At 66.4% G+C, this 109306-nt stretch carries 115 protein-coding genes and 1 tRNA gene (1 of these 116 cut by a window edge); 59 read left to right on the forward strand and 57 right to left on the reverse strand.

Features of this window, described 5'->3' with window-relative positions:
• Positions 1 to 271: 271 nt before the first annotated feature.
• The 6 genes from AC07Q9_RS07285 to AC07Q9_RS07310 all read right to left on the reverse strand — a co-directional run bounded on the left by AC07Q9_RS07285 (position 272) and on the right by AC07Q9_RS07310 (position 5703).
• Positions 272 to 347: transfer RNA gene (locus AC07Q9_RS07285), tRNA-Asn, on the reverse strand.
• A 104-nt stretch (positions 348 to 451) separates the two neighbouring features.
• Positions 452 to 2599 carry a TonB-dependent siderophore receptor gene (locus AC07Q9_RS07290; RefSeq protein ID WP_495308405.1) on the reverse strand — a complete coding sequence of 716 codons (2148 nt, stop codon included), beginning with the start codon at positions 2597 to 2599 and terminating at the stop codon, positions 452 to 454.
• Complete coding sequence (gene thiE / locus AC07Q9_RS07295) at positions 2596 to 3552, reverse strand: thiamine phosphate synthase (protein WP_495308407.1); 957 nt, start codon at positions 3550 to 3552, stop codon at positions 2596 to 2598. The genes AC07Q9_RS07290 and thiE overlap by 4 nt, the downstream gene beginning before the upstream one ends.
• Positions 3549 to 4358, reverse strand: a complete 810-nt coding sequence (locus tag AC07Q9_RS07300; RefSeq protein WP_489061550.1) for a thiazole synthase — start codon at positions 4356 to 4358, stop codon at positions 3549 to 3551. The genes thiE and AC07Q9_RS07300 overlap by 4 nt, the downstream gene beginning before the upstream one ends.
• 38 nt (positions 4359 to 4396) lie before the next feature.
• Positions 4397 to 4594: a sulfur carrier protein ThiS gene (thiS, locus tag AC07Q9_RS07305; RefSeq protein WP_495309938.1), complete on the reverse strand. Its 198-nt coding sequence runs from the start codon at positions 4592 to 4594 to the stop codon at positions 4397 to 4399.
• Positions 4595 to 4608: 14 nt separating this feature from the next.
• The gene (locus AC07Q9_RS07310) at positions 4609 to 5703 is read right to left on the reverse strand and encodes an FAD-dependent oxidoreductase (protein ID WP_495308410.1); all 1095 of its coding nucleotides are present in this window, start codon (positions 5701 to 5703) and stop codon (positions 4609 to 4611) included.
• A 143-nt stretch (positions 5704 to 5846) separates the two neighbouring features.
• On the opposite strand from AC07Q9_RS07310, the gene thiD reads away from it, so the two are divergent.
• Complete coding sequence (thiD, locus tag AC07Q9_RS07315) at positions 5847 to 6695, forward strand: bifunctional hydroxymethylpyrimidine kinase/phosphomethylpyrimidine kinase (RefSeq protein WP_495308412.1); 849 nt, start codon at positions 5847 to 5849, stop codon at positions 6693 to 6695.
• Here thiD and AC07Q9_RS07320 read toward each other — a convergent pair.
• The gene (locus AC07Q9_RS07320) at positions 6640 to 7980 is read right to left on the reverse strand and encodes a purine-cytosine permease family protein (protein ID WP_495308415.1); all 1341 of its coding nucleotides are present in this window, start codon (positions 7978 to 7980) and stop codon (positions 6640 to 6642) included. The two genes, thiD and AC07Q9_RS07320, sit on opposite strands and share 56 nt — an antisense overlap.
• 311 nt (positions 7981 to 8291) lie before the next feature.
• Between AC07Q9_RS07320 and AC07Q9_RS07325 the strand changes: the two genes are divergently transcribed.
• From AC07Q9_RS07325 to AC07Q9_RS07335, 3 genes are all read left to right on the forward strand, one after another.
• Complete coding sequence (locus tag AC07Q9_RS07325) at positions 8292 to 8738, forward strand: hypothetical protein (protein ID WP_495308417.1); 447 nt, start codon at positions 8292 to 8294, stop codon at positions 8736 to 8738.
• A gap of 72 nt (positions 8739 to 8810) precedes the next feature.
• Positions 8811 to 9818, forward strand: coding sequence for a DUF3800 domain-containing protein (locus AC07Q9_RS07330; RefSeq protein ID WP_495308419.1), 1008 nt, complete (start codon positions 8811 to 8813; stop codon positions 9816 to 9818).
• Positions 9819 to 10185: 367 nt separating this feature from the next.
• The gene (locus tag AC07Q9_RS07335; RefSeq protein WP_495308421.1) at positions 10186 to 11187 is read left to right on the forward strand and encodes a hypothetical protein; all 1002 of its coding nucleotides are present in this window, start codon (positions 10186 to 10188) and stop codon (positions 11185 to 11187) included.
• A gap of 44 nt (positions 11188 to 11231) precedes the next feature.
• On the opposite strand, the gene AC07Q9_RS07340 is transcribed toward AC07Q9_RS07335, so the two are convergent.
• From AC07Q9_RS07340 to AC07Q9_RS07375, 8 genes are read right to left on the reverse strand one after another with little or no spacing between them, the layout of a single operon-like run.
• Entirely contained in the window at positions 11232 to 11492 is a 261-nt protein-coding gene (locus AC07Q9_RS07340; protein WP_495308423.1) for a hypothetical protein, read from the reverse strand.
• Positions 11489 to 11719 carry a hypothetical protein gene (locus AC07Q9_RS07345; protein ID WP_495308426.1) on the reverse strand — a complete coding sequence of 77 codons (231 nt, stop codon included), beginning with the start codon at positions 11717 to 11719 and terminating at the stop codon, positions 11489 to 11491. The genes AC07Q9_RS07340 and AC07Q9_RS07345 overlap by 4 nt, the downstream gene beginning before the upstream one ends.
• Entirely contained in the window at positions 11716 to 12102 is a 387-nt protein-coding gene (locus tag AC07Q9_RS07350) for an ASCH domain-containing protein (protein ID WP_495308428.1), read from the reverse strand. The genes AC07Q9_RS07345 and AC07Q9_RS07350 overlap by 4 nt, the downstream gene beginning before the upstream one ends.
• Positions 12099 to 12578, reverse strand: a complete 480-nt coding sequence (locus AC07Q9_RS07355) for a hypothetical protein (protein WP_495308430.1) — start codon at positions 12576 to 12578, stop codon at positions 12099 to 12101. Before AC07Q9_RS07355 ends, AC07Q9_RS07350 begins: the two co-directional genes overlap by 4 nt.
• Complete coding sequence (locus AC07Q9_RS07360; protein ID WP_495308432.1) at positions 12575 to 14917, reverse strand: ParB/RepB/Spo0J family partition protein; 2343 nt, start codon at positions 14915 to 14917, stop codon at positions 12575 to 12577. The genes AC07Q9_RS07355 and AC07Q9_RS07360 overlap by 4 nt, the downstream gene beginning before the upstream one ends.
• A 3-nt stretch (positions 14918 to 14920) precedes the next feature.
• Complete coding sequence (locus AC07Q9_RS07365; protein ID WP_495308436.1) at positions 14921 to 15658, reverse strand: deoxynucleotide monophosphate kinase family protein; 738 nt, start codon at positions 15656 to 15658, stop codon at positions 14921 to 14923.
• Complete coding sequence (locus tag AC07Q9_RS07370) at positions 15655 to 16044, reverse strand: hypothetical protein (RefSeq protein WP_495308437.1); 390 nt, start codon at positions 16042 to 16044, stop codon at positions 15655 to 15657. Before AC07Q9_RS07370 ends, AC07Q9_RS07365 begins: the two co-directional genes overlap by 4 nt.
• Positions 16041 to 16205: a hypothetical protein gene (locus tag AC07Q9_RS07375; RefSeq protein ID WP_495308440.1), complete on the reverse strand. Its 165-nt coding sequence runs from the start codon at positions 16203 to 16205 to the stop codon at positions 16041 to 16043. The genes AC07Q9_RS07370 and AC07Q9_RS07375 overlap by 4 nt, the downstream gene beginning before the upstream one ends.
• A gap of 161 nt (positions 16206 to 16366) precedes the next feature.
• Between AC07Q9_RS07375 and AC07Q9_RS07380 the strand changes: the two genes are divergently transcribed.
• Entirely contained in the window at positions 16367 to 16816 is a 450-nt protein-coding gene (locus AC07Q9_RS07380) for a hypothetical protein (protein ID WP_495308442.1), read from the forward strand.
• A 62-nt stretch (positions 16817 to 16878) separates the two neighbouring features.
• Here AC07Q9_RS07380 and AC07Q9_RS07385 read toward each other — a convergent pair whose 3' ends face one another.
• The 3 genes from AC07Q9_RS07385 to AC07Q9_RS07395 form a co-directional block, all read right to left on the reverse strand.
• The gene (locus AC07Q9_RS07385) at positions 16879 to 17145 is read right to left on the reverse strand and encodes a hypothetical protein (RefSeq protein WP_495308444.1); all 267 of its coding nucleotides are present in this window, start codon (positions 17143 to 17145) and stop codon (positions 16879 to 16881) included.
• Positions 17146 to 17272: 127 nt separating this feature from the next.
• A complete protein-coding gene (locus tag AC07Q9_RS07390) occupies positions 17273 to 17668 on the reverse strand; it encodes a hypothetical protein (protein WP_495308446.1) in 396 nt (131 codons plus the stop codon).
• A gap of 139 nt (positions 17669 to 17807) precedes the next feature.
• Positions 17808 to 18251 carry a helix-turn-helix domain-containing protein gene (locus AC07Q9_RS07395; protein ID WP_495308448.1) on the reverse strand — a complete coding sequence of 148 codons (444 nt, stop codon included), beginning with the start codon at positions 18249 to 18251 and terminating at the stop codon, positions 17808 to 17810.
• 86 nt (positions 18252 to 18337) lie between these two features.
• Between AC07Q9_RS07395 and AC07Q9_RS07400 the strand changes: the two genes are divergently transcribed.
• Complete coding sequence (locus AC07Q9_RS07400; protein ID WP_495308450.1) at positions 18338 to 18610, forward strand: transcriptional regulator; 273 nt, start codon at positions 18338 to 18340, stop codon at positions 18608 to 18610.
• A 14-nt stretch (positions 18611 to 18624) separates the two neighbouring features.
• Here the strand turns inward: AC07Q9_RS07400 and AC07Q9_RS07405 are convergent, their stop codons facing one another.
• Positions 18625 to 18948 carry a hypothetical protein gene (locus tag AC07Q9_RS07405; protein WP_495308452.1) on the reverse strand — a complete coding sequence of 108 codons (324 nt, stop codon included), beginning with the start codon at positions 18946 to 18948 and terminating at the stop codon, positions 18625 to 18627.
• Between AC07Q9_RS07405 and AC07Q9_RS07410 the strand changes: the two genes are divergently transcribed.
• Positions 18947 to 19198, forward strand: a complete 252-nt coding sequence (locus AC07Q9_RS07410) for a hypothetical protein (protein ID WP_495308453.1) — start codon at positions 18947 to 18949, stop codon at positions 19196 to 19198. The two genes, AC07Q9_RS07405 and AC07Q9_RS07410, sit on opposite strands and share 2 nt — an antisense overlap.
• 211 nt (positions 19199 to 19409) lie before the next feature.
• Here AC07Q9_RS07410 and AC07Q9_RS07415 read toward each other — a convergent pair whose 3' ends face one another.
• Both AC07Q9_RS07415 and AC07Q9_RS07420 read right to left on the reverse strand, forming a co-directional pair.
• Positions 19410 to 19922 (reverse strand): hypothetical protein, encoded by a 513-nt coding sequence (locus AC07Q9_RS07415; RefSeq protein WP_495308455.1) that lies wholly within the window; start codon positions 19920 to 19922, stop codon positions 19410 to 19412.
• A 355-nt stretch (positions 19923 to 20277) separates the two neighbouring features.
• Entirely contained in the window at positions 20278 to 20526 is a 249-nt protein-coding gene (locus AC07Q9_RS07420; RefSeq protein WP_495308457.1) for a hypothetical protein, read from the reverse strand.
• A gap of 255 nt (positions 20527 to 20781) precedes the next feature.
• On the opposite strand from AC07Q9_RS07420, the gene AC07Q9_RS07425 reads away from it, so the two are divergent.
• The 28 genes from AC07Q9_RS07425 (at position 20782) to AC07Q9_RS07560 (ending at position 48547) form a co-directional block, all read left to right on the forward strand.
• Positions 20782 to 21246 carry a phage regulatory CII family protein gene (locus tag AC07Q9_RS07425; RefSeq protein ID WP_495308459.1) on the forward strand — a complete coding sequence of 155 codons (465 nt, stop codon included), beginning with the start codon at positions 20782 to 20784 and terminating at the stop codon, positions 21244 to 21246.
• A gap of 3 nt (positions 21247 to 21249) precedes the next feature.
• Positions 21250 to 23664 carry a virulence-associated E family protein gene (locus AC07Q9_RS07430; protein WP_495308461.1) on the forward strand — a complete coding sequence of 805 codons (2415 nt, stop codon included), beginning with the start codon at positions 21250 to 21252 and terminating at the stop codon, positions 23662 to 23664.
• Positions 23665 to 24045: 381 nt separating this feature from the next.
• Positions 24046 to 24351 (forward strand): hypothetical protein, encoded by a 306-nt coding sequence (locus AC07Q9_RS07435; protein WP_495308463.1) that lies wholly within the window; start codon positions 24046 to 24048, stop codon positions 24349 to 24351.
• Entirely contained in the window at positions 24348 to 25142 is a 795-nt protein-coding gene (locus AC07Q9_RS07440) for a hypothetical protein (RefSeq protein WP_495308465.1), read from the forward strand. The genes AC07Q9_RS07435 and AC07Q9_RS07440 overlap by 4 nt, the downstream gene beginning before the upstream one ends.
• Before the next feature lie 131 nt (positions 25143 to 25273).
• A complete protein-coding gene (locus AC07Q9_RS07445) occupies positions 25274 to 25771 on the forward strand; it encodes a terminase small subunit (RefSeq protein WP_495308467.1) in 498 nt (165 codons plus the stop codon).
• A complete protein-coding gene (locus AC07Q9_RS07450; protein ID WP_495308468.1) occupies positions 25768 to 27885 on the forward strand; it encodes a phage terminase large subunit family protein in 2118 nt (705 codons plus the stop codon). The genes AC07Q9_RS07445 and AC07Q9_RS07450 overlap by 4 nt, the downstream gene beginning before the upstream one ends.
• On the forward strand, positions 27882 to 28259 hold the full coding sequence (locus AC07Q9_RS07455) for a Mor transcription activator family protein (RefSeq protein ID WP_495308469.1): 378 nt from the start codon (positions 27882 to 27884) through the stop codon (positions 28257 to 28259). Before AC07Q9_RS07450 ends, AC07Q9_RS07455 begins: the two co-directional genes overlap by 4 nt.
• Positions 28260 to 28290: 31 nt before the next feature.
• Positions 28291 to 28515 (forward strand): DUF6148 family protein, encoded by a 225-nt coding sequence (locus AC07Q9_RS07460; protein ID WP_495308471.1) that lies wholly within the window; start codon positions 28291 to 28293, stop codon positions 28513 to 28515.
• Between the two features lie 8 nt (positions 28516 to 28523).
• The gene (locus tag AC07Q9_RS07465) at positions 28524 to 30077 is read left to right on the forward strand and encodes a phage portal protein (RefSeq protein ID WP_495308473.1); all 1554 of its coding nucleotides are present in this window, start codon (positions 28524 to 28526) and stop codon (positions 30075 to 30077) included.
• Positions 30078 to 30155: 78 nt separating this feature from the next.
• Positions 30156 to 32252 carry a ClpP-like prohead protease/major capsid protein fusion protein gene (locus AC07Q9_RS07470; RefSeq protein WP_495308475.1) on the forward strand — a complete coding sequence of 699 codons (2097 nt, stop codon included), beginning with the start codon at positions 30156 to 30158 and terminating at the stop codon, positions 32250 to 32252.
• Positions 32253 to 32286: 34 nt separating this feature from the next.
• Positions 32287 to 32658 carry a capsid cement protein gene (locus AC07Q9_RS07475; RefSeq protein WP_495308477.1) on the forward strand — a complete coding sequence of 124 codons (372 nt, stop codon included), beginning with the start codon at positions 32287 to 32289 and terminating at the stop codon, positions 32656 to 32658.
• Positions 32659 to 32677: 19 nt separating this feature from the next.
• The gene (locus tag AC07Q9_RS07480) at positions 32678 to 33001 is read left to right on the forward strand and encodes a hypothetical protein (protein WP_495308479.1); all 324 of its coding nucleotides are present in this window, start codon (positions 32678 to 32680) and stop codon (positions 32999 to 33001) included.
• A 3-nt stretch (positions 33002 to 33004) separates the two neighbouring features.
• Complete coding sequence (locus AC07Q9_RS07485) at positions 33005 to 33451, forward strand: hypothetical protein (protein WP_495308481.1); 447 nt, start codon at positions 33005 to 33007, stop codon at positions 33449 to 33451.
• Between the two features lie 13 nt (positions 33452 to 33464).
• Positions 33465 to 34118 carry a phage tail tube protein gene (locus AC07Q9_RS07490; protein WP_495308483.1) on the forward strand — a complete coding sequence of 218 codons (654 nt, stop codon included), beginning with the start codon at positions 33465 to 33467 and terminating at the stop codon, positions 34116 to 34118.
• Positions 34118 to 34486, forward strand: a complete 369-nt coding sequence (locus tag AC07Q9_RS07495) for a hypothetical protein (RefSeq protein ID WP_495308486.1) — start codon at positions 34118 to 34120, stop codon at positions 34484 to 34486. The genes AC07Q9_RS07490 and AC07Q9_RS07495 overlap by 1 nt, the downstream gene beginning before the upstream one ends.
• Before the next feature lie 77 nt (positions 34487 to 34563).
• Positions 34564 to 34836, forward strand: coding sequence for a hypothetical protein (locus tag AC07Q9_RS07500; protein WP_495308488.1), 273 nt, complete (start codon positions 34564 to 34566; stop codon positions 34834 to 34836).
• Between the two features lies 1 nt (position 34837).
• Positions 34838 to 37045 carry a hypothetical protein gene (locus tag AC07Q9_RS07505; protein ID WP_495308490.1) on the forward strand — a complete coding sequence of 736 codons (2208 nt, stop codon included), beginning with the start codon at positions 34838 to 34840 and terminating at the stop codon, positions 37043 to 37045.
• Positions 37045 to 37536: a hypothetical protein gene (locus tag AC07Q9_RS07510; protein ID WP_495308491.1), complete on the forward strand. Its 492-nt coding sequence runs from the start codon at positions 37045 to 37047 to the stop codon at positions 37534 to 37536. Before AC07Q9_RS07505 ends, AC07Q9_RS07510 begins: the two co-directional genes overlap by 1 nt.
• The gene (locus AC07Q9_RS07515; RefSeq protein ID WP_495308493.1) at positions 37536 to 38039 is read left to right on the forward strand and encodes a hypothetical protein; all 504 of its coding nucleotides are present in this window, start codon (positions 37536 to 37538) and stop codon (positions 38037 to 38039) included. Before AC07Q9_RS07510 ends, AC07Q9_RS07515 begins: the two co-directional genes overlap by 1 nt.
• Entirely contained in the window at positions 38036 to 38404 is a 369-nt protein-coding gene (locus AC07Q9_RS07520) for a hypothetical protein (protein ID WP_495308495.1), read from the forward strand. The genes AC07Q9_RS07515 and AC07Q9_RS07520 overlap by 4 nt, the downstream gene beginning before the upstream one ends.
• The gene (locus tag AC07Q9_RS07525; RefSeq protein WP_495308498.1) at positions 38401 to 41241 is read left to right on the forward strand and encodes a host specificity factor TipJ family phage tail protein; all 2841 of its coding nucleotides are present in this window, start codon (positions 38401 to 38403) and stop codon (positions 41239 to 41241) included. Before AC07Q9_RS07520 ends, AC07Q9_RS07525 begins: the two co-directional genes overlap by 4 nt.
• 14 nt (positions 41242 to 41255) lie before the next feature.
• Positions 41256 to 43658, forward strand: a complete 2403-nt coding sequence (locus AC07Q9_RS07530) for a hypothetical protein (RefSeq protein ID WP_495308500.1) — start codon at positions 41256 to 41258, stop codon at positions 43656 to 43658.
• Positions 43659 to 43708: 50 nt separating this feature from the next.
• Positions 43709 to 44269: a hypothetical protein gene (locus tag AC07Q9_RS07535; protein WP_495308502.1), complete on the forward strand. Its 561-nt coding sequence runs from the start codon at positions 43709 to 43711 to the stop codon at positions 44267 to 44269.
• On the forward strand, positions 44253 to 44750 hold the full coding sequence (locus AC07Q9_RS07540; protein WP_495308504.1) for a hypothetical protein: 498 nt from the start codon (positions 44253 to 44255) through the stop codon (positions 44748 to 44750). The genes AC07Q9_RS07535 and AC07Q9_RS07540 overlap by 17 nt, the downstream gene beginning before the upstream one ends.
• Positions 44747 to 45352 (forward strand): lysozyme, encoded by a 606-nt coding sequence (locus AC07Q9_RS07545; RefSeq protein WP_495308506.1) that lies wholly within the window; start codon positions 44747 to 44749, stop codon positions 45350 to 45352. The genes AC07Q9_RS07540 and AC07Q9_RS07545 overlap by 4 nt, the downstream gene beginning before the upstream one ends.
• Positions 45349 to 45897, forward strand: coding sequence for a hypothetical protein (locus AC07Q9_RS07550; RefSeq protein WP_495308508.1), 549 nt, complete (start codon positions 45349 to 45351; stop codon positions 45895 to 45897). The genes AC07Q9_RS07545 and AC07Q9_RS07550 overlap by 4 nt, the downstream gene beginning before the upstream one ends.
• Positions 45898 to 46085: 188 nt before the next feature.
• Positions 46086 to 47837, forward strand: a complete 1752-nt coding sequence (locus AC07Q9_RS07555; protein ID WP_495308510.1) for an AAA family ATPase — start codon at positions 46086 to 46088, stop codon at positions 47835 to 47837.
• Positions 47838 to 48367: 530 nt separating this feature from the next.
• Positions 48368 to 48547, forward strand: coding sequence for a hypothetical protein (locus AC07Q9_RS07560; protein WP_495308512.1), 180 nt, complete (start codon positions 48368 to 48370; stop codon positions 48545 to 48547).
• A 19-nt stretch (positions 48548 to 48566) separates the two neighbouring features.
• Here the strand turns inward: AC07Q9_RS07560 and AC07Q9_RS07565 are convergent, their stop codons facing one another.
• Positions 48567 to 50180, reverse strand: coding sequence for a recombinase family protein (locus AC07Q9_RS07565; RefSeq protein WP_495308514.1), 1614 nt, complete (start codon positions 50178 to 50180; stop codon positions 48567 to 48569).
• 1595 nt (positions 50181 to 51775) lie between these two features.
• Here AC07Q9_RS07565 and AC07Q9_RS07570 point away from each other — a divergent pair.
• Complete coding sequence (locus AC07Q9_RS07570; protein ID WP_495309939.1) at positions 51776 to 52336, forward strand: adenylate/guanylate cyclase domain-containing protein; 561 nt, start codon at positions 51776 to 51778, stop codon at positions 52334 to 52336.
• Here the strand turns inward: AC07Q9_RS07570 and AC07Q9_RS07575 are convergent.
• From AC07Q9_RS07575 to AC07Q9_RS07585, 3 genes are read right to left on the reverse strand one after another with little or no spacing between them, the layout of a single operon-like run.
• On the reverse strand, positions 52310 to 53284 hold the full coding sequence (locus tag AC07Q9_RS07575) for a PDR/VanB family oxidoreductase (RefSeq protein ID WP_495308517.1): 975 nt from the start codon (positions 53282 to 53284) through the stop codon (positions 52310 to 52312). The two genes, AC07Q9_RS07570 and AC07Q9_RS07575, sit on opposite strands and share 27 nt — an antisense overlap.
• A 5-nt stretch (positions 53285 to 53289) precedes the next feature.
• A complete protein-coding gene (locus AC07Q9_RS07580; protein ID WP_495308518.1) occupies positions 53290 to 54516 on the reverse strand; it encodes a Rieske 2Fe-2S domain-containing protein in 1227 nt (408 codons plus the stop codon).
• Positions 54513 to 55535 (reverse strand): Bug family tripartite tricarboxylate transporter substrate binding protein, encoded by a 1023-nt coding sequence (locus tag AC07Q9_RS07585; protein ID WP_495308521.1) that lies wholly within the window; start codon positions 55533 to 55535, stop codon positions 54513 to 54515. Before AC07Q9_RS07585 ends, AC07Q9_RS07580 begins: the two co-directional genes overlap by 4 nt.
• A gap of 84 nt (positions 55536 to 55619) precedes the next feature.
• Between AC07Q9_RS07585 and AC07Q9_RS07590 the strand changes: the two genes are divergently transcribed.
• Positions 55620 to 56537: a LysR family transcriptional regulator gene (locus AC07Q9_RS07590; RefSeq protein ID WP_495308524.1), complete on the forward strand. Its 918-nt coding sequence runs from the start codon at positions 55620 to 55622 to the stop codon at positions 56535 to 56537.
• On the opposite strand, the gene AC07Q9_RS07595 is transcribed toward AC07Q9_RS07590, so the two are convergent.
• Positions 56521 to 57261, reverse strand: coding sequence for a TetR/AcrR family transcriptional regulator (locus AC07Q9_RS07595; protein WP_495308526.1), 741 nt, complete (start codon positions 57259 to 57261; stop codon positions 56521 to 56523). The genes AC07Q9_RS07590 and AC07Q9_RS07595 overlap by 17 nt on opposite strands.
• 115 nt (positions 57262 to 57376) lie before the next feature.
• Between AC07Q9_RS07595 and AC07Q9_RS07600 the strand changes: the two genes are divergently transcribed.
• A complete protein-coding gene (locus AC07Q9_RS07600; RefSeq protein ID WP_495308529.1) occupies positions 57377 to 58678 on the forward strand; it encodes an aspartate aminotransferase family protein in 1302 nt (433 codons plus the stop codon).
• On the opposite strand, the gene AC07Q9_RS07605 is transcribed toward AC07Q9_RS07600, so the two are convergent.
• From AC07Q9_RS07605 to AC07Q9_RS07645, 9 genes are all read right to left on the reverse strand, one after another.
• A complete protein-coding gene (locus AC07Q9_RS07605; RefSeq protein WP_495308532.1) occupies positions 58665 to 59741 on the reverse strand; it encodes an NAD(P)/FAD-dependent oxidoreductase in 1077 nt (358 codons plus the stop codon). The genes AC07Q9_RS07600 and AC07Q9_RS07605 overlap by 14 nt on opposite strands.
• Entirely contained in the window at positions 59699 to 60028 is a 330-nt protein-coding gene (fdxA, locus tag AC07Q9_RS07610; RefSeq protein ID WP_062472491.1) for a ferredoxin FdxA, read from the reverse strand. The genes AC07Q9_RS07605 and fdxA overlap by 43 nt, the downstream gene beginning before the upstream one ends.
• Before the next feature lie 43 nt (positions 60029 to 60071).
• Complete coding sequence (locus AC07Q9_RS07615; RefSeq protein WP_492676869.1) at positions 60072 to 61409, reverse strand: sulfate adenylyltransferase subunit 1; 1338 nt, start codon at positions 61407 to 61409, stop codon at positions 60072 to 60074.
• Positions 61409 to 62362: a sulfate adenylyltransferase subunit CysD gene (cysD, locus tag AC07Q9_RS07620; protein ID WP_307588654.1), complete on the reverse strand. Its 954-nt coding sequence runs from the start codon at positions 62360 to 62362 to the stop codon at positions 61409 to 61411. The genes AC07Q9_RS07615 and cysD overlap by 1 nt, the downstream gene beginning before the upstream one ends.
• Positions 62363 to 62393: 31 nt before the next feature.
• Positions 62394 to 63026 carry a phosphoadenosine phosphosulfate reductase domain-containing protein gene (locus AC07Q9_RS07625; protein WP_139706772.1) on the reverse strand — a complete coding sequence of 211 codons (633 nt, stop codon included), beginning with the start codon at positions 63024 to 63026 and terminating at the stop codon, positions 62394 to 62396.
• Positions 63027 to 63043: 17 nt separating this feature from the next.
• A complete protein-coding gene (locus AC07Q9_RS07630; protein WP_495308535.1) occupies positions 63044 to 63439 on the reverse strand; it encodes a DUF934 domain-containing protein in 396 nt (131 codons plus the stop codon).
• Entirely contained in the window at positions 63436 to 65214 is a 1779-nt protein-coding gene (locus AC07Q9_RS07635) for a nitrite/sulfite reductase (RefSeq protein WP_495308537.1), read from the reverse strand. Before AC07Q9_RS07635 ends, AC07Q9_RS07630 begins: the two co-directional genes overlap by 4 nt.
• Before the next feature lie 255 nt (positions 65215 to 65469).
• Positions 65470 to 65790 carry a hypothetical protein gene (locus AC07Q9_RS07640; protein ID WP_369629027.1) on the reverse strand — a complete coding sequence of 107 codons (321 nt, stop codon included), beginning with the start codon at positions 65788 to 65790 and terminating at the stop codon, positions 65470 to 65472.
• 107 nt (positions 65791 to 65897) lie between these two features.
• The gene (locus AC07Q9_RS07645) at positions 65898 to 66590 is read right to left on the reverse strand and encodes a response regulator transcription factor (protein ID WP_489061395.1); all 693 of its coding nucleotides are present in this window, start codon (positions 66588 to 66590) and stop codon (positions 65898 to 65900) included.
• Positions 66591 to 66688: 98 nt separating this feature from the next.
• On the opposite strand from AC07Q9_RS07645, the gene AC07Q9_RS07650 reads away from it, so the two are divergent.
• Entirely contained in the window at positions 66689 to 68710 is a 2022-nt protein-coding gene (locus AC07Q9_RS07650) for a sensor histidine kinase (protein WP_495308540.1), read from the forward strand.
• A gap of 22 nt (positions 68711 to 68732) precedes the next feature.
• Here the strand turns inward: AC07Q9_RS07650 and AC07Q9_RS07655 are convergent, their stop codons facing one another.
• The 8 genes from AC07Q9_RS07655 to AC07Q9_RS07690 all read right to left on the reverse strand — a co-directional run bounded on the left by AC07Q9_RS07655 (position 68733) and on the right by AC07Q9_RS07690 (position 78049).
• Entirely contained in the window at positions 68733 to 69551 is an 819-nt protein-coding gene (locus AC07Q9_RS07655) for a M55 family metallopeptidase (protein ID WP_495308542.1), read from the reverse strand.
• 11 nt (positions 69552 to 69562) lie between these two features.
• Positions 69563 to 70624 carry a DmpA family aminopeptidase gene (locus tag AC07Q9_RS07660; RefSeq protein ID WP_495308544.1) on the reverse strand — a complete coding sequence of 354 codons (1062 nt, stop codon included), beginning with the start codon at positions 70622 to 70624 and terminating at the stop codon, positions 69563 to 69565.
• A 24-nt stretch (positions 70625 to 70648) separates the two neighbouring features.
• Positions 70649 to 71572: a glutathione ABC transporter permease GsiD gene (gene gsiD / locus AC07Q9_RS07665; RefSeq protein WP_495308546.1), complete on the reverse strand. Its 924-nt coding sequence runs from the start codon at positions 71570 to 71572 to the stop codon at positions 70649 to 70651.
• Positions 71573 to 71579: 7 nt separating this feature from the next.
• Positions 71580 to 72500: a glutathione ABC transporter permease GsiC gene (gsiC, locus tag AC07Q9_RS07670; RefSeq protein WP_369646882.1), complete on the reverse strand. Its 921-nt coding sequence runs from the start codon at positions 72498 to 72500 to the stop codon at positions 71580 to 71582.
• Between the two features lie 80 nt (positions 72501 to 72580).
• Entirely contained in the window at positions 72581 to 74134 is a 1554-nt protein-coding gene (gene gsiB / locus AC07Q9_RS07675; protein ID WP_095950157.1) for a glutathione ABC transporter substrate-binding protein GsiB, read from the reverse strand.
• A gap of 66 nt (positions 74135 to 74200) precedes the next feature.
• Positions 74201 to 76090 carry a dipeptide ABC transporter ATP-binding protein gene (locus AC07Q9_RS07680; protein ID WP_495308549.1) on the reverse strand — a complete coding sequence of 630 codons (1890 nt, stop codon included), beginning with the start codon at positions 76088 to 76090 and terminating at the stop codon, positions 74201 to 74203.
• A 31-nt stretch (positions 76091 to 76121) separates the two neighbouring features.
• The gene (locus tag AC07Q9_RS07685; protein WP_495308551.1) at positions 76122 to 77081 is read right to left on the reverse strand and encodes an isoaspartyl peptidase/L-asparaginase family protein; all 960 of its coding nucleotides are present in this window, start codon (positions 77079 to 77081) and stop codon (positions 76122 to 76124) included.
• A complete protein-coding gene (locus tag AC07Q9_RS07690) occupies positions 77078 to 78049 on the reverse strand; it encodes a MurR/RpiR family transcriptional regulator (RefSeq protein WP_062472523.1) in 972 nt (323 codons plus the stop codon). Before AC07Q9_RS07690 ends, AC07Q9_RS07685 begins: the two co-directional genes overlap by 4 nt.
• 365 nt (positions 78050 to 78414) lie before the next feature.
• Between AC07Q9_RS07690 and AC07Q9_RS07695 the strand changes: the two genes are divergently transcribed.
• Complete coding sequence (locus AC07Q9_RS07695) at positions 78415 to 79287, forward strand: alpha/beta hydrolase (RefSeq protein ID WP_495308553.1); 873 nt, start codon at positions 78415 to 78417, stop codon at positions 79285 to 79287.
• Positions 79288 to 79328: 41 nt separating this feature from the next.
• Here the strand turns inward: AC07Q9_RS07695 and AC07Q9_RS07700 are convergent, their stop codons facing one another.
• A complete protein-coding gene (locus AC07Q9_RS07700) occupies positions 79329 to 79532 on the reverse strand; it encodes a heavy-metal-associated domain-containing protein (RefSeq protein WP_062472532.1) in 204 nt (67 codons plus the stop codon).
• 170 nt (positions 79533 to 79702) lie between these two features.
• Here AC07Q9_RS07700 and AC07Q9_RS07705 point away from each other — a divergent pair, with 170 nt between their 5' ends.
• Both AC07Q9_RS07705 and AC07Q9_RS07710 read left to right on the forward strand, forming a co-directional pair.
• Entirely contained in the window at positions 79703 to 80155 is a 453-nt protein-coding gene (locus tag AC07Q9_RS07705) for a MerR family DNA-binding protein (protein WP_495308555.1), read from the forward strand.
• A 146-nt stretch (positions 80156 to 80301) separates the two neighbouring features.
• Positions 80302 to 80499 carry a hypothetical protein gene (locus tag AC07Q9_RS07710; RefSeq protein ID WP_495308557.1) on the forward strand — a complete coding sequence of 66 codons (198 nt, stop codon included), beginning with the start codon at positions 80302 to 80304 and terminating at the stop codon, positions 80497 to 80499.
• Between the two features lie 24 nt (positions 80500 to 80523).
• Here AC07Q9_RS07710 and AC07Q9_RS07715 read toward each other — a convergent pair whose 3' ends face one another.
• The 3 genes from AC07Q9_RS07715 to AC07Q9_RS07725 all read right to left on the reverse strand — a co-directional run bounded on the left by AC07Q9_RS07715 (position 80524) and on the right by AC07Q9_RS07725 (position 82490).
• Positions 80524 to 80970, reverse strand: a complete 447-nt coding sequence (locus AC07Q9_RS07715) for an SRPBCC family protein (protein WP_495308559.1) — start codon at positions 80968 to 80970, stop codon at positions 80524 to 80526.
• Positions 80971 to 81086: 116 nt separating this feature from the next.
• A complete protein-coding gene (locus AC07Q9_RS07720; protein WP_495308561.1) occupies positions 81087 to 81968 on the reverse strand; it encodes an alpha/beta hydrolase in 882 nt (293 codons plus the stop codon).
• A 48-nt stretch (positions 81969 to 82016) separates the two neighbouring features.
• A complete protein-coding gene (locus tag AC07Q9_RS07725; protein ID WP_495308563.1) occupies positions 82017 to 82490 on the reverse strand; it encodes a GNAT family N-acetyltransferase in 474 nt (157 codons plus the stop codon).
• Positions 82491 to 82612: 122 nt separating this feature from the next.
• Between AC07Q9_RS07725 and AC07Q9_RS07730 the strand changes: the two genes are divergently transcribed.
• Complete coding sequence (locus AC07Q9_RS07730) at positions 82613 to 83641, forward strand: aldo/keto reductase (RefSeq protein ID WP_495308566.1); 1029 nt, start codon at positions 82613 to 82615, stop codon at positions 83639 to 83641.
• Between the two features lie 6 nt (positions 83642 to 83647).
• Here AC07Q9_RS07730 and AC07Q9_RS07735 read toward each other — a convergent pair whose 3' ends face one another.
• Positions 83648 to 84541 (reverse strand): LysR substrate-binding domain-containing protein, encoded by an 894-nt coding sequence (locus AC07Q9_RS07735; RefSeq protein WP_070060857.1) that lies wholly within the window; start codon positions 84539 to 84541, stop codon positions 83648 to 83650.
• Positions 84542 to 84618: 77 nt separating this feature from the next.
• Between AC07Q9_RS07735 and AC07Q9_RS07740 the strand changes: the two genes are divergently transcribed.
• Positions 84619 to 85791 carry an NAD(P)/FAD-dependent oxidoreductase gene (locus tag AC07Q9_RS07740; RefSeq protein ID WP_495308568.1) on the forward strand — a complete coding sequence of 391 codons (1173 nt, stop codon included), beginning with the start codon at positions 84619 to 84621 and terminating at the stop codon, positions 85789 to 85791.
• On the opposite strand, the gene AC07Q9_RS07745 is transcribed toward AC07Q9_RS07740, so the two are convergent.
• Entirely contained in the window at positions 85788 to 86882 is a 1095-nt protein-coding gene (locus AC07Q9_RS07745; RefSeq protein WP_495308570.1) for an oxidoreductase, read from the reverse strand. The two genes, AC07Q9_RS07740 and AC07Q9_RS07745, sit on opposite strands and share 4 nt — an antisense overlap.
• The gene (locus AC07Q9_RS07750) at positions 86879 to 87283 is read right to left on the reverse strand and encodes a RidA family protein (protein ID WP_495308571.1); all 405 of its coding nucleotides are present in this window, start codon (positions 87281 to 87283) and stop codon (positions 86879 to 86881) included. The genes AC07Q9_RS07745 and AC07Q9_RS07750 overlap by 4 nt, the downstream gene beginning before the upstream one ends.
• A 139-nt stretch (positions 87284 to 87422) precedes the next feature.
• Here AC07Q9_RS07750 and AC07Q9_RS07755 point away from each other — a divergent pair, with 139 nt between their 5' ends.
• Together AC07Q9_RS07755 and AC07Q9_RS07760 are read left to right on the forward strand one after the other, a co-directional pair.
• Positions 87423 to 88325: a LysR substrate-binding domain-containing protein gene (locus AC07Q9_RS07755; protein WP_495308573.1), complete on the forward strand. Its 903-nt coding sequence runs from the start codon at positions 87423 to 87425 to the stop codon at positions 88323 to 88325.
• A gap of 8 nt (positions 88326 to 88333) precedes the next feature.
• The gene (locus tag AC07Q9_RS07760) at positions 88334 to 89629 is read left to right on the forward strand and encodes an acetyl-CoA hydrolase/transferase family protein (protein ID WP_495308574.1); all 1296 of its coding nucleotides are present in this window, start codon (positions 88334 to 88336) and stop codon (positions 89627 to 89629) included.
• A 19-nt stretch (positions 89630 to 89648) separates the two neighbouring features.
• On the opposite strand, the gene msrA is transcribed toward AC07Q9_RS07760, so the two are convergent.
• From msrA to AC07Q9_RS07780, 4 genes are all read right to left on the reverse strand, one after another.
• Entirely contained in the window at positions 89649 to 90350 is a 702-nt protein-coding gene (gene msrA / locus AC07Q9_RS07765; protein WP_495308575.1) for a peptide-methionine (S)-S-oxide reductase MsrA, read from the reverse strand.
• 87 nt (positions 90351 to 90437) lie between these two features.
• On the reverse strand, positions 90438 to 90689 hold the full coding sequence (locus AC07Q9_RS07770; protein ID WP_159271664.1) for a pentapeptide MXKDX repeat protein: 252 nt from the start codon (positions 90687 to 90689) through the stop codon (positions 90438 to 90440).
• A gap of 108 nt (positions 90690 to 90797) precedes the next feature.
• Positions 90798 to 91592, reverse strand: a complete 795-nt coding sequence (locus tag AC07Q9_RS07775; protein WP_495308578.1) for a molybdopterin-dependent oxidoreductase — start codon at positions 91590 to 91592, stop codon at positions 90798 to 90800.
• Positions 91589 to 92212, reverse strand: a complete 624-nt coding sequence (locus AC07Q9_RS07780; protein ID WP_495308580.1) for a cytochrome b/b6 domain-containing protein — start codon at positions 92210 to 92212, stop codon at positions 91589 to 91591. Before AC07Q9_RS07780 ends, AC07Q9_RS07775 begins: the two co-directional genes overlap by 4 nt.
• 97 nt (positions 92213 to 92309) lie before the next feature.
• Between AC07Q9_RS07780 and AC07Q9_RS07785 the strand changes: the two genes are divergently transcribed.
• The 4 genes from AC07Q9_RS07785 to AC07Q9_RS07800 all read left to right on the forward strand — a co-directional run bounded on the left by AC07Q9_RS07785 (position 92310) and on the right by AC07Q9_RS07800 (position 96979).
• Entirely contained in the window at positions 92310 to 93038 is a 729-nt protein-coding gene (locus AC07Q9_RS07785; RefSeq protein WP_495308582.1) for a response regulator transcription factor, read from the forward strand.
• 79 nt (positions 93039 to 93117) lie between these two features.
• Complete coding sequence (locus AC07Q9_RS07790; protein WP_495309940.1) at positions 93118 to 94593, forward strand: sensor histidine kinase; 1476 nt, start codon at positions 93118 to 93120, stop codon at positions 94591 to 94593.
• 91 nt (positions 94594 to 94684) lie between these two features.
• Entirely contained in the window at positions 94685 to 95608 is a 924-nt protein-coding gene (locus AC07Q9_RS07795) for a crotonase/enoyl-CoA hydratase family protein (RefSeq protein WP_495308584.1), read from the forward strand.
• Between the two features lie 156 nt (positions 95609 to 95764).
• Positions 95765 to 96979: a glycerophosphodiester phosphodiesterase gene (locus tag AC07Q9_RS07800; protein ID WP_495308585.1), complete on the forward strand. Its 1215-nt coding sequence runs from the start codon at positions 95765 to 95767 to the stop codon at positions 96977 to 96979.
• Between the two features lie 24 nt (positions 96980 to 97003).
• Here AC07Q9_RS07800 and AC07Q9_RS07805 read toward each other — a convergent pair whose 3' ends face one another.
• From AC07Q9_RS07805 to AC07Q9_RS07815, 3 genes are read right to left on the reverse strand one after another with little or no spacing between them, the layout of a single operon-like run.
• Positions 97004 to 97915, reverse strand: a complete 912-nt coding sequence (locus tag AC07Q9_RS07805; protein WP_492676895.1) for a transglutaminase family protein — start codon at positions 97913 to 97915, stop codon at positions 97004 to 97006.
• Positions 97916 to 97975: 60 nt separating this feature from the next.
• The gene (mnmC1, locus tag AC07Q9_RS07810) at positions 97976 to 99784 is read right to left on the reverse strand and encodes an FAD-dependent 5-carboxymethylaminomethyl-2-thiouridine(34) oxidoreductase MnmC1 (RefSeq protein ID WP_495308587.1); all 1809 of its coding nucleotides are present in this window, start codon (positions 99782 to 99784) and stop codon (positions 97976 to 97978) included.
• A gap of 7 nt (positions 99785 to 99791) precedes the next feature.
• A complete protein-coding gene (locus AC07Q9_RS07815; protein ID WP_013541095.1) occupies positions 99792 to 100067 on the reverse strand; it encodes an oxidative damage protection protein in 276 nt (91 codons plus the stop codon).
• Positions 100068 to 100205: 138 nt separating this feature from the next.
• On the opposite strand from AC07Q9_RS07815, the gene AC07Q9_RS07820 reads away from it, so the two are divergent.
• The 9 genes from AC07Q9_RS07820 to AC07Q9_RS07860 all read left to right on the forward strand — a co-directional run.
• Positions 100206 to 101255 carry a sulfate ABC transporter substrate-binding protein gene (locus AC07Q9_RS07820; protein WP_495308588.1) on the forward strand — a complete coding sequence of 350 codons (1050 nt, stop codon included), beginning with the start codon at positions 100206 to 100208 and terminating at the stop codon, positions 101253 to 101255.
• 99 nt (positions 101256 to 101354) lie between these two features.
• Positions 101355 to 101939: an NADPH-dependent FMN reductase gene (ssuE, locus tag AC07Q9_RS07825; RefSeq protein ID WP_070060842.1), complete on the forward strand. Its 585-nt coding sequence runs from the start codon at positions 101355 to 101357 to the stop codon at positions 101937 to 101939.
• A gap of 122 nt (positions 101940 to 102061) precedes the next feature.
• The gene (locus AC07Q9_RS07830; protein WP_495308590.1) at positions 102062 to 103093 is read left to right on the forward strand and encodes a sulfonate ABC transporter substrate-binding protein; all 1032 of its coding nucleotides are present in this window, start codon (positions 102062 to 102064) and stop codon (positions 103091 to 103093) included.
• A 23-nt stretch (positions 103094 to 103116) separates the two neighbouring features.
• A complete protein-coding gene (locus tag AC07Q9_RS07835; protein WP_495308591.1) occupies positions 103117 to 104076 on the forward strand; it encodes a sulfonate ABC transporter substrate-binding protein in 960 nt (319 codons plus the stop codon).
• Between the two features lie 149 nt (positions 104077 to 104225).
• A complete protein-coding gene (ssuD, locus tag AC07Q9_RS07840) occupies positions 104226 to 105395 on the forward strand; it encodes an FMNH2-dependent alkanesulfonate monooxygenase (RefSeq protein WP_070060840.1) in 1170 nt (389 codons plus the stop codon).
• Between the two features lie 8 nt (positions 105396 to 105403).
• A complete protein-coding gene (ssuC, locus tag AC07Q9_RS07845) occupies positions 105404 to 106264 on the forward strand; it encodes an aliphatic sulfonate ABC transporter permease SsuC (RefSeq protein WP_495308592.1) in 861 nt (286 codons plus the stop codon).
• Between the two features lie 11 nt (positions 106265 to 106275).
• The gene (locus tag AC07Q9_RS07850) at positions 106276 to 107235 is read left to right on the forward strand and encodes an aliphatic sulfonate ABC transporter substrate-binding protein (protein ID WP_495308593.1); all 960 of its coding nucleotides are present in this window, start codon (positions 106276 to 106278) and stop codon (positions 107233 to 107235) included.
• Between the two features lie 4 nt (positions 107236 to 107239).
• The gene (locus tag AC07Q9_RS07855) at positions 107240 to 108070 is read left to right on the forward strand and encodes an ATP-binding cassette domain-containing protein (protein WP_495308595.1); all 831 of its coding nucleotides are present in this window, start codon (positions 107240 to 107242) and stop codon (positions 108068 to 108070) included.
• Between the two features lie 36 nt (positions 108071 to 108106).
• Positions 108107 to 109306: the 5' portion of an O-acetylhomoserine aminocarboxypropyltransferase/cysteine synthase family protein gene (locus AC07Q9_RS07860; RefSeq protein WP_495308596.1), read on the forward strand. It continues 90 nt past the right edge of the window; the window shows 1200 of its 1290 coding nt (coding positions 1-1200); it begins with the start codon at positions 108107 to 108109; its stop codon lies beyond the right edge, outside the window.

Raw genomic sequence — 109306 nt, forward strand, 5'->3', positions numbered from 1 at the left:
CGACCTGGGCTCGAACCAGGGACCTACGGATTAACAGTCCGGCGCTCTACCAACTGAGCTATCGAGGAACAAGCCTTCAATTATATTCAATGAATTCGCCGTTCTGAGACGACGGCGATCATTTTTGATGGGTGAAGCGCGCAGGGCGATTGATTTTTTCGCACCTTCCACGTCTTCGCCCCCGCGCGCTTCACTTGCACGGGGCTCCACAAATGAAAAGGCCCGCTACCTTGTGAGTAGCGGGCCTTCCAGAGGCCTTGCGGCTTTGTTGTGGCTCCTCGACCTGGGCTCGAACCAGGGACCTACGGATTAACAGTCCGGCGCTCTACCAACTGAGCTATCGAGGAACAAGCCTTAGATTATAGCGTGGTTTTTTGGGCTTCCAAAACACCGAGGCGCCGGCGCAACGAAATCGTGGCGACGGGGCCGCGGTGACCACGAAGCATCACGCTCACATCGCGATGCTCACGCCCAGCCGCAGCGTGCGCGGCGCACCCGGGAACAGGTAGACGTGGCTGAACTGGTAGGGCGATTCCTTCCAGTAGCGGCGGTCGAACAGGTTGTCGACGGCCAGCGTCCAGCTGGTGGCCATGCCGGCCAACCTGGTGTCGTAGCGCAGCACCGCATCCAGGCGCGTCCACGACGGCAGACGGACCGAGCCGTCGGGCAGCACGTTGCGGCGGCCTTCGTACGACAGCTGTCCCGCGAGTTCGAGGCCCGGCACCGACGCGAAGCGGTACGCAGCCTGCGCGCGCAGCACTTCCTTGGGCACGTTGGTGGGCGCCTGTCCGTTGAGCTCGGGCGCGGCCGTGCTGCCGCGCCGCTTGGCGTCGATCAGCGCGAGGCTGCCGCCCAGGCGCCACGGGCCGCCGGTCCATTGCGCGCCGGCCTCGAGGCCGCGATGCACTGCGCGGCCGTCGTTGCGCACCGTGCAGGACGCGCCGCACAGGTCGAGGTTGGTCATCGGGCGCGAGATGTCGAACCACGCGACCTGCCAGTTGAATGCAGCGTCGCCGCCCTTCAGGCCCAGTTCCCACTGGCGCGACTGCAGCGCGGGCAGCGCCTCGCCTGCGTTCGCGTACTGCGAGCTCTTATTGGGCACGACCTGCGATTCGACGCCCTTGCCCCAGCTCGCATAGGCGAGCAGTCCGGGCTGGATCGTGTAGCTGGCCGCGATCCACGGCGTGGTGATGCTGTCGCTGTAGCCGGTGGGGCGCGAGCCGTCGGTGCGGATGCTGTCGCGCGACAGCCGCGTGTGCCGTGCGCCGATCCAGGTCGTGAAGCGGTCGTTCCAGCGGATCGCGTCCTGCACCGACAGCTCGGTCGAGCGTTCGTTGCGGTTGGTGTTGGCGTCGGTCAGCCGCGGGTCGGCCGGCGTCATCGCGGTCGCCCAGATGTTGCCGGTGCCGACGTAGTTGTAGGCCTGGTCCTGGAAGCGGTTGCGCACGCGGCTTTGCAGCAGGCCGAAGCCCAGCTCGTGCCGCACGCTGCCTGTCATCACGTTGCCCTTGAGGTTCAGGCTGCCCGCGGTCTGCGTGCGGCGCTCGTTCTCGCTGCGGAAGTCGTACACGTCGAAGGTGCCGTCGGAGCAGTAGCGGTCGTAGTTGCCTTCGGCGCCGCAACCGAAGGCGTAGGCCAGCCGGTCGTCGGTCTTCAGGCGCTGCTGGCCGATCTGCGCGCTCCAGCGCCAGTCGGCATTCAGCGCCTGGCTGAAGCGCACCGTGCCGGTCAGCGCCTTGAACACCGAGGGCTGCGACCACGGCTGGTTGTTGAGGTTGATGCGTGGATCGACCGGCGCGGGCAGCACGCTGCCCAGCAGGCTGTAGCCGTTCTGGCTCGGCTGTGTCTTGCGGCTTTGCTCGATCTCGAATTCGAGCACCGAGTCGCGCGTGATGCGCCAGTCGGCCGCGAGCGAGAACAGGTTGCGGTTGCCGTCGAGGTTGTGGGTCAGCGGCTTGAGGTTTTCGCTGGCCACGTTGAGCCGATAGCCGAACTGGCGGTTCTCGCCGAAGCGGCCGCCGAGGTCGATCGCGCCGAGCACGCTGCCGCGGCTCGTGGTTTCGAAGCGGATGGTGCGCAGCTCCTGCTCGGTCGGGCGCTTGACCACGTAGTTGACGAGCCCGCCCGGCGCGCTGGTGCCGGCCTGGATGCCGCTGGTGCCGCGCAGGATCTCGATGCGCTCCTTGTTGTCCAGCGGGATCGCCGTCTCGGCGCTGATCGGCAGGCCTTCGCGCCGGTAGTTGAAGCGGTTGTCGAGCACGAAGCCGCGCACCGTGAGGTAGTCCCAGTAGCCGGCGGAGTTGTAGGCGTCGGTGACCGAGGCGTCGAACTGCGTCAGGTCGGCGAGGCGGCGTGCGCCGCTGCTGCGCAACTGCTGGCTGTCGATCACCGTGGCCGACAGCGGCAGCTCGCGCAGCGGCACGTCGCCGAAGCCGCTGATGTCGGCCTGCGGCGCGGCGGCGCCGTCGTTGACGGTGACCTCGGGCAGCGCCTGCGACGGCGATGAAGACTGCGCATGCGCGCCGCAGGCACCGAAAGTGAGGAGGGCGGCGGCGAGCGCGCGCGAAAGCGGGGAGTGCGAGAAAAGTCGAGCGTTCATTCTTTGCGTTCAGGGGAACCGGGGGCGGCGTGCATCGCCGTCATCCATTGCGCGGCCGTGGCCTCGGGGTCGTCGGCGGCCACCAGCGCGCGCACCACGGCGACCGAGCCGACGCCGGTGGCGAGCACCTCGGGCAGCCGCACGGCATCGACGCCGCCGATGCCCACCTGCGGGTAACCGCGCAGCAGGCGCGCGTAGGCCGCGAGCCGTGCCACACCCTGCGGCGCGGTCGCCATCCGCTTGAGCGTGGTCGGATAGATGGCGCCCATAGCGATGTAACTCGGGCTCACCGCGTCGGCGCGCACCATCTCGGCGTAGCCATGGGTGCTCACGCCCAGCCGCAGGCCGGAGGCGCGCAGTTGCTGCAGTTCATCGGGCGACAGCGCGTCGAGGTCTTCCTGTCCGAGGTGGATGCCGTAGGCGCCGGCCGCGATGGCGACCTGCCAGTGGTCGTTGATGAACAGCAGCGCACCCGTGCCGCGCACGGCCTCGACGGCGGCCTGCACTTCCCGCGCGACGGCGGCGGCGTCGTCCGACTTGAAGCGCAGCTGCACCGTCGGCACACCGGCGCGCGCCATGCGGCCGACCCATGCCGCGTCGGGCAGCACGGCGTAGAGGCCGAGCCGTTCGGGGCAGGGCGGGAAGGTGTCGGCGCGCGAGGTCGGCGGAAACGGGCCCATGCCGAAATCGGTCGGCGCATCGGGCCATGCCGACGCGTCGAACTGGCCGAGCCGTTCGGTCTGCGCGCGCCATGCATGGGCGAGGCATTCGGCATCGATCTCGATGAAGCCGAGCGCGGTGCAGGCCTGCTTCGCGCCGCGGTAGACGGCGTCGTCCGACGTAAAGCGCGGCGCGCTCACGGCCGTGGCCGTGGCGGCGCCGAAGCGCAGGCCGTGGGCCGCAACGATGGCTTGTGCCACGGCGCGGGCGTTGGATGTGTCGATGGCGTTCATGGTGTGTGGTGCCAGAAGGGCGTGCCGAGCACGGGCGTGCTGGGTTGCGCGGCGTCCTGCGCGGCCATCGCGCCGGCCCGGTAGGCGGCGCGGCCGGCCTGCACCGCGTCGGCAAAGGCACCGGCCATCGCGACCGGTTCCTGCGCGAGTGCGACCGCGGTGTTGAGCAGCACGCCGTCGTAGCCCCACTCCATCACCTGGCACGCATGCGAGGGCAGGCCGAGGCCCGCGTCGACCAGCATCGGCACCTGCAGCCGCTCGCGCAGCAGGCGCAGCGCATACGGGTTGACCGGTCCGCGCCCGGTGCCGATGGGCGCGGCCCAGGGCATCACGGCCTGGCAGCCGACATCGACGAGGCGCTGGCACAGCACGAGGTCTTCGGTGCAGTACGGCAGCACGTGGAAGCCGTCGCGGATCAGCTGCGACGCCGCATCGACGAGGTTCAGCGTGTCGGGCTGCAGCGTGTAGTCGTCGCCGATGAGTTCGAGCTTGATCCACGGCGTGTCGAACAGCTCGCGCGCCATCTGCGCGGTGGCGATCACTTCCTGCACGCTGTGGCAGCCGGCGGTGTTGGGCAGCACCGGCACGGCCAGCTTGCGCAGCAGCTCCCAGAAGCCGTTGCCGAGGTCGCTGTTGCCGGAGCCCTGGCTGGCGGTCTGGCGGCGCAGCGAGGCGGTCAGCATCGCGGGCTTGGCGCGCTGTACGGCGGCTTCGAGCACGTCGGGCGAGGGGTAGCGCGCCGTGCCCAGCAGCAGGCGGCTGTGGAAGGTCTGGCCGTAGAGGACCAGGGGATCGGGATTGGTCATGGTTGTCGTCTCCATCGTCTTGTCTCTGGTGCGTTCGTTCAGCCGCCGGTCACCGGGCGGATCACCTCGACGCGGTCGTCGGCGTGCAGCGGGTGCGTGGCATAGGCCGAACGCGGCACGAACTCGCGGTTCACCGCCACCGCGAAAGGCGGCACGGCCTGCAGCATGGCCAGCGCGTCGGCGAGCAGCGCGCCCTCGGGCAGCGTGCAGGGCTTGTCGTTGATCAGGATGTTCATCGTCGATGTTGTGGTCATGCGTCGGGCACGTCCATGCCGAAGCTGTGTGCGAGCGTGGAGCGGCCGTGCGCCAGCAGTTCCATCGCCGCGTCGAGCAGGGCGGGCGCGATCATGAAACCGTGGCGGTACAGGCCGTTGATCTGCAGCACGCGCGGCTGCGGCTGGCGAATGGCGGGAAGGTTGTCGGGCAGCGTGGGCCGGCATTGCGTCGCGATCTCGACGATGCGCGCCTCGGCAAAACCGCTGTGCACCGCATAGGCCGCGCTCAGCAGCTCGAGCGTGGAGCGCACGCTGGCGGGCGACATGTCGTCCGACTCGATCTCGGTCGCGCCGATCACGAACAGGTGATCGGGCTTGGGCGCGATGTACAGCGGGTAGCGCGGATGCACCAGGCGCGTGGGCCGCTGCAGCGTGACCTCGGGCGCATGCACGCGGATCACCTCGCCGCGCACGCCGCGCAGCGCATTCCATTGCGGCTTGGCGCCGAGGCCGCGGCAGTCGATCACCCAGTCGGGCTGGCCCGCCGTGCCGGGCGAAAAATCGGAGGGCGCACGCGGCGATTGCCAGTGCAGCGTCACGCGCGCATCGGCTTCGAGCGTGGCGCGCAGCGACGCCAGCAGCGCGCGGTTGTCGAGCTGGCCTTCGCCCGGCAGGTACAGGCCGCGCGCGAAGCGCGTGCCCAGCGAGGGCTCGAGCGCGGCGATGGCGGCGGGCGTGTCGAGCGCCTGCATCGGCGCCAGCTCGGGCACCTGCGCGCCGGTGCGCGCCAGCACGCCCGCGAGCCGTGCGGCCTCGGCGGCGTCCTGGCGGTGCCACAGCACCAGCGTGCCTTCGCGCTGGAAGAACACCGGCTGCGCCAGTGGCGCCAGCAATTCGGGCCAGCGCGACAGCGCGTGCTGGCCCATGCGCACGACCGACACCGGCGCCACGGCCGATTCGGCCAGCGGTGCGAGCATGGCTGCAGCCACGCGGGCCGCTGCGCCTTCGGCATCGGGGCTGCCGGCTTCGTACAGGTCGACCTTGCAGCCGGCCTGCGCGAGCGTGACCGCCATCAGGCGACCCATGAGGCCTGCACCCAGGACGGCCGCCGATTGAAATGGCACGTTCATGGTCTTGCTCCTTCCCCCGCTGGGGGAAGGCTGGGATGGGGGCGGGCAGAGCGCTCGATGGACACGCCGCGTGCCCCCACCCCGACCCTCCCCCGGAAGGGGAGGGAGAAAGAGGCGCGGCGCACTCGCCGATAATTTTCAACATGACCCCCGCACCCACCCAACGCTACGCACGCGTGCTCTCCATCGCCGGTTCCGACAGCGGCGGCGGCGCCGGCATCCAGGCCGACCTCAAGACCTTCGCGGCCCTCGGCTGCTACGGCATGACGGCCATCACCGCGCTCACCGCGCAGAACACGGTGGGCGTCTCGGGCATCCACGGCGTGCCGCCCGACTTCCTGAAGGCGCAGATCCAGGCCGTGGTGGAAGACATCGGCGTCGACGCCGTCAAGCTCGGCATGCTGCACGCGCCCGAGGTGGTCGAGGTGGTGGCCTGGGCCATCGACCGCTACCAGCTGAAGAACGTGGTGCTCGACCCCGTGATGATCGCCACCAGCGGCGACCGCCTGATAGCCGCCGAGACCGTGCAGGTGCTGGTGCGCGAGCTGTTCCCGCGCGCCGTGGTGGTCACGCCCAATCTCGACGAAGCCGCCTTGCTGGTCGGCCATGCCATCGGCGGCATCGACGCGCTCGACGGCGCGGCCGACGAACTGCTCGCGCTCGGCGCGAAGGCCGTGCTGCTCAAGGGCGGCCACCTGCCGGGTGACGAGGTGGTCGACGTGCTGCTGGAGCGCAGCGGCGCGCGCAAGCGGCTCGCGTCGCAGCGCATCGCCAGCCGCAACCTGCACGGCACCGGCTGCACGCTCTCGTCGGCCATCGCCGCGCACCTGGCATTGGGCCTGGCGCTGCCCGAGGCGGTCGAGCGCGCACGCGCGTACATCCTCGGCGCGATGCGCGCCGGCGCGGATGTGCTGGTCGGCGCGGGCCACGGTCCGCTCAACCACGGCTTTGCGCCAGTGCCGACCCACCGCGTGCCGCTGTCGGCCGGCTGAGCCAGGCCAGCACGAAGGTCGCCGCCAGCGTCGGCAACGCCGAGCCGAACTGCGGCGCCCACTTGGCGAGCGCGTGGTAGGCCGCGATGCCCGCGAGCCAGATCAGTGCCGCGCCCCAGTCGATGGTGCGTGTGCCGCTTGTCGACACGGCGTTCCCGCTGCCCAGCCGTCCCAGGATCACGCCGTACAGCGGCACGAACACCGAGCTCAGCAGCAGCAGGAAGGGTTCGAGCGTGTGCATCGGCAGCACCAGCGCCAGGCCGATGCACAGCACCGCCAGCAGCAGGCCCCAGCGCTTCACGCTCCAGCGCGGCAGCAGGCTGTGCGTGGACACCGAGCCCGAGTACACGTCGCCATAGGCGTTGTCGAGTTCGTCGATGAGGATCAGGCCCAGCGCCACCAGACCGCCCTGCGCCAGCAGCAGCGCCATGACCAGGCTGGTGCCCGGCTCGGCCACGCTCACCACCATCACGCCCAGCGCATAGCACCAGATGTTGGCGAGCGCGTAGCCGATCCAGGTGCCGCTGAACGCGCTGCCCAGGCCGCCCCCGGCGCTGCGCTTGCCGTGGCGCGCGTAGTCGGCCACCAGCGGCAGCCACGACACCGGCATCGCAATCACCAGGTCGAGCGCGCTGAACATGCCCATGCTGCCGTCGCCCGGCCGGGCCCAGAAGGCGTCCAGGCCCTTGGCGTGCAGCCGCGTCGCGAACTGCCAGCTGAGCCACAGCAGCGACAGCACCACCAGCGGCAGGCCGAAGCGGCTCACGAAGCGGCGCACCAGCTTCACCATCGAACCGGCCAGCAGCGCCAGCAGCACCGCGCCCCACAGCAGCGTGGTCAGCACGCCGCCCCAGGCCGTGCCCAGCGCAGGGCCGAAGGCCTGCTGCCCGATGGCCTGCGTGCCCTCGCGCATGATCACGAGCTCGAAGGTGGTCCAGCCCACCAGCTGCACGATGTTGAGCAGCACCGGCAGCCGAGCGAAGGCGCTGCCGTAGGTGGCGTGCATCAGTCCGGCGCTGGCCAGCCCGGTTTCGCAGCCCAGCCGCGCGGTCCAGGCCAGCAGCCCGGCGCCGAGCAGCGAGCCCAGCACGATCGCCAGCGCCGCGTCGCGCGTGCCCACGGCCGGCACCAGGTAGGCGCCGATCTGCATCACCAGCAGCCCGACGCCGAGGCTGAACCACAGCGAGGCGTGGTCGTGCCAGCCGAAGACGCGCCGGGAGGCGGGCAGGGGCGTGAGCGCTTCGTTGCCGGAAGCGGAACTGTCGTTGTCGTGGTCGTGTGCCATCCGTTTTGCTCCAGTGCAAAAGGTTTGGCAGGTGGGCGAGGCTCCAGTGGCGCGGCCGTCGCGCGAGACAACGCGACAGGCCACCGGACCAGCTTCCCTGCGCGAGGATTACCTCGGGCCTCCTAAGTAAATAACAAAGAAGGCGCAATCAGGTTCAAAGGGACTTTCTCAGCAGGGACGGCAAGCCGCCCCAGCACCCCTAGCGAAATGTCATTTTAGGCGCCCGTGCTGCGAACGCATCGAAAAGTTCCTGCGTACTGCAAAATTCGGCCCCGGGGGGCGGACGTCGCCGTATCCATAGAAAAGGCCCGATGAGCTTCACTTTTGATTACACAAGCGTTGAGCCTGTATCCCAGCAGGTCGCGGCGCAGGTCGCTATCGAAGCCGACAAACTTCGGAGGTCGTACGACTGGTGGGCCGAGCCTCTATCCATCGAATTGGATGAGGATTCCAAGCATTTGAGCGGCGGTACGCGAGTTTCGCTAGGAAGCTATGGGCCCGTGAAGGTGTCCGAGCCTGAAGACACATTGATGATGTGCCGAGACATGCGGGAAATAGTGAAAGTGCTTGTGCGCTGGTCCCAGCGCTACAGCATTACTTGGAATCTCAACGTGGCCGGACAGGATATCGGGCTCATCGCTCGGGGTGCAAACAACGATGTGTCTGCCCAATTCTTGGGTCCTTGTGATCAACCTGGGTGGCCAGAGAGCAAGATTCCCGAGATTCTGAAAGAGCATCAGGCGCGAAAGAAGCGTTAGAGCAAACGTCCCCCTGCTCCTTGGGCATCGGATGTCCGGAGAGGATCCCAACAGAGTCCGAGCGCTAGCAACATGAACATCTTTGTCGACGAGTCGGGCACTTTTCGGACGGCGCCCGTGGCAGACGCTTGGTGCGTCGTCGTCGCCTATGTCTCGCCGGAGATTGATCGCGCTCCGTTGGCGCGACTGATCAGCGATCTGCGTGTTGAGACCTCTGGTGGGGGGGAGGCCAAGCTTCGAGATCTAACAGAAGCTCGCTATGCACGCTTCCTCACCGACCTCACACGGCTGCGGGGCATCGCCTTCGGGGTCGCAATGGATGCGTACCAACATAGCGACGCGCAACTGATTCACCATCGCGACATGCAGGCTCAGAAGGTTCTGACGCACATCGACAAGATGCACCATGCTGAAGCCCGCAGGGGGCTAGAGGATCTTGCTACAGCGATTCGACTTCTTCCTGTTCAGTTGTACGCCCAACTTTGCGCTCAGGTCGAGCTTTGCCACGCTGTGCTCCGCACTGGGATCACATACTTCGCCCAGCGTCATCCACCGACTTTGGCGCACCTACGCTGGCGAGTCGATCGGAAGGACACGATTCCGACGGCATACGAAAACGCCTTCAGGATCATTCTTCCCGCACTGCTGCAGACAAAGTCGCTTCGAGATCCCATCTTGCAGTTGACCGGTGCCGATTACTCGTTCTTTCAGCGGTTTGAGTTCCCGAGGGGCGCGGCGCCGACCTTCCTGCGGGATGACTACGGCATCGACATGGATACTGATCCACTCGACGTAGGGAAAATGGTCCGCGAGGACTTTCGCTTGGTGGACTCAGCGGCAGTTCCCGGTGTGCAAGTCGCTGACCTATTGGCGTCGGGTCTGCGCCGCACGATGCGCGGCTATTTCGATGATCCGGAAAAGATCGCAAGACTTCTCGGCGCGAACATGCTTCAAAGAGAAAAGGGGGAGCCCCCGCTGAAATTAATCTCCCTGGGTGGTGTCCCAGACATCCCGGTTACGGGCCGGTCCGCCGTGCTCTTGGCTGCAATGGGGCGGTCCGCAAAGTCTCTCTTGGCTTAGGGCTTTGGTCGCTGGTCAGCGGCAGGCTTGTGACGCGTAGGAGCCCCTGCCAAGTAGCACGTTGCGATAGCAATTGATGGTCACCGCCTCGGCTTCCCGCGCAACGTCTTACCTCGGGCCCATCAAATAAACAACGGGCGCAATCAGGTTCAAAGGGACTTTCTCAGCCGAACCGACAAATCGGTCAGCACCCCTAGCGAGTGCGCATTGTAGTTCGTGGCCTTGGGCCCTGGGGGCGATGTAGCCGATCCGGATCAGCGACCGCCGCTTTGACCGCGGGTTATCTCGACGTAGACATGCTTGGAAGCATGTGTAACTATCCACTTACGTCGCACTGCGACTGTCTTTCCCCAGAACTTGGAGTTTTATGAGCGGAATTATTGAGCACGAGGGTAATGGTGGAGTTAGCCGGGCAGTAAGAGCCGGAAATTCCAACGGAATGGTATCGCTCAAAACATACCAAGATGTTTATCACCAAATTACTGGCAAGACAGAGCAGATTCAGAAGCGCTATTCCGATAATCTGCTGGTGGACTTTTCGGAGATTGAACAGTTAAATTATAAAATCTTGCAGCTATGTGATGTGCATGACATCGTTGCAAACAATGAGACGGTAAGTGTTTTTCACGCGAAAGATCGAAAAGAGGTTTTCACATCTTTTGAAAGATTTAAAGCGTACAACGCTAATTCTGCGAGTCCAACAGTCAGTGTGGTTCTAAAGTATAATTTTTCTTTAATTCCTGCGGGCCTTGATCGCCCTCAGGAATATGTCGTCAATGTTCGCTTAACTTCGAGAGTGGCAGTAATCAAGCAATTGGAGGAAGAAGGCCCGTCCTTCTTGAGAGGGAGGTTGATGGGGTTTGCTGGGGAAAATACCGCAGAGATTACCATTGACTATGCAGATTATGTAATTGCACGTGGGTACGTTGAGGCATTTGATGAGTGGATTCAGGGATGCAAGAAGAGCCCAAAAAACACAGTTAAACGCGTTCTCAGCAGATGGTCTCACCACGTGCCTCCTGCGTTCAAAATTGCTGGCGCTTTGCTGATTACTGCATTTGCATGGAAGGCAGTGCCCAACTCTCTAGGAGTCGAGTCTTTCGATCCTATCTCGTTAGCGCGCCTTTTCATTGTTTTTGGCGGCTGCGGTTATGTTTTGGTCAATTTAATGGAAGTCGCAGGGAATGCGGTTGAAGAGGCCATTGATTGCTATCCCACGCTGTCGTATCTGAAATTAAATAAAGGGGATGGCAATTTAATTGGTGAATTCGAAGGGCAAAAGCGAGGCGTCATAATAAAATTCATTTTGGCTGCTTCTGCGAATGTTGTGCTGGGTATCCTCGCGTCCAAGCTTGAGAAATTTATTTAGTATTGCTCAAAAATACGGAGAAGAACCGAGCTGAGTTTTGAACTTCAATTTTCCCTTGCAGTGGTCGACAGCGGCAGGCTGAGCACGCGCAGGAAGCCCTTACCCTGCAGCTGATTGCGGTAGCAGTTCACCGCGACGGCCTCGGCCTCGCGCGCCACGTCCTCGCCGGCGCTGACCACCGTACCGTCATCGAGCACGATCGCCAGCCGCGCTGGCTTCCCGTCGACGCTGACTCGCAAGCCCTCATGTGAAACCGCGGTGATGACCACGCCTTGAATGGCGCCGGTGTGCTGGTGGCCGATCATAAAAGTGATCCCTGTTGGCCCTCGGCCCGGGCGACCAGGTCGATGGCGATCTTCATGACACGCAGGTATTCGGTCGACGGCCGCTTGTCGACCTCCTGGCCAGGGCGGTAGTGCCGCCAGATCTCGTTCTTCTGCGATTGCGGCACCACGGCCCAGTGGCGGCCACACATCAGATGCTTCGGTGGGCATGCCTTGCTGCAGCCCTCGGCATGGCAGGTGTGCCTCATGGGGCCAGCTCCACATCGAAGAAGCCGAGCGCGCCCTTGAGCGGCGCAAAGGGTAGAGGCTTCGCATCGCGCAGCACGAACCCGATGGCGCCCATGTACCAGGGCGACCGCAGATACACATCGGTCTCGACCAGGTGCGCCGATCCGACGATGCCGCCGCGCTCGAGTTCGCCCGCCGGCGGCAGGATCTCGACCAGGTGCTTCAGACGAGAGTCGGTCGCGAGGAAGCGGCGCGCCTCCTGGTACTCGCGCGCCGTCATGCCTTTGCTGGCGTGCACGAGGAACTCGCCGCGGTGGGTCGTCGACCACGTGCGGTTTTCGACGTCCTTGTGGCCGGTCACGATGAGCCACGCCCACGGCTGGCGGATGGCGAGCGCCTTCATGACCGTGCCTCGATTACGCGGCCGCCGGCGGCACGCACGCGGCCCTTGGCCAGGTCGATCGCCTTCACGGCCTCTGCGGAGCTGAGCTGCTCGAGCTGGAAGCGATGCAGCTCGACCGCGGCCTTCACGTCATCTAGCTCCTGGTAGTACAGCGCCGTGGGGAACCACTCGCCCGTGACCATGGCGCGCAGCTTGATGCCCTGCAGCGCGCTCTCGGCGGCCTCGAGGTGGCCGCGCATGCCGCGCACGACGCCCTTGTCTTCGATGGCGATCGCGATCTCGACGGAGCTGGCCAGGATCATCCATTGCAACTCGGAGGCCACGCCCTCGCGCAGTGCCGTCAGGCTGGATTCGATGGGGCTCAGCACTTGACCGAGTTCATGGGCAGTCAGCCTGGTGACCTTGCGCACGACCAGGCTCATGGTGTGGGCCGTGGGTGCGAAGCGCACGCGGCGTGGAGGGCGACCGTGGCTCATGACAGAACTTCCAGCATATCGGCGTCGAGCTCGACCAACTTCGGCGCCTTCTTCGGCCTGGCTAGGTTGACGACCCATTTCGTCGTGCCGTCGACGGCCTGCTTGAGCGTGCCCTCCTTGCCGTCGTGCTCGGCAGCGTAGCCACCGAGCGCGCCGCGCACCTTCACGCGATTGCCGGCCTTGAGTACAGGCGTCTGCGGCTCGCTGCGTTGATCGGCTGTGCGAGGAAACGGCCAGAGGCTGGCGGCGATCACCTTGAGCCAGCCGATGGGAAGAAGTGCCTCGCCGGCATCACCGTCGAATTGCACGCGTGCCTTACCGCTGGTCCGGATCTGGAGCACGACACCCTCTCGCTGGTGATCGTGGTGGCCTTCATGGTCGACGCCAACGCGATCGCCGATTTGAGGCAGGGCGGCCGCACTACCCGGCGCGGCGAGTGCCGCGCCTTCGTCAAGCCCTGCGCCGTCAGGCGCCGGAATATTCGCCTTCTCGCTCGCCTCGAGTTCTTGCAGCGCCTCGGCGATCTGCGCGGCAGCGTCCTCTTTCGAGGTCTTGCCCTTCTTTGCCGCCGCCGCAGGCTTCGTCTTCGATTTTTCTCCCTTCGCACTTCCCTCCGGCTGCGCAGCCAGGTCCTCGCCGGCTGGAGCTTGCGGAGCGCGTTCAACGCGGATCTGCTCCTGCACCTCGGCCTTGATCGCGTCGATGCTGATGCCCAGGACGGCCGCCAGGTCCTCGATGACGGCGGCGAAGCCATCAATCGTCCGAACGCCGTCGTTGAAGGAGCTGCGAGCGATCCGATCGCTGAACAGCATGGCTAGGATCACCTTGTAGCCGACCTCGGTGTCATCGGTCGAGCGAACCGTCGACATGAAGAGATCTTCATCCGGATAGTCGTCGAGGCCCAGCGCTTCAGCACAGTCGTCTTCGCCGCAACGCTGGTCGGCGCCAGACAATTCGAGCAAGAGCCGACGCATCATGTTCGCGGTCAACGCGCGAACCTCGCCCGCTTCGACGCGCGGCTGAATCTTGGCGATCGCCGCAGCACGCCAACGCTTCTGATAGTCGAGCTCGAGTGTGCGGCGCTCCTGCTCGGCCTCGTAGTCCGCTTCGGCCATCTTCTCCTTCGGAGAAGCCGTGGTCTGTCGGGCGCGTGCCTTCGCGTTGCCGGCGAACTCCTCAGGGATCACTTCGATCAGATCGCCTGACTCGGGGGCCACCAGTAACGCGACCTTCTTCATCTCCTTGGGAGAGAGCAATTCGCGCAGTGGAACGCCATTCGGCGTGGCCGTGTTGTCCAGCGACGTGTAGCCCTGCAGGTAGGTTGACGTGTTGTAGGGCATCACCTCCTTTGCTTCGCGGCCTTCGATGATCTCCATGCCCTTGGCGCGCGCGATCGCCACTAGCGTCTCCCTGTGCGCGTCTTCCTTTCCATGGAAGCAGGTCGGGTCCGTGCAAACGTCTGGACTGTCGACGTCGGCGAAAAGATCGGGATTCGCGCCTGTGCGCTTGGGGCAACCCGGGCATGCGCCAGCGCCCGGCACCAGGTTCGCGTCCGCGATTGGGAAGACCGCGGCGGACAGCTTGAGCATGACGTTCTGCTGGACCCATGTCTGCAGGGCGCGGTAGCTGAGCCGCGGTGTGCCCTGATGATCCTTCTCAGTCGCGGCTTCCAGGGCCTTGAGCTGCTGCTTCTCGTCGGGAATGCGCGCGATGAGCAAGGCCTTGCTGCCGTCGATCTCGCCGTTGCGTAGCGCTTCGCGTGGCGCCGTCGTGAGGTCGAGCAGCTTCATGCGCCCGTACACGTAGCTGCGGCTCTTGCCGATGCGATCGCCGATCTGTTCCTTCGTCACACTGGTCTGGTCGCAGAGGCGCTGGTAGCCCTCAGCCTCCTCGAGCTCGGTGAGGTCGGCACGCTGCAGGTTCTCGACGATCTGGATCTCGAGCACCTGTTCGTCGGTCAGGTGGCGGATCATCGCGGGGATCGTGGTCTTGCCGGCGAGCTTGCTGGCGCGGTACCGACGTTCGCCCGCGACGATCTCATGCGTCGGCACCACGTAGCTTTGCCCCTTCTGGCCGCGGTGGTTCGCCTTGGACGTCTCTTCCACCCGGCTGCCTGGCAACGGACGGACCAGGATGGGCTGATGCACTTCGCTGGCCTTGATGCTCTCGGCCAGGTCGTTGAGCTTGACGGGGTCGAACGTCGTTCGCGGATTTGTCAGGCTCGGCACGATGGAAGAGAGCGAGAGCATTGCGAACGACTCGGGTGCGTCCTTCAGGATGGGCACGGCGAGGTCGGGTTGTGCGTGGCCATCGGCCGCGTCGAATTCTTTGAGGGACATGGTTCAGCCTTGAATCGTGTGGGGGGTGAAGGCGTTGCCGGCGCTGCGGGTGGGCACCGTGACGGAAGCGCCGGCAATGCCGGTCTCGGTCGACAGGAACTCGCTGAGCACCAGCTGCTGCAGGTGGCGCACGTCGTGACTGTTCGCCAGGACTACGTCGGGCACGAACTCGCTGCCGTCGGTCGCACTCACGTGCGAGCCTTCGGAGGTCGTGGTGCTGTTGATGCCTGGACGCGTCACCTTCCAGATCTGCCCTGCGAGCATGCGGACGGTGTCTGCTTCGTTCTGGAAGCGGCAGTCGGTGATGACGAAGCGGGTTTCGCCGTCGCGCATGTAGTCGACCAGGCGCTTCAGCAGCAGTCGAGACCAGTAGTGCGAATGCGTGGCTCGCCGGTACTCGGTGCCCCACCACTGCAGGATCTGGCGAGGTGCGCGCGGCTGGTCGAGCCATTCGTCCGTGGGCTGGCCGGAGCCATTGCGCGGGATGTCGAGTCCACTGAGCGCGATGGCGGCGAGCAGCTCGCGCGGGGCGCGGCGCAGCGAGAGCGCGCTCATCGGATGGTTCTTCGTGCTCGGGTGCGCGAGGTGCAGGATCTCGACGCCGAAGCCGTCGGCTACCTCGGCGCGCAGCGCATCCGCGAAGGCGACCTTGCGAAAGCCGAGGTGTGCGACCAGCAGGTCGGCGATGGTGTCCTTGCCGACGCCGGCATAGCCGGTCAGCGCGATGATGTGCTTCTTCATGGGTGGGCCTTGGGGGAGGGGAGAAGGGCCACCGAGCGCACGTCGGGCAGGCAGTCCCGGCGGATGTCCTTCAGCGGCGTGGTGATGGCGACGCAGGCGCCCTTGGGCAGGGTCCCCGCTTTCGTCTCGGCTTTGCCGAACTCAGGCTTCGAGAAGACGAGTTCGGCGTGCACCGTCAGGTCGGCGCCCGACCGGGGGCGCAGATTCATGCAGATGACCGGCACGTCGACGCCGTCGGGCCGGTGGCGGGTGACGACCTCGGCGGCCTCCACGAGCACGCCTTTGACCTGCAGGTGGAAGGCGTCGAAATCTGCGGCCGCGGGCGGCAGCGTGTCGGCGAACAGGTCGGGTTCGCATGCGTGTGCAGACGTCTGCACGGCGCTCATGGCCGCACTCCCGGAACCTCGGACAAGGTGACCGCGAGAGCGACCAGGCCGAGCACTGCAACGAACGACACCACCAGTAACGCGCGCGCGAAGTCGACGATGTGATCGAGTGGAGCGCGCAGCGGCTCGTAGTCAACGCGGGCCAGCTTGTCGAGCTGCACCGGGTCGAGTCGGCGCCTCAAGGTTGACCCCCCGCGGTCGCCACGTTCGGGGTTTCGTGGGGGCCATCCAGGTGGCAGCTGGCGCCGATTGCGAAGGCGACAACGGCACCTATGAGCCAGCGCGCCCCTGTGCGGCCACAATCTGCCGACAGGAGGGGATCATGGAGTTCAATTTGAAGGAAGCGGTGACGCTTGCGATCGCGCTGCTGGGTGCCGTTCTTGGCATGCTCAATGCATGGCGCAACTGGAATATGGACAGGGTGCGTGTCCGGTTGAAGATCACCTGGGCGAGTACCACCATGGGGAATAGCTTGTGCTTCGACGTGGTCAACCTGAGCAACTTCCCGATCAGCGTCACCCACTTCGGGTTTGACAGGAACGATGGGAAGCATATGCAGTTCCTGCCCATCTTCACCAACGGGGAGCGACTTCCGGTGCGCCTGGAATCGCGGACACGTTGCACAGGCTTGACTGCTGCGGGCGCACACCAAGGCGTTGAGTTCGCGACCGTCACGTCGGCATACATCCAGACGGCGTGCGGACTCAAAATCAAGGGCAACGGTGCTGCTTTGCGCCAGGTCGTCCAATCGGCCTTGGCAGCGCATCAGTAGCCAGCGAAGGCGCGTGGCTGCCACCCACTGCCTGGCGGTGGTGGCGATCCCCCGTAGCGTGCTCATGCCGCACTCCCCGCGGCCGATTGAGGCACCAACTGCAGCTCACCCGACGTACAGCGAGGCACGGGAACGGCGAATCCCCACTCGGCCAGCTTCATCTCGGCGAGGTGACCCTTGTAGGGCGTGGCGCAGATCTGGTGATCGCCGAACGCTGGCATGTCGCCGGCGGCGTTGAACAGGAAGTGCGGCTGATCAAACGCGACGGGGGCGACCTTCTGGTTGCGGATCACCTTGTCGATGTGCCTGAGGACGCGCCGGCTGCTCATGGCGTGCCTCCTGCGGCACCTCTATGCGCGGGTGCGCGCCACTCGCTCTCGTTGGCCTCGTCAAGGGCCCTGGCAACGGCGTACAGCAGCACCAGTGCGACGATGACGGCGGCAATGGCGAGGGCCTTCACGCGGGCACCTCGACCAGGTTGCCGAAGTCGTCCATGACCCCGAACCCGGATGTGCGCCACAAGCGGCCGGTGTCGTCGTAGCGATTCGCGCTCCAGCGGTAGCGGCCCTGTTCATCCTCTCCGTGCTGCCGATCAGTAAGGAACGCGAACGCGTCGCTGCGGCCGTGATACGTGAATATGAACTCACTGCGGGGGTTGGCAACGACCCGGCCGACGTCCGGCACCAGCAAGACCTGCAGGCCGTCGACGTTCGCGTGGCGCAGCTGGGCAAGCAGCGGCGCCACGCGCTGATCGGGGTCGTCCTCGAAGCCCTCGAGGAAGCCGATGCACCTGTCGAGCAGGACGCCGATCGGCTGGGGGGCCGCGTGCGCGGCGGGGAAGGGAATGACCATTTCGGCCTCCGTCGTTAATGACGGGGCCGACAATACCTGTAGGTAAATTACCTGTCAATACCCGTGGGTAAACTTCAGTCGGTGCGCAAGCGCTGCCGCATGAGACCTGGGAAGGGAATGATCTGAGCGCTTTTTTTGATTATCGGTTGGCCCTCTTCGGTCTAGCCGACTCCGAATCAGGAGGGATGAGTAGGAGAATTGTTCGCTCGATGTGGTCGCGTTGGTCTGCGCTCAGTTGGTTGTATTGGTGGGGGGTTACGCGAACGAAGGGCCATGCCATGCCACGTGAGATCGGCGAGGGGGGAGCCACCTTGCGGGCGTGACCGTCTGCCTCTCCCTGGGCGCTAGGCATCGCAGCGCCCAGCGGGAGATCGAACCAATCGGGCTGCAGCCCGTAAGCCTTGGTGGCGTTGCGCAGCGTTTGCAAGCCGAGATTTTTTCGCCCCTTCTTGCCGGGCGCGTACAGAAGCCTCGAGACGTAGTCGGGCGACAGCTCCAACTTCGCACCGAGGGCTGCTTGGGTGAGGCCGAGATCGACTTTCAATTCGAGAAGTCGTTGGCGCCAGTGCTCAGTCAAATCCATGCCCGAATTCTTGAGTCTGTTTACCATAAGGTAAATGACCTGAGGGTATTGACTGAATGTATACCTATGGGTAAAGTAGCGACTCTATGGACACTTTGCGCGCCTACCTGAGCAGCCTTTCGACCGCCGAACAAGCGGCTTACGCGAAGCGCTGTGGAACCTCGATCGGCTACCTCCGCAAGGCCATATCGAAGGGGCAGCGCTTGGGCGCGACGCTTTGCATCAGCTTGGACCGCGAGAGCGGACGTGCCGTGCGCTTCGAAGACTTGCGGCCGGATTCCGATTGGAGCTATGTGCGCAGCACGGCCGACGGTGCAGACGCCTGCACAGCGGGTGCCGCGGTCGCGGAGGGCGCCTGAAGTGGTGCCTCGCCTTACCGCCCTGGAATCGCTAACCAAGCCTCGTCGGGTGCGTCGCCGAGGGGACGCTGGATCCAGAGGAGTTCCATCCGGCGCTGAACTTCTTCCGTCGCCCAGTCGGGCAGCGGTCGCCACGTCGGCGCGCCGTCCGCGTGCAGCTTGGCGTCGAACGGAACCACTCTGCTCGCGTGGGCCAGCGCATAGGTCACCAGCTTCGTCGAGGCAAGCGGCACCACCAGCCGATGGTTGTTCGTGTATGCCGCTGCGCGCCCGGTCTCTCTGTCCAGCAAGAGCGAGTAGGGCAACTTCGATTTTTCCAGATAGGAGAGTTCTTCCATGACTAGGTTCTTTCACGTAGTAGGTGAGCAGGGCAGCGGCAAATCGTGGCTCATTGTCGCGATGGCCCGCCAGTTCGAAGCGAGGGGCTTTCAATGCGTCGGCCAGGACCCCAATGTCTGTACCACGCGAGCTGAGGCCCTGGCCGTCCGGCCAGACGCTGACGTGTATTTCATCGAGCACCAGGACGACTCGACCCTCGACGCGCTGCCGGGCGAGCAAGTCATCCGCATTTCGGCCCAGGGCGGCTGAGATGCCATCGGCTCGGATCCTCAAAGCACGCATCGCCAAGCGCCGAGCGCAGGCGATGTTCCCGCTCTTCATTTCGACATCACCAGACGGGCAGCTCGAGATCAGCCTGCCCGGGCGCAAGCCACTTCGCGTGCGCCCGACCGAGGTGCCGCTTATCCGCGCAGCGCTAAGCAGGCCTTGGCTGAGTAATGCAAGCGCATCCTTGGCCGCTCTACCAGTCTCGGCGGCCGAAATCGGGGCCCGCGACGCGGCGCGGATTGGGCGGACTGGGAGGGCTGGGGTCGATGCGGGAGTTGCGCTTACAGACCGGGCACATGGCGACGCCATGAGCGACGTGCAGCACGCTCTTCTTACCCGCGTCGAAGCACGGCTGGCACAGGAAGTGTGGAGGCTCGTCGGTGCGCTCAGCCAATTCGGCAACCGGGCGCAACTCATAGGCAAAGAAGCTCCCGATCGAGCCCAGTTTTGCCAGGCGATAGCGGGCTTTCTCGGTTTGAGCAGCCTCCAGTTCGCGTACGCGCTCTCCAAGAGCATGGAGCGCGGCATCCTTGTCGATGGTGGCCGCCAATACCTGGCTGAGCTGCATCTGGGTGTCGAGGATCTGTTTCGTGAGATCAGCCTGGAGGGCCGCCGCTTTCTGGCGGTCGCGCTCGTCGATGAGCGCTCGGCCCATGCTCCCGACCAGCCCAAGGGAGGAAATGAGCTGTGAAATCTCGACAGACATGGCTCGACGCTCCGGATGATGTGACGGGCGGGCATCGTACCTCGCGTGCGAGATCGCCCGTCCCGGTGGGGTCCTGACATGAAGCCTGTTAAGCCCTTGGCCTGGCGGCGTCGCGCCGCCGCTCGAAACGACCCGGGACCAGATTCGGGTCGCCCGGCCAAGCGGCGCATGAGATGGGACGAAATTGAGAAGAGCCTCGAGGCGGAGCTTGCTGAGTCCAGACGTCGGTACATCGTCGGCGGGCAGCAGCCGGAACTCTTCGTTCCACGCTGCGTGCAAACCCAATGGAGAACGAGTCGGGAGGCGCCAGATGCGTAAGGTTGTGCTGACGCTGCACAACTACACAGCACAGCGCTTATGTGTCCTGCGCGATGTCCCCCACGCGGGGGGGCGGCTGATCCAGCTCGGAGTTGAAGTCGGTGTATGTGATCGAGACGTTGCCTCGGCCTTGCGTCACCGCGAAGTACTGCCGCGGCCCGGCGAGAAATTCGACCACCAGACCATCCTCTTCTTTGATCGTGACCCTGACGGGGACGGAGAAGGGGTTGTGCGTGAATAGCTTTTCCCCGGATTCCAGTTTGTGCTGGAAAGTTTCGCCTGTCATTTCGCTCGCTCCTTTGGTTGGCAACGGTGGTGTGGAAATCCCATTGTCCGGCCGAAGAGAGCGAGCACCCTTTTTCCCCCGCCGCCGACCACTTCGGCGCGCCTGCTTGCCATTTCCCTTCTCCTCCGTCGCCGCGCGCGGGCAGGTGCGCGGTGTTGGGCATGCCGAGGCGGCGGGGTCTTTTTGTTTTCGTCATGCTGGCAGTTTGTCGCGCTGCAGCATGACTGTCAGTAACGATGAAAGAGAGCCGTCGTAATGGCCATGGACGTGAAAACCGCTGCCTTCAATGTGGCGCACGATTTCGAGGGCGGCGTCGTTCAACTGGCGCCGCAGATCGGCAGGAATCCCAACACCCTCAACGCCGAAGTCGCGGGCATTGGCAGTGCCAAGCTCGGGCTGCTCGATGCCGTCAAGATGAGCGTGCGGGCCAGGGACTTTCGAATCCTCGATGCGTTCGCGACTGTCTGCGGCCGCATGTGCGTGCCGCTGCCTGAGATGCTCGACGTCGAGGGCGACGACTGTATGCGGGCGCTCGCCGACTCGTCGCGGGAGTACAGCGAGCTCGTCGCGACCACTTGCGCTTCGCTGGCGGATGACGGGCGGGTGTCGGCCAATGAGCTGCTCAAGCTACAGACCGAAGCAGGCCATGCGATCGCCGCGATCAACGCGTTGCTCGCAGCTGCCACGCGACGCCACCAGTTGGGCAAGCCGGCGGCGTAAGGGATGCCTGACGAGATTCAGTTTCCACCGACAGACCCACCGGTGTGGGATGGCATACCCGACTCTCTCGCGACCCGGCAGCAATGGGTGCTGTGGAAGTTTGAGTGGAAGGACAAGGACAAGCCAGGTGAGGGCAAGCCCAACAAGGTGCCTTACTACGTCCAGGGCGGCCGTAGGGCTGGTGGGCAAGGTTCAGACCGCGACCGCATGCGTCTGGCGACGCTACAGGTCGTGCGCCGTGCCTTTGAGCGTGGCGGGTATCACGGTGTCGGCTTCGGATTCCTGCCAGGTGATGGCTTGATTGGCGTCGACCTGGATGGACAGCTCGAGGAATCAGGCGAGTGGTCCGACCGCTGCCGCAACATCGTCGCGGCATGCGACAGCTTCACCGAGATCTCGGTGAGCGGCAAGGGTGTGCACGCCATCGTCGAGGGCCACACCGAGACCAACAAGAGCAACGACATCGGTGTCGAGGTTTTCTGCGAGAGCCAGTTCTTCATCTGCACCGGCAATCGCTTTCCCAACACGCCAGACGAGATCCGGCCCATTAGCGAAATAGCGTTGCGACGTCTGCACAAGACGATCAACGACGCGAAGGAGGCCGCGCAAGCGGCGAAACGTCCAGCGCCTTCGCCGGCGCGAGCACCGGCCGCCGCGTCACCAATCGGGCAAGCCGGCGACGACTTCCAGCGTGTGAAGGAAGCAGCCATGCAGAACTTCGCTGCGTGGGTGCCGAAGTTGTTCGGTGGGCGTGAGCAGCCGCACAATTTCCCGAGCGGCCCCGGCTTCCGTGTCACATCAAAAGCGCTCAGCCGCGACCTGCAAGAGGACCTCTCGATCTCGCCCGATGGCATCGTCGACTTCGGCGTGGCCGACATGGGCGATGCAAAGCAGGGCGCTCGCACGCCGATCGACCTGGTCATGGAGTGGCTGCCGGCGGCGAAGCCGGCGGATGCGCTGAAATGGCTCGCTCCGCATGTCGGCATCGAACTCACCAAGCCAGCGCGGAGCACCAAAACTCGCGATGCGCCGGCTCCCGCTGGGGAAGCGGGGGGCGGTGGGGGTGGCGACATGCCGCCGCCACGCGATGCCGACGACCAGGACGACGAGTACAGCCACGACAACGTGCTGAGCATGCTCGTGAAGGGGAAGGGCGGTCGACCGGAAGATTGCCGCGAGAACGTCCTGTATTGCGTGCTCAACGATCCGGCCCTCAAGGGCCTCATCAAGAAAAACGACTTCAGCCAGCTGCTCGAGCGCACCAAGGATGCCCCGTGGGGCCGCCCCGCTGGTGAGTGGGACGAGGAAGACGACCTCATGCTGGGGGAGTACCTCCTGCGCACGTATCGCCTCGGCATCAAAGGCAAGGGCACATTGCGCGACGGCGTGCTGATGGCAGCTCGCCTGAGCAAGTACAACCCGATCCACGATTGGATCAAGGCAGAGACGTGGGACGGACAGGATCGCATCGACCACTGGCTGGTCGACGTATTCGGCGTCGATGATCGGCCGTACACGCGGCTCATTGGCCGCTGCTTCATGATGGGCCTCGTCAAACGGGCCATGCAGCCTGGCTGCAAGTTCGACTACATGCTTATCCTCAAGGGAGAGCAGGGCCTGGCGAAGTCGGGCGCCTTCCGCGCGCTGTCGTTCCCGTATTTCACCGACAACGCGATCAGGGTGGGCGACAAGGACAGCCTGATGGCGATGCAGCTCGCCTGGATCGTCGAGTCGGCCGAGCTGGAGTCGCTCAACAAGTCCGAGACCACGCTGATCAAGCAGTTCTTGTCGGCACAAGAGGACTGGTACCGGCCGCCCTACGGTGGCCAGATGCGCAAGCAGCCGCGGCACAGTGTGAACGTCGGCACGACGAATGCGGACACCTTCCTGAAGGACGCCACCGGCGACCGGCGCTTCTGGCCGCTGGAGGTGCATGTCGTCAACCTCGATGTGCTCACCAACATGCGGTCGCAGCTGCTGGCCGAGGCCCTGCACCGCGTCAACGCGGGCGAGCAGTACTGGCCCACCAGGCAGGAGGAGCGCGAGCTCGTGTTCCCCGAGCAGGAGCCCTTCAAGCGCTCCGATCCGTGGGAGGACAACCTCGACGAGTACGTCAACGACACCAACCGGCCGAACATCAGCGAGCTGCCCAGGTGTGACCGCGACTTCTTCTCGAGCACCGAGCTCTACGACAAGGCGCTCGGCATCAAGTCCGATCGCATCGACGGCAACGGGCAGATGGACACCCGCATCGTCAACTGCATGAAGGCGCTTGGCTTCAAGCGCCACAGGGAGACCACTGGCAAGCGCAGGCGCGGCTATCTGCGCTTGGCGCCCGTGGTCCCGCAATCCTTGCCAGCGGCAGCCGGTGATCCGCCTGCCTTTGACGACGAGGAGGGCCATGACCTCCCGTTCTGACATCAACACTGCGCGCCTGGCTGGATGCCATGCGGATCGGTCTCGCCCCGGCGAGGTAGGCGTCTATGCGTCTGCCCCTTCGGTCCTGACGCCACCGCCGTCCAGCCCGTCCACCCTACGCCCACCCGGGGGTGGACGGCGCAAGTTGTTGATTCTGTTGGGGAAACACCCCATCCGTCCACCCGTCCACCCCCTTCGGGGTTTCACGCTCACACACAGGCGCAGGCGCGCAGACAGGCGAGCGCGTGTCTGCGCGCGTACGCGGGCGCAGCTCACCCACACACCTTGGTCGGGTTGGACGGATGGACGGAATGAGCAGCCATGCGGGTTTGCGCCGTCCACCTCACGTCCAGCACCGACCGTCATCGAGAGGAAAGCACCATGAACCAGCCAGCACCGAAGGTCGACATGCGCAGCACGATGCCGGACACGGCCGATTGGATCGGCCAGAAGCGACTCGAGTGGGGCAGGGCGCACGTCGACGACTGCCTGCGCCGCGCAACGATCGACAAGCAGCCCGGCTTCTTCTACGCGATGGAGCGGGGGCACGTCGTCGGCACGCCGTTCCCGGCCGATCACCCGGCTGCCCAGGCACAGCAGTACGCGTTGCTGAACGGCTGCACGTTCGCCGTGTTCATGTTGCAGCCCGCTGCTGTGCAGACGCCTGTATCAGGAGGTCCGGCATGAAGATCGACGTTCGCGACAACTTCCCCGAGGTCAAACGCGCGCTGGCCGAGCAGCAGGCGCAGATGCCATTTGCCTTGGCCCTCGCACTGACACGCACCGGCCAGGATGTGCGTGTGGCGGAGAAGGCCGAGATCACCTCGGTGTTCGACCGGCCCACGCGATACACGCTCAACTCGCTTTTCCTTCAGCCTGCGACCAAGCAGAAGCTCGAGGCACGTGTATGGGTCAAGGACACCGAGCGCCCGGATCACTACCTGCTGCCGCAGATCAACGGCGGTAACCGACCGCTCAAGCGCTTCGAGCAGCTGCTCGTGCAGCGTGGGCTGATGCGCAGCAGCGAGCGTGCAGTGCCAGGGGCAGCCGCCAAGCTGGACGGGTACGGCAACATGGGCCGCGGCCAGATCGTCAAGATCCTGAGCCAGCTGCAGGCCTTCAACCTGGCGGGCTCCACAGCCAATGCGAGCAGCAGCAAGCGGAGCAAGGCCAAGAGAGCAGGCGCGATCTACTTCGTGAGCACTGGGCCCGGCACGCATCCCTACGGCCGGCACTCGTGGAGCAAGGGACGCATGGCGCAGACGCTGCCCCGCGGTGTGTGGGTGCGCAAGCCCGACGCCGTGATGGGCTCGAAGGTATCGCCTGTCCTGCTCTTCGTCTCTCGCGCCACCTACCGCCCTCGCTGGCGGTTCACCGAGGTGGCAGAGGCAACGGTGCAGCGTGCCTTCCCGGGCCATATCAGCGCAGCCCTGGCCCAGGCCCTGCGCACGGCACGGCCTGCAGGAGGTGCGCGATGACCCTGGGCCTGACGCACCAAGGTGGGGCGGCCCACCCCCCCGGCAACGGGTCCTCCCGGAAAAGCCGTAGTACGGGTAATTCGAGGCCCGTCTTTTCGCTAGTTCTGGCTGTTTCTACGAGGTAAGTAAGGATGATCATCAAAGGCCAGGAGCAGATCGCCGCCATGTTTGGCGTGGCTCCGAAGACCATCACCGAGTGGCAGGTGGTCGGATTCCCGGTGGCGGTACAGGGCGGCCCTGGCGTGGCCAGTGAATACGACGCGACCGCCTGCATCACCTGGCTCGTGGAGCGCGAAGTGCGCAAGGTGCGGGCCGAGTCGCCGAAGGATCGGCTCGCGCGGCTGCAGGGTGACAAGCTCGAACAAGACATGCTGCGCGAGAGCCGCGCACTTATCCCCGCGGGAGAGGTCGAGCCGCTGTGGGCCAGTGCCGTGCTGAGCGCGCGCGAGTTCCTGGTGGGCGAGCCAATGCGAATCTCGTCGCTGATGATCGGCCTGTCGAAGCCGGACGTCGAGGCGCTGCTCGTCGCCACCTTCGATGAGTTTCTACTGCGGCTTTCGAACTGGCGGGCGCAGGAGGTCGACGACGAGATCGAGGATCCCGAAGCCGACGAAGGCGAGGTCGATTGAGCTTCGAGCCTGTACTCAGCCTGTCGCACGCGGAGCGCGCGCGAAGGGCGCTGCGCGTGACGCACGCGAAGGTGTGGCGTCGCCTGAAAAGGCCGCCGGATATTTCACCCGCGCAATGGAGCGTGCGCTATCGGATCCTTAGCAATGAAGAATCCGCCATCAAGGGCCGATTCTCGTGGGGCATCTCGCCGGCGCTGCGCGAGATCGCGGAGATCGCCAATGACCCGGCGACACGCAAGATCGTCGTGCAGAAGTCCGCCCAGGTCGGCTACACCGCTGGCATCGTCTGCAACGTCATCGGCTACCACATCCACTACCGGCCCAGCGTGATCGTCGCCGCGTTCCCCAGAACGCAGGCAGCCAAGGATTTTGCGACGGAGAAGCTGGATCCGATGATCAGCAGCACGCCAGTCCTGGCCAAGCGCATCACGCTCAAGAGCCGGGCCCAGGGCAACAGCACGCTGCGCAAGCGCTTCGAGGGCGGACTGATAAAGCTGGTGGGCACGAACAGCCCGAGCGACGTGAAGTCCACGAGCGCCCGAGTTGTCATCGTCGAGGAACCTGACGATGCAGCCAGCGACGTGCGGGGGCAGGGCAACTCGATAAAGCTGCTCGAGGAGCGCGTCAAGACCGATCCTCGGCATCTGATCCTGATCGGCGGCACGCCGACGGCAAAGAATGCCAGCGCGGTGGAAGACGAAATGCGCAAGTCCGACAAGCGCTACTTCCACGTCCCGTGTCACGACTGCGGCGAAACGCACGTTCCCGACTGGGAGCACGTGACCATCCCGGAAGATCTCGAAGCCGCGCCCCACGAGGTCTACGGGCACCATCAGCCAGACCTCGCGTTCTACGCCTGTCCGCACTGCGGCGCGATGTGGACCGACGATCAGCGCATCGCCAATCTGAGGCGCGCGGAGCGAGACGGCGGCGGCTGGGTGGCCACGGCCGTCAGCGCCGTCCGCGGCTACTACCTCAATGAACTGCTGAGTACCTTCGATGGTTCCCGCGTTCCCGTGCTCGCCCGCAAGTATCTCGAAGCCAAGTGCAACCTGGACAAGGGCGATCCGCTCGACATGATCGCGTTCTGGAACAGCACGCGCGGCCTGCCGTGGGAGTACCGCGGCGAGCTGCCCGAGGAAGACACGCTGCGCGAGCGCGCGGAGAAGTATCTGGAGTGGACGTGTCCGGCCGGCGGCCTGGTGCCGCTGATGACTGTCGACGTGCAGCACGACCGCTTGGCTGTCACAGTTTGGGTCGTCGGCCGCGGCGAGGAAATGTGGCTGGCATTCTGGGGCGAGTTCCATGGGCAGACCGTCGTGAGCCACGCTGGCGCGTGGCTCGAGCTCGAAGCTGCCATGTCCCTCCGCGTTCGGCATGCATCCGGAGCTGGCCTGGCGATCGCCGCCGTAGCGGTGGACTCGTCGGACGGGCAGACCAGCGAAGCCGTTTATGCCTTCGTGCGCAAACACAATCGTCCGGAGCGGCCCGTCTATGCCGTCAAAGGTGCTGCGGACAACGTCGGCAAGGTCGAGATCTGGACGCCACCAAAGGCGGTCGATCCGAACGCGAGGTCGACGAAGGCCTCTCGTGCCGGCGTCAAGTCCCATCAGGTAGGCACGGCAAAGGCCAAGGACCTGATCCTCGGCTGGTCTGAGCAGGCCGGCCGAGTCCGTCTTGAAGGCGACGGGCCCGCCCGCATGCACTGGTACGAAGGTGTCCGCGATGACTTCTATGAGCAGCTGCTCAGCGAAATCAAGATTCCGGGCCGACGGAACAAGGCGCGTCGCGAGTGGAAGGCTCGCACCGATCGCCGCAACGAAGTGCTCGACTGCACCGTGTACGCCCTGTGGCTCTCGCGTGCGCTGCGTCTCCACCTGCGCAAGGCGCAGCAATGGGACTACGCCGAGCTCAAAGTGCGCCAGGCGCCGCTGATCGATGACGAAGAAGAGCCCAGCCAGGTCGTGCATACGTCTGCACGGCCTGCACCGCCCGTGCCCGAGGCAGTTGCAGTCCCTGCACTGGTCGCACCCGCACCGCCTCCGGCGCGCCCTCGTCCGCCACCCCCACCCCCTAGTTCCTTTGCCTCCGACGAATGGAGTAGCCGTCTATGACACACGCCAACACACCTCAGTTCGATCTGACCCCCGCCCAGGCCGACGATGCTGCCGTCCAGCTCGAGCACGACTTCATCGCGATCGTGCGCGAAGAGATCGGCATGCACGAGAGTCTCGCGACGATCGTCGCGCAGGCGCTTGTGCGTGGCCTTCGCCGTCGAAATGGCGGACAGAGCCTGTGGATTCCCGCGCCGGACAAGTCGCAGCGGAACGCGGCGATCCGACGTGAATTCATCGGATCCAACATCGACGAAATCATGGCCAAGTACGGACTCAGCCGGCCGCGCATCTATCAGATCGTCGGGAAGCAACAGCACGCGCAACCGCAGATCGGCGTGTCGTCCGCGAAAAGTCCAATTTCCTCTCTTTAAATTAGACAACCAACCGAATAGGGTCAGGCACATGACTACTGCAACCGACATGTTGGCCAAGTACGTGGCCGCTGAAGCCGCCGTGCTGGGGGGGAAGTCCGTCTCCTTCGGCGGGCGGACCCTATCCATGGAAAACCTCGCGGAGATCCGCAAAGGGCGTCACGAATGGGAGGCTCGCGTCGCTGGCGAGACAGCGCCGGCCGCTCCCACGATTGGCGGATTGCGCTACAGCGTCGCCCGTTTCGACTGCGAGTGAGGCAACCAATGCGCGATACCTCCATGAGCGTGTTCGATTTCTGGGTCTATCTCACGGACCCAGCCGAGCGTCTTCGTCGGGCGCAGGCCAAGACGGTGCTGGCGCACTACGAGGCAGCGAAGCCCAGCACCGGCCGTCGCAGGCGCGGCGACAACAAGGCGCCGAATGCGCTGGTCCAGCAGGGGGCGGTGGCTTTGCGTGCGCAGGCTCGATTCCTCGAACGCAATCACGATCTGTTCCGCGGCGCATTGCGTGTGCTGGTCAACAGCACCATCGGTGCGACGGGCATTGGCGTGGAGCCACAGCCCCGCCGGCTGGATGGAACCATTCACACGGCCTACGCGGAAGAACTGAGTGCCGCGCACAAGAAACACTGCCGGCGCCCAGAGGTGACACGGCGCTACACGGAGTCGCTCTCGCAGCGCCTCATGGCCTACACCTGGTTCCGCGACGGCGAAGGGTTCGCTCAGCAGGTCTATGGTGATGTGCCGTACCTGAAGCACGGAAGCGCCGTGCCGTTCTCGCTCGAGCTCTTCGAGCCCGACTTCGTGCCCATGGACTACAACGATCCGGGCAAGCGCATCACGCAGGGCATCCAGACCAATGCGTGGGGCCAGCCGGTGGCGTTCAATGTATTTCGCAATGACCCTCGGGAGGGCGGCAGCTGGCTTTCGCAAGCCGACCTGAAGTCCGTTCCCGCCGAGCGCATGCTCCAGGTCGCCACCTGGGATCGCTTGCATCAGCTGCGCGGCGTGTCGGAGTTCGCCAGCGTTCTCACGCGCATCGAAGACCTGAAGGACTACGAGGAGTCTGAGCGCATTGCGGCCAAGGTTGCGGCTTCGATGACGGCCTACGTCAAGCGCACGAGCCCTGAGGGCTATGAGGGCGCGACCAACCTGGACGCCAATGGCAACGCGATCCCGCGCGATCTGCGCATGCAACCGGGCATGGTGATCGACAGCCTGCTGGTGGGCGAGGAAATCGGGTTGATCGATGGCAGTCGCCCGAACCCCAATCTCGTCGGATGGCGCGCGGGCCAGCTCAAGGCATTTGCCGCCGGCATCGGCGCCAGCTATTCCAGCGTCAGCCGAAACTACGATGGCACGTACAGTGCCCAGCGGCAGGAGCTGGTCGAGCAGTGGGTGCACTACGCGGTGCTGGCCGACGAGTTCGTGGGTATGTACGTGCAGCCCAACTGGGAGCGCTTTGTGGAGGTCGCTCATATGAGCGGTGTCGTGCGTACGCCGACGGACGTGAAGCCAGGCACCGCAGCCGATGCTCTCTATCTCGGCCAGTCGATGCCATGGATCGACCCACTTAAGGAAGCCCTGGCCTGGGAGAAGCGCACGCAAGCCGGTTTCGCAAGCGAGGCTCAAGCGATTCGCGCCGGCGGCAACAACCCGCGCGATCTTCTCGAGCAAGTCACCGAGTTTCGGAACGAGACTGCGAAGCGCGGGCTCATCTTTACGAGCAATGCGGCAAACATCGGCGGTGGGGCACCCGGCATGCAGGAGCCGCAGAACAACCAGGACGATCTGCCGCGCCCCGCAGCAGGCGGCTGAAGAAAGTCTACTTTTACCCCTTAAAAGTAGACAAGCTTCTTTCGACACTGAGGGCTCTCTAACGAGGGCCCTCAGTCCATGAGCAACAAACAATCTCCCGCTTGGTATGCAGTCCGCCGCCGCACAGCAGTCGCCGCCGCTGCCATGGGCGCTGCATCTTCGGCCGAGATCCTGATCTACGGCGACATCGGCGAAAGCTGGTGGGAGGAGACGGTGAGCGCCGCCTCGTTCGTGCGCGAGCTCGACGAACTGGACGTTGAACAGATCACGGTACGCATTGCCAGCCTCGGCGGCAGCGTGCCGGACGGCTTGGCCATCTTCAATGCGATGCGCCGCCACAAGGCTCACATCACCACCGAGGTGGACAGCATGGCCCTCTCGATCGCGAGCTTGATCGCGATGGGCGGTGACACGGTGCACATGGCGGAGAACGCCGTGCTTATGCTCCATGCGCCTTGGTCGTATGTGGCCGGGAACAGCGTGGAACTCCGCGAGATGGCCGACCAGCTCGACACCTGGGCCGCGGCCATGTCCACCAGCTACGCACTTCGCACAGGCGACCAGCCCGCAATGCTCGCGCTGCTGCTGGACGGCAAGGACCACTTCTACACGGCCGCCGAAGCGCTCGAAGCCAAGCTCATCGACGGCATCACCGACGCCATCCCAGTCTCCGCTTCGGCGAGAGACCTTCCTGTCAACCGTTATCGCTCGCTGCCCGCGTCTCTCTCGCGCGTGGCGGGCATTCCCGCGGCAGCCGCCGCAGTTCCTACGGAGCCTTCTATGCCCGCAATCACCACCCCGGCGGCCACCCCGAACCCCGCCACTCCCGCTGCCGCCGCGGCGCTCACCCCGGCAGTCGCGCCGTCGGCTGCCGCGATCCTTGCCGCCGACAAGGCGCGCCGGGAAAGCATCCGCGCCATGTTTGCCAACCACGCGACCGTGGCCGGTGTGCCCGCGCTGCAAACCGCGTGCGAGGACGATCACAGCGTCACGCCCGAAGCCGCTGGCACGCAGCTGCTCGCCCACATCGGCCGCACGATGTCGCCCGTCGCAGGCGGCCACGTCGTCACGGTGGAAGACGAACGCGACAAGTTCCGCGCAGCCGCAACCCAAGCCATCCTCGCACGCGGCGCCATCGCGATCGACAAGAACGGCCCGGTGCGCGCCGATTCCTCCAACCCGATGCGCGGTCGGAAGCTGCTCGCGATCGCCGAGGCCTGCCTGATCCAGGCCGGCCAGCGCGTCGACGGCATGGATCAGCGTGCGCTCGTCGCCGCGGCCTTCACGCAGTCGACCAGCGACTTCCCCGTGCTGCTGGAGAACGTGCTCCACAAGACGCTGCTGGGCGCGTATGCGATCCAGGCCGATACCTGGTCGCTCTTCTGCCACCGTGGCTCGGTCAGCGACTTCCGGCCGCACAAGCGCTATCGCGTGGGCAGCCTGAGCAACCTCGAGCTCAAGAACGAGCTCGGCGAGTACAAGAACAAGACCATCCCCGATGGCGAGCGCGGAACCATTTCCGCCATCACCAAGGGCAACATCATCAACATCAGTCGCGAGACCATCATCGATGATGACCTCGGCGCCTTCACCGGCCTGGCACTCAGCCTGGGCCGCGCGGCCAAGCGCACCATCGAAGCCGACGTCTACGCTGCCTTGGCACTGAACGCAGGCCTGGGCCCGTTGCTCGACGATGGCAAGACTCTGTTCCACGCCGACCACGGCAACATCGCCACGACCGTCGGTGCGCCGACCGTCGTCAACTTCGAAGCGGCTCGCGTGCAGCTGGGCGCACAGAAAGACGTGTCCGGCAACGAGTTCCTCGATCTGCAGCCCGATGTCTGGCTTGGCCCGAACAGCCTTGTCGGCCAAGCCAAGGTGGTCAACAACAGCACCTACGACCCGGACGCGGCGAACAAGCTGCAGCGCGACAACATCGCCCGCGGCTTGGTGCGCACCATCGTCGGCACCCCGCGCCTGACCGGGACGCCCTGGTACTTCTTCGCCGACCCGAACGTGGCGCCGGTGCTCGAAGTTGCCTTCCTCGACGGCAACGACGTGCCCTACCTGGAGTTGCAGAACGCCTTCGATACCGATGGCGCCCGCTGGAAGGTCCGGCTCGACTACGGCGTGGCCGGGATCGACTTCCGCGGCGCACTGCGCAACGCCGGCTGATCGCCGCTGAGAACTTCCACACAAGGACATCACCATGACCACCACGTACGTCCAACCGGGCCACGTCATCGACTACACCAACGCCACCGGTGCAGCCATCGCCAGCGGCGCCGTGGTGCGCATCGGGCAACTGCTCGGTGTCGCACTCGTGAACATCGCCATCGGTGCCACTGGCTCCGTCAGCATCGACGGCGTGCACCGGCTGCCCAAGGTTGCCGGCGCCGTCATTGCGCAGGGCGAGTCTCTGACCTGGGATGCGTCGGCTGGGGCCTTTGACGACAACCTGGCTGTCCCTGCCGCGGGCGATGTGACCGGTGCTGCATCGGTCGCTTTTGCGGCGGCCGGCAACGGTGCCACCACAGCCCTGGTCCGCCTGACCGGCGTGCCGGGCACGCTGGCAGCCTGATCGCCGCGCAGACGCTGCCATGGCCGCTGCCTTCGCCGCCCTCGAAGCCCGCGTGAACGCGGCTGTCGTCACGTATCTGTCGAATCGGATCGTGACGGTGGCCCCGTCTGCCATTCCTTCGTTCGAAGGGATGTTCGAGGATGTCGGCGCGGCCGAGCTCGACGGGTTCGTGCAGGCCACGCAGCCGCGCTTGACCGCATCCCTTGCGGACTGGCCTGAGCTGCCACGCGGCACGCGCGTCTCACTGCTGAATCCGGCCACCCTCGCGGTCGAGGAATTCGAGGTAGCAGGGTCCGACAAGGATGGAGCCGGCTTCATCGTCTACGCGTTGCGCACGCCCTGAGCCATGGCCCACGTACAGCAACAGATCATCGACGGCATCGAGGCGGCACTCAAGGCCGCCGCCACAGCGGCCGGCACCAACGTGTTCTCGGACCGCGTCGACCCGCTCGAGCCGACCGAGATTCCGGCGCTGCTGATCGAAGAAGCACCAGCCGGCGAGCAGGTCGATGTGCTGACGATCGGCGGTGGCGAGTTGCGCACTTATTCCGTCCTGGTGACGTCCGTGGTTTCCCATGCCAGCGAGTACGGCCGCCGCGCTCGTGCGCTCGGCCTCGAGGTCGAGAAAGTACTCGGCGTGCCGACCTTCGCAATTCCCAAGCCTGGCCGTGCTCGCATCGTTGCGTCGCGAATGGTGCTGAGCGGCGAGGGCGATCGCGCGCTGGCTGCCCGTGAGCAGACCTGGCAGCTCACCTACACAACCCGGCGCGGCGCGCCGGACACCGCCCTTTAACTGGAGCACACCCATGTCCGACTATCAAATCTGGTCCGAAGTGCAGGTCGACGTGCAGTCGGCACTGGCCACGCCGATCGCCATCACCGCCATTTCGAAAGCCAATCCCGCCATCGCGCTCGCGGCCAACCATGACCTGGAGCCGGACGACGTCGTGCTTCTGCGCGTGAAGGGGTTCAATGACTTGGACTACGCGGTGGTGCGCGTCGGCGCGGTGGTGGCAGACGTCTCGTTTGTGCTCGACGGCATCGACACCCTGGATTTCAACGGCGCGTTCATCTCGGGCACGGCCAGCAAGATCACCTTCGGCGTCAGCGCCGCCACCTTCACCGATGTCACGCCGAGCGGCGGCGAAGCGGCCAAGGTGGCGATCCAGACCATCCACATGAAGCGCGGCTTCAATCGTGCGGGCGCCGAGTCGCCGCTTGTGTACGGCTTCGGTTCTCTCTGGGACGTCGCCGATCCTGCGCTCCTCGCCCTCCAGGCTGCCTCGCGCAAGGGCCGTGTCCTTGCGACGCGCTTCGTCTTCCTCGACGGCACGACAGTGCTTTTCGCCGGGCAGCCGAGCGTGAACCTGGCGCCTGCCGGCGCGGCCGGCGCCGCAGTGACCACGCCCGTCAGCATCGACGTGCGAGGGTGGCTGCAGGCCTACGCCGGGGGCGCGTGATGGTTCTGAACCGCAGCCAGGTTCCCGAGCAGAAGCTGCCGCAGCAGGTCGAGCCAGTGCCGGAGCTGGGCGGCGACGTCATCGTCCGCGGCCTGCTGCTGTCGAAGTGCATGGAGCTGGACGAGATCAACGACAAGGCCAAAGTGCCACAGGAGGGCGAGACCGATGAAGAAGCCCGCACTCGTGCCGGAAAGCTGGTCGTACCTCGCACGCTCCACGCTTGCGTGGTCGACGACGAGGGCGAACCGATCTTGTCGCTCGAGCAGTGGGACGTGTTCGGCGGTGCGTACCGCGCCACGACCTTTCGCCTGTTCGAGATCGCACTGCGGGTGTGCGGCCGCATCACCGAGGACGTCCGAAAAAACTAGCGGCCCAGCCTGCGCTGCGTTTCGCCTTTGTGCTGGCGCGGGATCTGGGGTGCACGGTCGAAGAGTTGGGGCGGCGCATGAGCGCGCTGGAGTTTGCGCAATGGCAGTCGATGTACGAGAACGAAGGCTTGAATCCGGAGTCGCGCCGCATGCAGCATGCAGCGCTGCTGGCGGCCGTCCTGCAGGGCGCCAGCACCCGCAGAGATGGAAAGCCTTGGTCTGCGGCGCATTTCCTCGGCGCGGATCCATGGCAGCCACCACCAGTGCCAGCCGTCGCGGCCGCGGCACGACGCGTCAACGTGGTGCAGCAGGTCAGGGCGATGAACGCCCGTCGTCGCGGGGGCGCGTGACATGGTGACCAGAGCAGAAGTCATCCTCGCCGGCACCGATGCCACGAAGGCGATGTTCGCGAGCGCGAGTCGCAGCTTCGATGGCCTCAAGAATCAGATCGGCACGGTCAAGACTAGCGTCGCGAGTTTGGGCGGTGCGATCACTGGCGCCCTCGCGCTGGTGGGCGGCAAGGGCCTGATCGACACCCTTGATCGTCTCGACGACCTGCAGGAGAAGACCGGCATCAGCGTCGAGAAGCTCAGCGAACTGCGTTACGTGGGTGAGGCTGTCGGAACGCCGTTCGAGGCCCTTGCGGGCGGTGTGGGCCGGCTCAGCAAGCTCATGGTCGAAGCCGCCGGCGGAAACAAGGAGGCGATCGCCACGTTCAAGGCGTTGAACGTCGAAATCCGGAACAGCGACGGCACGATGCGCTCCAGCGAGGCGGTGCTCGGTGATTTGGCCGATCGCTTCTCTGGCTATGAAGATGGCGTGGAGAAGTCGGCACTCGCCCAGCGGGTGTTTGGCAAGAGCGGCGCGGAGATGATTCCGTTCCTGAACCAGGGCCGCGAGGGCATCGAGAAGCTGCGCATAGAGGCGGAGCAGCTGGGGGCCATCTACGGTGGCGCCCTCGCCAAGGATGCCGCGGACTTCAACGACAACCTAACCAAGCTGCGCCTGTCTTCCGAGGCGGCTGCGATCTCGGTGGGAGGTCCGCTTCTGAAATCCTTGGTGAGCCTCACCAGCCAGATCCTCGAGGCGAAGAAAGAAGCCGGGTTGCTCAACGCGGTGTTGATCGCCATCGGCGGCGGTTTCGCGAGGACGCTGGGAACCGATGAAATCGGGAAAGCGCAAGCCCGTGCACGTGATGCCACGGGCGAGATGGCCCGACTGCAGGGTGTCATGAACGGTGTCGAGCTCCAACTCCAACGAGACCCGACGAACGAGATGGCGCAGCGGCGCCAGGCCACCGTCCGCTCGAAGATCGAAGAGCAGCAGCGGATCGCCGCCGCATCAAGCGCCGAACTCAAGCGCCTGGCGAATCTCGCCGACCCAATGGGGGACCCTCAAAAGCGCAAGGAAGACCGTGGCTTCACGCCGACTGCGCCCGGCAAGCCACCCGCTCCTGTTGCCACTGGTGGCGGCGGCGCCAGCAGCAAGGAGAAGGACCAGGAGGCCGCGGCCAAGCGCTACATCGACAGCCTCACCAAGCAGACGGAGAAAGTCAAGGAGCTGAGCCAGGTCGAGACCGCGCTGGCCGAGATCCAGCGGATCCGCGCCTCCGGCGGCGAAGTGACAGAGGCGCAGAAACAGACGATTCTGCGAACTGCCGCCGAGATCGACATTGTCAAGGAGCGTGAAGAGCTCGAGAAGACCGCGACGAAAGACCGCGAGAAGGATCAGCAACGCCTGTTCGCGCTGCAGGACCAGGCAAAGCAGGTCTACGAGGCGTCCCTCACGCCGCTCCAGGCTTACAACGCGGCCGTCGCACACCTCAACGACCTGCGCACGCAGGGCTTGATCAGTTCGGAAACCTACGCACGCAGCATCAGCAAGGAAGGGCAAGAGTTCACTGATGCCGAGAAGAAGCTGCGCGATCTCGCGAATCAATCGGATGAATTCTCGAAGCAGGCCGCGCAGAACATCCAAGATTCGATCGGGCAGGGCCTGGTGGACATCCTCGACGGAAACTTCGATGAGGTCGGCACGAAATTTCTGAAGATGCTTCGGAACATGGCCGTCCAGGCCGCGGCTGCGAACCTCTCGCGTGCCATGTTCGGCGACCTGATCGACGGCGGAAAAGGCGATGGCCTCTTCGGGCAACTCCTCAAGAGCTTCGGCACGTTCCTCAATCCCAAGTCCGGCGGTGCCGGTGCCACATCCGGCGGCGTTGATGTCCTTGGGACCTTCATCACTGGTCTTGCCGGTGCTCGCGCCGACGGTGGCCCCGTCGCCGCCGGCCGTGCCTACCTGGTGGGCGAGCGCGGTCAGGAGGTGTTCGTGCCCAAGAGCGACGGCACCATCATCCCGAACCACGAGCTGGGCGGTAAGGGACTCACGGTCAACAACTTGACCTCTGGCCGCGTCGACTTCGCGAGCGTCGACAAGACGCCCTCTGGCGATGTGCTGACTCTGCGGCAGATGGACCAGATCGCTGCGCAGTTCAACAACCCGAACAGCCGGGTGAGCAAGAGCATGTCGCGCAACCTTGCCGTGCAACGGAGGCGCTGATGCCGCGTCCCGTCATGCCGGACGGCTTCGCGCCGCAGATCCAGGGTTACAGCATCGGTGCGCCAATGGGCGCGCGTGCGACTGCTGTGGCAGGCGGCTCTCCGCGCGCGGCCCTCGAGTACGCACGCGGGCCGCAGCCGTTTCAGGTGACGATGATCATGGGCCCTGACGAGTTCAGCGTCTGGACGGCGTGGTTCTTCCACATCGTCAAGCTGGGCACCATCCCCTTCGACATGGCGCTCAACAGCGGCTTCGGCCCGCAGGCACACGTCTGCACTGTCGTGCCCGACACCTATGCAGCGGTGCCGGTGAGCGGCCCTCTCATGTCCGTGTCGTTCGTTGTCTCGGCTGTAAGCCGCGTGCACGACATGACGGCCGCCGACGCACAAAACATGGTCGACCTGTGGAACAACGTCGGCGACAACTTGAGCGATCTGCTTGATCGCCTGGCGCAGTTCGCGCTCGTCGATACCGATGCACTGGACTTTTGATGGACGACCTCGAAGCCCGCCTGCGTGTCTTCTTGGCCTCCGCTCCTGCGGACAAGCACGCCATTGCCACCGTCGAATTGAGCCACAGCGCCATGTCGAAGGTGTGGCGCCTCTGGCGTGAGCCCTACTTAGGCGTCATCACCACGGAAGACGGCGTGGTCGAGGTGCTGCCGGTGAACCTTGAGATTCGCCTGGCGGGCAGCGAGGCCAACCTCGACCAGAAGTTCGACATCTTGATCGACACCGTCGACATCGAGGATGAATTCCGCGAGGAGATGGACCGTATTCCCATCGATACCACGGAGAAGGTCCACGCGGTCTACCGCGAGTACCTGAGCGACGACCTCACCGAGGTGCAGACGACTGCAGTCCTGCAGGTCGAGACGGCCACTTACACCGCGGGGATGGCGACGTTGTCCGCCGTGTCGCCGCGGCTCAACGTCACGCGCACCGGAGAGATCTACGCGCCCAAGGACGTTCCCATGCTGAGGGCCTTTGTATGAACGTCAACTATTACCTGGAAAAGCAATACCCGAACCCGCCGTGCTGGGCACTGGTAGCCGATGTCTACGCCGGCGAGCTCGGCCAGAACGTCACCGAGTACCGGACCATCAACAACACGCTGCGCGCGATCGCCAGCGCCTTCCGCATCGCTATGTACAAAGGCCAGCACGGCCTCGAGCAGTTCGATGCGCCGGCGGACTTCGCCATCGTGTTGCTCGGGCGCTCGCGCTCGCTGGGTATGCACCATTGCGGAATCTTCTATGAGGGCAAGGTTCTCCATGCGCTTTCGGATGGGAACCTCTATCAGGACATGGCCAGCCTTGGTGACACCTACCCGGTTATGCAGTTCTGGGGGCGTCCATGAGGGTCCGCGTCTACGAGCATCCGCTGGCTCCGTGCCGGCCGCTCGTGTTTGAGGTCGAGAGCCTGGCGCAGTGGCTCCTGGATCACTACGGCCCTGCGCCAGCGCTCGTGCCTCAGATCTTTGAAGGGGAGCCCAGCGCGGAGTCGGAGATCACCGGAGATCTGGACGCACTGTTGAATGCGTCCGCCCCAGAGTACGTGGTGCTCGAGAGCCCCGGCGACGCGGCAACGCTCACAAGCCTGGCGATCAGCGCACTGCTCACGGTCGCCCAGGCAATCCTGACGCCGTCGCCGAACATGCCGGCGAACGTTAACCGCACCCAGCAGAGCCCGAACAATGCCCTCGGAGCGCGCGAGAACCAGGTGCGGATGCTGCAACGTGTCGAGGACATCTACGGCACTCAGAAGAGCATACCGTCGACGCTGATGCCGGCCTATGTGAAGTATCAGTCCAACGTGCGGGTCGAGTACGGCTATTACTGCATCGGTCGAGGCTACTACGACGTTTCGGATCTCCGCGATGGTGAGACCGACATCGGCACGATCACTGGCGCGAGCGCCGCGGTGTACCCGCCGTTTCACAGTCCCAACGACGGCAGCGCGCCCCAGCTGCAGGTCGGGCCACCCATCATCGATGACATCGTCTCCGTGCGGCGTTCGGTGGAGACCGATGGGATCACGCTGAAGGCGATGAACCAGCTGCAGCTGCCGGCGCAGGACTACTACATGTTCGCGAAGGCGGGGCCAACGCGCACGATCTCGACCGAGATGGGCCCTATTGAAGTCCCGGGCAATTCAAACGACCAGGTTTTGCAGTACGTCGGTAAGCCGAACTTCAACGCGATCGCGGAGGTGGGGCAGACGATCTCGATCTCTGGGCTCGACGAGTACTTTTCGCTCAACGGGATTGTCGAGGTGGTGGCAGGAGAGCACCGCTACATCGACAACACTGCGGGTGGGCCTATCCTGTTCCTGCGCTTGAGGGTGGGCGATCAGGTGACGTTTTCGGGCTTCCCGGACGCCGGGAACAACGGTACTTTCACTGTCGCTACAAAGCCGTCTGATGCGGAAATAACGGTGACGAGCGGCTCGCAAGTGGATTGGAATGGCTTTCCCTTTCCGCCGACGATCCATGTGGATGGGGTGGTGCTTCACCCTGGCTATGCGGGGACGCGAACGATCACTGGCGTGCTCAATGGTGGCGTGGTCCTTTCGGGTGCCACGTTCCCGGAGGACTACGGTTTCGAGCCCAGGATCCAGACCACGGTGGTCGTCAACAACGGCCTCACCGACTGGACCGACTGGGTGACATTGCCGGCAACGGACCGCACGCAGGTTTGGATCAACGTTGTGGCCCCGCAAGGCATGTACGTCGACAACGGTGGTCGGTCTCCAACATCGGTCATCTACAACCTGGAGATCGAGCAGCTCGACGGAAGCCTGAACCCGACGGGCGTTGTCGAGTCGGCATCAGGCGACCTCTCGGGCGCCATCACCGATGAGATAGGAGAGACGCTCGAAAGGGTCACTGCTTGGGTGGGACCGGCCAGAGTTCGGGTGCGTCGCTTCACGCCCTACAACTGGCATTTCAACGGCACCGTGGTCGATGAGATCAAGTGGGCGGACCTCTACAGCGTCTCGCCTGTGTCCAAGGTCCATTTCGGCAACAAGACCACCATCCACACGGTGACGCGCGCGACACCCCGGGCGACCGCAGTGCGAAACCGGCAGTTGAACTGCATTGCTACGCGGCTGATCCCTCGGTGGACTGGCAGTGGCTTCTCGGGGGAGTTCGACGCAGAGGGTCGGCATGTTTCCGGCACGTTGATGCCGACGGCTTTCATCCACGACGTCATCGCGGCCGTGGCGCTCGATCCCAAGATTGGCAACCGCGCGCTCGCCGAGCTGGACATGGTGCAGATGTCTGCACAGGTCGATCTGGCCTATGCGATGCACCCCGAGGCGCCCACGTTCAACTACACCTTCGATTCGGACAACACGAGCCTCGAAGAGACGATCCAGATGATCGCCAATGCGGGCTTCTGTATTGCCTACCGGCAGAGCGGGAAGATTCGTTTGTCGTTCGACCGGGCCCAGTCGTCACCTACAGCCATCTTCACGCATCGCAACAAGAAGCCGGACGCAGAGACCATCACGCGTACCTTCGCGAACGATGCCGACTACGACGGCGTGGAGTTCATCTACCAGGACCCCGAGACGCGCCAGCCTGAGACGATCACGCTGCCTCTCGACGGCAACTACACGAAGCTTAAGAAGTTCGAGATCCCCGGAATTCGCTCCTACCCGCAGGCCTGGCTGCGCGCTTGCCGCGAGTACCGCAAGCTGCTGGGGCAGCGCATCACCATCGAAACGGCGACTACCACCGATGCGCGTGCGTTGCTGCCCAACGCGCGCATCGGCATCGTAGACAACACGAGATTCAAGAGCTTCGACGGCGAAGTGATCGGCCAGGCGGGACTCGAGCTGGAGTTGAGCTGTGACGTGCAGTTCACGCCTTCGTTGAATCACAGCATCGTGCTCATGCGCCGGGATGGCAGCGTCGAGAGCATCAACGTGACCGAGATTCCTGGCCATCCCAATCGCTTGCTCCTGCAAAGCGTGCCGAGCGAGGCGCTGGTCACCGAGATATCCGGCGCAGGCATTCGGACCATCTTCTCCTTTGCGAACGACGACACGCGCTCCGCTCAGGCGTTCCTGGTACAGGAGATCGATGTGTCCGAACCCGAGTACATCCGCCTCACAGCTGTGAACTACAGCGACGACTACTTCGCAATGGACGACGAGTCGATCCCTCCCAAAGAGTCCGTCATCAACTGACCGAAAGAACAGACATGTCCGATCCAATTTCCATCCCAGACCTCGACAACGGCAAGATTGACGTCAAGCACATTGAGGCGGTGGCGACCTCCAACGCGCCCACGGCCACCGACAGGTTTGGCAATGTCAAGCGTACGCTCAAAGGCGCGATCGACTTCATTGTTGGCCTCGGTGAGGCTGCGGTGGCGCCAGTGATGGCGGCGTCAACGGCAGCGATCAGTAGCATTCAATCGACCTTCAACAGTACGACTGCGGCCGCGCAAGCAGCGGGTGCTGCGGCGATCGCTGCAGCACAGGCCTCCACCGACACGGCGATCGCAGAGATGGAGGCTCTTGCGGCAAGTCAGGGGTACCTGGTGCCGGTGGCCTATGCCGCAGGGCTGGCCATGACCTTGCCCAATCAAACGGTCGCCTACAACGGGCAGACCTACGCGCCGAAGGCGACTGATCTGCCGTTCACTACCAGTGGCACTTTTGAGGCGGCGAAATTCCGTCTCGTCGCCGGCATCGTGGGCGTAGACCTTTCGGGAACTGCCGGCGCGTCGATGGTGGGCGGTGTCGATGGCCGCACGGTGCAACAGCGCCTCGACGTGCTTCCGCTGTACCTGAAGGATCGCGGGCTCAGCCACCTAAATTCGGCGACCGTAAACACTTCGATCGCGAACGCCGCCATTACCGAAGCTGGTGCTGCGGGGCGGCCGGTCGTTTTCCCCATGGACGTGCCAGACGGGTCGTGGATCGACTTCAATGGCATCCTGGGTGTCCCCTTCAAGGGCATGCAATTTTTGGGAAGCAAGGACCGCTCGCGGCTGCGCCAGACGGTCTTTCCTTTGCCGCTGTTTGACGTCTCTGCTACGGACGTAATGATCGATGGCCTGTATGTCGGAGGCGTCGCATTCTCTGGTGCTGGCACCGGGGATTCACATGCCCTGTACTGCGGTGTCCACCTTAAGCCCACAGCCCATCGTGCACAGGTTCGCAACGTTTTTGGCGATCGGGTGTCCACGGTCGTCAACATTATTCCGCGGCTCGAAGAGCTTCCATCGGACCCGGTTGAAGACGTTGTGGTTGAGAACATCGGAAGCCACGAAGTCGTCTTCGCGCTCCTGTTTGGGCACTGCAAAAACCCATTGATCCGCAACGTGCGGGGGAGCTATCTGCTACTCAACAGCGTGCCCACGCCGCCTCACCTTGTTTACTCCTCAGGCGATCGAGGTATCAGCACTGGCGTCAAGGTGCTCGACTGTCACGCACAGGATGGTCAGTTCAGCTATGCGTACCAACTCAAAGGGATTGAGGGTGGGGAGTTTTCCAACCTGACGGCAGACAACTCTGCCGGGCTGTTGCATGTAATGGATAGCAAGGATCTGACGTTCAAGGGCGTGCAGTCCACGGCAGATGTGCATGCCGATCTACTTGCAGGATCCATCGAGTTGGAGTCCGCCAACAACAACATCCAGATCAATAACGCGGTGGTCCGGATGGCAGGCAACGGGAAGCCTGTGCGTTTTGGCATTGACACCCAAAACTCTGTGCTGCGTGTTTCGATGATCGAGGCGAACCACAGCATCGCCAACACTAACGATGACGCGCACGATGTCGAAATTCGCGGGACTAGCAACCGGGTCGAGCGGGTCAAATCCACCAACATCGGCGCCCAACGATGGATCTCGTCGATCGGCATCTGGCACGGGACGGGGCACCAGATCATCGACCCAGTGACCTCCGGAAATCTGGATGGCGTTTTTGTTCGCTCTGGCGACGGGCACGTCGTGGAGTCCCTCGCTTCGAACCTGACCAACTGGACGCGACGCGCCATCACCTCATCGCGTCCCTCGAAGCTCATTAGTACCGACTCCGCCTCGAACAGCAGACTCGTCGCTTACGACCGGGCGAACATTCAGTCGGGCAGTGGCAGCGCGACTGCTCCGACGTTCACGTCGTCGGGCCACCCGTGGATCACGTCGTTCGGCACATGGCTGGTGGAAAACCAGCGGATCCGGTCGGCGACCGGGTCGTTCGCGCTGCTCCACATTGCCACGGCGAGTGCAAACGTTCACCTGAAGGCAGGCATCAAGCTGGCGGCAGCCGAGGGGCTGGCCTTCCGCGCGACCAACAAGGACAACATGTTGTGGCTTCGTTTGTCCACTGCCACCAACACGCTCGCGCTCTACCAGATCATCGGCGCCGCCCAGACGATCGTGACCTCGGCGGCGTTCACTCCGACGAATGGACGCCGGTACTTGGTCGAAGGCTATCTCTACGGGCTGAACTTCGACGCTTACGTCGACGGCCAGAAGCTCTTTAGCACCACGCTTTCGTCCTCGGCCCTGGATGCCGTCACGAATCACGGGCTGGTGGGGCAGGCGAATGCGAACGGGCTGTTCGACAACGTCGAATGGCGCAGCCTGGATTGATTTCAACGCAACCCGCTTCGGCGGGCTTCTTTTTGCCTAAAGGGTGACCGATGCAGAACATCTTCAAGAGATTGGGGGCAGGCGTCGCGCAGAGCTTCCTCGGCGCGGCCATGCTCGTGCATGTCGAGGATCTTCGGCGCTACATAGCGGCCGCGCCGAGCTGGCCCCTCGATCAGGACCGTGCCGAGGTGCGGCTGCAGGCAGCGTTCATCACGACCGTCTTCCTATTGCTGCTCGCCGAGCCAATCTTCTACGTCTTCTCGGTGCCCGAGTCGTTCATTAGCCGCGTGAGTTCGATGACGTACTCGCGATGGTGCGTGGTCGGCGCCTTTGCGATCGCGTTCGCCTCGGCGCTGCCGCATCTCTACACACTGATCTTCAGGCCTGACCTTTTGGCCCACAAGGTCTACAGGCGCGCTGCGGCGTTCGCCGCGGTCGTGGCCGGCGCGACGTGGATCGTGCTTGCTAACAGGGCGGTGCGACTGGACGTCGGGGGTCTCGAGTGGGCCTACGCAATCCGGGCTGTCGCTGCCTTTTTCATCGCCGGGATCTTCGGCGTATCCGTCAACGCTCAACAGATGAGGGAGCACTTCAATGCAGCGCCGCGTTAACCAGGCCTTCTTTCTTTGGCTGGCGTGTTACAGCGCGCTCTGCTATGCGAACACCACGCTCATGCAAGACGTGCTCACCTACGACTGGATGTCGCTGCTGTTTGCTGCGGCGGCCGGCCTGCTTGGCGGCGCAGCGCGAACGATCTTCACGCTGGTGTCGGAGCGTGCCCTCGTTGGCAACGTCAAGACGCTGTTGCTGAAGGATCTGATCGTCGCCATTTTTGGTGGGGCCGTCGCCTACATCGCGATCCAGGGCTACAACTCCGGTGCCAGTGCGATCACCGTCCTGAAGCTGCCGATCGTCGTGCAGGACCTGCGGATCTTGCTGATCCTGTGGGCAGGTTTCTCGCGCGGCCGATGGTTCGGCGTACTGGATCGCTTCGCTGCCGACGCTATCGCCAATGCGAGTAACCGCCTGCGAGGCGGCGCTGGGCCAGACGCGCCGCCCTCGGTCGCCGCCCCGTTGGGAGACAAGCAATGAACGAACACCTCGCGACTGGGGACGACGGGCACGAGCTGAACCACCACTACGAGGCCTGCAAGCTGCGTGCGTACCCGGACCCGGCCTCGGCCTTGTTCAGGGCCCTGCAGGGCGCCCGCATCGATCCCTACAACCTCACCATGGTGCCGATGCAGTTCGCGCACCTGAGTGGCAAGCCCTGGACGATTGGCTGGGGCGACACCGAGGGCGTGAGCGTTGGCCAGGTCATCAGCCAGGCTGAGGCCGATGCGCGCTACGCCAAGCGCCTGGTGCGCGACTTCGAGCCGCCCACACGGCGGGCCATCCTGGTGCCGCTGACACAGCGGCAGTGGGACGCCATCGTCTCGACGGTCTACAACACCGGTCCGGGCGGAAGCGGCCGCGACGGGATCCTGTACCTGGCTGACGGCCGCCCGTCGACGTTCCTGCGCAAGCTGAACCTGGGCGACTACGGCGGCGCGGCGGCCGAGCTGCTGAAGTGGGTGCGCGCCGGCGGGCAGGTGCTCAAGGGCCTGCAGCGCCGGCGTGAGGCGACTCGCCTGGTGTTCCTTGGCATGGACGCTCGCTCGGCCATCGTGTCGGGTGAGGCGAAATTCCCATGAGTGCGATCACCGGACTCTTGGGCATGCTGCCTGGTTGGCTCTGGGCCGGCCTGATGGCCTCATGTGTGCTGCATGGGTGCTGGGTTGGCCACCAGCGCGACAGCGCCGTCAACGGGCTCCACGACCTGCAGGCGCGGATCGCGAAGCAGGATGCCGCTCGAGCGCAGGTTGCGCTGACGGCAGATGCGAATTTTCGCAAGTTCGAACATCAACAAGCGGCTGCGGCTGCGGACCTTGAAAATGCAAACCAAACGCTCAAGCTGGCTGCGGGCATTGTCGATCGCAGCAATCGCAATGTTGTTGACGGGTTGCGCCGGGATGTCGCCCGGCTCGACACCGCCGCCCGTGCTAGTGGGTTGTCCAGCGCCGCCGCCAACGCCGGTGAGCTTGCGGCAAGCCGGCGAGCGGCTGCAGATGCAAGAGGACTATTCCTTGCGTGCGCAGCGGAATATGAGGCAATGGCGGGAGAAGCTCAACGCGACGCCATCGACCTCGGCACCGGAGTAGGATTTGCAGAGCTGGTGCAGACGTCTGCATCGCCATGATCAAGGCCCCCAGTGCTACGGCGCTGGGGGCCTTTTGTCGTTTTAGTCTCAACACGACGTCGAGCTCTGATGCGGAAGGGGGCAAAACCCTAGTGCGAGGTTGGGGAGGACCTACGGTTCTAAAGAGCAAAGATCAATGGCTGCTGTCCCCATACACTCCGCGAGGTGAACTAACAAGGAGCGGAGAGATGCCACGTGCAGAATTTCAAATTGAAGCAGGCAGTCTTGCAGGCTTTTCCCCCCAAAGAATAACCTTCGATGGTTTGACGGTAATCACAGGGGTTAATGGAGTAGGAAAAACCCGACTTCTCGAAGCCGCCGGGGCGAAAGCAATTCGGGTTGGTGCGGGGACGGGAATTGCACCTCGAGGAAGAACTCGTCTGATGGCGCAAGGTTTCCTCACCCAAATTAGCACTGATGGGCTTGTGGCCCAAGAAATGGAGAATCGATGGAGATTCGAACAGCAGCGATTGAAAATTCTCAAGAGCGGCGTGGTTGATCGTATCGAACAACCTGTATTTGAAAGTCTCGCTAGAGACCTGGGAAAGGAAACTCAGGATCTTACAATTATCGACCTCTTTTTAGGACACCGATCTGGGCTAGAGGAGGGCAGATATCAAATGTCTGCACACTTTGTTGCTTATCAATATAAGGTGTGGAGAAATGTATGGCAACGCATGGTTGACGGATTCAGGGGTACCAATTACGCGTTGTCAGATGAGGATTTCGTGCGTCGAGTCGGTGAGCCGCCTTGGATTAAAATTAATAGCGCGTTGGCGCAAGCTGGATTCGGGTATCAGGTAGTTGTAGAAAATCCTCCTCCCGACGCGGAGGATGGACGGGAGTTTAAAAATTACCTCCTGAGCGACAAAGGGAGGGCCATAAAGTACGAGGAGCTCTCACAAGGGGAGAAGGTAATATTCTCTTTGATCATTCAAAACGAGTTGAGCGATGTCCCGACGGATTTGCTGCTCCTAGATGAAGTCGACTCCGTGCTGCACCCCAAAGCTATCGAGCAGTTTTTGGGAAACCTCACAAGAATATTTGTACAGAATTTAGAAACCCCCGTGGTGCTTGTTACCCACGCACCCACCACGGTGGCGCTTGCACCAGAGGATTCTCTCTACTCGTTGATAAAGCGGGATGAAGTGTCTGTCCTGATAAAGGCCTCGCGGCAAGAGGCCTTGGACGAACTTGGTGCCGGCTTGCCGCTCCTGAGCGTAGCTGTCGTAGATAGGCGCATAGTTTTCACCGAAAGCGAGTACGACGCGGAGTTTTATCAAAGAATCTACGAGCCAATCAAAGAGCAGCTCGGCGGTTCGCATTCCTTGGTTTTTGTTCCAAGTGGATATAACGGGCGGGCGGCGAGTTCGGCGAATGTCGTTAATCTTTTGAATGCATTGAAAGAAAATCCAGCTCGGAATATCTTTGGAATCGTTGACTATGATTTGACGAATAAGCCAAATGACATGCTTCGTGTGCTCGCCTTTGAGAAGGCGTATACACTCGAAAACGTTCTGTTGGATCCGCTGCTCATGGCGATATATCTGCGAAGCAAGAAAGTGAGGAGCGCGGACATTGGGTTGAAGATTGACGTTCCGGTTGCGAAATTTGAATCATTGGGGCAGGAGGAGTTGCAAGGTATTGCCAATGCTATTTTTTCCCTTTATGGGGAAAAAGAATTTCCCATCGATGGAAAGATGGTCAGATGGGAGTACAGAAACGGGCGTCACGTTGACGTGCCACATGATTTGGCATTTTCTTCTGGGCATAAAATTGTTGACAGATTGGTGCAAAAATCTGGCATCTTGCAATCAATGTTCAGCGGAGCGAAAGATGTGTCGCTGCAAAAGAACATGCCAGAAATAATTTTTGAGCATGAGGGGTGGACGCCGAAAGTATTGATTGATTTGCTGGAATCCTTGCTTGTTAAAGCTTAGTTCTAGTGGCGGCAAATAAAACAGTCAGGGACGTGGGCGCTTGAGGGGCGCGCAAAATCTCAGGTTGCACTGCGTTCGTCATAGTTCGGCGCGTCGGCCGGCGGATCAGGGCCGCGCTGATGTCATCGGCGTGTCGACGCGCCTCGAGGCGCACACCCGCCGCATCGGCGGCCGCCGGTCGCGGCACAGGCCGGCAAAACCATCGTTGGGGGTAGTCGTCTGACTTGATGTTCTTGCTGCCTCGGCCTCGAGGAATGACCTCAATACCTTCAACGCATATGCCGCCGCGCACTTGGTAGAGATGTGCTCGATCGAGCGCTGGGATTAGGTAGGTCTCGCGATCATCCGAGAGCAGCATGGCGAGCATCAGGCTCCGGCCTGGCCGACAGTCGTGAACGCGCTCCATGTAGACGAACTCGCCGACCCGGCGTGTGAGCCGCACCGCCTCCTTGGTGGGCAATTCCGCGCCCTCGAAGTGGTATCTGAAGACTTCGCAATACACTGTTTAAATATACAGTGGTATTTCGGTCATGGAAAACGTTCCAGAAGAACTGTGGGTCGCTGCCTGCGCCCACCGGCTGCAGCGGCAGTGGCATACGGTCGACCCTGAGCAGCTCGAGGAGGTCGCCCGCGACTTGGCGCGTGATCCGCGCCTGCGAGCGATGGACCCGGGCTCGGCCGCGCTCGACTGGCTTCGGCCGCTTCACTAAGCCGAGTAGGCGGCCTGCGTCAGAGCTTGGCTGTAGAAGAGACTTCATCCCACGCTGCGAGCGTGTTGTCAGCGGTGATTCGCAGCTGTCGGGCAGTGCCGCCTTTTGCCTGCAGGATGATGTCGATGGAGCTCTTGCCGGCGGCCGGCCGCATTCCGCTGTGGTACACGACTATTCGTTCGAAGGTGTCGGCTACGAGTTGACGCGCTCGCATGCGCGCCCCGTAGTCCAAGGTTTCAACGCCTTTGATGAGCGCCCTCCAGCGCTCGTCCGCCCCGGTCAAATCTGATCGCGCGGCCTCGGCCAGGGCGCGCTCGGCCAGTCGTACCTGGTCACGTGCTAGATCGCGGTCGGCCTCGAGTTCACGCGCTCGGCGAATGAACGTCGCCGGAGCGCCCTCGGTGCTCTCGAGCAGTGCGTCGGTGATGCGCTCAAGCTTCGTTTCTATCTCCTGCAGGCGTACTGATGCCGCCGTTAGTTCGCTGCGAGGGAGCACGCCCCGATCGCCGTCATATAGCGACTGGAGATTGACCATGTCCGAGCAGTAGCGCATCAGTGCACGCTCGATAGGGGCCGAGGAGCACGATCCCTTCACCGCGCAGCTCTCACCGCTGTTGACGCGAACGCACTGCAGCCGTCGGTGGCCGTCGGCCAAAGTGCCATCGTTGCGACGCTTGTTCGCCATCGTCTGGCTCTTCATCGGCGAGCCGCAGTAGCCACACACGCTCACGCCAAATCCAGTAAGCAGCGACGGGATCTGGCCTCGAACATGCTGCCTGCTTCGCAGGCCGACGAGTTGCTGCAGCTCAGTCCAAACGTCTGCATCGATGACTGCAGGGTAGTAGCCCTCGAGCACATGCGTATCAGGTTCCAGCACTAGGTGCTTCTCGCCCTTGAGTGCGGGATTGGCAAGAAGCCGCACCAGGTGGCCGGAGGTGGGCATGCCGGTGCTGGTCGACAGGCCCGCCTCGTGAAGTACCTTGGCGATGTGGCCAGTGCCCAGTCCGCGGCGGAACATGTCGACGGCGGTGCGGATCGCCCCAGCACGCTCGGGGATCACTTCCCAGCGGCCGTCGACCACGCGCAGCCAACCCGGGGCCTTGCCATAGCGGATGAGGCCGCGATAAGTGCCAGCGATCCATCCCTCGCACTGCCGGCGGATCGCATCGCGTACTCGCTTGCTCTTCGTATCGGATTCTTCGTGAGCCCGGATCATCACCAGGAGGCTGTAGACCAGGTCCATCGGATTGGCTTTGAGCCGATCAAGGCTGTAGACCTTGCCGTCACTGGCCGTGACAACCGAGATGCCGGCCGAGATGATGGCGGTCAGCTGTGCTTGCGCCTGGATGGGTTCCGCGCGCGAGAGGCGGTCGAGGCCTTCGACTACAAGGAACGAGCCTGCGGGCACTTGGCCATCCTCGACGGCCTTCAGGAACACGCCGAGCGCGCCTTTCTTGACGTGCCGTTGATGAAAGGCCGATAGGCCCTCGTCACGCATGGAGAGCGTCTCGTCGAGGAGGAGGGCGTGCTCGCGAGCCCAGGCTGCAGCGTAGGCGCCTTGACGCTCGGAGCTGGCACCGCTTGCTTGGCGGGCGTCGCTGAACCGCATGTAGCTGTAAACCTTGGCCGTCATGCGGCGCAGTTTACTTTGCGTGCGTGAGGTTTACCTCAGTCAGGTTCAAAGGGACTCTCTCAGTCAGCCCCGGAACAATCCGGCTCGACACCCCTAGCGATGCGCCTCAGCGAACTGCGGCGCGGGGCGGATTTTATCCCCGCGCGGCAGAACGTCGCAGACGCACGAAAATCCGCGTCGCGAGGGCGGTTTCACATGCCCCGGGGGAACCACGACACATGGCAGACGATTTCAAGTACCCGGGACCGGCACCGGCGTCACCCGCGAACGCGCCGCGCACCCGGCTGAGGCGCTTCCGCGTCGACGTCGGCACCATCATCTGCGCGGTCGCGCTGCTGCAGTCGCTGCTGCTGGTGGCCTTCGGCTACTGGGGGGCGGAGAAGCTGGTGTCGAAGGTGGGCGAGTCGGCGCACAAGGTCAACCACGACCGGGTCGAAGACAACATCCTTGCCTTCCTGGCCAAGACCGAGGGCCTGGTGCGCGCCATTGCCCACACCCCCGACCTGCACCCCGCGGGCCACGACGGCGAGCAGACCGCCGAGCTGCTCTGGGCCGCGCTGGAGCAGACGCCCGAACTCGACAGCATCGGCGTGGGCAGCGACGACGGCCACTTCCTGATGGCCATGCGCCACCCCGTGCCGGTGGTGCGCCAGGTGCTGCGCGACGGCAGCGGCAGCACCGAGACCTGGGAGTACAAGTCGCCACCCGACAGCGACGCCGACGAAGACCCGCGGCGGCGCTACGAGACGACGCGCATCGAAGCCTTCCGCAGCGAGGACGACCCGGTGCACCAGGCCTGGTTCACGCAGGCCGAGAAGGCGCAGCGCCCCGTGTGGACCGCGCCCTTCGTGCTGCCCTCGATGAAGGAGCTGGGCGTGAGCCATGCGCGGCCGAGCCGGCGGCGGGACGAGGAGGGCGCCACGCAGACGCTGGTGGCGGTCGCCAGCGTGTCGCTCGGGCACCTCTCCAACCTCGTGCGCCTGTTCGGCGGCACGGGCCACGGCCACAGCGCGCTGTTGAGTGCCGACCACCACGTGATCGCGCGCAGCGACCACCCGCATTCCGTGCGCGTGCTCGAAGACCCGGACGAGGGCGTGCTCGGTGCGCTGCACACCCACATGCTGGCCAACGGCAGCCGCGGCTGGACCGAGGACATGGCTTTTGCGCTCGTGCACGAGGGCATGCACTACCAGGTGCAGACCTCGCGCATTCCGGCCACCGACTGGCATCTTGTGAGTTGGGAGCCCGAAGAGGCGCTGCTGGGTGCGCTGCATCGCAACGTGCTGTGGTCGCTGCTGCTGGTGTTGGCGTTCCTGGCGATCGCGCTCTTCATTTCGCTGCGCCTGTCGAAGCTGGTGACCGCGCCCATCGAGAACCTCTCGCGCACGGCGCGGCGCATCGGGCGGCTCGAGCTGGACGACCTGCCGCGCGAGTCGAGCCGCGTGCTCGAGATCCAGCACCTGAACCAGGCGCTGGACGAATCCGCGCGCAGCCTGCAGGCCTTTCGCAAGTTCGTGCCGGTGGACGTGATCCGCCAGCTCATCGCCGAGGGGCATGCACTCGAACCCAACGGGTCGCCGCGCCGCGTCACCGCGATGTTCACCGACGTGGAAGGATTCACGGCCATCGCGGAATCGATGCCGGCCGACGTGCTGATGCGGCAGCTGACCGACTACTTCAACCTCGCCACCCGCGTGTTCGCGCGCCACGGCGGCGTGATCGACAAGTTCATGGGCGACGGCATCATGGTGCTGTGGGGCGCGCCCACCGACCTGCCCGACGCAGAGTACCGCGCCTGCGCGGCCTCGCTCGAACTGCACGCCGAGATGACCGAGCTCAACCGCCGCTGGCAGGCCGAAGGCCTGCAGCCGTTCCGCACGCGCATCGGCATGCACACCGGCGTCGTGATCGCCGGGGTGCTCGGCTCGAGCGACCGGCTGTCGTACACGGCGCTGGGCGACGTGATCAATGCGGCCAGCCGCATCGAGGGCACCAACAAGCAACTGGGCACGCGCACGCTGATGTCCGAGACGACCTTCGAAGGCCTGGGCGGGCGCCTGGCCACGCGGCGCATCGAGGAGCAGATCGAGCTGCGCGGGCGGCAGACGCGGATGGTGCTCTACGAGCTGCTAGAGGTCGAGCACCAGCCTCGGTGAGCGGGCCCGCGAGCAGCAGGGCAGGAAGCAGTCGTTGGCCGCCTGCTCGGCCGGCGTCAGGTAGAGGTCGTGGTGCGCGACCTCGCCCGCGAGCACGCGCGTGAGACAGGTGCCGCAGACGCCCTGCGCGCACGAGACCGCGATCTCGATGCCCTCGGCGGCGAGCGCGTCCAGCACGGTCATCGTCGCGGGGATGTGGACGACGCGGCGGGAGCGGTGCAGTTCGACCTCGAAGCTGCCTTGTCCATCGGCCGGCGGTGCGGCGCCCGAGAACGACTCGAAGTGCACCTGCGCGTCCGTCCAATGCAGGGCGCGTGCGGTCGTGCGCACGGCCTCGAGGAAGCCTGCGGGGCCACAGACATAGGCGTGCCGGCCCGGCGCCGGATGGCCGAGGGTGGCGGCGAGGTCGATGTGCTGCGCGGGCGGGCCGTCGTCGTGGTGAAAGAACACCTTGTCTGCGAACGTGCTGTCTTCGAGCCGACGCCGGTAGGGCGCGCGCGCCGCCGAGCGGCTGCAGCAGTGCAACGCGAAGTCGGCCCCCAGCGTGGCCAACCGCTGCGCCATCGACAGCAGCGGCGTCACGCCGATGCCGCCGGCCAGCAGCAGGCTGTGCGTTGCGCTTTCGTCGAGCGCAAAGAGGTTGCGTGGCGGGCCGATCTGCAACACCGAGCCTTCATGGACGGCGTCGTGCATCGCCCGCGAGCCGCCGCGCGAGGCGGCGTCGCGCAGTACGCCAATTTCGTAGTGCCCCTCGCCGTCAGGGGCCGATGCGTTGCACAGCGAATACTGGCGCACCAGCCCGCCTGGCAATGAGACGTCGATGTGCGCGCCCGGCGTGAAGGCCGGCAAGCGCTCGCCATCGACGGGTACCAGCCTGAAGCCGGCCACGCCTTCGGCCTCGACCGTCTTGCGCGCCACTCGCACCGCGATGCCTGCGCCGCCCGACACGCCATTCATTCCTTGGGCACGAGGAAGTTGCCGGCCTCGAACTGCACGGGCGGGGCCGCGGGGTCGAAGCTCACGCCGGCCGGGTCGCGGCCTTCGCGCAGCGCGTCGAGCTGGCGTTGCAGCAGCCGGCGCAGCATCACGATGCCGCGGTCGGACGAGGCCAGGTGCTCTTCCGAATGCGCCGTGATGGCGCCCTGGCTCACCTGCGCCTCGTAGTCGCCGGGGAAGGCGCGGTGCTCGGCCTCGCTCAGCTCCTCCCACAGCTTGCCGTTCAGGCGCGAGCGCACGCGGGCAAGGTCGCCGGGGTTTTTCACGCGGCCCACGGTGTAGATGCGAAAGCTGTGGTCGTCGATCGGCAGCACCCAGCCGATCGACTCGACGCGCCCGTAGGCGGCCACGCGCGGGTTGGGCACCACACGCAGCGTCGGCAGCACGGGGCCGGCCACGCGGCGGAAGGTGCTGCCGTCTTCGAGCGTGCGGATCGAGGTGATCGTCACGCCGGTCTCGGTGCTCTCGAAGCTCACGTCGGGCATCTGACCCATGAGTGCCACGAACTGCGTGCCGCTGAAGCTGCCGTGCAGCACGGGCACGTGGAAGGGGTCGGCCACGTTCTCGTAGTGCTGCAGCCAGTTGCACGGAATGACCTGCGGCCCGCCGCCGCCGATGCTGTTGCCGTCGGCTTCCAGGGTCTCGCCGTCGTCCATGGTTTCGAGGCAGTCGTAGCGTGGCAGCACGGGCTTCTTCTCGGCCGGGCCAAGGTACGCCCAGACCAGGCCGTACTGCTCCTGCACCGGGTACCAGGGCTGGCGCACGCGGCCGCGGCTGCGCGCGCCGCCATCGGGTTCGCAGGGCTGGTCGACGCAGTGGCCCTGCACGTCGAACATCCAGCCGTGGTAGCAGCAGCGGATGCCTTCTTCTTCCACGCGCCCGTAGTAGAGCGACGCTCCGCGGTGCGCGCAGCGCCAGTGCACGAGGCCCGCGCGGCCGCGCTTGTCGCGGAACAGGATCAGGTCTTCGCCCAGCACGCGCACCTGGCGCGGCGTGTCGGTGGCGTCGGCGGCCAGGCCGATGGGGTGCCAGTAGCGGCGCAGCAGCTCGCCCATGGGCGTGCCCGCGCCGACCTCGGTCAGCTCGGGTTTGTGGCTCGGCGCCTTGCGGCCGTAGGCGGTACCGGTGTCGAAAGCGATGGGTTGCCACTCGGAGGTGGCGGAGGGCGGGACAACGGCGCTCATTCGGGGGTGACTCCTGCGGCCTTGATCAGGTCCGCCACGCGGGGAAAGTCGGCCTTGTAGCCGGCACGGAATTCGGCGGGCGTGCTGCCCAGCGGCTCGAAGCCGTAGCCCGCCAGGCGCTCCTGAATGTCGGGCAGCTTCGTGATCTCGCGCAGCGCGAGCGACCATTCGTCGAGCACGGGCTGCGGCGTGCGGGCGGGCGCATACACGCCGATCCAGCTGTCGAGGTCGAAGCCTGCGAAGCCCTGTTCGGTGAAGGTCGGCACGTTGGGCATCGAGCGCACGCGCTGGCGGCCCGTGATGCCCAGCACCTTGATGCGCCCGGCCTGTGCGAGGCCGCGTGCTGTCGCGGGGTTGGCCCAGGCCACGCCCAGCGCTTCGCCGAACATGTCGTTGTGCGCGGCGGCCTCGGCCTTGTAGGGCACGTGCACCAGGTCGATGTGGTTCTGGCGCGCCAGCAGTTCGCCGAACAGGTGCGCGTTGGAGCCGTTGCCCCAGGTGCCGTACGAAACGCCGGGGTGCGCCTTGGCGTAGGCCACGAACTCGCGCACGGTGGAGAAGGGCGCCGAGGCGCGGGCGATGAGCATCGGGCCGCCCGTGGCCAGCTGCGACAGCGGCTCGAAGTCTTTCACCGGGTCATAAGGCAGCTTGGGCTGCAGCACCACGTTGTTGATGTGCGTGAGCGGCAGCGTGAGCAGCACCGTGTAGCCGTCGGGCGCCGCCTTGGCGACGGCGTCGGCGGCGATGGTGCCACTGGCGCCAGGCCGGGCCTCGACGATCACCGACTGGTTCCAGCGCGCCTTGAGCTTCTCGGCGTAGACGCGGGCGATGGCGTCCATCGGCCCGCCGGGCGAGCCGAAGGGCACGATGCGCACCACGCGGTTGGGAAAGGGCGCGGGCTGCGCGAAGGCGGGGCCGGCGGCGAGGGCCGCAAGGCCGGCACCGAGAACACCGAGTGCGTGGCGGCGCGTAGTGCACGTCTTGTCCGCCTCGGGCGGCGAGGGTCTGAACCGATTCATCGTGTCTCCAGTCGTGTTGTACTTGTGCGCTGGACGATACGGACAGCCTGCCCCGCGGGCAATTCGAAGCTTTGAATATGAGATATGGCCCAACGTGATATCCGCAGCCTGGACGTCGGCATGCTGCGGACCTTCGATGCCCTGATGCGCGAGCGCAGCGTGTCGCGCGCGGCGACCCGGCTCTTCCTGAGCCAGCCTGCGGTGAGCGCTTCGCTCAACCGGCTGCGCGACACCTTCGACGATCCGCTGTTCACGCGCACGGCGCATGGCGTGGAGCCCACGGCGCGCGCCCATGCGCTGGCCGGCCAGGTCGAGCGCGTGCTGGCCGATCTGTCGGCGATGCTGGAGCCCGGCGAGGGCTTCGAGCCGGCGGCGTCGCAGCGCATCTTTCGCATCTCGGGCAGTGACTACGCGAGCCACCTGCTGCTGCCGACACTCGCCAACGAACTCGTGGCCTGCGGCTCGCGCATCCGCCTGCACTGGGAGACCAGCTCTTTCCTCACGCTCACCGAGCGCCTGCGCAAGGGCGACTTCGACGTGGCCGTGCTGCCGCGCCTGCAGCCGCCGAGCGATTGCGAATCGGCGCTGCTGTACGAAGACCGCTACGTGGTCGCGGTACGGCGCGGCCATCCGACGCTGGGCGAGGCGGCCACGCTCGATGCGTTCTGCGAAGCGCCGCATGTGTTCCTCGGCTACGGCAGCTCGGCGCTCGACGACCTCATCGACCAGGTGCTGGCGCGGCAAGGGCGCACGCGCAGCATGCGCGTGGCGATGACCAGCTTCGGCCAGATCGTCGACCTGCTGGCGCAGACCGACCATGTGGCCGTGCTGCCGCTGCGCGTGGCCGAGCGCTTTCGCGATCGGCTCGCGGTGCACCCGCTGCCCTTCGAGCTGCCAGGCTACCGCTCGGTCGTCTGCTGGAACCGCCGCTCGAATTCCGACGCGGGCGTGCTGTGGCTGAAAGACGCGCTGCTGCGCATCGCGCTCACTGCGCCGGCTTGAGCCTGCGCGCGAAAGCCTCCAACCCGTCGATCGTGATCTGGATGTGCCGCTCGAAACTGCTGTCGAGCGGCACGGTGGTGCCGTTGTCCCAGCGCAGGATGAAGGCCTTGTTGGCCAGTTGCGGCAGGTGGCGCGCGAGCACCGGGTGGTCGAGCGGGCGGATCGTGTGGACGCGCTCGCGCAGCTCTTCGGCCCAGGCCTGCGTGTTGTCGGCGGGCAGGGGCGAGAACTCCATCGTCAAAAAGCCCAGCATCGCGGCGATCACGCAGTTGTAGGCCTCGCGCAGCGGCTCGCCGTCGAAGCCGGCCTCGGTCAGTGCCGACAGCACGCCTTCGACCAGTTCGGTCGGCAGGCTGCCGTTCGACACCAGCTGCGCTCCGAGCAGCTGCGCCACGTTCGGGTGCTGCCGCACCGCGGCGCGGCAGCGGTGGAACAACTCGGCGATCCAGTCCTGCCAGGCGAGCGTGCCCTTGGGCGGCGTGACCTGCGCCATGACCGTGGCGGCGACCTCGGCCAGCAGCGCCTCGCGCGTGCTGACATGCCAATGCACCGTGGCCGGGTACACGCCGAGCTGCGCCGCGATCTCGCGCATGCTGAAGGCGCCGAGGCCGAAGGCGTCGATGTGCGCCAGCGCGGCTTCGGCGATGCGCTGCTTCGACAGCGCCGCACCGCCGGCAGGGCGGCCGGCCGTCCGGGGGCGAGGCTCGGGGACTTTTTTCTTCATGGATGCAGCCATTGTGCAGCGGGTGAATTGATTGTATAAATATTATTAATTGAGCATTGATCAATTAAACGGGCCGGGCGCTCCCGGCACGTTCCACTCCCAAAGGATGTCTCCCATGACGACCGCCATCGACCAGGCCCTGGCCCAGGCCCATCAACGCTTCACCGACGGCAACCCCGAAAGCCTGCGCCGTTTCGAGGCGCAGACGCGCTACATGCCCGGCGCCAACAGCCGCTCGGTGCTGTTCTATGCGCCGTTCCCACTCACTATCGCCAAGGGCGAAGGCGCGACGCTCTGGGACGCGGACGGCCACCGCTACACCGACTTCATCGCCGAGTACACGGCCGGCGTCTACGGCCACTCGGCGCCCGAGATCCGCGAGGCGGTCATCGAAGCGATGCAGGGCGGCATCAACCTCACGGGCCACAACCTGCTCGAAGGCCGGCTCGCGCAGACGATCTGCGAGCGCTTTCCGCAGGTCGAGCAGTTGCGCTTCACCAACTCGGGCACCGAGGCGAACCTGATGGCGCTCACGGCCGTGCTGCGCTTCACGGGGCGGCGCAAGGTCGTCGTGTTCTCGGGCGGTTATCACGGCGGCGTGCTCGGCTTCGGCGACCAGCCGTCGCCGACGACCGTGCCCTTCGACTTCCTCGTGCTGCCGTACAACGACGCGGACACTGCGCGTGCGCAGATCGATGCGCACGGTGCGGACATCGCCGCCATCCTGGTCGAGCCGATGCAGGGCGCGAGCGGCTGCATTCCGGGGCGGCGCGACTTCCTGCAGGCGCTGCGCGACGGGGCCACGCGGGTCGGCGCGCTGCTGGTCTTCGACGAGGTGATGACTTCGCGGCTGGGGCCGCACGGGCTGGCGAACGGGCTGGGCATTCGCTCCGACCTCACGACGCTGGGCAAGTACATCGGCGGCGGCATGTCGTTTGGCGCCTTCGGTGGGCGCTCTGACGTGATGGCGCAGTTCGACCCGCGCACCGGCGCACTCGCGCATTCAGGCACCTTCAACAACAACGTGATGACGATGGCGGCCGGCTATGCGGGCCTCACGCAGCTGTTCACGCCCGAGGCGGCCGCAGCATTGGCAGAGCGTGGTGAGGCGATGCGGTCACGGCTCAACGCGCTGTGCGAACGCGAAGGCGTCGCGATGCAGTTCACCGGCGTGGGCTCGCTCATGAATGCGCATTTCCTGCGGGGCGAGGTGCGGCGCGTGGCCGACCTGGCGGCGGTGGACGGGCGCTTGCGGCAGCTGCTGTTCTTCCACCTGCTGAGTGAGGGGATCTACACCTCGCCGCGTGGATTCGTCGTGCTCTCGCTGCCGTTGTCGGCGCAGGACATCGATCGCTACGTCGCCGCCGTGGGCAGCTTCATCGAGGCCTACCGGCCGCTGCTGCTCAGCGCGGGGTAGCGCCCGCCACGCCCAGCAGCTCGTGCAGGCGCGTGCTGGTGGTCGTGTACTGCAGCGGGATTGCCTTGCCGGGGAACACCCGCGCCGCAGCGCCCCAGGCCGCCAGCGTGGCCTCGTGGAAGCCGCAGACGATGAGCTTCTTCTTGCCCGGGTAGGTGTTGATGTCGCCCACCGCGAACACGCCGGGTTCGCGGGTTTCGTACTTCTCGGTGTCGACCGGCACCTGCTTGCGTTCCAGCTCGAGGCCCCAGTCGGCGATGGGGCCCAGGCGCGGCGAAATGCCCAGGCAGGCGACCAGCGCGTCGAGCGGAAGCTCGACCGTGGTGTTGTCTGGTGTGGTGATCTGTAGTTGCTTGCCGTCGAAGGCGCTCGGCTGGCCGACCCGGAAGGCCAGCTTGCCGTCGGCCACGAGGGCGCGCATCGCGGCCACGTTCGCCTCGTCGGCCTGGAAGCCGTCGCGGCGGTGGACCAGCGTCACCTGCTTGGCGGTGGCTGTGAGGGCGATGGCGGTTTCGAGTGCGATGTCGTCGCCGCCATTGACCACGACCGTCTGGCCGGCGAAGCGGTCGAGCGAATCGGGGTGATAGAACAGCGTCGAGCCTTCGAACTGCGCGATGCCGTCGACCGTGATGCGCTTGGGCACGAAGGCGCCCACGCCGCCCGCGATGAACACGGTCTTCGCAAGGAAGGCGGTGCCGGCCGAGGTGGTCAGCAAGAGCCGGTCGTCGGTCTGGCGGGCCAGCGTAGAAACCTGCTCGCCGAAGTGGAATTGCGGCTTGAACGGCGCCACCTGCTGCAGCAGCGACTGCGCCAGATCGCGCCCGCTGGTGACCGGGGTGCCGGGAATGTCGTAGATCGGCTTGTGGCCGTACAGCGCCACGCACTGGCCGCCCGCGGCGGGCAGCGCATCGACGATGTGGCAGGAAATCTCGAGCAGGCCCAACTGGAAGGCCTGGAACAGGCCGACCGGACCGGCGCCGATGATCAGCGCGTCGGTCTCGATCGGTGCGGGCGCCTGGCTCAGCGCACGAGCTCCGAGATCTTGCCCGTTTTGTCCTTCCACTCCTCGGCTTCAGGCAGGGCGGGCTTGCGCTTGGTGATGCTCTTCCAGCCGTCGGCCAGGGCCAGCTCGGCGTTCAGCTTGATGAAGGCGATCTGGTCGGCCGGCAGGTCTTCCTCGGCGTAGATCGCATTGACCGGGCATTCGGGGATGCAGACGGCGCAGTCGATGCATTCATCCGGGTCGATCACCAGCATGTTGGGACCTTCGCGGAAACAGTCGACGGGGCAAACGTCCACGCAGTCGGTGTATTTGCAACGGATGCAGGCTTCGGAGACGACGTGGGTCATTTGTCTTTTAGCGTCAGGAGAAGGGGCTGGAAAACCCTAGATTTTAGGCCTTTGCGGCGGGCGGCTGCACGAGCACGGCTGCGGAGGTGCGATGAGAGGCCGTATCGACCAGCACCAGCGACCCCAGCGCACGCGATTGGGCGAAGGGCAGCACGGCCAGCGGCTGCTGCAGCGCGAGCACCACATCGCCGATGGAATTGGCCTCCAGCTGGGTCGCCGGCTCGGATTCGAGGGTCGTGATGTTCACGCGATCGACGATGCGAGCCACCTTGGCCTTGACCCAGCGGTGGCCCTGCAGCGCCCAGTACACGCGGCCCGCGACCAGCGGCTCGTCGTCGAGCCAGGCCACGGTGGCGGTGATCTCGCGCACGGGCTCGAAGGCCTCGGGCGCCAGCAGCCAGTCGCCGCGCGACACGTCGAGTTCGCGGTCGAGCACGATGCCGGCGCTGTGGCCCGCATGCACGGTCTTGGGCTGGCGCGTGTGGCTCAGCACCTGCGCCACGGTGGCGGTCTGGTTGCTGGGCAGCACGGTCACGCGCTGGCCGGGCTCCACATGGCCCGAGGCGACGCGGCCCCAGAACACGCGGCGGCCTTGCGAGGTGTCGGCCGAGGCCGAGAACTTCTCGACCCACTGCACCGGGAAGGCGAAGGGCACGGCTTCGTCCTGTGCGGTCACGGGCAGGTCTTCGAGCAGCTCGAGCAGGCTCGGGCCTTCGTAGCCGACCCAGTCGGCATGGCGCGTGGCCACGTTCCAGCCCTTGAGGGCCGAGATCGGCACGATGGCCGCCACCTTCACGCCGGCCGCTTCGGCGAAGGCGTTCAGCGCGGTCGAGATGCGCTCGAAGGCGAGGGCGGCGTCGTCGATGGCGTCGAGCTTGTTGACCGCGAACACGATCGACTGCACGCGCAGCAGGTGGGCGAGCAGCGTGTGGCGGCGCGTCTGCGGCAGCAGCTCGCGCTTGACCACGGTGCCGTCTTCGACCTCGGCGGCCCAGGCCAGCTTGGTGGCATCGACCAGCACCACGGCCGCGTCGGCGGCCGAGACGGCCGTGACCATGTTGCGCGTGTACTGCTCGTGGCCCGGCGCGTCGCCGATGATGAACTTGCGCTTGGCGGTCGAGAAGTAGCGGTAGGCCACGTCGATCGTGATGCCTTGCTCGCGCTCGGCCGAGAGGCCGTCGGTCAGCAGGGCCAGGTCGGTTTCGCCGCCGCGCTGCACGCCGGCGAGCTGGTCCTGCAGCACGGTCTTGCTGTCGACCAGCAGGCGGCCGATGAGCGTGCTCTTGCCGTCATCGACCGAGCCGCAGGTGATGAAGCGCAGGGCGGTGCCGGTGTCGCCGTGAAGGGCGGTGGTGTCGAGGGTTGCCGTCGTCGTGCTCATCAGAAATACCCGTCTTTCTTGCGCTTCTCCATCGAAGCTTCCGAAGTCATGTCGTCCATGCGCGTGGCGCCGCGCTCGCTGACGTCGACCGACAGCGTCTCCAGCACCACGTCGCCCGCGCCTGCGGCGAGGCTCTCGACCGGGCAGGTGGTCGTGATGTCGCCCACGGTGCGAAAGCGCACGTCGCGCACCTGCACGGTCTCGCCGTCGCGCGGCGGCGTGAGTTCGGTCACCGGCACCAGCAGGCCGCGGCGTTCGACCACTTCGCGCTTGTGCGTGTAGTAGATCGACGGCAGGCCGACGTTCTCGCGCTCGATGTATTGCCACACGTCGAGCTCGGTCCAGTTCGAGATCGGGAACACGCGGAAGTGCTCGCCGGGAGCCAGGCGCGTGTTGAACAGCGTCCACAGTTCGGGGCGCTGGTCCTTGGGCTGCCACTGGCCGAAGCTGTCGCGGTGCGAAAAGATGCGCTCCTTGGCGCGGGCCTTTTCTTCGTCGCGGCGGGCGCCGCCGATCAGCGCGTCGAAGCGGAATTCTTCGATCGCCTCGAGCAGCGTCACCGACTGGTGCGCGTTGCGCGATTCGCCCGGATGGGCCAGGCGCACGGTGCCGCGCTTCATCGAGTCTTCGACGCTGCGCACGATGAGTTCGGCGCCCAGTTCTTGCGCGCGCTGGTCGCGGTAGGCCGTCACTTCGGGGAAGTTGTGGCCGGTGTCGATCATCAGCAGCGGGTAGGGAATGCGGCCGACGCCGAAGGCTTTTTCAGCGCACTTGAGCAGCACCAGCGAGTCCTTGCCGCCCGAGAACAGCAGGGTGGGGCGCTCGAAGGCGGCAGCCACTTCGCGGAGGATGAAAATGGTTTCTTCTTCCAGCGCGTCGAGGTGCGTGTTGGACAGGTTCGCGGGTGAATGCATGGGCGGCTGCAGCAGGTCGGCTTCGGTACGGGCGTTCATCGGATGGGTCCTGGAGGCGGAGAGCGATCGTTCAGTGCGACAGGTGCAAGCCGCATTCGCGGTTGTCCTCGCCCTTGGTCGGGTCCACGTAGTCGAAGTTGTTGGGCAGGCCGTTGGCTTCGCAGTATTCGTACAGGTCCTTGGACGACCAGTGCAGCAGCGGCGCGACCTTGATCAGGCCGTCCGGGTTCACGCTGACCGGGTCCATCTGCGCGCGCACGGCCGTGTCGGTGGCCCGCAGCGCGGTGAACCAGACCTTGGGCGCGGTCTCGCGCAGCGCGCGAGCAAAGGGTTCCAGCTTCACTTCTTCGGTGAAGGCAGCGTGGCGCGGATCGTCCAGCGCCGGCGTGGCGCCCTCGACCGCTTCGCGGTGCGCGCGCGAGCGGCGCGGCAGGTAGATGTGCAGGTCCAGGCCCAAGAGCTTCGTCACCTCGTCGGCAAAACGGTAGGTGGCCTCGGTGTTGTAGCCGTTGTCCATCCAGACCACCGGCACGTCCCGCTTGGCGCGCGTGACCATGTGCAGGATCACGGCCTCGAACGGGCGGAAGTTGGTGGTGATGATCGCGGGCTGGCCCAGGCCGACGGCCCAGTCCACCAGGCCCTCGGCGTTGCGGCCGAGTTCGGTGTTGATGCGTGCGAAGTCGATGTCGGTGGCGATGCTCATGGGACTCTCTTGTCTGCTCAGGCGCCGGCGACGAAGTGCGGCGCGGTCTTCACCGCATCGCCCTGGTAGAACGTGGCGAAGCGGTCGAACTGGCGCTGTGCGTCGGAGGCGTCCACGCCTTCCTTGAGCACGGCGCTGGAGAAACCGGTGCGTTCCATCTGCACCAGCTGGTCGATCAGCACGTCGCCGGTGGCGCGGATGTCGCCCGTGAAGCCGAGGCGGCGGCGCAGCAGGAAGGCCTGGCTGTAGGCGCGGCCATCGGTGAACTTCGGAAAGTTCAGGTCGATGCGTTCGATGTCCGCCAGGCACACCTCGATGGCGAGCGGGTCGGCGTCGTTGGCCAGTTGCAGGACCTTCGGGTCGCCGTCGTCGATGTGTTCTTCGGTCGAAAGAATGTTGAGCGTCTTTTTCATGCTGCTTCCTCCACCTTGAATCGCGCACCGTTGGCCGCGGCCTTGAACGGGTCGTGGCCCACGCGGCGCAGGGTGTCGATGAAGGTCTCGCCGTTGGCGCGGGTGTCGCGGTACGTGGTGAGCACGGCCTCGATCACGCCCGGCACTTCGGCCGCCGAGAACGAGGGGCCGACCACCTTGCCGGCTTGCGGCGCGCCGCTGAGCGCGGAGCCGTCGGAGCCGCCGAGGGTGACCTGGTACCACTCCTTGCCGTCCTTGTCGACGCCCAGGATGCCGATGTGACCGCTGTGGTGGTGGCCGCACGAGTTGATGCAGCCGCTGATGTGCAGGTCGATCTCGCCCAGGTCGTCGAGCTCGTCGAGGTCCTGGTAGCGCTCGGTGATGGCTTCGGCGATGGGAATGGAGCGGGCGTTGGCCAGCGCGCAGAAATCGCCGCCGGGGCAGGCGATCATGTCGGTCAGCAGCTGCACGTTGGCGCTGGCGAAACCGGCGGCGCGGGCGGCGAGCCACAGCGCGTGCAGGTCTTCGGCGTGCACCCAGGGCAGCACCACGTTCTGGTCGTGCGTCACGCGGGCTTCACCGGCCGAGAAGCGGTCGGCCAGCTCGGCGATGGTGTCGAGCTGGTCGCCCGAGGCGTCGCCGGGCGCCTGCTTCAGGCGCTTGAACGACAGCGTGACGGCGCGCAGCGCGGGGTTCTTGTGGGCGTCGACGTTGCGGGCGAGCCAGCGCGCGAACATCACGTCGTCGGCGGCGTGGGCGCGCAGCTCGGCGTCGGTCTTCTCGGCGCTTTGCAGCACGCGGGTGGCCAGCGTCGGCGGCACGAAGGAGGCGGCCACGCGGTCGTACTCTTCCTGCGTGATGGTGTGCGGTGCGCCGTCGTGCTCGAGGATCTGCTTGTACTCGGCCTCGACGTCGTCGATGTAGCGCTGGCCCTCGGCCTTCACCAGGATCTTGATGCGCGCCTTGTAGATGTTGTCGCGGCGGCCGTAGCGGTTGTAGACACGAATCACCGCTTCGAGGTAATTCATGATCTGCTGCCAGGGCAGGAACTCGCGCAGCACGGTGCCGATGATGGGGGTGCGGCCCATGCCGCCACCCACCTGCACGCGGAAACCGATGTCTCCCGCTTCGTTCTTCACCACGTGCAGGCCGACGTCGTGCCAGCCGGTGGCGGCGCGGTCTTCGGTGGCGCCGGTGATGGCGATCTTGAACTTGCGCGGCAGGAAGGCGAACTCGGGGTGCAGCGTGCTCCACTGGCGCATGATTTCCGCGAAGGGGCGCGGGTCGGCGATCTCGTCGACGGCAACGCCGGCGCGCTCGTCGCTCGTGATGTTGCGGATGCAGTTGCCGCTGGTCTGGATGCCGTGCATGTCGACCGAAGCCAGCAGGTCCATCACGTCGGCCGACTTGGCCAGCGGAATCCAGTTGTACTGGACGTTCTGGCGCGTCGTGAAGTGGGCGTAGTGGGTGGGCAGCTTGTGGCTGCCGAGCAGGCCCTGGGTCTCGATGGCCTTGCGGTAGACCTCGGCTTCGGGCTCGTCGTACTCGCGGGCGATGCGGGCCAGCACGCGCAGCTGCTTGCTCGACAGCTCGCCGTACGGCACGGCCACGCGCAGCATCGGCGCGTAGCGCTGCACGTACCAGCCGTTTTGCAGGCGCAGGGGGCGGAACTCGTCCTCGTGCAGGCGGCCCTTTTGCCAGCGCTCGAGCTGGTCTCGGAACTGGGCAGCGCGTTGGTGAACGAACTGGCGATCGAATTCTGTGTATTGGTACATCGTGCGTGTGTGTCTTGAAGTGCGGTGCGTCCAGCGCCCCAGCAAGAAGCCGCGATTCTGAAAGCCCGCCTTATGGAAACAAACTATTTTTTGGTTCGCGCCTTATGCGGATAAGCTAATTCACCAGCATCCATGCGGGTTGCGAGACGGTTGGTTGCTTATTCTGGATAAGGCGCGAAGGCCGGCGCGGGGTCGCCGGACGCTGAATTCTAGGAACCTGGGGGCGCCCGCGCAGCGCGGCGCGGGCGATCCTGGCTATCGCAGCTTGAAGTCGAAGCCCAGGGTCTGCGGCGAGCTCAGCAGCTGCCGCGCGGCCTTGTCGGCCTGATGCTGCGCATTGAGCCATTCCCGGGCCAGCCGGGCTTCGGTCCGGTTCAGGTTCTCGATGCCGTGGTGGCGCTCCTTCGACCAGGCCTGGAAGCACTTCACCACCCGCAGCGGATCGCCGATCTGCTCCTCGATCCGCAGCCGGTAGATGTCGGCGGCCACCATGACATCCTTCAAAGTGAAGTTCTGGCCTTTGACGTGGACCACGTAGGGGACCACATAAGAAGTTGTCCTGGCGAGATCGCTCATGCCTTCATCCGTGCCTCAAGTCGCTGCCTGTGCCGCAGATTAGCGGCGGGTATCGAAATGAAACTGAGCGTTTCTGAGCGCCGAAGCGGCGCCCGGACAGCGCCGGGCTAGCGCCGGATGAGCGTCTTGGCGTGGAAGCGGTAGCCGGCGTTGCGCGCCGTATTGATCGGAAGCACCAGCCCCGTGGCCTCGCTGACCTTGCGCCGCAGGCGGCGAATCTGCGTGTCGAGACGGCGCTGGTCGTAGCTCAGGTAGTGCTCGCCCAGCGCCTGCACGATCTGCTGGCGGCTGGCGATCTCGCCGCCGCTGCGCATCAGCTCGTGCAACACCGTGAGGTCTTGTTCCGACAGCGCAATGGGCGCAAAGCCCGGCGGCGACAGCCGGCGCGGGCCCAGCTCCAGCACCCAGGCGTCGGCCGGCACCGCGGCGGGCGAATCGCCCAGACGCCGCGACAAGGCCGCCAGCGTGGCCGCCAGTTCATCGAGGTCGGTGGTCTTCGACAGGTAGTAGTCGGCGCCGATGTCCAGCCCCGTCACGCGGTCGCGGGCGCCGCCGCGCGCCGTCAGCACGACGATGCCCAGGCGCTCGCCGCGTTCGCGCAGCTCGCGGATCAGCGACAGGCCGTCGCCGTCGGGCAGCCCGAGGTCGACCAGCGCGATGCCGTGGCGGGCCGGGTCGTAGGTGCGGTGGAAGCCTTCGAGCGACGCCTCGGCATCGACCCGGTAGCCGCTGCCGGTCAGGAACTCGCTCAACTCTTCGCGCAGCACGGCTTCATCTTCCAGCAGGATCACATCACGCATGGGAACAGGGTACGGGCTGGCGACCAAGGGAATCTGAGCGTTTCTAAGCACGATGAAAGGCGCGCGGATTGTAGGGGCGCCATCGATAATCCGCGCCCATGAAACGCCTCGCTCGGTGCCTGTGGTTGTGCGGTTGCCTCGCCGTGTGGGGCCTTCTCTTTTCGACCGCGGCAGGGGCCGGGGTGCTGCAGCTGAATCCGCTGGCGAGCGTCGACAGCCACGGTCAGTTGTCGATGCTGCGCGACCCCGAAGGCCAATTGAGCGCCGACGAGGCCGCCGCCGCCCCGGGCTGGAAGGCCTTGCCCGGCGCCGTGAACGCGGGTTTCACGCGCGATGCGGTGTGGATCAGGCTCGAGGTGCAGCGTCTGGCCGACGTGCCGCAGCAGCGGTGGCTGGCGCAGTTCAAGAACGCGCTGCTCGACGACGTGCGGCTGTACCGCCAGGACGACGCGGGCCGCTGGCAGTTGGCCGTGCATTCCGGCGAAGACATCGGCCGCGAAAACTGGCCCATCGACGCGCGCAACGCGCAGCTGCCGCTGACCCTGGAGAGCGCCGCGCCCACGCCGCTGCTGCTGCGCCTGCAGTCGCGCAACGCCATGTCGACCACCATCGGCTTCGCTGCGCCCGAGGTCTACGCGGGCACCGCGCGGCGCGAGTACCTCTTCTACGGCCTGGGCTTCGGTTTCGGCCTGATGCTGATCGCCTTCCACGCCCTGTTCTGGCAGATGACACGCGAGCGCGTGAGCGCCTGGTACCTGGTCTATGTGGCGAACGCGCTGCTGGTCGAGTTCCTGACGGCGGGGCTGCCGCAGCAGTTGCTGGCCATTCCCGCGCGGCTGTCCGACATGCTGTTGAGCCTGTCGATCTGCGCCGGCGTGGCCATCGGCATCCGGTTCGCCGGCATGCAGCTGGGCACCGATGTGCGGTGGCCGCGCTTCACCCGCGTGGTGGTGCGCGCGGTGGGCCTTGTGAGTGCCATCGCGGTGGCGCTGGTGCTGGCCGGCGCCAACGGCCTGGCCATGCAGGCGGTGCAGGGGACGGCGATGCTGTGCATCGTCTACCTGATCGGCGCCGCGCTGTGGCTGCTGCCGCGCGACCAGGGGCAGGCGCGGGCTTTTCTCATCATCTTCGGCATCTACTACGCGGGCGTGATGGTGAGCTTCCTGCGCAACCAGGGCTGGCTGCCGGCCGGTGCCTGGACCGACAACGCGACGGCCATCGGCACGCTGCTGCACCTGCTGCTGATGAGCATGCGGCTGAACCGCCGCTACGACCAGTTGCGCCGCGAGAAGGAAGCCGCGCAGGCGCGCCTGGTGCACGTGGTCGGTCGCCAGAACGACCGGCTGGAGGCGGAAGTGCGCCGGCGCACGGCCGATCTGCGCGGCGAGATCGAGCAGCGCCAGCGCCTCGAGGTCGACCTGCGCGCGGCGCTGGAGACCGAGCGCCGCGCCAAGCAGTCGCAGGTGGATTTCGTCGCGATGGTGTCGCACGAGTTCCGCACGCCGCTGGCGATCATCCACACCACCGCGCAGCAGATCGCCAAGAACCTCGACGCCGCGCGCGAGAAGACCCTGGCGCGCTGCCTGAACCTGCGCGCCGCCGCGCAGCGCATGACCGCGCTGGTCGACGAATACCTCACCTCCGACCGCATGGAAGCCGGCCAGACGCCGTTCCAGCCACGCCCTTGCGAGCGCGACGAGTTGATGGAGCTGTTCGAGGACCTCGTGGCCGACTGGCCGGACGGCCGCGTCGTGTGGCATGACGGGCAGTTGCCGCCGCAGCTGGTGTGCGACCCCGGCCTGCTGCGCGTGGCGCTGCGCAACCTGTTAGCCAACGCCGACCGCCACACGCCGGCCGGCCGGGCGATCGTGCTGGACGTGGTGCCGGCGGAAGCGGGCGGGCTGGACATCCGTGTGAGCAACCCCGGTGATGCGATTCCGCACGACGAGGTGCCGCGGCTGTTCGAGAAGTACTTCCGCGGCCGGCAGGCGGCGCGCTCACCGGGCGCCGGGCTGGGCCTGTACCTCGTGCACCAGATCGCCGAGCTGCACCGGGGCCAGGCCCGGCTCGACAGCGCCGGGCAGGACGGTCACGTGCGCTTCAGCCTCGCGCTGCCTTGAAGTGCCTTGAAGGCGCGCAGCTTCAGCGCAGCATCGCCGACATCGCCGAACAGCAGTTCAGCATGCGCACCGCCGACTCCACTGTTTCAGCGGTGAAGCGCAGCGTCACGCCGTCGACGCGCTCGAAGCTCGGCCACTGGCAGAACAGGTCGGCCATCATCGGCGACTGGGTGCGCAGCGTGACCACCTGCGGGCCCTGGAAGACCAGCGGACGTGCATGGGTACGCGCAGCCAGTCCTTCGATCACGCCGGCGCGGATCGCCTGGCGCGACTGCGCCGGCGACAGCGACACGCCGCTGTTGAAGCCAGTCGCCTTCTTGGTCTGCACGAAGCTCGCATGCGGAAAGAGCGCCTGGTTCTCGGAGATGAACACGTCGTCGCCGCTGGCCATCACCACGGGCACGCCGTATTCGCCGGCCAGCGCGCCGTAGATTCCGGCTTCGCCCAGTTCCTGGTCGCCCAGCCGGATGCCCGCGAAGGCAAAGCCGTTGATCGTGTGCGCCAGGATGCCGCGGCCCTGCGCGCGCGAGTGGTAGCCCACCATGCACAGCGCGTCCACGCCTTCTTCGACGCCGGCCACCATGCTCAGGTAGCGCGGCTTGCCCTGCACGACGCGGGCGCGTGCATCGAGTACGTCGGGCGGCATGTTGCGAAAGCCGCCGTGCGAGTCGTTCACCAGCACCTCGGTGGCGCCGGCGTCGAAGGCGCCGGCAATCGCGGCGTTGGCCTCCTGCGCCATCAGCACGCGGGCGCGTTCGTACTCGGGGTTGCCCTGGCGCGCCTGCTCGTGGTGGTAGACGCCCGCAACGCCTTCGATGTCGGTGGAGATCAGGACTTTCATGGACGGGTGTTTCAGGCGAGAGGTGAAAGGGAAGACGCCGGCAGCAATTCGCCGAGCGCCGCGCGGTGATTGCCGTCGCGGCCCGTGACCGGCGTGGCGCGCCACAGCGCATGAAGTATGGCCTGCTCGGTGCTGTCGGCCGCGGCCTGGAACAGCCCGTCGAGCCGCGTGTCGTGCAGCATCGCCACGGCCGGCATGGGCCGGTCCGCGCGATCGGGGATCGTGTAGGCGGTCGAGAAGGCCAGCACGAGATCGCCGCTGCCGTGGCCGTAGACCGAGCCGGTGCGGGCCAGCCCCGCGCCCGCGCGCAGCGCCAGGCGGCGCAGCTGGCGCGCATCGAGCGGTGCGTCGGTGGCGACGACGATGATGATCGAGCCCTTCTCGGGCTCCGACGCTTCCTTCGCTGCCTGAAGCGCCGCGAGCCGTGCGCCCACCGCGTGCCCGGCCAGCACCAGCTGCGGCTGGCGCCCGTAGTTCGCCAGCACCAGCGTGCCCGCCGTGTGGGTCGTGCCGTCGGCCATCGCCACGCGGCGCGACGCGCTGCCGATGCCGCCCTTGAGCTGGAAGCTCGACATGCCGCGTCCCGCGCCGACCGAGCCCTGTTCGAAATCGGTCCCGGCAGCGTCGAGCGCCTGCAGGTAATCGGCCTCGGTCACGGCCAGCCGCTGGATGTCGTTGAGAAAACCGTCGTTGCACTCGAAGACCAGCGGGTTCACCGTGGGCAGCGCGCGGCCGGTCTCGGGGTTGGCCGCCGCGCAGTGGCGGATCTGCGCCGTGGCCACGGTGCCGACCGAGAAGGTGTTGGTCAGCGCGATCGGCGTTTCCAGCACGCCGAGCTCGGCCAGCTGCACCAGCCCCACGCTCTTGCCGAAGCCGTTGAGCACCACGGCCGCGGCCGGCACCTTGTCGCGGAACGGGTCGCCCGCGTGCGGGCGGATCACGGTCACGCCGGTCTGCACCGGGCCGTCGGCCAGCGTGCGGTGGCCGACCGTGACGCCCGCGACGTCGGTGATGGCGTCGCGCGGGCCCGCAGGCAGGGTGCCGATGAAGGGCAGGGAGGTCGTCGAGGCCATGAAGAGAGAAAAAGAAGAACGGGCTTACTGGCGGTCGATCTTCGGATCGAGCGCGTCGCGCAGCGCATCGCCCAGCAGGTTAAAGGCCAGCACGGTGAAGAAGATGGCCAGGCTGGGGAACAGCGCCACGTGCGGCGAGGTCACCATGTCGGCGCGGGCCTCGTTGAGCATCGCGCCCCACTCGGGCGTCGGCGGCTGCGCGCCCATGCCCAGGAACGAGAGGCTGGCCGCCGTGATGATCGAGGTGCCCACGCGCATCGAGAAGTACACGACGATCGACGAGATCGTGCCCGGCAGGATGTGGCGCACGATGATGGTCCAGTCGGACGCGCCGATGCTGCGCTCGGCCTCGATGTAGGTCTGCTGCTTGAGCACCAGCGTGTTGCCGCGCACCAGGCGCGCAAAGGCCGGGACGCTGAACACCGACACCGCCACCACCACGTTGGTCATGCTGCTGCCCAGGATGGCCACCACGCCCAGCGCCAGCAGGATGCCGGGGAAGGCGAACAGCACGTCCGAGATGCGCATCACGATGCGGTCCCACCAGCCTTCGTAGTAGCCGGCCAGCAGGCCGAAGGCCGTGCCGATGATGCCGCCCACCAGCACCGACAAAAAGCCGGCCGCCAGCGAGATGCGCGTGCCCGCCAGGATGCGGCTGAAGATGTCGCGGCCCAGCGGATCGACGCCGAACCAGTGCGTGGCCGAGGGCCCGCTGTTCAGCATGTCGTAGTCGAAGAAGTTCTCGGGATCGAAGGGCACGATCCACGGTGCGAACACCGCGATCACCACCAGCAGCAGCACGAAGACGGCCGCCACGATGCCCACGGGCTGCTTCTTGAAACGGCGCCAGCATTCGCCCCAGGGCGTGCGGACCTTGCCGGCGGTGAGCGCGACGGTCGGGACCTTGAGAGCCGGAGGCAGGTCGAACGGCGGAGTATTGGGATTCATGCCGTGCTTACTTGTAGCGAATGGTGGGGTTGATGAAGCCGTACAGCACATCGACCACGAGGTTGATCAAAATGAATTCGAGCGAGAACAGCAGCACCAGCGTCTGGATCACGGGGTAGTCGCGCATCTGCACGGCATCGACCAGCAGGCGGCCCAGGCCGGGCCAGTTGAACACCGCCTCCACAAGAATGGATCCGCCCAGCAGGAAGCCGAACTGCAGGCCCATCATCGTGACCACCGGAATCAGCGCGTTGCGCAGCGTGTGCTTGAACACCACGCTGGTTTCGTGCACGCCCTTGGCACGCGCGGTGCGCACGAAGTCTTCCTGGATCACTTCGACGAACGACGCGCGCGTGAAGCGGGCCATCACGGCGGCCACCGCCGCGCCCAGCGTGATCGAGGGCAGGATGTAGTGCTGCCAGGTCGCGGCGCCCACCGTGGGCAGCCAGCCCAGCTGCACCGAGAAGATTTGCATCAGCAGCATGCCCAATGCAAATGCGGGGAATGAGATGCCCGACACCGCCAGCGTCATGCCGATGCGGTCGGGCCATTTGTTGCGGTACACCGCCGACACGATGCCGATCCCCATGCCGAAGATCACCGCCCACACCATGCTGGTGATGGTCAGCATCACCGTCGGGAAGAAGCGCTCGGCAATCTCCGTCGACACCGGCCGCCGCGTGCGAATCGAGGTGCCGAAGTCGCCTTGCACCATGTGGGTGAAGAAGCTCACGAACTGCTGCGGCAGCGGCTTGTCCAGCCCGAGCTCCGCGCGCACCATGGCCACGGTCTGCTCGTCGGCGTCCTGGCCGGCGGCGAGGCGCGCCGGGTCGCCGGGGAGCATGTGGACGAACAGGAACACCAGCACTGCCACGATGAGCAGGGTGGGGATCAGGCCCAACAGTCGTTTGAGGAAGTAATTCAGCATGGGATACGGTTGTCGCGAACGGGCGATGGCACGGTGCCACCGCCCGCCGGACAGTCAGTCAAGAAACGAAGGAGCTGCGATCAGTTCGACACCGACATCGCGTCGATGTTGATGTTGGCGTCGGGCATCACGAACACACCCGACAGGCGCTTGGCGTGCGCCGACAGGTTCTGCTCGGTGACCAGCGGCACGCGCGGCAGGTCCTTGCGGATCTCTTCCTGCGCGGTCTTGTACAGCGCAGCCTTTTCCTTGTCGTCCACCGTCACGAGCGCCTTGGCGATCGCGGCGTCGACCACGTCGCTCTTGTAGAACGACATGTTGTTGAGCTTGGGCGCCCACGACTCGGAAGCGAACAGCGGACGCAGGCCCCAGTCGGCTTCACCGGTCGACGACGACCAGCCCGTGTAGTACATGCGGACCTTGGCCGTCTTCGGATCGGGCCAGGCATCGACCTGCTCGGTGCGCTGGCCCACTTCGAGCGCCTGCACCTGCAGCTTGATGCCCACCTGTGCGAGCTGCTGCTGCACGAACTGGATCGTCTTCTGGCTGGTCGTGTTGTTGTAGGCGCTCCACAGCACCGACTCGAAGCCGTTGGGGTAGCCGGCTTCGGTCAGCAGTTGCTTGGCCTTCTTCACGTCGTAGGGAATGGGCGCCATCTTCTCGGCGAACTTCACGCCCTGGGGCATCACGCCCTGTGCGGGGAAGGCATAGCCGCCGAAGGCCACCTTCGACAGCGCTTCCTTGTTGATGGCGTAGCCGATGGCTTCGCGCACCTTCGGGTTGTCATACGGCTTTTGCAGCATGTTGAAGGCCAGGAAGCGCGTGATGATCGAGGGCGAGGCCACCACTTCGAGCTTGTCGCTCTTCTTCAGCAGCTCGGCCTGCTCGTAGGGAATGGGGAAGGCAAAGTCGGCTTCGCCGGTCTGCAGCATCGCGGCGCGCGTGTTGTTCTCGAGCACCGGCTTCCATTGCAGGTTGTCGACCTTCGGGAAGCCCTTCTTCCAGTAGCCGTCGAACTTCTTGGCCTTGACGGCGTCGGTCTGCTTCCATTCCACGAACTCGAAGGGGCCGGTGCCCACGGGGTGGAAGGCGATGTCCTTGTTGCCCCACTTCTTCAGCGCGGTGGGCGAGATCATGGCGGCCGAGGCGTGGGCCAGCGAGTTGATGAAGGGGCCGAAGGGCTCCTTCAGCGTGATGCGCACGGTGGTCGGGTTCACGGCCTCGACCTTGCCCACGCGGTTGAACTGGTTGTAGCGCAGCAGCTTGTTGTCCTGGTTCAGCACGCGGTCGAGCGTGACCTTCACGGCTTCGGCGTTGAAGTCGGTGCCGTCGTGGAACTTGACGCCGCTGCGCAGCTTGATGGTGTAGACCAGGCCGTCCTTGGACACGTCGTAGCTCTCGGCGAGCACGTTCTGCACCTTCAGGTCCTTGTCGAACTGGAACAGGCCTTCATAGAAGGTCTTGGTCACGGCCGTGGTGATGGTCGTGTTGGTGTTGTACGGGTCCAGCGTTTCCGGCTGGTAGCCGATGGCCAGCACCACGTCTTTGGCAGCCAGTGCCGAGCCCGAGGCGGCGAGCGCGGCCAGGCCCAGCAATGCGGATGCCCAGCGCAGGGAGGAAGAAGATTGCTTCATGGAAGAACTCCAGTCGGTTCGTGGAAAAAATGCAGGGGGCCTGCGGGTGAAAAAAAAGGTTCGGACTCAGAAGGCGCCGCCGATGGCATGCCGTGCGACGAAGTGGCCCGGCGCGACCTGCACCAGCGGCGGCACGTCGGGCTCGTCGCCCACGGCGCGGATCGGGCTGGGAATCTCGCCTTCGAGCAGCGCGCGCGGCTTGTGGCGGCGCGACGGGTCGGCCACCGGCACGGCCGCCATCAGCTTGCGCGTGTAGGGGTGCTGCGGCGCCTCGAACACCGCGCGGCGCGGGCCGATCTCGACGATCTGGCCCAGGTACATCACGGCCACGCGGTGGCTGATGCGCTCGACCACGGCCATGTCGTGCGAGATGAACAGGAACGCCACGCCCAGCTCGCGCTGCAGGTCGAGCATGAGGTTGACGATCTGCGCCTGAATGGACACGTCGAGTGCAGACACCGATTCGTCGGCCACCACCACCTTCGGGTTCAGCGCGAGCGCACGGGCGATCGCGATGCGCTGGCGCTGCCCGCCCGAGAACTCGTGCGGATAGCGCTGCGCCACCTCGGGCGGCAGGCCCACCTTCTGCAGCAGCCAGTCGACGCGCTGCTGCGCCTCGGCGCCCTTGGCGATGCCGTGGATGAGCAGCGGCTCCATGATCGAGAAGCCCACCGTCACGCGCGGATCGAGCGAGGCGAAGGGGTCCTGGAAGATGAACTGGATGTTGCGGCGCAGCGCCTGCAGCTCGCGCGTGGGCAACTCGCGGATGTTCTTGCCGCCGAACTCGATCGCGCCGCTCTGGCTCTCGACCAGGCGCAGCAGCGAGCGGCCCGTGGTCGACTTGCCGCAACCCGATTCGCCGACCAGCGCCAGCGTTTCGCCGGGGTACAGGTCGAAGCTGATCTTTTCCACCGCATGCACGCGGCGCTTCACGCGGCCGAAGATGCCGCTGCGCACGTCGAAGCGCGTCACGAGGTCGCGCACGCGCAGGATCGGGCCGGCGTCTTCGCGCACGGTGGTCTGCGGCGTGGTGTTCGTGCAGGGCACGGTCTCGGTGCTGTCTTCGGTGCCGGACTCGGTACGAAGGAGCTCGAACTTGGCCGGCAGGTCGGTGCCCTGCATCGCGCCCAGCTTGGGCACGGCCGACAGCAGCGCCCGGGTGTAGGGATGCTGCGGCGCGGCGAACACGGTGTCGGAGCTGCCGGCTTCGACCTTGTCGCCGCGGTACATCACGAGCACGCGGTCGGCAATTTCGGCCACCACGCCCATGTCGTGCGTGATGAAGAGCACGCCCATGCGCATCTCTTTCTGCAGCTCGCGGATGAGCTGGAGGATCTGCGCCTGGATCGTCACGTCGAGCGCAGTGGTGGGCTCGTCGGCGATCAGCAGCTGCGGCTTGCACGACAGCGCCATCGCGATCATCACGCGCTGGCGCATGCCGCCCGAGAGCTGGTGCGGAAAGCGGTCGAGCACGTTGCGCGCTTCGGGGATGCGCACGAGTTCGAGCATGCGCAGCGCCTCGGCGCGCGCGGCCGCGTTGCTCTTGCCCTGGTGGATGCGGATGGCCTCGGCGATCTGGTCGCCGGCGGTGAACACCGGGTTCAGCGAGGTCATCGGCTCCTGGAAGATCATCGCGATGTCGGCACCGCGGATGCCGCGCATCGTGCTGTCGCGCGCCTGCGCCAGGTCGAGCACTTCGCCGTTGCGCCGGCGGAAGGCCATGCTGCCGCCGAGGATGCGGCCACCGCCGTGCTCCACCAGCCGCATCAGCGCGAGCGAGGTGACCGACTTGCCCGACCCCGATTCACCCACCACCGCGAGCGTTTCGCCGTGGTCGACGTGGAAGGACAGCTTTTTGACGGCATCGACCGTGCGCTCGGAGGTCGAGAAGCGCACGGTGAGGTCGTCGACGGCGAGGACGCGGCCGTCGGGCAGGTTCAGGGCAGGGGAGGACATGGCGGATGCGAGGGAAAAAGGGGGCAGGGCGTCAGGCGAAGATGGCCGTAACTGGCATTTCGTCGCCGCGCGCGTGGCCGCGGTACATGCCTTCGGTGTTGAAGGCCAGGCTCAGGTTGCCGTGGCGGTCGACGGCGATCAGGCCGCCGGTGCCGCCGATGGCGGGCAGCGACTCGTGCACCACGGCGTGCGTGGCCGCTTCGAGCGTGGCGCCGCCGTAGGCCATGCGCGCGCAGATGTCGTAGGCGGCCGCGACGCGGATGAACATTTCGCCGCTGCCGGTGCACGAGATGGCGGCCGTGCGGTCGTCGGCGTAGGTGCCGGAGCCGATGAGCGGCGTGTCGCCGACGCGGCCCACGCGCTTGTTGGTCATGCCGCCGGTCGAGGTGGCGGCGGCCAGGTGGCCGTGGATGTCGAGCGCCACCGCGCCGACGGTGCCGAACTTCTTGTCTTCGTCCAGCGGCGGCTTGGTCATGGCGGCGCCTTCGTGGTCGGTGACCACGCGGCCCGTGTCGCGCACGCGGTACAGCTGCTGGCGGCGCGCGTCGGTCGAGAAGAAGAAGGGCTCGACCATCTCCAGGCCGCGGTCGCGCGCGAAGGCCTCGGCGCCCGCGCCGGCCAGCAGCACGTGGGCGCCGTCCTCGAGCACGGCGCGCGCGGCGCGCACCGGGCGGCGCACGTGGCTCACGCCGGCGATGGCGCCGGCAGCGAGCGTGGCGCCGTCCATCACGGCCGCGTCGAGCTCGTGCGTTTCTTCGTGCGTGAACACCGCGCCGTAGCCGGCGTTGAAGAGCGGGCAGTCTTCGAGCATCTCGACCGCCAGGCAGGTGGCGTCGAGCGCGGACATGCCCTTGAGCAGCGCGGCCTGCGCGGCGCGCACGATGGCCTGCAGCGCATCGTGGTAGGCCTGCGCCTGCTCGGGGTTGGTCGTCGAGGCGCTGATGGTGCCGGCGCCGCCGTGGATGGCGATGACGGGCGTGACGTTCTTCATCGGGAAGCTTTCTTCTTTTTCTTGCCGGCGTCGGAAGCGACGGCGGCGGGGAGGGAGGGCATGGAGACTTCGCCGCGCGCATGGCCCTGGCCCAGCCCGCCGTGCAGCCACGGGCGCACCGCCTGCAGGATGCGGCCGGCCGACTGCGCCGCGCCGGGCGCGCGCAGGGCAACGGCGCTGGTCAGTGCCTCGATCAGCGCGAGCACGCTGGTCTCGCAGTTGGGGCGGTAGCTGGTTTCGGTCTGGCCGTACAGCACCACGTCGGCCAGCGGCGCGATGGGCGAGCTGGGCCGGTCGGTCAGCGCGAGCACCGCGCAGCCCTGGCCGCGCGCGATCTGCGCCAGCGCCACCGTGTCGGTGAGGTAGCGCGGAAAGGTGAGGCCGATGAACAGGTCCTGCGGCCCCGCATGCATCAGCGTGCGCGCCGAGTGCGTGACGCCGCTCACGCTGGAGAGCATGCGCACGTCGCTGCAGGAGCCATCGAGCCCGTGCTGCAGCAGCCCCGCGAGCCAGGCGCTGGCGCCGAAGCCGCCGATGTAGATCGAGCGTGCCTTCAGGATGCGCTGCACCGCGGCCTCGCAGGCGGCGTAGTCCAGCGACTGGCGCGTGGCTTCGATGTTGCGGCGGCTCTCGTCGAGCGCGGTGGCGAACACCTCGGCCACCGTGGTCGGGTGCTCCAGGTTGCCGCGCAGCCGCTCGACCGGCGCCACCAGCGGCTCGAAGCCGCGCACGAGCTCGGCGCGGAAGGCCGCGTAGCCGTCGAAGTCGAGCGCGCGCGCAAAACGGTTGGCCGTGGCCACCGACACGCCGGCCGCGGCGGCGAGCTCGTCGATGGGCAGCGTCGCGACCTGCAGCGGATGCCCGAGCACGAAGTCGGCCACCTGCCGGTGCGAACGCGTCAGCCGCGGCAGCGCCTGCGCAATGCGCTGGGCCACGGTGGTGCCTGGGGTGTCGACGTTGGTGCTCATGGGGCGGGCGATGCACCGGGAAGGGTGCGAGTGATGTAAATCAGTTTACAAATATATGTCAGTTATGAAAATTTTCTGTCATTCCCGAGCGATATCGCAAGTAGCGGGCCAGCCGCGAGGGGCTTTGGCGAGGGGTGGAAGGGGCGTGTTTCCCTTGTGGGGCGGCGTGTTCCGGGCCGTTGGGGCGCGGTCTTCAGGGATTTCCCTGATGCTGTCGTTTCATCCCCACGGGCGGGGGATCGGGCGCTTTGGAAACGAACGAATTAACTGCGAGGGCCGGGTTGCATGGCGACATTGACGGCCTTCAGGTCAGCCCTGAGTATCCCGAGCGGTGCGATTGGCACCGGGGAACGAGGAAGCAAAAAATGAGACAGGAATGGCTTCGCCGCGCGTGCGCGGTGATGGGTGGCTTTGTGCTGATGGCGGCCCTGTCCGCCTGCGGCGGGGGTGGCGGCGGAGGAGGCGGCGGGGGCGGTGTGCCGCTGATCCTGCCGCCGACGGGCACGGCGCCGGTGCAGCCGGCGCCTTCGGCCAATGGCCGGGTGGTGTCGGACACCGTGACGTCGAGCGTCAACAACGTGCGCTACCCGATCGAGGTGTTCATTCCTGCGGCCTACGACAGCAGCAGCGACACCGTGCCGATCATCTACGCCTTCGACGGCGACGCGACCAACGGCCTGCCCGACACGCGCTTCACCAACCTCAAGAACGTGCTGCTCAAGCGCGGCACCAAGGCCATCCTCGTGGGCATCGGGAACACCGCGCGCCGGCAGGAGGACTACAACTTTCCGGGCGCCAACGCGTACCACACCTTCCTCACGAAGGACCTGGTGCCGTTCATCGAATCGAAGTACCGCGCCGACCCGAAGAAACGCATGCTCACGGGCCTGTCGACCAGCGGCAACCTCGCGGCCACGGCGCTGTTCCTGGAGGCACCCGACAACCTCGTGTTCTCGTACTTCATTTCCATCGAGGCGGCCTTCTGGCAGCAGGAGGCCGAGAACAACGCGCTCGAAAAGAAGATGTTCGACGCACTCGCAGGCCGGCCATTGCCCGTCACGCTGATCCTGGCGCACTGCGCCAGCGGCTGCAACGAAGTGCCGGTGAAGGCGATGTACAAGCGGATGTCCGAGCGGGGCTACGTGGGACTGCAGCTGATCGACACGGAGTTCAACTCCACCCACGTGGGCACGGACGTGCTCGCGTTCGACGACGCGATCGTGCGGATCTTCAAGTAAGGCTTTGCGGCGAACCGGGCAACCCGGTTCGCGCCACATGCTCAGTTGGCGGAAGGACTCGGCGGGTAGCCGGCTTCCGTCAACGCCGCCACCAGCGAGGGGCGGTCTTCGGTGGTGTCGATGCGCACCGTTCTTTGCTTCACGTCCACTTCGAGCCTGGCCTGCGGGTCCAGGTCCTTGATGGCGCGGGTGATGCGGCCGGCGCAACTGCCGCAGGTCATCGACTGGATTTCAAACGCTTGCATGGGGTGAGTCCTTTCAAAAGAGTGACTCGCAGTCTCAAGCTTGGCATCGTGTGAAGGTCAAGCGCGTCAAACGCCCGACCCCTGGCGTGCCAAGGTCATGCGCTGTTCGCGTTTGACTCTCTCATGGTGTGAAGGTTGAGACTTCGCGCTTTGGCTCGAAGGAGAACCCCATGGAACATCCCACGGCGCCGGCTGCTGCTGCGGCGCGCTTGTCCCTTGCCGACGTGATGGCGCGCTGCGGCGCGTCCGCGCAGTTGCTGAGCGACTGCGAATCGCTCGGACTGCTCGACGACACGGCGCACGCCGGCCGCTATGACGAACGCGCCGTGTCGACACTGCGCTTCGTGCGACGCGCGCACACGCTGGGTTTCGACACACCGGAAGTCGTCGAGCTGCACGCCCTGTGGCAAGACGGGCGCCGCGCAAGCTTCGACGTGAAGCGCGTCGCGCTCGAACGTGCCGACGACCTCGCCCAGCGCATCGAGGAGCTCGCGCACATGAAGCGCCTGCTGGAGCGCCTGGCGCATTGCTGCGAGGGTGACGAGCGCTCCGAGTGCCCCATCCTCGATGAGCTGGCCGGGCTCGAGGGGTTCGCCGGCTGTGCAGCGCGTCGCGGGGCGTGAGCCGTTTGAAGTCAGTCACGAATCAGAATTCACGACCATCATTCTTGCCAGCACATCCGTTGAATGGCCTCGAAGCCTTGCGCTTTCCGGCCTGAGTTCGCCGAACTCACATTCACCTTCCGTTTCAACCCGAGCTGGAGCACATCATGGGAATTCTGAACACACTGGAAGAAGTCGCTGGCGCCGTCGTGGCCGTCGAGGGCCTGGAAAAGGTCGATCCGAATGCGTCGTTCCTCGGCAAGGCCGCTGCCGCTGTGGCGGGCTACAAGGGCGTCGAGCTCGTCAAGGAGAAGCTCGAGGAAAAGAGCGAAGGCGAAGGCGCCAGCCCGGATCAGGCGGCCTGAGATCGGCGCCGTCGTTCAGGGCCTTCAGCCCGGAATGTTCGGTTCGACCAGCTGGGCCAGCGCGACCAGCGACTCCTGCCAGCCCAGGTAGCACATCTCGACAGGAATCACTTCGGGGATGCCTTCCTGCACGATGGACACTTCTGTGCCGCACGAGACCGCCGTCAACGTCACGGTGGTCTTCATCGTGCCCGGCAGGTTGGCGTCGTCGAAGCTCGCGTCGTAGGCAATGCGTTGGCCGGGCACGAGTTCCAGGTACTTGCCGCCGAACGAGTGGCCGTGGCCGGTGCCGAAATTGGTGAAGGACATGCGCCATGCGCCGCCCACCACAGGCTCCATGCTGTGGACCTTGCCGGTGAAGCCGAAGGGCGGCAGCCAGCGCTCGAAGGCGCCGGGCTCCACGAAGGCGCGGTAGAGCTTGTCGGGGGATGTGCGCAGCACGCGGTGCAGGCGAACGGTGTGGGTGGCCATGGTTGCTTTCTCCTGATGAGGTACAGAGGACGACCCTCTATGCTGACGTCGGATGAGCCCGCCGCGATTCGACAGGGGGCAGGATCAGGACAAACCCTGAGCCCGCACCCCAGGCTTCAATCGATGAATCGCGCCACGATGTCCTGGAACGACGGCAAGTCCATCGGCGTGTGCCCGCCTTCGTAGCCCTTCAGGCTCAGCTGCAGACCCTTGTAGTTGCGTGCGGCGATCTGGTCGCGCAGCGCGGTGATCTCCGGGCCGCCGACGTTGCCGATGGCATAGCCCAGCAGCAGGGTCACGGGAATGTCGCGCGTGCTGCTGTTGGCGTACATCTGGCTTTCGAGCGGATCGAGCTGGCCGCGCGCGCCGGCGGCGGGCGGGTCGGACGCGAAGAAATTCTGGAAGGTGAACGTGCCCGCCGCGCCTTCGGTGAAGAAGGCGATGAGCGTGAAGACGCCGCCGTTCGACAGGCCGGAGAGCATGCGCCTGGCCGGGTTGGCACGGTAGTTCGATTCGACGTGCGGCACCAGCTGGCCGGTGAGGAAGTTGTGGTACGCCTTGGCGCCCGGCATCAGGTAGTCGGTGTTGCGGCGCGAGGTGCCGCCGATGCCGACCACGATGGCTTTCTTGCCGGCCTTCTCGAGGATGTCGGTGAAGTTCTGGAAGCGCGTCACGCTCAGGTTGTAGACGGCGTCGCCATCGGTGATGTAGACCGTGGGGTAGCTCGCCGTGGCGCCGTCGTAGCCGGCCGGCAGGTAGACCTGGATCGGGTAGGTCGCGTCCGTGGCGGTCGACTTCATCGAGCTGCTGACCACCCGGCCGCGCCCGGTGTCCGCGGGCGGTGGTGTCGGCGTGCCGCCGGCCGGTGGCAGCGGCAGCATCGCCACACCGCCTCCGCCGCCCCCACCACCCCCTCCGCCGCCGCAACCTGACAACCCCAGCAGCAGGGCGCAGCCCGCTGTGAACATGAGCCGGCGAAGAATCCCTCTTGTCTGCATGTGGTGTTCCTTGTTGTGATGACCGTGGTGGCGGAAGCCGGGGCGATCTTAGGGGCGATGGGGTGTGGCTGTCGCGGCCGTTTTCTGCATGAACACACTCAACGGATCGTCCGGGTAGTCGCCGAAGCGCTCGCGCCGCGCATACCCCGCACGCGCATAGAAGGCCAGCGCCTCGGGCTGGCTCACGCCCGTCTCCAGCCGGAACATCGCGCATCCGCGTGCCGCCGCTTCGGCTTCGAGAAAGCCCAGCACCTTGGCCGCGACGCCTTGCCCGCGGTTCTGCGGGCGCACGTACATGCGCTTGAGTTCGCCATAGCCGGGGTTCATGACGACAGCGCCGCAGCCGATGGCCGTGCCGGCCGCGTCGCGCGCGACGGCGAACAGCACATGGGCCGCCGACAGCGCGGCGATGTCGATGCCGTAGTGGCTCTCGGGCGGGTACAGCGGCTTCTGGTACGCATCGAGGTCGTCGATGAGCTGGACGACGTCGGGCTGATTCGGGTTTTCGATCGAGATCTGCATCGTTCGATCGTAGCGAGCCGAAGCGCCGCAAAGCCCGACGCGCGACGGGGTTCTGCGCGGCGGCCAACAATGGCCGCGTCATTCATCTGGTTCGTCAGTTCATTGATTGAAGGAGTAGAACTTTGGAATACCGTCATCTGGGCAAATCAGGCCTCAAGGTCCCCGTGCTGAGCTTCGGCACCGGCACCTTCGGTGGCAAGGGCGAGTTTTTCAGCGCATGGGGCAGCACCGACGTGGCCGAGGCGCGCACGCTCATCGACATCTGCATGGACGCCGGCGTGAACATGTTCGACAGCGCCGACATCTACTCGGGCGGTGCCGCCGAATCGGTGCTGGGCGAGGCGATCAAGGGCCGGCCCCGCGACCGGCTGCTGATCTCGACCAAGGCCACCTTCCGCAGCGGCGAGGGCCCGAACGATGTGGGCTCGTCGCGCCATCACCTCGTGCAAGCGGTCGACGCGTCGTTGAAGCGGCTGGGCACCGACTACATCGACCTGTTCCAGCTGCACGGCTTCGATGCCAGCACGCCGGTCGAAGAAACGCTGTCCACGCTCGACGACCTCGTGCGCGCGGGCAAGCTGCGCTATGTGGGCACATCGAACTTCTCGGGCTGGCACCTGATGAAGTCTTTGGCAGTGTCCGAGCAGCGCGGCTATGCGCGCTACGTGGCGCACCAGGCCTACTACTCGCTGGTCGGGCGCGAGTACGAGTGGGAGCTGATGCCGCTGGCGCAAGACCAGGGCGTGGGCGCGGTGGTCTGGAGCCCGCTGGGCTGGGGCCGGCTCACGGGCAAGATCCGCCGCGGCCAGCCGCTGCCGGCCAACAGCCGCCTGCACGTGACGGCCGACATGGGCCCGCCCGTGCCCGACGAGCTGCTGTACCGCGTGGTCGAGGCGCTCGAAAAAGTCGGCGCCGAGGTCGGCAAGACGGTGCCGCAGGTCGCGCTCAACTGGCTGCTGCAGCGTCCGACGGTGTCCAGCGTGGTGGTCGGCGCGCGCGACGAGGCGCAACTGCGCCAGAACCTCGGCGCGGTGGGCTGGAACCTCACGCCGGCGCAGGTGGCCGAGCTCGATGCGGCCAGCGCGACCACGCGCACCTACCCGTACTGGCACCAGCAGGGCTTCAAGGAACGCAACCCGAACCCTGTCTGACCGGGTTCAGTCGGGTGTCAGCCCCAGCACCCACTGCTTGAACTGCTCCAGCGCCCCGGAGGCCGGCCGGCCTTCGGGGTATGCGAAGTAGTAGCCCTGATGCACGTCCAGGTGCCGGTCCACCGGAATCACGAGTTCACCGGTGCGCAGCTCCTGCTCGACCAGGATGCGCGGCGCCAGCCCCACACCCATGCCCGCCGCCGCGGCGGCCACCACCATGGTGAACAGCTCGTAGCGCGGCCCGCGCGAGGCATGCACCGTGTACTCCCATTCCTGCTGCGCGTACCAGTCGCGCCACGCATGGGCGCGCGTGCTCAGGTGCACGTGGCGGCAGCGCTCGAAGCCGGCTTCGTCCCACCGGGCCTGCGCGTCGCGGAACGCGGGGCTGCAGATGGGCACCATCTCGCCTTCGGAAAAGATCAGCCCGCCGCGTGTGTTCGGCCAGAACTGGTCGCCGAAGTAGATCGCCGCGTCGTACGCGTTTTCCTGGAACGAGAAGGGCTGCGAGCGCGCCGACAGGTTCACCGTGATGTTCGGGTGCAGTCGGCTGAAATCGGGCAGCCGCGGAATGAGCCATTGCGTGGCGAAGGTCGGCACCACGGCCAGTTCGAGCACGAAGCCCATCTCGTGGCCGGCGCTGATCTCCAGCGTGTCGCGGCGGATCTGGTCGAGGTGGCGGCGGATGCGCGCGGCGTACTCGCGGCCCACGTCGGTGAGCGTGAGCCGCTTGCGCACGCGGGAGAACAGCGGCACGCCCAGGCGCTGCTCCAGCATCGCCACCTGGCGCCCGACCGCGCTTTGCGTGAGCGCCAGCTCGGTCGCCGCGCGGGTGAAGCTCCCCAGGCGCGCCGAGGCCTCGAAGGCCTGCAGCGCGCCGAGGTTGGGAATGTCTTTTCTCATCGCGCTATTCTGGCGGGAGCGTGCGCGGCCCGGGCAACGGCCCGGGCCCGGACACCGAAGACACGGAAAGGCATCACATGCGGCGTGTGGCGATCATCGGCGGCGGGGCCATCGGCTCGGCCATCGCGTACTTCCTGGGCGCCGACCCGGCGGGTGAGGCCTTCGACATCACGGTGGTGGAGCGCGACTTCTCGTACCGGCAGGCCTCGTCGGCGCTGTCGGCCAGCTCGATACGGCAGCAGTTTTCCACCGCCATCAACATCGAGATGTCGCTCTACGGCATCGAGTTTTTCCGCGCGCTGGGCGAGACCCTGCGCGTGGGCGACGACGTGCCGGACATCGGACTGGTCGAGCCCGGCTACCTGTACCTGGCCTCGGCGGCCGGTGTCGACGTGCTGCGCGAGAACCACGCGACGCAGAAGGCGCATGCGGTGGACGTGGCGCTGTTGACGCCCGATGAACTGAAGGCGCGCTTCCCGTGGCTCTCGACCGAGGGCATCGCGCTGGCATCGCTCGGCCTGTCGGGCGAGGGCTGGTACGACGGCTACAGCCTGCTGCAGGCCTTTCGCAAGAAGGCGGTGTCGCAAGGCGTGCGCTATGTGCAGGCGCAGGCGACGGGCCTGCAGCGCGAGGGCCGCCGCATCACCGGCGTGCAGATCGACGGCGGGGACACGCTGCATGCCGACATCGTCGTGAACGCGGCGGGCGCTTGGGCGGCGCCGGTCGCGCAGTGGGCGGGCATCGCGCTGCCCGTGCACGGGCGACGGCGCAGCGTGTTCAGCTTTTCATGCCCGAGCGCCTTGCCGGGTTGCCCGCTGGTGATCGACACCTCCGGCATCTGGCTGAGGCCCGAAGGCCGCCAGTTCATCTGCGGCTTTGCGCCGCCCGAAGACCGGGACCCCGACGACGCACCGCTCGAAGTCGACCACGAGGCCTTCGAGAATTTCATCTGGCCGGCGCTGGCCGAACGCATCCCGGCCTTCGAAGCCGTCCGCATGACCGGCGCCTGGGCCGGCTACTACGAGATGAACGTGTTCGACCACAACGCGATCCTCGGTCTGCATCCGGACTGCGACAACCTGTACTTCGCGAACGGCTTTTCGGGCCACGGGCTGCAGCAGTGCCCGGCGGCGGGGCGTGGCATCGCGGAGCTGATCCGCTTCGGCGGCTACCGCAGCCTCGACCTGTCGCCGCTGTCGTTCGCGCGCATCCTCGAGAACCGACCGTTGATCGAGAAGAACATCATCTAGGGTTGCTGCTCCGTCGGCTTGATGTCCCCCACGGGCGACAGCAGCGCCGGGTCGAAGGCGGCGAGCGCGCGACCTTCCTTCAGGCGTCGCGGCCAGTCGGGGTTCGACAGCGCGCCGCGTCCCAGCGCCACGAAGTCGGCGCCATCTGCGAGCGCCGCCTCGGCGCGCCCCGGGTCGTGCAGGCTGCCGTTGGCGACGATCGCAAGGCCGGGCGCGTGGCGGCGCGCGAGCTGCAGCAGGCTCGGCCCTGCGTCGCCGAAGGCCGGTCGCCAGGCCTCGAACTCGGTGACGTGCAGGTAGTCGATGCCGCTGTGCGCCAAAGCCCCGAACACCGTCGATGCGCCGGCTTCAGCCTCCGGCCACTTGTGGCCGAAGTCGTTGACCTTGCCTTGCGAGATGCGCGCACCGACCGGTGCCGAGGCGCCCAGCATCTGCCGCACGGCGCGCGCCACCTCGGCCGTGAGCTGCACGCGCTGCGCGAGGGCACCGCCCCAGCGGTCGGTGCGCGTGTTGGTGTGGCCGTTCAGGAACTGGTCGAGCAGGTAGCCGTTCGCGCCGTGGATCTCCACGCCGTCGAAGCCCGCCACTTCCATGGCCAGCAGCGCCGCCCGGGCGAAGCCGCGAATCGCCTCGGCGATGTCGGCATCGGTCATCGCGCGGGGCACCGGGTACTCGCCTTCGCCACGGTAGGCCGTCATCTGCGTGCCCAGCGGACGAACGGCCGATGGCCCCGCCGTGTGGTCGCGAAAGCGGTTGAACTGCGACAGCGCGCCCGCATGCATGAGCTGCGCGATGGCGCGCCCGCCCGCGCCCTGGATCGCCTTCACCACCGGGCGCCACGCACGGGCCTGTTCGCCATCGCTCAGGCCGGGCTGGCGGGCATAGCCTTGCGCGTATGCCGTGTCGGTGTAGATGCCTTCGGTGATGACGAGCCCGAAGCCGCCCCGCGCAAAGCGCTCGTAGTAGCGGGCCATGGTGCCGTTGGCGTGGCCCTCGGGCGAGGCGCTGACGCGCGTCATCGGCGCCACGGCGAGCCGGTTGGGCAGCTGCAGGCCGTGCAGCTTCGCCGGCGCGAGCAGCGGCGTGCTCATCGGGCGTCTCCGGGCGCGACGGCGATGGCCTCGATCTCGATCATCGCGTCGGGCGAGTACAGGCCCGAGACCTCCACGATGGTGTCGGCCGGGTAGGGCGCCGAGAACCACTGACGGCGCAGTTCGACGATCTTCGGAAAGTGCTTCATCGAGGTCAGGAAGATCGTCACCTTGACCACGTTGCCCAGGCCCGTGCCGGCGGCCCGCAGCACGCGGTCGAGGTTCTTGAAGGCCTGCTCGGCCTGGCGGTCGAAGTCGCCCTTGCCGACGATCTCGCCGTCGTCGCCGATCGCGGCCTGGCCGGACACGAAGACCAGGTTGCCGAGCTGGATGGCCTGCGACAGCAGGAAGGGCGCGTAGGGGTCAGGTTGCGTGTGGATTTGCTTGGGTTGCAGTTGCATGACAGGTGCCTTTGATGGTGAATTTCAGATCAGCCGTGGAAGTGGTTTCTTCCCGCGACCCTTGAAATTTAGGGAAGAAGAGGGCGCCCGACAAAGGCTGATTTTTCAGCCGATGGATGAGTTGAGCTAATCTGTCTGCATGCGAAGACTTCCTCCCCTGGGCGCATTGCGTGTGTTCGAGGCCGCGGCCCGCCGGCTGAGCTTCAAGGCCGCTGCCGACGAACTGCACGTCACGCCCACCGCCGTCAGCCACCAGATCAAGCAGCTCGAGGAAACACTCGAAGTGCGCCTGTTCGAACGCGGCACGCGGCAGGTGCACCTGACGGCGGCCGGCCACCAGCTGTTTCCCGCGCTGCGCGACGGCTTCGACAGCTTCGAGCGCGCCGTCGACGGCGTGCGCCGCCTGAAGGGCACGCGCATCGCCACGCTGTCGTCCACGGTCGGGTTCATGGCCCGGCGGCTGGCGCCGCGCGCGGGCACCTTCCGCGACCTGCATCCCGAATGGACGCTGCGGCTGGACGCCACCAACCAGGTCGTCGACCTCGACACCGAGGCCGATGCGGCGATCCGCTACGGCAACGGCCGCTACGCCGACCTGGTCGTGGAGCCGCTGTTCCAGGACCACTACGCGCCGGTCTGCAGCCCCGCGCTGGCTGTCGCGGCGCGGCAGGACCTGAAGGCCGTCTCGCTGATCCATTTCGAATGGGGCCGCGCGGGGCGCGACGAAACGCTGGCGCCCGTGTGGCGCACCTGGCTCGCGCGCGCGGGCCGCACCGATGTCGATGCGCAGGCCGGCCTGTCGTTCACCGAAGAGATCCACGCGGTGCAGGCCACGGTCGCGGGGCAGGGCGTCGGCCTGCTGAGCCTGGCGCTGGTGGCCGACGAGCTGGCGTCGGGCCTGCTGGTGCAGCCCCTCGAGTTGTCGGTGGAGAGCTACCGCTACGACCTGGTCTACAGCCCGCGCGCCGCCAGCCGGCCCGCGACGGCCGTGCTGCGCGACTGGGTGCACCGCGAGTTCGGCGGCGCCGAAAAGAAGGCATAGTGGCAGGCATGACTGCCCAGACCCTGTACGCGCAAAAGCGCGTTTCCGCCGCCGATGCCGTGCGCCAGGTGCGCAACGGCGACATGATCATCGTGCCCACGGGCGTCGGCGAGCCGCCCTCGCTGCTCACCGCCTTGTCGGAGCAGCGCCGCGACTTCCGCGACGTGAAGGTGGCGCAGATCCTGGCGATGCGCAAGTACGCCTACATCGACCCCGAGACGGTCGAGCACGTGCGCCACGTCGCGCTGTTCTTCGGCGGTGCCACGCGCGCCGGCGGGCAGGCGGGCTGGATCGACTTCATTCCGAACTACTTCTCCGAGATCCCGGCGCAGATCGAGCGCGGGCAGATCGCGGCCGACGTGGTGTTCAGCATGGCTTCGCCGATGGACGCGCACGGCTACTTCGCGCTGAGCCTGGGCCCCGACTACACGATGGCCGCCGTGGCGAAGGCCCGCGCGGTCGTGCTCGAGGTGAACCCCAACGTGCCCTACGCGCACGGCAACTGCCACGTGCACATCTCGCAGGTGGCGGCATTGGTCGAGAGCAGCGAGCCGGTGATGGAAGTCGGCCTGCCGAAGATCGGCCCGGTGCAGGAAGCCATCGGCAAGCACGTGGCCGACCTGATCGACGACGGCGCCACCTTGCAGATCGGCTACGGCGGCATTCCCGACGCGGTGGTGATGCAGCTCACGGGCAAGCGCGACCTGGGCATCCACACCGAGATGATCGGCGACGGCATCCTCACGCTGGTGGAAAGCGGCGCGGTCACCAACCGCCGCAAGAACTACCTGCCGGGCAAGTCGGTCGCGACCTTCGCGCTGGGATCGAACAAGCTGTACCGCTTCATGGACCGCAACCCGGGGCTGGAGATGCACCCGGTGAACTTCACCAACGACCCGGCGCTGGCGGGGCTGAACGACAACCTCATCGCCATCAACGCCACCATGCAGATCGACCTGCTGGGCCAGTGCGGCTCCGAGAGCCTGGGCCATGCGCCGTACTCGGGCACCGGCGGGCAGTCGGACTTCGTGCGCGCGGCCAACCGCTCGCGCGGCGGCAAGGCCTTCATCGTGCTGCCTTCGACGGCGAAGGACGACACCATTTCGCGCATCGTGCCCTCGCTGTCGCCCGGCACGCATGTGAGCACGAGCAAGAACGACATCAACTACGTCGTCACCGAATACGGCGTGGCGCAGCTGCGCGGCAAGTCGGCCAAACAGCGCGCGCAGGAACTGATCGCGATTGCGCACCCGGACTTCCGGGCGGAGCTGACGGAGCAGGCGAAGCAAGCCAGGCTGCTGTGAGCGTGGCGCAGAGCGCCGCTCAGCTGGCCTTGGCCGCCCGCACCAACGACGGCGTGGCCTTGTAGCTCTCGGGGAACAGCTTCTTCAGGTCGTCGATCTTCGGCAGGTCGTTGATCGCGATGTAGGGCTGGTTCGGGTGCAGCGTGAGGTAGTCCTGGTGGTAGTCCTCGGCCGCATAGAAGGGCTTGGACACCTCGACCGTGGTAGCCAGCGGCTTGCCGAAGGTCTTGGCCTGGTTCAGCTGGGCGATGTAGGCGTTGGCGATACGGGCCTGTTCGGCGTTTTCGGCGAACACGGTGGAGCGGTACTGCGGGCCGGTGTCGGGGCCCTGGCGGTTGAGTTCGGTCGGGTCGTGTGCCACCGAGAAATAGATCTGCAGCAGCTTGCCGTAGCTGACCTTGCGTGGGTCGTAGCTGATGCGCACGGCCTCGGCATGGCCGGTGCGGCCCGAGCCGACCTCGTCGTAGCGCGCGGTGCGGGCCTCGCCGCCCGCGTAGCCCGAGAGCGCATTGCTCACGCCCTCGACGCGCTGGAACACGCCCTGCACGCCCCAGAAGCAGCCGCCCGCGAACACGGCGGTGGCGGTGGTGGCGCCGGCGGGCGCAGCAAGGTCGGCCGTCGGTGCGGGCACGCGGCGCGCGGTCTCGGCAAAGGACGGAGCTGCGTGCCAGGCGAAGGCGGCGGCAGCAAGCGCGCCGGCGGCGATGGCGAAGGATTTCATGGCGGTCTTTCGTAGGGAGCGCAAGAAAGGAACAGTGATCCCGATCCCGCCGGCCGTCAATGGCGGCGGGGCCGGGGAGAAGGCGGCTTACTTCTTCATCTCGTCCTTGCCCATCGCGTCCTTCTTCATTTCGTCTTTGCCCATGGCGTCTTTCTTCATGCCATCTTTGGCCATGCCGTCCTTCTTCATGGCGTCCTTGCCCATGGCGTCTTTCTTCATCCCGTCCTTGGCCATGCTGTCCTTCTTCATGCCGTCCTTGGCCATGTCGTCCGCGGCCAAGGCCGAGGCGCCGGCGAAGGCCATGCAGGTGGCGAGGAGGGTGGCGGTGAGCTTGTTCATTTGGGTCTTCCTGAGTTGAGGTTGGGTTTTGTTGTCGAGATCGGCCTGGTTCCCTGTCGGAATTCGGCCTCGCGCTTTCTTCGGCAGTCGAGCGGCTGCGGCAGCCCCTCAGCTCCCTCCGAACCAGTTGTAGCCCTGGTCTTCCCAGTAGCCACCGGGATAGGTGTTGGTCACGTACATCGCCTGGATGTGCTTGGGGTTCTTGTAGCCAAGCTTGGTCGGCATGCGCAGCTTCATCGGGAAGCCGTACTTCGGCGGCAGCGGCTGGCCGTCGTAGCTCAGCGTCAGCAGCGTCTGCGGGTGCAGCGCGGTGGGCATGTCGATGCTGGTGTGGTAGTCGTCCGCGCACTGGACGCCGACGTACTTGGCGCTCAGGTCCGCGCCGACGTGGCGCAGGAAATCGGCAAAGCGCACGCCGCCCCACTTGCCGATGGCGCTCCAGCCTTCGACGCAGATGTGGCGCGTGATCTGGTCCTGCTGCGGCAGGGCGCGCAGCTCGGCGAGCGTCCAGCGGCGCTTGTCGGCGACCATGCCGCTCACTTCGAGGCGGTAGGTGGCTTCGTCGACCTCGCGGACCTCGTCCTCGCCGTAGTAGGCGTTGAACGGAAAGGGGCGCGTGATCTCGGCCTCGGTGTAGGTCGGCGCCAGCCGCGTCGGGCTGAAGAGCCAGCCTTGCACCTCGTCGTTGAAGCGCGAGACTTTGGTCAGTGCGGCCTCCACGTGGCTGTCGTCGCTGATGCTGCAGCCGGTGAGCATCGACAGGCCGCCCAGCGTCAGCGAACGGCGCAGGAACAGGCGGCGCGAGGGCGCATCGAGCCGGCGCTCGATGAGGGCGCGGGCTTCGCGCACCACGGCGTCGCCGTCGACACCGACCAGGGGAGGGCGTTTGAAAAAGAGGCTCATGGGGTGTGGGGCGCGAGACCGCGCAGCATGGTGAGCAGGGTGCGGGGCACGAGCGCCACCATCACCAGGTGCACGGCGACGAAAGCCACCAGGGCGGCCATCGCCACGAAGTGGACGCGGCGCGCGGCTTCGTAGCCGCCCAGCAGTTCGCGCAGCATCGGAAACTGCACCGACTTCCACAGCACCAGCCCCGACAGCACGATCGCGACGAGGTCGACGATCACGAACAGGTAGGCCAGCTTCTGCACATGGTTGTAGTGGCGCGGGTCGGCGTGCGAGAGCCTGCCGCCGAGCGCGGCCCGCGCGTCGCGCCAGAGACCGGCCGGGGTGAGCGGAAAGAACTTGCGCGCGAAGCGACCGCTGGCCAGGTTCAGTACCAGGTAGACGAGCCCGTTGAACACCAGCAGCCACATCGCCGCGAAGTGCCACTGCAGCGCGCCGCCGAGCCAGCCGCCCAGCGTGATCGCGGCCGGAAAGCGAAAGGCAAGGAAGGGCGCCGCGTTGTAGATGCGCCAGCCGCTGGTCACCAGCACCAGCACGGCCAGCGCGTTGAGCCAGTGCGTGACGCGCATCCACAGCGGGTGGATCGGTCGCTGGTCGGGGGCGGAGCGTGTCTGCATGGGCCGGATTGTTGGGCGCACCCCCTCGCCGATTCATCACGCAAAGTTCAAAGATTCGTGATAACTCCGAGGGGCGTCTCGCGGGACAATCGCGGCCATGGACACCGCCAAACGCGTGCTGATCGTCGAAGACGACGCCCACATTGCCGAGCTGCTGCGCATGCACCTGCGCGACGAGGGCTATGCGGTCGAGCACGCCGCCGACGGCAACGCCGGCCTGCGCGCACTGGAGCGCGGCCAGTGGGACGCGCTGGTGCTCGACCTCATGCTGCCCGGCATCGACGGCCTCGAGATCTGCCGCCGCGCCCGCGCCATGGCGCGCTACACGCCCGTCATCATCGTGAGCGCACGCTCCAGCGAGGTGCACCGCATCCTCGGGCTGGAGCTGGGCGCCGACGACTACCTGGCCAAGCCCTTCTCGGTGCTGGAGCTGGTGGCGCGCGTGAAGGCACTGCTGCGGCGCACCGACGCACTGGCGCGCAACGCCCGGCTGGAGTCGGGCAGCCTCACGCTGGGCAACCTCGACATCGAGCCGCTGGCGCGCGAGGTGCGCGTCGACGGCAAGCCCATCGAGCTCACGCCGCGCGAGTTCGACCTGCTGTACTTCTTTGCGCGCCATCCCGGCAAGGTGTTCTCGCGCCTCGACCTGCTCAACCAGGTCTGGGGCTACCAGCACGACGGCTACGAGCACACGGTCAACACGCACATCAACCGGCTGCGCACCAAGGTCGAGGCCGACCCGGCCGCGCCGCGGCGCATCCTCACGGTGTGGGGGCGCGGCTACAAGCTCGCGGCCGATGACGCTGCACCGAAGGGCGACGTATGAGCGCCGCGCCGGGCCGCCCCAAGCAAGCTCGCTCCCGCCTGGCGGGAAGGCGCGAAGCGCCAAGGGTGCTTCAATGACGATGGCCTGGGCCACGCTGTCGCGGCGCCTGTCGATCGCGTTCGCGGTGCTGCTGCTGGCCTGCTGCGGGGCCTCGGCGTGGCTGCAGATGCGCGCCGGTGCGCAGCACGCGCAAGAGGTGACGCAGCGCCTGTCGCTGGGGCTCGCGGCCCACATCGCGCAGAACGCCGAACTCATGAAACCCGGCGGGCTCGACCCGGTGGCGGTGAAAGACCTGTTCGACAAGCTCATGACCGTCAACCCCAGCGTCGAGGTCTACGTGCTGGGGCCCGACGGCCACATCGAGGCCCAGGCCGCGCCGCCCGGGCACCTCAAGCGCGACAAGGTGGCGCTCGACCCCATCCGCCGGCTGCTGGCCGGCGAGCGCCTCCCCATCGCGGGCGACGACCCGCGCAGCCCCGACGGCGCCAAGGTCTTCAGCGCCGCGCCGCTGCGCATGGGCGGGCGCGACGCCGGCTATGTGTACGTGGTGCTGCAAGGCGAAGACCACGACGCGCTGGCCGCCAACCTCTCGGCCGACACCGTGCTGCGCACCACGCTGTGGTCGATGGCGCTGGTGGCGCTGCTGGGGCTCATCGCCGGGCTGGTGGCGTTCCGCCTCATCACCCGGCCGCTGCGCGAGCTGACGGCGGCGGTGCGCCGCTTCGAGGCCGAGGGCATTGCGGCGCTGGAGCGCGAGGCGCCCATGCCCGCGCCGCCGCGCCACGCCGACGACGAGATCGCGCAGCTGCAGCAGGCCTTTGCGCAGATGACGCGCCGCATTGCCGAGCAGTGGCGCGAACTCAGCCTGCAGGACCGCCAGCGCCGCGAGCTCTTCGCCAACATCTCGCACGACCTGCGCACGCCGCTCACCTCGCTGCACGGCTACCTCGAGACGCTGCTGCTCAAGGCCGGCACGCTCAGCGAGGAAGAGCGCCGCCGCTACCTGGAGATTGCGCTCGGCCAGAGCCGCAAGGTGGGCCGGCTCGCGCAGGAGGTGTTCGAGCTGGCACGGCTCGAGTACGGCGTGGTCAAGCCCGAGAAAGAGAACTTCGCGCTCGCCGACCTCGTGCAGGACGTGTTCCAGAAGTTCGAGCTCGCGGCCGAGGCGCGGCGCCAGCAGCTCAAGCCCGACATCGCGCCGAACCTGCCCGTGGTGTCGGCCGACCTCGGCATGATCGAGCGCGTGCTGACCAACCTGCTGGACAACGCCATCCGCCACACGCCGGCCGGCGGCGAGATCGAGGTGCGCTTGCGCCCGTCCGACGCCGGCGTGGCGGTGCAGGTGAGCGACACCGGTCCCGGCATTCCGGGCGAGCTGCAGAAGGGCCTGTTCACGCGGCCGGCCTTTGCCGATGGCGGTGCGCGTGGCGGCGGGCTGGGGCTCATGATCGTGCAGCGCATCCTTCAGCTGCACGGCAGCGACATCCGCCTTGTGCCGCAGCCGGGCAAGGGCGCGGTGTTCCTGTTCCGGCTCGGGGGCGCCACAGGGCGTTGAGCCCGGCGGTCGACGGGTTTGCCAGCGGGCGGCGGGCGATGCTACAAGCGAAGCGGCATCACCCCCCAAGAACAGAAGGAGACCACCGACCATGCCCGCTTTCGAGACCGTCCTGATCGACAAGGACCCGCAGCACCCGCGCATCGCACGCCTCGTGCTCAACCGCCCCGAGAAGCTCAACGCCATCGGCGACAGCACGCCGACCGACATCCGCCGCGCGGTCGAATGGGCCGAGGCCGACGACGAGGTGCACGTGATCGTGGTCGAAGGCGCGGGCCGCGCCTTCTGCGCCGGCTACGACCTGGGCGACTACGCCGAAGGCCACGGCCGCGAAGGCCAGGGCGACCATCCCTGCCGGCAGGAGAAAACGCCGTGGGACCCGATGCTCGACTACGCCGCCATGAAGCGCAACACCGAAGACTTCATGTCGCTGTGGCGCTGCCGCAAGCCGACCATCGCCAAGGTGCACGGCTACGCGGTGGCCGGCGGCAGCGACATCGCGCTGTGCTGCGACCTGCTCACCATGGCTGACGACGCACGCATCGGCTACATGCCCACGCGCGTGTGGGGCTGCCCGACCACCGCGATGTGGACCTACCGGCTCGGCGCATTGCGCGCCAAGCAGCTCATGTTCACGGGCGACACCATCACCGGCACGCAGGCGGCCGACTGGGGCCTGGCCAACTTCGCGGTGCCCGCGGCGCAGCTCGACGAGGCCACGCTGGCGCTCGCGCAGCGCATCGCGGGCGTGCCCAGTTCGCACCTCATGATGCACAAGATGGTCGTCAACCAGGTCTGGCATTCGATGGGGCTGGAGCAGACCCAGATGTTCGCCACCGTGTTCGACGGCATCACGCGCCACAACCCCGAGGGCCTATGGTTCCGCCGCCAGGCCGAGGCCGAAGGCTTCAAGAGCGCGGTGCAGTGGCGCGACAGCGGCCGGCCGATTCCCGAAGGCGACGAAGCCAGGGCGCGCATCGCCGAGCTCGAGGCAAAGCTGGCTGCGCGCGGCTGAGCGCACGGTCGCGTGGCGCCGCGTGACAGCATGCCTGCCCGCATGTCACGCGACAGACATATCTCCCCTTGATGATCCGCCGCGCCTGCCGCCCGTCACGTTGACGGCGGAAAGATGGCGCATCCATTTCGATGGATACAAAAGGGGAGGATTTCAATGCAGTTGTTCAATTTCTCGCGCACGGCCCTCGCGGCCTGCGCTTGCGCATTCATGGCCGCCTGCGGTGGTGGCAACGGCGGCGGTGGCATGCCGATGTGGCCCCTCGCGCCGGTCTCGCCCCCGGCGCCGGCACCTGCGCCCGCCCCGGCGCCAGCACCGGCCGAGGCCGCCCCCGTGCTCGTCATCGGCCACCGTGGCGCGCCCGCGCTGCGGCCCGAGCACACGCTGGCCTCGTACCAACAGGCCATCGACGACGGTGCCGATTTCATCGAGCCCGACCTCGTGCCCACCAAGGACGGCGAGCTGGTCGCGCGCCACGAGAACGCCATCGCCATCGTCGATGCCGCGGGCAAGGTGCTCGAAGCCACGACGAACGTGGCCGAAGTGCCGAAGTTCGCCGACCGCAAGGCCACCAAGGTCATCGACGGCCGCCAGGTCACCGGCTGGTTCACCGAAGACTTCACGCTGGCTGAACTCAAGGAGCTGAAGGCGCGCGAACGCATCCCGGCGCTGCGCCCGGCCAACGTGTCTTTCGACCAGCTCCAGGTGCCCACGCTCGACGAAGTGATCCAGCTCGCCAAGGCGCAGTCGGTCATCAAGGGCCGCGTGATCGGCATCTACCCCGAGACCAAGCACCCGACCTACTTCCGTTCGATCGGCCTGCCGCTCGAGAAGAAGCTGCTCGACACGCTGCACAAGCACGACCTCGACAAGGCCGACGCGCCGGTGTTCGTGCAGTCCTTCGAAACCGGCAACCTGAAGGACATCCGCCTGAAGAGCACGGTGAAGATCGTCCAGCTCATCGACGGGCAGGGCGCGCCGTATGACTTGGTGGCGCTGAACGACAAGCGCACCTATGCCGACCTCGTGAAACCCGAAGGCCTGGCCGAGATCGCGACGTATGCGAACGGCATCGGCCCGGCCAAGGCGCGCGTGATCCCGGTGGTCGACGGCAAGCTCGGCGCGCCGACCACGCTCGTGAAGGACGCGCACGACAAGAAGCTGCTGGTCCACATCTTCACGGTGCGGCCCGAGAACAACTTCCTGCCCGACAGCCTGAAGAAGGCGCCCAAGACCGACCCGATCGTGTACGGCGACACCGCCGGCGAGATCAAGGCGTTTCTCGACGCGGGCATCGACGGCTTCTTTGCCGACAGCGCGGCCACGGCCGTGCCGGCGGTGAAGGCGTACCGCGCGGCGCAGCCGAAATAAGTCGAACCTGAAAAGGAAGGGCGCTCAGCCGCCCTTGCGGCGCTTCACCACCACCGTGGCCTCGAGGCCTTCATAGGCTTCGGCGTCGCCGTACCAGCTGCCCGAGATGGGCGCCGCCAGCGCGGGGTCGCGCGCCACGCCCACGCGGATCAGCTGGCCGCTGCCCATGAGGTTGTTGGTCGGGTCGAAGGCCAGCCAGCCCGCGCCCGGCAGGTAGGCCTGCAGCCACGCGTGCGTGCTGCCAGCGCCGGTGACCGATTCGCCGGGGGCCTGCCCGGTGGCGTCGCTGTCGAGCGAGGCGTCGTAGAGGTAGCCCGAGACGAAGCGCGTCGCGATGCCGAGACGGCGTGTGGCTTCCATCATCAGCAGCGCGTAGTCGCGGCAGCTGCCGCTGCCCAGCGCCAGCGTTTCGAGCGGCGTCTGCGTGCCTTCCTCGTCGCGCGCCTTGTATTCGAAGCTCTGGCCGATGTGCGCGTTCATGCGCGTGAGCACATCGCGCGTGCTGTTGGGCTGGTCGGTGTGCAGGAACTGGTGCGCCCAGCGGATCAGCGTGCCGTTGGCGTCGTCGTTGTGGTGCGGGCGCAGGTAGTGCTCCAGGTCCAGGCGCTCCTGCACCGAATAGGCAAAGGGCAGGAACTCGGCCGACGGGTCGAGCGTGAGCAGGTCGCGCTGCGAAGGCGGCACGTGCTCGATGGTGAAGGAGCAGACGATGCGCAGCTCGGTCGCTTCGCCCAGCGGCTGCACCAGCGCGACGGAGTTCGAGTACGGGTCCTGGATCAGCCGCGTGAGGGCCTGCGGGCTCACCTGCAGGTCGGTGGCGAGCACCCGCAGGTCGTGGCTGTCGCGCGGACGGAACATCACGCGGTGCAAGCCGAAGGTCACCGGCTTGTTGTAGCGGTAGACGGTGGTGTGGGTGATGTCGTACTGGATGGCCATGGCGCGCATTGTGCGGTGCGCGCGTGACCTCGGGTGACGGGAAAGCCAGAACGCGCCGATTCAGTCCGATCCGGGCCAGAGCCGCTGCGTGCCCAGCGCCTTGGCGAGCGTCGCGGGCAAGGGCAGCGGCTCGCCATGCCACTGCGCCGCCAGCAGCTCGGCGCACAGGGTGGCAAAGCTCAGGCCGCGTGAGCCCAGCGCGGTGCAGGCCCACAGGCCCTCGTCGGCCCCCGGGGCCAGCGGGCCGACCAGCGGCCGGCGGTCGCCCGAGGCGCAGCGCACGCCGACCCAGGCGTGCACGTCTTCGCGTTCGAAGGCGGGCGCCAGCGCGGTGGCGGCGCCGGGATGCAGGCGCGCGAGCCGTTCGCGGTTGGCGAGGCGGTCTGCGTCGGTGGGGGCGAGGTCGGTGCTGTCGCGGTCGAAGGTGGCGCCGATCAGCCACAGCGGCTGCGGCGCCTGGCCGTCGGGCACGCCGGCGATCAGGTGGCCGTCGCCGTTGATGGGGGTGACGGGCAGGGCGGTGGGGGCGGCGCGGCCCCAGGCGACTTGGCCGCGCACGGGTTGCAATGGCAGGTCGGGCGCGAAGCGGTGCGATGCGAAGCCTGCAGCCACGACGACGCGGTCGGCTTCGGCGAGCAAGGCGCCGGTGTCGTCGAACAGCTGCCAGCCGCCGTCCGTGCGTGCGAGACGCGCCACGTGGCAGTTGCCCCGGAATTCGACGCCCGGTTGGCGCAGCCACGCGGCGATCAGCCGGTGCGGCCGCACCCAGGCCGCGCGCGCATGCCAGAGCGCCGGCGTGTCGGGCGGTAGGCCGGCCGCCGCGAGTTGGTCGGGCTGTGCGGGCCAGGATTCGTTCAGCCCGTCCGCGCTCCAGCCGGGCGGTACGCGCACGTCGCCGTCGGGCCGGCGTTCAAGCGAGCCGTGAGCGCCCCAGTCGCGGTCGGGGTCGAGCCGCTGCGTCAGTTCGCTCCAGGTGGCACGGATGCCGGCGCGCGTGAGCCGCGACAGCAAGGCGTCGTCGGACGACACATGCGGCGCCAGCAGCCCGACCGGCAGGCCCGACGCGCCGGAGGCCGGCACGTCGGCTGCATCGAGCACCGTCACACGCCAGCCGCGCCGCGCAAGGCTGGCCGCGACTGCCGCACCCGCGAGCCCGGCGCCGATCACCGCGCAATGGCCGGGCGCGTCGACACCTTCACGCACTGGCTGGCGACGCCGGACGGTCCAGGCGGGCGCGAACACGCCGCGTAGGTTGCCGGGGCGCGGGTCGAGTTGGAAGCCGTTCTGCGCCAGCGCATGGCGCACCCCGTCGTCGTCGGTGCGGGCCGCGAGGCCGGTGCCCTGGCGGGCGAAGCGCGACACCGCCTTGAGCGTGTCGGGTGAGGCCATCGCCGGGCCGAAGCCGTCGAGGAAGAGACTGTCGGCCTCGAAGCGTTGCGCGCGCAGCATCGGCTGCAGCTCGCCCACGCACAGCGTGAGCAGCACGCGGCCGTCGTCGAAGGCCAGCCGGTGGAAGCCCGGCAGCAGCCCGGCCCATTGGCGGGTCAGCTCCTCGGCGAGCGGCGCGAGGGCCGGGTCGGCTTCAGCGGCGCGCAGCAGATCGCCGGCCGGCGCCGGATGGGCGTCGACCGCGACGTAATGCAGCAGGCGCGGCCGGTGGGGGTCGGCGCGCCAAGCCTGCCAGGTTGTCAGGAAATGAAGGCCCGGCCCGAAGCCGGTTTCGAGAATCCGCCATTGCGGGCGCCCGGACCAGGCGGCGGGCAGGCCACAGCCGTCCAAAAACACACGGCGCGAAAGCGCCGGTGTGTCGTTGTCGAGGGGAGGGGTGTCGCCGGAGCGCGCGCCGAGCGGGGTGCCGTCGGCGGCCACGCCGGACTCAGGCCGCGGGAGGGGGAACGTAGCCTTGCGCCACGTCGGCGCCTTCGCCGAAGAAGTGCTTTTCCATCTGGCGAGCCAGGTACTGGCGGGCGCGCAGGTCGGCCAGGTTCAGCCGGTTTTCATTGACCAGCATGGTCTGTTGCTTGAGCCAGGCGGCCCAGGCTTCCTTGCTGACGTTTTCCCACAGGCGCTTGCCCAGGTCGCCGGGGTACGGCGGAAAGTCGAGTCCTTCGGCCTCTTTGCCGAGCTTGATGCACTGAACCATGCGTGCCATTTGATTGCCTCTTGTGGGGGAAAGCGGTTGCTTAGTTGATTTGGCTATTAAGAACTGAAAACTTGGTCGTTCCAGTTCCTATATGTCGTATTCAGAATACGTGGCTTCATTGATATGCCTTTTTAAGAGCAAGACACCATGAGCCTTCGCCGCGACTTTATCAAGCTTTCCCTGGGTGCCGGCGTGGCCGGTGCCTTGGCCCTGTCGGCATTGCCGTCGTTTTCGCAGGGCGCGGCGGGTGCCAAGAGCCCCGTGACGCTGCTGAACGTGTCGTACGACCCGACCCGCGAGCTGTACGTGGACTACAACCAGGCCTTCGCCAAGTACTGGAAGGCCAAGACCGGCCAGGACGTGAGCGTCAAGCAGTCGCACGGCGGCTCGGGCAAGCAGGCGCGCTCGATCATCGACGGCATCGATTCCGACGTGGCGACGCTGGCGCTGGGCGGCGACATCGACGCCCTGGCCACGCACGGCGGCCTCGTCAAGGCCGACTGGCAAAAGCGCCTGCCGCACAACTCCGCCCCCTACACCTCGACCATCGTGTTCCTGGTGAAGAAGGGCAACCCCAAGGGCCTGAAGGACTGGGACGACCTGGTCAAGCCCGGTGTGCAGGTGATCACCCCCAACCCCAAGACCTCGGGCGGCGCCCGCTGGAACTATCTGGCCGCCTGGGAATTCGCCAAGCGCAAGTACGGCGGTGAAGCGAAGGCCAAGGAATTCGTCGGCAACCTGTACAAGAACGTGCCCGTGCTCGACACCGGCGCGCGCGGCTCGACCATCACCTTCGTGCAGCGCGGCGTGGGCGACGTGCTGCTGGCCTGGGAAAACGAAGCCTTCCTGGCGCTGAAGGAATTCGGCCCCGAGAAGTTCGAGATCGTCGTGCCGTCCATCTCCATCCTGGCCGAGCCCAGCGTGGCGGTGGTCGACAAGGTGGTCGACAAGAAGGGCACGCGCGCCGTGGCCGAGGAGTACCTGAAGTACCTGTACTCCGACGAAGGCCAGGACATCGCGGGCCGCAACTTCTACCGCCCGACGTCCGACAAGGCCAAGGCCAAGTACGACAAGCAGTTCCCCAAGCTGACGCTGGTGACCATCGACCAGGCCTTCGGTGGCTGGGCGAAGGCGGACAAGGAGCACTTCGCCGACGGCGGCTCCTTCGATCAAATTTACGCACCCAAGCAGAAGTAAGCGCAGCTGCGCCGGAATCGATCGCTGGTGGCACCCCATGGGAGGGCGCCGGGGATCGCTTCGCCCTGAATTTCTCCTGAAGCCCAACGAAAGTTTCTCGTGTCCGTTCTCCTGATTGCCGGCAGCCCCTCGGCCCCGTCCCGTTCCACCGCCTTGCTCGACGCGGTGGGCGAGCGGCTGGCCCAACGCCATGCGCGCATCGAGCGGCTCGCGATCCGCGACCTGCCGGCGCAAGCGCTGCTGCTGGCCGAGTGGGCGCATCCGGCCATCGAGCGAGCCATTGCCCAGGTGGCGGCGGCCCGCGTGATCGTGGTGGCCACGCCGGTCTACAAGGCGGCCTACAGCGGCGTGCTGAAGGTCTTTCTCGACCTGCTCTCGCAGAACGCGCTCAAGGGCAAGACGGTGCTGCCGCTGGCCACCGGCGGCAGCCCGCACCACATGCTCGCGCTCGACTACGCACTGCGGCCCGTGCTGCAGTCGCTGTCGGCGCGCCACATCCTGCCGGGCGTCTACGCGAGCGATTCGCAGATCGCGCTGACGCCCGAGAACGCCTACCAGGTGCACCACGACCTGGCGGAGCGCCTGAACGAGGCCGTCGAGGTGCTCGCGACCGAAGGCCTGAAGCTGCCGGCCACGCACGGCTTCGAGCCGGTTCCTTTCTCCCGTGTGCGATGTAGCGTCTGACGACCGGGTTCCTCGCTGAACCCGGCCCCGGCCAGACTTCTTTCCGTTCCCCGTTTTTCAAAGCCGCCTGTGTGCGGCCGGGGGATCGCTTTGCCTCACGTTTTTGCACCAAGGAATTTCGCATGAACCCCGTCGCTCCCGAAGACTCCGTGTTCGAAGTCGCGCCGCGCTCCTTCTGGCAGGCGCTGCGCGACCTGGCCATCAGCGCCATCGTCGTCACCGCCATCGCGTTGATCGTGAGCTTCATCTCCGCCGCCTCGGCACATGCGCAAGGCAAGCCCAAGGGCGAGCTGCGCATCGGCTACCAGAAGTCGGCCAGCCTGTTCGTGCTGCAGAAGGCACAGGGCACGCTCGAGAAGAAGCTGTCGCCGCTGGGCTTCGGCGTGAAGTGGGTCGAGTTCCCGGCCGGCCCGCAGCTGCTCGAAGGGCTGAACGTGGGTGCGGTCGACGTGGGCTATGTCGGCGAGGCGCCGCCCATCTTCGCGCAGGCCGCGGGGGCGAAGTTCGTCTACTTCGGCTACGACCCGGCCGCGCCGCGCGCCGAGGCCATCCTCGTCACCAAGGATTCGCCCATCCGCTCCGTGGCCGACCTCAAGGGCAAGAAGGTCGCGCTCAACAAGGGCAGCAACGTGCACTACCTGCTCGTGAAGCAGCTGGAGAAAAACGGCCTGAAGCTGTCCGACATCCAGCCCGTGTACCTCGCGCCCGCCGATGGCCGCGCCGCCTTCGAAAGCAAGAACGTCGACGCCTGGGTGATCTGGGACCCGTTCCAGGCCGCCGCCGAGAAAGCCACCGGCGCCCGCGTGCTGGCCGATGGCGCACCGGACGTGGTCAACAACTACCAGTACTACCTGGGCGAGCGCGGCTTCGTGAAGAAGCACCCGCAGGTGATCGACGCGCTGTTCGCCGACTCGGTCGAGCAGGGCATCTGGCTCAAGAAGAACCTGCGCCAGGCCGCCGAGCTGATTGCGCCGCTGCAGGGCCTGCCCGTCGATGTGGTGGAGCTGGCGCTGCGCCGCTACGAGTTCAACGTGAAGCCGATCACCGCGGCCGTCGCGGCCGACCAGCAGCAGATCGCCGACACCTTCTACGCGCTGAAGCTCATTCCCAAGCCCATCAAGGTCAGCGACGCGGTCGTCACGGCCCAGCCCTGAACAGATTCGAAGGACCCCTTTCCATGACCCGCATTGCCATTCCCCGCCGCCGCCTGCTGCAGGGCGCAGCCGCCGCCCTCGCGCTGCCGTCGTCGTTCGCCGCCCTGGCGCAGGCCCCCGCGCGCCAGTTGCGCATCGGCCACCAGAAGGGCTACCTGAGCGTGCTCAAGGCCCGCGGCACGCTCGAGAAGCGGCTCGCGCCGCTGGGCGCCACCGTGAAGTGGACCGAGTTCACGGCCGGCCCGGTGCAGCTCGAGGCGCTGAACGTCGGCTCGATCGACTTCGGCGACGTCGGCGAAGCGCCGCCCATCTTCGCGCAGGCCGCCGGTGCACCGCTGGCCTACGTGGGCGCCACGGTGCCGCGCCCGAAGACCGAGGCGGTGCTGGTGCCCAAGGGCTCGGCCATCCAGAGCGTGGCCGACCTCAAGGGCAAGAAGATCGCGCTCAACAAGGGCTCGAACGTCCATTACTTCATCGTCAAGCTGTTCGAGAAACATGGCCTGGCCTACAGCGACCTGAACCTGGTCTACCTGCCGCCGGCCGATGCGCGCGCCGCCTTCGAGAAAGGCTCGGTCGACGCCTGGGTGATCTGGGACCCGTTCCTGGCCGCCGCGCAGCAGTCGCTCGACGCACGCATCCTGGCCGACGCCGTGGGCGTGGTCGGCAACCGCGCCTACTACTTCTCGTCGCTCGACTACGTGGCGAAGAACGCCGACGTGCTGGCCATCGCGATCGAAGAGGTCAACAAGATCGACCAGTGGGGTGCCGCCCACCGCAACGAACTGGCGACCGAGCTGTCGGCCATCTGGGGCCTGCCCAAGGCGGTGGCCGACCTGTCGCAAGGCCGCACGGCCTACGGCACCGGCCCGATCACCAAGGCCATCCTGGCCGAGCAGCAGCAGATCGCCGACACCTTCTTCGCGCTCAAGCTGATCCCCAGAAAGATCAACGTGCTCGAAGCCGCCGGCGCGGGGATCGCGTGATGGCCACCGTGTCGACTGTCCTGCACGAACGCGCCGGCCAGGTGCTGGCCATCACGGCGCGCGCCTGGGGCGTCGTGTCTGCCGCGCGCCGCCTTCCTTTTCTTCTTGCCGTCTGAACGGGCAAGCCAACGAACGATCGAGAGTTTCCGATGCAGATCTTCTGGTTCCTCCCCACGCACGGCGACAGCCGTTACCTTGGCACGAGCGAAGGCGCGCGCGCCGTCGACCTGCCGTACCTGCAGCAGATCGCCGGCGCGGCCGACCACCTCGGCTACGAAGGCGTGCTGATTCCCACCGGCCGCTCCTGCGAAGACCCGTGGGTGATCGCCTCCAGCCTGATCGGCGCGACGAAGAAGCTCAAGTTTCTGGTGGCGGTGCGGCCGGGCCTGCACCAGCCCAGCCTGGCCGCGCGCATGGCCGCGACCTTCGACCGGCTCTCGGGCGGGCGCCTGCTCGTGAACCTCGTCACCGGCGGCGACCAGGCCGAGCTGGAAGGCGACGGCGTGTACCTCGACCACGCGGCGCGCTACGAGCAATCGGCCGAGTTCATCCGCATCTGGCGCGAGATCATTGCGCGCAGCCACGAGACCGGCACCTACGACTACGAAGGCAAGCACCTGAGCGTGAAGGGCGCGCGGCTGCTGTTTCCGCCGGTGCAGAAACCGTATCCGCCTGTGTGGTTCGGCGGCTCTTCTGCGGCGGCGCACGACCTGGCCGCCGAACAGGTCGATGCCTACCTCACCTGGGGCGAGCCGCCCGCGGAAGTGTCGAAGAAGATCGCCGACGTGCGCGCCCGCGCCGAGCGCCAGGGCCGCAGCGTGCAGTTCGGCATCCGCCTGCACGTGATCGTGCGCGAGACCGAAGACGCCGCCTGGAAAGCCGCCGAAGAACTCATCAGCCGCGTCGATGACGAGACCGTCGCGCGCGCCCAGGCCGCCTTTGCGCGCATGGATTCCGAAGGCCAGCGCCGCATGGCCGCGCTGCACGCCGGCGGCGCCAAGCGCGGGCGTGCCGACCTGGAGATCGCGCCCAACCTCTGGGCCGGCGTGGGCCTGGTGCGTGGTGGCGCGGGCACGGCGCTGGTCGGCGACGCCAAGACCGTGGCGGCGCGCATCGAGGAGTACGCGGCGCTGGGCATCGACAAGTTCATCTTCTCGGGCTACCCGCACCTCGAAGAGGCCTATCGCTTCGCCGAACTGGTGTTCCCGCTGCTCTCGCGCAAGGCGAAGACGCAACTCGCGGGCGGCTCCCTGAGCGGCCCCTTCGGCGAAGTCGTCGCCAACCTCGACGCGCCGTCCCGACTCGTCTCGCAAAGCTGAGGACACGCATGACCGAACAAGTACAGGAACTGCCGGCGGTGGCGCCGGCATCGAACACCGCAGGGGACGCAGGCAGCGCGCTGCGAGGCTTCGCCCTCAACGTCGCGAAGCGGCTCATCCCGTGGCTGGTGCCGGTGGGGCTGATCGTCGTCTGGCAGATCGCCTCGTCGCTGGGTTGGCTCTCGACGCGTGTGCTGCCGGCACCGCTCGACGTGGTCAAGGCCGCGTGGACGCTCACCGTGTCCGGCGAACTCTGGACGCACGTGAAGGTGAGCGCGGGCCGTGCGCTCGCGGGGCTCGCCATCGGCGGCGGCGCGGGGCTGGCGCTGGGCCTGCTCACGGGCTCGGTGAAGTTCTTCGAGACGCTGCTCGACTCGACCATCCAGATGGTGCGCAACATCCCGGCGCTGGCGCTCATTCCGCTGGTGATCCTGTGGTTCGGCATCGACGAATCGGCCAAGCTCTTCTTGATCTCGGTGTCGGTGTTCTTCCCGATCTACCTGAACACCTTCCACGGCATCCGCAACGTCGATCCGCAGCTCATCGAAATGGGGCGCACCTACGGTCTGTCGCGCTGGCAGCTGTACCGCGAGGTGATCCTGCCGGGTGCGCTGTCGTCGATCCTGGTGGGCCTGCGTTTCTCGCTGGGCCTGATGTGGGTGATCCTCATCGTGGCCGAGACCATCTCGGCGCAGGCCGGCATCGGCTACCTCACGATGAACGCCCGCGAGTTCCTGCAGACCGACATCGTGCTCGTGGGCATCCTGCTGTACGCGCTGCTCGGCAAGCTGGCCGACCTGTTCGCGCGCGGCCTGGAGCAATGGTGGCTGCGCTGGCACCCCGGCTACCAGAAGAAGCCGGCGAAGTGAGGGCAGGGGACATGAACCACCTCATCAATCGCCGCACTGCCATTGCGACGCTGAGCGCGCTGAGCGCAGGTGCCGTGCTGGCACAGCAGCAACGGCCCGCCACGGTGCGCTTCGGCTACCAGAAGTCGTCCACGCTGATCGCGCTCTTGAAGGTGCAGGGCACGCTCGAGAAGCAGCTCGCGCCGCTCAACGTTTCGCTGAGCTGGCACGAATTCACCAGCGGCCTGCCGCTGCTCGAGGCGCTGAACCTCGACAACCTGGACATCAGCGCCGACGTCGCCGACACCGTGCCCGTGTTCGCACAGGCGGCCGGTGCCGACCTGACCTTTCTGGCGCAGGAAGCACCATCGCCGGCCGCGCAGGCCATCGTCGTTCGCGACGAGTCGCCGCTCAAGACCGTGGCCGATCTCAAGGGCAGGAAGGTCGGCTTCGCGAAAGCGGCCGGCGCGCACTACCTGCTGATCGCCGCACTCGAAAAATCCGGCCTCTCGTTCAAGGACATCGAGCCCGCCTACCTGACGCCGGCCGACGGCCGCGCCGCCTTCGAGCGCGGCGCCATCGACGCCTGGGTGGTCTGGGACCCGTTCCTGGCCGCCGCCCAGCGCCAGTCGAAGGTGCGCATCCTGGCCGACGGCGCGGGCATTGCGTCGTACCAGCGTTACTACCTGGCGAGCACCAAGTTCGCGAAGGCGCGGCCCGACGTGCTGCGCGTGGTCTACGCCGAGCTGGAGAAGACCGGCAAGTGGGTCAAGCAGAACCCGAAAGAGGCCGCGGCCTTGCTCGCGCCTGTGTGGGGGCTCGACGCCCCGACCATCGAGCAAGCCAACAGCCGCCGCAGCTACGCCGTGCGGCCCGTGGTGCCCGGCGGGCTGGCCGAACAGCAGCGCATCGCCGATGCCTTCTTCGCCGAGAAGCTGCTGCCCAGAAAAATCGATGCGCTGAAGGTGGCGCTGTTCAACCCCGGGGCCTGAATTCATGAGTGCCGTTCTCAAAGACATCCAACCCCAAGCCATTGCCGGTGGCGTGCGCCTCGAGGCGCGCGGCCTGCACAAGCGCTATGGCGCGCGCGAGGTGCTGCGCAACACGCAGCTGACCATCGAGCCGGGCCAGTTCATCGCCATCGTCGGGCGCAGCGGCTGCGGCAAGAGCACGCTGCTGCGGCTCATCGCGGGCCTCGAGGAAGCCACCTCTGGCGGCCTCTACACCGACGGCAAGGCCGTGAGCGGCCTGCACGACGACACCCGCATCATGTTTCAGGAAGCGCGCCTGTTGCCCTGGCGCCGCGTGCTCGACAACGTGACGCTGGGCCTGCCGAACGACGCCAAGGCGCGCGGCAAGGAAGTGCTGGCGCAGGTCGGCCTGGCCGACCGCGAGAACGAATGGCCGGCGCGCCTGTCGGGCGGGCAGCGCCAGCGCGTGGCCCTGGCGCGCGCGCTGGTGCATCACCCGCGCCTGCTGCTGCTCGACGAGCCGCTGGGCGCGCTCGACGCGCTCACGCGCATCGAGATGCACCGCCTCATCGAGAACCTGTGGCAGCGCCACCGCTTCACCGCGCTGCTGGTGACGCACGACGTGCAGGAAGCCGTGGCCCTGGCCGACCGCGTGATCCTCATCGAGGACGGCCGCATCGCGCTCGACGAGAACATTGCGTTGGCCCGTCCGCGCTCGCAGGGCGACCCGGCCTTTGCCGCGATCGAAAAACGAATCCTCGACCGGGTGCTGCAGAAGTCCGAAGAGACCGATGTGGAAAGCACCGATACCAGTTGGCTCACACCCCAGGCCCATGCCCTGCGCTGGGCGATCTGAGTCGTTTCATTCATTCCCCCTTTGAAAGGCAGTCGCATGTCGCAGAACTGGAAATTCGAAACCCTGTCGGTCCACGCCGGCTACTCGCCCGAGCCCACCACCCGCGCCGTCGCGCCGCCGATCTACCAGACCGTGGCCTATGCCTTCGACAGCGCGCAGCACGGCGCCGACCTGTTCGACCTGAAGGTGCCGGGCAACATCTACACCCGCATCAACAACCCGACGCAGGACGTGCTGGAGCAGCGCGTGGCCGCGCTCGAAGGCGGTATCGCCGCGCTGGCACTGGCCTCGGGCCAGGCGGCCGTGACCTACGCGATCCAGACGATTGCCGAGGCCGGTGACAACATCATCAGCAGCACGGCACTGTACGGCGGCACCTACAACCTGTTCGCCCACACGCTGCCGCAGTTCGGCATCACCACGCGCTTCGCGGACCATCGCGACCCGAGCAGCTTCGAGAAGCTGTTCGACGAGCGCACGAAGGCGGTGTTCGTCGAGTCGCTGGGCAACCCGGCGGGCAACGTGACCGACATCGCGGCCATCGCCGAAATCGCGCACCGCCACGGCGTGCCGCTCATCGTCGACAACACCGTGCCCTCGCCGTACCTGAGCCGGCCCATCGAGCACGGCGCCGACATCGTGGTGCACTCGCTCACCAAGTACCTGGGCGGCCACGGCACCAGCATCGGCGGTGCCATCGTCGATTCGGGCAAGTTCCCGTGGGCCGAGCACAAGGAGCGCTTCAAGCGCCTGAACGAGCCCGACGTGAGCTACCACGGCGTGGTCTACACCGAGGCGCTGGGCCCGGCGGCCTACATCGGCCGTGCGCGCGTGGTGCCGCTGCGCAACACGGGCGCGGCCATTTCGCCGTTCAACGCCTTCCTGATCCTGCAGGGCATCGAGACGCTGGCGCTGCGCATGGACCGCATCAGCAGCAACGCGCTGGCGGTGGCGCAACACCTGAAGCAGAGCAAGGCCGTCAACTGGGTGAACTACGCCGCGCTCGAAGACCATGCCGACTACCCGCTGGCGAAGAAGTACTTCGGCGGCAAGTCCAGCGGCGTGCTGACCTTCGGCATCGGCGCGGGTCGCGAGGGCGGGGCGAAGTTCCTCGATGCGCTGAAGCTCTTCACGCGCCTGGTGAACATCGGCGACGTGCGCTCGCTGGCCACGCACCCCGCATCGACCACGCACCGGCAGCTGTCGCCCGCAGAACTGGCCCGCGCCGGCGTCACG

Source organism: Variovorax sp. GW821-FHT09A10, from assembly GCF_059418385.1.

Bases quoted from the DNA above. Each gene is read 5' to 3' on its own strand.
- AC07Q9_RS07290 (WP_495308405.1), bottom strand. From the start codon at position 2,599: ATGAACGCTCGACTTTTCTCGCACTCCCCGCTTTCGCGCGCGCTCGCC.
- thiE (WP_495308407.1), bottom strand. From the start codon at position 3,552: ATGAACGCCATCGACACATCCAACGCCCGCGCCGTGGCACAAGCCATC.
- AC07Q9_RS07300 (WP_489061550.1), bottom strand. From the start codon at position 4,358: ATGACCAATCCCGATCCCCTGGTCCTCTACGGCCAGACCTTCCACAGC.
- thiS (WP_495309938.1), bottom strand. From the start codon at position 4,594: ATGAACATCCTGATCAACGACAAGCCCTGCACGCTGCCCGAGGGCGCG.
- AC07Q9_RS07310 (WP_495308410.1), bottom strand. From the start codon at position 5,703: ATGAACGTGCCATTTCAATCGGCGGCCGTCCTGGGTGCAGGCCTCATG.
- thiD (WP_495308412.1), top strand. From the start codon at position 5,847: ATGACCCCCGCACCCACCCAACGCTACGCACGCGTGCTCTCCATCGCC.
- AC07Q9_RS07320 (WP_495308415.1), bottom strand. From the start codon at position 7,980: ATGGCACACGACCACGACAACGACAGTTCCGCTTCCGGCAACGAAGCG.
- AC07Q9_RS07325 (WP_495308417.1), top strand. From the start codon at position 8,292: ATGAGCTTCACTTTTGATTACACAAGCGTTGAGCCTGTATCCCAGCAG.
- AC07Q9_RS07330 (WP_495308419.1), top strand. From the start codon at position 8,811: ATGAACATCTTTGTCGACGAGTCGGGCACTTTTCGGACGGCGCCCGTG.
- AC07Q9_RS07335 (WP_495308421.1), top strand. From the start codon at position 10,186: ATGAGCGGAATTATTGAGCACGAGGGTAATGGTGGAGTTAGCCGGGCA.
- AC07Q9_RS07340 (WP_495308423.1), bottom strand. From the start codon at position 11,492: ATGATCGGCCACCAGCACACCGGCGCCATTCAAGGCGTGGTCATCACC.
- AC07Q9_RS07345 (WP_495308426.1), bottom strand. From the start codon at position 11,719: ATGAGGCACACCTGCCATGCCGAGGGCTGCAGCAAGGCATGCCCACCG.
- AC07Q9_RS07350 (WP_495308428.1), bottom strand. From the start codon at position 12,102: ATGAAGGCGCTCGCCATCCGCCAGCCGTGGGCGTGGCTCATCGTGACC.
- AC07Q9_RS07355 (WP_495308430.1), bottom strand. From the start codon at position 12,578: ATGAGCCACGGTCGCCCTCCACGCCGCGTGCGCTTCGCACCCACGGCC.
- AC07Q9_RS07360 (WP_495308432.1), bottom strand. From the start codon at position 14,917: ATGTCCCTCAAAGAATTCGACGCGGCCGATGGCCACGCACAACCCGAC.
- AC07Q9_RS07365 (WP_495308436.1), bottom strand. From the start codon at position 15,658: ATGAAGAAGCACATCATCGCGCTGACCGGCTATGCCGGCGTCGGCAAG.
- AC07Q9_RS07370 (WP_495308437.1), bottom strand. From the start codon at position 16,044: ATGAGCGCCGTGCAGACGTCTGCACACGCATGCGAACCCGACCTGTTC.
- AC07Q9_RS07380 (WP_495308442.1), top strand. From the start codon at position 16,367: ATGGAGTTCAATTTGAAGGAAGCGGTGACGCTTGCGATCGCGCTGCTG.
- AC07Q9_RS07385 (WP_495308444.1), bottom strand. From the start codon at position 17,145: ATGAGCAGCCGGCGCGTCCTCAGGCACATCGACAAGGTGATCCGCAAC.
- AC07Q9_RS07390 (WP_495308446.1), bottom strand. From the start codon at position 17,668: ATGGTCATTCCCTTCCCCGCCGCGCACGCGGCCCCCCAGCCGATCGGC.
- AC07Q9_RS07395 (WP_495308448.1), bottom strand. From the start codon at position 18,251: ATGGATTTGACTGAGCACTGGCGCCAACGACTTCTCGAATTGAAAGTC.
- AC07Q9_RS07400 (WP_495308450.1), top strand. From the start codon at position 18,338: ATGGACACTTTGCGCGCCTACCTGAGCAGCCTTTCGACCGCCGAACAA.
- AC07Q9_RS07410 (WP_495308453.1), top strand. From the start codon at position 18,947: ATGACTAGGTTCTTTCACGTAGTAGGTGAGCAGGGCAGCGGCAAATCG.
- AC07Q9_RS07405 (WP_495308452.1), bottom strand. From the start codon at position 18,948: ATGGAAGAACTCTCCTATCTGGAAAAATCGAAGTTGCCCTACTCGCTC.
- AC07Q9_RS07415 (WP_495308455.1), bottom strand. From the start codon at position 19,922: ATGTCTGTCGAGATTTCACAGCTCATTTCCTCCCTTGGGCTGGTCGGG.
- AC07Q9_RS07420 (WP_495308457.1), bottom strand. From the start codon at position 20,526: ATGACAGGCGAAACTTTCCAGCACAAACTGGAATCCGGGGAAAAGCTA.
- AC07Q9_RS07425 (WP_495308459.1), top strand. From the start codon at position 20,782: ATGGCCATGGACGTGAAAACCGCTGCCTTCAATGTGGCGCACGATTTC.
- AC07Q9_RS07430 (WP_495308461.1), top strand. From the start codon at position 21,250: ATGCCTGACGAGATTCAGTTTCCACCGACAGACCCACCGGTGTGGGAT.
- AC07Q9_RS07435 (WP_495308463.1), top strand. From the start codon at position 24,046: ATGAACCAGCCAGCACCGAAGGTCGACATGCGCAGCACGATGCCGGAC.
- AC07Q9_RS07440 (WP_495308465.1), top strand. From the start codon at position 24,348: ATGAAGATCGACGTTCGCGACAACTTCCCCGAGGTCAAACGCGCGCTG.
- AC07Q9_RS07445 (WP_495308467.1), top strand. From the start codon at position 25,274: ATGATCATCAAAGGCCAGGAGCAGATCGCCGCCATGTTTGGCGTGGCT.
- AC07Q9_RS07455 (WP_495308469.1), top strand. From the start codon at position 27,882: ATGACACACGCCAACACACCTCAGTTCGATCTGACCCCCGCCCAGGCC.
- AC07Q9_RS07460 (WP_495308471.1), top strand. From the start codon at position 28,291: ATGACTACTGCAACCGACATGTTGGCCAAGTACGTGGCCGCTGAAGCC.
- AC07Q9_RS07465 (WP_495308473.1), top strand. From the start codon at position 28,524: ATGCGCGATACCTCCATGAGCGTGTTCGATTTCTGGGTCTATCTCACG.
- AC07Q9_RS07470 (WP_495308475.1), top strand. From the start codon at position 30,156: ATGAGCAACAAACAATCTCCCGCTTGGTATGCAGTCCGCCGCCGCACA.
- AC07Q9_RS07475 (WP_495308477.1), top strand. From the start codon at position 32,287: ATGACCACCACGTACGTCCAACCGGGCCACGTCATCGACTACACCAAC.
- AC07Q9_RS07480 (WP_495308479.1), top strand. From the start codon at position 32,678: ATGGCCGCTGCCTTCGCCGCCCTCGAAGCCCGCGTGAACGCGGCTGTC.
- AC07Q9_RS07485 (WP_495308481.1), top strand. From the start codon at position 33,005: ATGGCCCACGTACAGCAACAGATCATCGACGGCATCGAGGCGGCACTC.
- AC07Q9_RS07490 (WP_495308483.1), top strand. From the start codon at position 33,465: ATGTCCGACTATCAAATCTGGTCCGAAGTGCAGGTCGACGTGCAGTCG.
- AC07Q9_RS07495 (WP_495308486.1), top strand. From the start codon at position 34,118: ATGGTTCTGAACCGCAGCCAGGTTCCCGAGCAGAAGCTGCCGCAGCAG.
- AC07Q9_RS07500 (WP_495308488.1), top strand. From the start codon at position 34,564: ATGAGCGCGCTGGAGTTTGCGCAATGGCAGTCGATGTACGAGAACGAA.
- AC07Q9_RS07505 (WP_495308490.1), top strand. From the start codon at position 34,838: ATGGTGACCAGAGCAGAAGTCATCCTCGCCGGCACCGATGCCACGAAG.
- AC07Q9_RS07510 (WP_495308491.1), top strand. From the start codon at position 37,045: ATGCCGCGTCCCGTCATGCCGGACGGCTTCGCGCCGCAGATCCAGGGT.
- AC07Q9_RS07515 (WP_495308493.1), top strand. From the start codon at position 37,536: ATGGACGACCTCGAAGCCCGCCTGCGTGTCTTCTTGGCCTCCGCTCCT.
- AC07Q9_RS07520 (WP_495308495.1), top strand. From the start codon at position 38,036: ATGAACGTCAACTATTACCTGGAAAAGCAATACCCGAACCCGCCGTGC.
- AC07Q9_RS07525 (WP_495308498.1), top strand. From the start codon at position 38,401: ATGAGGGTCCGCGTCTACGAGCATCCGCTGGCTCCGTGCCGGCCGCTC.
- AC07Q9_RS07530 (WP_495308500.1), top strand. From the start codon at position 41,256: ATGTCCGATCCAATTTCCATCCCAGACCTCGACAACGGCAAGATTGAC.
- AC07Q9_RS07535 (WP_495308502.1), top strand. From the start codon at position 43,709: ATGCAGAACATCTTCAAGAGATTGGGGGCAGGCGTCGCGCAGAGCTTC.
- AC07Q9_RS07540 (WP_495308504.1), top strand. From the start codon at position 44,253: ATGCAGCGCCGCGTTAACCAGGCCTTCTTTCTTTGGCTGGCGTGTTAC.
- AC07Q9_RS07545 (WP_495308506.1), top strand. From the start codon at position 44,747: ATGAACGAACACCTCGCGACTGGGGACGACGGGCACGAGCTGAACCAC.
- AC07Q9_RS07550 (WP_495308508.1), top strand. From the start codon at position 45,349: ATGAGTGCGATCACCGGACTCTTGGGCATGCTGCCTGGTTGGCTCTGG.
- AC07Q9_RS07555 (WP_495308510.1), top strand. From the start codon at position 46,086: ATGCCACGTGCAGAATTTCAAATTGAAGCAGGCAGTCTTGCAGGCTTT.
- AC07Q9_RS07560 (WP_495308512.1), top strand. From the start codon at position 48,368: ATGGAAAACGTTCCAGAAGAACTGTGGGTCGCTGCCTGCGCCCACCGG.
- AC07Q9_RS07565 (WP_495308514.1), bottom strand. From the start codon at position 50,180: ATGACGGCCAAGGTTTACAGCTACATGCGGTTCAGCGACGCCCGCCAA.
- AC07Q9_RS07570 (WP_495309939.1), top strand. From the start codon at position 51,776: ATGTTCACCGACGTGGAAGGATTCACGGCCATCGCGGAATCGATGCCG.
- AC07Q9_RS07580 (WP_495308518.1), bottom strand. From the start codon at position 54,516: ATGAGCGCCGTTGTCCCGCCCTCCGCCACCTCCGAGTGGCAACCCATC.
- AC07Q9_RS07585 (WP_495308521.1), bottom strand. From the start codon at position 55,535: ATGAATCGGTTCAGACCCTCGCCGCCCGAGGCGGACAAGACGTGCACT.
- AC07Q9_RS07590 (WP_495308524.1), top strand. From the start codon at position 55,620: ATGGCCCAACGTGATATCCGCAGCCTGGACGTCGGCATGCTGCGGACC.
- AC07Q9_RS07595 (WP_495308526.1), bottom strand. From the start codon at position 57,261: ATGAAGAAAAAAGTCCCCGAGCCTCGCCCCCGGACGGCCGGCCGCCCT.
- AC07Q9_RS07600 (WP_495308529.1), top strand. From the start codon at position 57,377: ATGACGACCGCCATCGACCAGGCCCTGGCCCAGGCCCATCAACGCTTC.
- fdxA (WP_062472491.1), bottom strand. From the start codon at position 60,028: ATGACCCACGTCGTCTCCGAAGCCTGCATCCGTTGCAAATACACCGAC.
- AC07Q9_RS07615 (WP_492676869.1), bottom strand. From the start codon at position 61,409: ATGAGCACGACGACGGCAACCCTCGACACCACCGCCCTTCACGGCGAC.
- cysD (WP_307588654.1), bottom strand. From the start codon at position 62,362: ATGAACGCCCGTACCGAAGCCGACCTGCTGCAGCCGCCCATGCATTCA.
- AC07Q9_RS07625 (WP_139706772.1), bottom strand. From the start codon at position 63,026: ATGAGCATCGCCACCGACATCGACTTCGCACGCATCAACACCGAACTC.
- AC07Q9_RS07630 (WP_495308535.1), bottom strand. From the start codon at position 63,439: ATGAAAAAGACGCTCAACATTCTTTCGACCGAAGAACACATCGACGAC.
- AC07Q9_RS07635 (WP_495308537.1), bottom strand. From the start codon at position 65,214: ATGTACCAATACACAGAATTCGATCGCCAGTTCGTTCACCAACGCGCT.
- AC07Q9_RS07640 (WP_369629027.1), bottom strand. From the start codon at position 65,790: ATGAGCGATCTCGCCAGGACAACTTCTTATGTGGTCCCCTACGTGGTC.
- AC07Q9_RS07645 (WP_489061395.1), bottom strand. From the start codon at position 66,590: ATGCGTGATGTGATCCTGCTGGAAGATGAAGCCGTGCTGCGCGAAGAG.
- AC07Q9_RS07650 (WP_495308540.1), top strand. From the start codon at position 66,689: ATGAAACGCCTCGCTCGGTGCCTGTGGTTGTGCGGTTGCCTCGCCGTG.
- AC07Q9_RS07655 (WP_495308542.1), bottom strand. From the start codon at position 69,551: ATGAAAGTCCTGATCTCCACCGACATCGAAGGCGTTGCGGGCGTCTAC.
- AC07Q9_RS07660 (WP_495308544.1), bottom strand. From the start codon at position 70,624: ATGGCCTCGACGACCTCCCTGCCCTTCATCGGCACCCTGCCTGCGGGC.
- gsiD (WP_495308546.1), bottom strand. From the start codon at position 71,572: ATGAATCCCAATACTCCGCCGTTCGACCTGCCTCCGGCTCTCAAGGTC.
- gsiC (WP_369646882.1), bottom strand. From the start codon at position 72,500: ATGCTGAATTACTTCCTCAAACGACTGTTGGGCCTGATCCCCACCCTG.
- gsiB (WP_095950157.1), bottom strand. From the start codon at position 74,134: ATGAAGCAATCTTCTTCCTCCCTGCGCTGGGCATCCGCATTGCTGGGC.
- AC07Q9_RS07680 (WP_495308549.1), bottom strand. From the start codon at position 76,090: ATGTCCTCCCCTGCCCTGAACCTGCCCGACGGCCGCGTCCTCGCCGTC.
- AC07Q9_RS07685 (WP_495308551.1), bottom strand. From the start codon at position 77,081: ATGAAGAACGTCACGCCCGTCATCGCCATCCACGGCGGCGCCGGCACC.
- AC07Q9_RS07690 (WP_062472523.1), bottom strand. From the start codon at position 78,049: ATGAGCACCAACGTCGACACCCCAGGCACCACCGTGGCCCAGCGCATT.
- AC07Q9_RS07695 (WP_495308553.1), top strand. From the start codon at position 78,415: ATGAGACAGGAATGGCTTCGCCGCGCGTGCGCGGTGATGGGTGGCTTT.
- AC07Q9_RS07700 (WP_062472532.1), bottom strand. From the start codon at position 79,532: ATGCAAGCGTTTGAAATCCAGTCGATGACCTGCGGCAGTTGCGCCGGC.
- AC07Q9_RS07705 (WP_495308555.1), top strand. From the start codon at position 79,703: ATGGAACATCCCACGGCGCCGGCTGCTGCTGCGGCGCGCTTGTCCCTT.
- AC07Q9_RS07710 (WP_495308557.1), top strand. From the start codon at position 80,302: ATGGGAATTCTGAACACACTGGAAGAAGTCGCTGGCGCCGTCGTGGCC.
- AC07Q9_RS07715 (WP_495308559.1), bottom strand. From the start codon at position 80,970: ATGGCCACCCACACCGTTCGCCTGCACCGCGTGCTGCGCACATCCCCC.
- AC07Q9_RS07720 (WP_495308561.1), bottom strand. From the start codon at position 81,968: ATGCAGACAAGAGGGATTCTTCGCCGGCTCATGTTCACAGCGGGCTGC.
- AC07Q9_RS07725 (WP_495308563.1), bottom strand. From the start codon at position 82,490: ATGCAGATCTCGATCGAAAACCCGAATCAGCCCGACGTCGTCCAGCTC.
- AC07Q9_RS07735 (WP_070060857.1), bottom strand. From the start codon at position 84,541: ATGAGAAAAGACATTCCCAACCTCGGCGCGCTGCAGGCCTTCGAGGCC.
- AC07Q9_RS07740 (WP_495308568.1), top strand. From the start codon at position 84,619: ATGCGGCGTGTGGCGATCATCGGCGGCGGGGCCATCGGCTCGGCCATC.
- AC07Q9_RS07745 (WP_495308570.1), bottom strand. From the start codon at position 86,882: ATGAGCACGCCGCTGCTCGCGCCGGCGAAGCTGCACGGCCTGCAGCTG.
- AC07Q9_RS07750 (WP_495308571.1), bottom strand. From the start codon at position 87,283: ATGCAACTGCAACCCAAGCAAATCCACACGCAACCTGACCCCTACGCG.
- AC07Q9_RS07755 (WP_495308573.1), top strand. From the start codon at position 87,423: ATGCGAAGACTTCCTCCCCTGGGCGCATTGCGTGTGTTCGAGGCCGCG.
- AC07Q9_RS07760 (WP_495308574.1), top strand. From the start codon at position 88,334: ATGACTGCCCAGACCCTGTACGCGCAAAAGCGCGTTTCCGCCGCCGAT.
- msrA (WP_495308575.1), bottom strand. From the start codon at position 90,350: ATGAAATCCTTCGCCATCGCCGCCGGCGCGCTTGCTGCCGCCGCCTTC.
- AC07Q9_RS07770 (WP_159271664.1), bottom strand. From the start codon at position 90,689: ATGAACAAGCTCACCGCCACCCTCCTCGCCACCTGCATGGCCTTCGCC.
- AC07Q9_RS07775 (WP_495308578.1), bottom strand. From the start codon at position 91,592: ATGAGCCTCTTTTTCAAACGCCCTCCCCTGGTCGGTGTCGACGGCGAC.
- AC07Q9_RS07780 (WP_495308580.1), bottom strand. From the start codon at position 92,212: ATGCAGACACGCTCCGCCCCCGACCAGCGACCGATCCACCCGCTGTGG.
- AC07Q9_RS07785 (WP_495308582.1), top strand. From the start codon at position 92,310: ATGGACACCGCCAAACGCGTGCTGATCGTCGAAGACGACGCCCACATT.
- AC07Q9_RS07790 (WP_495309940.1), top strand. From the start codon at position 93,118: ATGGCCTGGGCCACGCTGTCGCGGCGCCTGTCGATCGCGTTCGCGGTG.
- AC07Q9_RS07795 (WP_495308584.1), top strand. From the start codon at position 94,685: ATGCCCGCTTTCGAGACCGTCCTGATCGACAAGGACCCGCAGCACCCG.
- AC07Q9_RS07800 (WP_495308585.1), top strand. From the start codon at position 95,765: ATGCAGTTGTTCAATTTCTCGCGCACGGCCCTCGCGGCCTGCGCTTGC.
- AC07Q9_RS07805 (WP_492676895.1), bottom strand. From the start codon at position 97,915: ATGGCCATCCAGTACGACATCACCCACACCACCGTCTACCGCTACAAC.
- AC07Q9_RS07815 (WP_013541095.1), bottom strand. From the start codon at position 100,067: ATGGCACGCATGGTTCAGTGCATCAAGCTCGGCAAAGAGGCCGAAGGA.
- AC07Q9_RS07820 (WP_495308588.1), top strand. From the start codon at position 100,206: ATGAGCCTTCGCCGCGACTTTATCAAGCTTTCCCTGGGTGCCGGCGTG.
- AC07Q9_RS07830 (WP_495308590.1), top strand. From the start codon at position 102,062: ATGAACCCCGTCGCTCCCGAAGACTCCGTGTTCGAAGTCGCGCCGCGC.
- AC07Q9_RS07835 (WP_495308591.1), top strand. From the start codon at position 103,117: ATGACCCGCATTGCCATTCCCCGCCGCCGCCTGCTGCAGGGCGCAGCC.
- ssuD (WP_070060840.1), top strand. From the start codon at position 104,226: ATGCAGATCTTCTGGTTCCTCCCCACGCACGGCGACAGCCGTTACCTT.
- ssuC (WP_495308592.1), top strand. From the start codon at position 105,404: ATGACCGAACAAGTACAGGAACTGCCGGCGGTGGCGCCGGCATCGAAC.
- AC07Q9_RS07850 (WP_495308593.1), top strand. From the start codon at position 106,276: ATGAACCACCTCATCAATCGCCGCACTGCCATTGCGACGCTGAGCGCG.
- AC07Q9_RS07855 (WP_495308595.1), top strand. From the start codon at position 107,240: ATGAGTGCCGTTCTCAAAGACATCCAACCCCAAGCCATTGCCGGTGGC.